Source organism: Spiractinospora alimapuensis (assembly GCF_018437505.1).
In the GTDB taxonomy this organism is placed as follows: domain Bacteria; phylum Actinomycetota; class Actinomycetes; order Streptosporangiales; family Streptosporangiaceae; genus Spiractinospora; species Spiractinospora alimapuensis.
Window position 1 is genome coordinate 5,190,907 of the sequence record NZ_CP072467.1, and the last position, 115,343, is coordinate 5,306,249.

The 115,343-nt window shown below is 69.6% G+C and carries 89 protein-coding genes, 1 tRNA gene and 2 riboswitches (1 of these 92 running past the window's edge); of the genes, 41 read left to right on the plus strand and 49 right to left on the minus strand.

Annotation, left to right across the window (positions count from 1 at the left end; all coding sequences use genetic code 11):
* Both J4H86_RS24275 and J4H86_RS24280 read left to right on the plus strand, forming a co-directional pair.
* A protein-coding gene (locus J4H86_RS24275) for an aromatic amino acid ammonia-lyase (RefSeq protein ID WP_236540645.1) crosses the window boundary here: on the plus strand, positions 1–739 show its 3' portion. 782 nt of this gene lie to the left of the window's left edge; 739 of the gene's 1,521 nt are visible here — the last part of the coding sequence; the start codon falls outside the window, past its left edge; it ends in the stop codon at positions 737–739.
* A gap of 1,090 nt (positions 740–1,829) precedes the next feature.
* Entirely contained in the window at positions 1,830–3,653 is a 1,824-nt protein-coding gene (locus J4H86_RS24280) for a fatty acyl-AMP ligase (RefSeq protein WP_236540646.1), read from the plus strand.
* On the opposite strand, the gene J4H86_RS24285 is transcribed toward J4H86_RS24280, so the two are convergent.
* Positions 3,629–4,891, minus strand: coding sequence for an activator-dependent family glycosyltransferase (locus J4H86_RS24285; RefSeq protein ID WP_236540647.1), 1,263 nt, complete (start codon positions 4,889–4,891; stop codon positions 3,629–3,631). The two genes, J4H86_RS24280 and J4H86_RS24285, sit on opposite strands and share 25 nt — an antisense overlap.
* A gap of 131 nt (positions 4,892–5,022) precedes the next feature.
* On the opposite strand from J4H86_RS24285, the gene rfbA reads away from it, so the two are divergent.
* From rfbA to J4H86_RS24305, 4 genes are read left to right on the plus strand one after another with little or no spacing between them, the layout of a single operon-like run.
* On the plus strand, positions 5,023–5,895 hold the full coding sequence (gene rfbA / locus J4H86_RS24290; RefSeq protein ID WP_236540648.1) for a glucose-1-phosphate thymidylyltransferase RfbA: 873 nt from the start codon (positions 5,023–5,025) through the stop codon (positions 5,893–5,895).
* Positions 5,896–5,908: 13 nt separating this feature from the next.
* Complete coding sequence (locus J4H86_RS24295; protein ID WP_236540649.1) at positions 5,909–6,919, plus strand: dTDP-glucose 4,6-dehydratase; 1,011 nt, start codon at positions 5,909–5,911, stop codon at positions 6,917–6,919.
* Positions 6,920–6,938: 19 nt separating this feature from the next.
* Positions 6,939–7,193 carry a hypothetical protein gene (locus J4H86_RS24300; protein ID WP_236540650.1) on the plus strand — a complete coding sequence of 85 codons (255 nt, stop codon included), beginning with the start codon at positions 6,939–6,941 and terminating at the stop codon, positions 7,191–7,193.
* Positions 7,194–7,212: 19 nt separating this feature from the next.
* Entirely contained in the window at positions 7,213–8,475 is a 1,263-nt protein-coding gene (locus J4H86_RS24305) for a beta-ketoacyl-[acyl-carrier-protein] synthase family protein (protein ID WP_236540651.1), read from the plus strand.
* Between the two features lie 419 nt (positions 8,476–8,894).
* Here the strand turns inward: J4H86_RS24305 and J4H86_RS24310 are convergent, their stop codons facing one another.
* Entirely contained in the window at positions 8,895–11,243 is a 2,349-nt protein-coding gene (locus J4H86_RS24310) for a penicillin acylase family protein (protein ID WP_236540652.1), read from the minus strand.
* A gap of 222 nt (positions 11,244–11,465) precedes the next feature.
* Between J4H86_RS24310 and J4H86_RS24315 the strand changes: the two genes are divergently transcribed.
* Positions 11,466–12,719, plus strand: a complete 1,254-nt coding sequence (locus tag J4H86_RS24315; protein WP_236540653.1) for an activator-dependent family glycosyltransferase — start codon at positions 11,466–11,468, stop codon at positions 12,717–12,719.
* Between the two features lie 45 nt (positions 12,720–12,764).
* Here the strand turns inward: J4H86_RS24315 and J4H86_RS24320 are convergent, their stop codons facing one another.
* The 12 genes from J4H86_RS24320 to pdxS form a co-directional block, all read right to left on the minus strand.
* Positions 12,765–13,958 carry a class I SAM-dependent methyltransferase gene (locus J4H86_RS24320; RefSeq protein WP_236540654.1) on the minus strand — a complete coding sequence of 398 codons (1,194 nt, stop codon included), beginning with the start codon at positions 13,956–13,958 and terminating at the stop codon, positions 12,765–12,767.
* Between the two features lie 88 nt (positions 13,959–14,046).
* Positions 14,047–14,829 carry a TylF/MycF family methyltransferase gene (locus J4H86_RS24325; RefSeq protein WP_236540655.1) on the minus strand — a complete coding sequence of 261 codons (783 nt, stop codon included), beginning with the start codon at positions 14,827–14,829 and terminating at the stop codon, positions 14,047–14,049.
* A gap of 100 nt (positions 14,830–14,929) precedes the next feature.
* Positions 14,930–15,175: a hypothetical protein gene (locus tag J4H86_RS24330; protein ID WP_236540656.1), complete on the minus strand. Its 246-nt coding sequence runs from the start codon at positions 15,173–15,175 to the stop codon at positions 14,930–14,932.
* A gap of 21 nt (positions 15,176–15,196) precedes the next feature.
* On the minus strand, positions 15,197–15,385 hold the full coding sequence (locus J4H86_RS24335; RefSeq protein WP_236540657.1) for a hypothetical protein: 189 nt from the start codon (positions 15,383–15,385) through the stop codon (positions 15,197–15,199).
* 143 nt (positions 15,386–15,528) lie between these two features.
* The gene (gene lanKC / locus J4H86_RS24340) at positions 15,529–18,141 is read right to left on the minus strand and encodes a class III lanthionine synthetase LanKC (RefSeq protein WP_236540658.1); all 2,613 of its coding nucleotides are present in this window, start codon (positions 18,139–18,141) and stop codon (positions 15,529–15,531) included.
* A gap of 2 nt (positions 18,142–18,143) precedes the next feature.
* A complete protein-coding gene (locus J4H86_RS24345) occupies positions 18,144–18,824 on the minus strand; it encodes a GNAT family N-acetyltransferase (RefSeq protein WP_236540659.1) in 681 nt (226 codons plus the stop codon).
* Positions 18,825–18,894: 70 nt separating this feature from the next.
* The gene (locus J4H86_RS24350; RefSeq protein WP_236540660.1) at positions 18,895–20,778 is read right to left on the minus strand and encodes an ABC transporter ATP-binding protein; all 1,884 of its coding nucleotides are present in this window, start codon (positions 20,776–20,778) and stop codon (positions 18,895–18,897) included.
* A 198-nt stretch (positions 20,779–20,976) separates the two neighbouring features.
* Positions 20,977–22,224 carry a DUF418 domain-containing protein gene (locus tag J4H86_RS24355; RefSeq protein WP_236540661.1) on the minus strand — a complete coding sequence of 416 codons (1,248 nt, stop codon included), beginning with the start codon at positions 22,222–22,224 and terminating at the stop codon, positions 20,977–20,979.
* Between the two features lie 309 nt (positions 22,225–22,533).
* Positions 22,534–22,833 carry a PTS sugar transporter subunit IIB gene (locus J4H86_RS24360; protein ID WP_236540662.1) on the minus strand — a complete coding sequence of 100 codons (300 nt, stop codon included), beginning with the start codon at positions 22,831–22,833 and terminating at the stop codon, positions 22,534–22,536.
* A gap of 43 nt (positions 22,834–22,876) precedes the next feature.
* Positions 22,877–24,388: a PTS ascorbate transporter subunit IIC gene (locus tag J4H86_RS24365; protein ID WP_236540663.1), complete on the minus strand. Its 1,512-nt coding sequence runs from the start codon at positions 24,386–24,388 to the stop codon at positions 22,877–22,879.
* A gap of 429 nt (positions 24,389–24,817) precedes the next feature.
* A complete protein-coding gene (pdxT, locus tag J4H86_RS24370; protein ID WP_236540664.1) occupies positions 24,818–25,426 on the minus strand; it encodes a pyridoxal 5'-phosphate synthase glutaminase subunit PdxT in 609 nt (202 codons plus the stop codon).
* 7 nt (positions 25,427–25,433) lie between these two features.
* On the minus strand, positions 25,434–26,369 hold the full coding sequence (gene pdxS / locus J4H86_RS24375) for a pyridoxal 5'-phosphate synthase lyase subunit PdxS (protein WP_394356411.1): 936 nt from the start codon (positions 26,367–26,369) through the stop codon (positions 25,434–25,436).
* Positions 26,370–26,558: 189 nt separating this feature from the next.
* Between pdxS and J4H86_RS24380 the strand changes: the two genes are divergently transcribed.
* A complete protein-coding gene (locus J4H86_RS24380) occupies positions 26,559–27,356 on the plus strand; it encodes an SDR family NAD(P)-dependent oxidoreductase (protein ID WP_236540665.1) in 798 nt (265 codons plus the stop codon).
* Between the two features lie 66 nt (positions 27,357–27,422).
* Here J4H86_RS24380 and J4H86_RS24385 read toward each other — a convergent pair whose 3' ends face one another.
* The gene (locus tag J4H86_RS24385; protein ID WP_236540666.1) at positions 27,423–29,021 is read right to left on the minus strand and encodes an MFS transporter; all 1,599 of its coding nucleotides are present in this window, start codon (positions 29,019–29,021) and stop codon (positions 27,423–27,425) included.
* 973 nt (positions 29,022–29,994) lie between these two features.
* Between J4H86_RS24385 and J4H86_RS24390 the strand changes: the two genes are divergently transcribed.
* Together J4H86_RS24390 and J4H86_RS24395 are read left to right on the plus strand one after the other, a co-directional pair.
* Complete coding sequence (locus tag J4H86_RS24390; RefSeq protein WP_236540667.1) at positions 29,995–30,354, plus strand: ArsR/SmtB family transcription factor; 360 nt, start codon at positions 29,995–29,997, stop codon at positions 30,352–30,354.
* Positions 30,351–31,529: an MFS transporter gene (locus J4H86_RS24395; RefSeq protein ID WP_236540668.1), complete on the plus strand. Its 1,179-nt coding sequence runs from the start codon at positions 30,351–30,353 to the stop codon at positions 31,527–31,529. Before J4H86_RS24390 ends, J4H86_RS24395 begins: the two co-directional genes overlap by 4 nt.
* A gap of 27 nt (positions 31,530–31,556) precedes the next feature.
* Here the strand turns inward: J4H86_RS24395 and J4H86_RS24400 are convergent, their stop codons facing one another.
* A complete protein-coding gene (locus J4H86_RS24400) occupies positions 31,557–32,135 on the minus strand; it encodes a dihydrofolate reductase family protein (protein WP_236540669.1) in 579 nt (192 codons plus the stop codon).
* 371 nt (positions 32,136–32,506) lie between these two features.
* Here J4H86_RS24400 and J4H86_RS24405 point away from each other — a divergent pair, with 371 nt between their 5' ends.
* Complete coding sequence (locus J4H86_RS24405) at positions 32,507–33,874, plus strand: YjiH family protein (RefSeq protein WP_236540670.1); 1,368 nt, start codon at positions 32,507–32,509, stop codon at positions 33,872–33,874.
* 43 nt (positions 33,875–33,917) lie between these two features.
* Here J4H86_RS24405 and hutI read toward each other — a convergent pair whose 3' ends face one another.
* From hutI to hutH, 5 genes are all read right to left on the minus strand, one after another.
* Positions 33,918–35,126, minus strand: a complete 1,209-nt coding sequence (gene hutI, locus J4H86_RS24410; protein WP_236540671.1) for an imidazolonepropionase — start codon at positions 35,124–35,126, stop codon at positions 33,918–33,920.
* Positions 35,123–36,550, minus strand: coding sequence for a formimidoylglutamate deiminase (locus tag J4H86_RS24415; protein WP_394356412.1), 1,428 nt, complete (start codon positions 36,548–36,550; stop codon positions 35,123–35,125). The genes hutI and J4H86_RS24415 overlap by 4 nt, the downstream gene beginning before the upstream one ends.
* 961 nt (positions 36,551–37,511) lie before the next feature.
* Positions 37,512–38,738 (minus strand): allantoate amidohydrolase, encoded by a 1,227-nt coding sequence (locus J4H86_RS24420; protein ID WP_236540672.1) that lies wholly within the window; start codon positions 38,736–38,738, stop codon positions 37,512–37,514.
* Position 38,739: 1 nt separating this feature from the next.
* Positions 38,740–40,431, minus strand: a complete 1,692-nt coding sequence (gene hutU, locus J4H86_RS24425; RefSeq protein ID WP_236540673.1) for a urocanate hydratase — start codon at positions 40,429–40,431, stop codon at positions 38,740–38,742.
* A gap of 16 nt (positions 40,432–40,447) precedes the next feature.
* Entirely contained in the window at positions 40,448–41,986 is a 1,539-nt protein-coding gene (gene hutH / locus J4H86_RS24430) for a histidine ammonia-lyase (protein ID WP_236540674.1), read from the minus strand.
* Positions 41,987–42,294: 308 nt separating this feature from the next.
* Here hutH and J4H86_RS24435 point away from each other — a divergent pair, with 308 nt between their 5' ends.
* Positions 42,295–43,131, plus strand: coding sequence for an IclR family transcriptional regulator (locus J4H86_RS24435; protein WP_236540675.1), 837 nt, complete (start codon positions 42,295–42,297; stop codon positions 43,129–43,131).
* A 26-nt stretch (positions 43,132–43,157) separates the two neighbouring features.
* On the opposite strand, the gene J4H86_RS24440 is transcribed toward J4H86_RS24435, so the two are convergent.
* Positions 43,158–44,447: a YeeE/YedE family protein gene (locus J4H86_RS24440; RefSeq protein WP_236540676.1), complete on the minus strand. Its 1,290-nt coding sequence runs from the start codon at positions 44,445–44,447 to the stop codon at positions 43,158–43,160.
* Positions 44,448–45,100: 653 nt separating this feature from the next.
* Entirely contained in the window at positions 45,101–45,688 is a 588-nt protein-coding gene (locus J4H86_RS24445; RefSeq protein ID WP_236540677.1) for a hypothetical protein, read from the minus strand.
* Positions 45,689–45,867: 179 nt separating this feature from the next.
* Here J4H86_RS24445 and J4H86_RS24450 point away from each other — a divergent pair, with 179 nt between their 5' ends.
* From J4H86_RS24450 to J4H86_RS24465, 4 genes are all read left to right on the plus strand, one after another.
* Complete coding sequence (locus J4H86_RS24450) at positions 45,868–46,362, plus strand: hypothetical protein (protein ID WP_236540678.1); 495 nt, start codon at positions 45,868–45,870, stop codon at positions 46,360–46,362.
* Between the two features lie 464 nt (positions 46,363–46,826).
* The gene (locus J4H86_RS24455) at positions 46,827–47,870 is read left to right on the plus strand and encodes an FAD-dependent monooxygenase (protein ID WP_236540679.1); all 1,044 of its coding nucleotides are present in this window, start codon (positions 46,827–46,829) and stop codon (positions 47,868–47,870) included.
* On the plus strand, positions 47,867–48,352 hold the full coding sequence (locus J4H86_RS24460) for an aromatic-ring hydroxylase C-terminal domain-containing protein (protein ID WP_236540680.1): 486 nt from the start codon (positions 47,867–47,869) through the stop codon (positions 48,350–48,352). The genes J4H86_RS24455 and J4H86_RS24460 overlap by 4 nt, the downstream gene beginning before the upstream one ends.
* Complete coding sequence (locus J4H86_RS24465; RefSeq protein WP_236540681.1) at positions 48,349–48,954, plus strand: TetR/AcrR family transcriptional regulator; 606 nt, start codon at positions 48,349–48,351, stop codon at positions 48,952–48,954. Before J4H86_RS24460 ends, J4H86_RS24465 begins: the two co-directional genes overlap by 4 nt.
* A gap of 1 nt (position 48,955) precedes the next feature.
* Here J4H86_RS24465 and J4H86_RS24470 read toward each other — a convergent pair whose 3' ends face one another.
* The 6 genes from J4H86_RS24470 to J4H86_RS24495 form a co-directional block, all read right to left on the minus strand.
* Positions 48,956–50,206: an MFS transporter gene (locus J4H86_RS24470; protein ID WP_236540682.1), complete on the minus strand. Its 1,251-nt coding sequence runs from the start codon at positions 50,204–50,206 to the stop codon at positions 48,956–48,958.
* 126 nt (positions 50,207–50,332) lie between these two features.
* Positions 50,333–51,301, minus strand: coding sequence for an ABC transporter substrate-binding protein (locus J4H86_RS24475; protein WP_236540683.1), 969 nt, complete (start codon positions 51,299–51,301; stop codon positions 50,333–50,335).
* Positions 51,302–51,348: 47 nt separating this feature from the next.
* Positions 51,349–52,125, minus strand: coding sequence for an ABC transporter ATP-binding protein (locus J4H86_RS24480; RefSeq protein WP_236540684.1), 777 nt, complete (start codon positions 52,123–52,125; stop codon positions 51,349–51,351).
* On the minus strand, positions 52,125–53,243 hold the full coding sequence (locus tag J4H86_RS24485) for a FecCD family ABC transporter permease (protein WP_394356413.1): 1,119 nt from the start codon (positions 53,241–53,243) through the stop codon (positions 52,125–52,127). Before J4H86_RS24485 ends, J4H86_RS24480 begins: the two co-directional genes overlap by 1 nt.
* Before the next feature lie 514 nt (positions 53,244–53,757).
* Entirely contained in the window at positions 53,758–54,603 is an 846-nt protein-coding gene (locus tag J4H86_RS24490; protein WP_236540685.1) for an IclR family transcriptional regulator, read from the minus strand.
* A gap of 180 nt (positions 54,604–54,783) precedes the next feature.
* Positions 54,784–55,962, minus strand: a complete 1,179-nt coding sequence (locus J4H86_RS24495) for a M20 family metallopeptidase (RefSeq protein WP_236540686.1) — start codon at positions 55,960–55,962, stop codon at positions 54,784–54,786.
* Between the two features lie 220 nt (positions 55,963–56,182).
* Between J4H86_RS24495 and J4H86_RS24500 the strand changes: the two genes are divergently transcribed.
* The 8 genes from J4H86_RS24500 to fahA all read left to right on the plus strand — a co-directional run bounded on the left by J4H86_RS24500 (position 56,183) and on the right by fahA (position 67,388).
* Positions 56,183–57,292, plus strand: coding sequence for an aminotransferase class V-fold PLP-dependent enzyme (locus tag J4H86_RS24500; protein WP_236540687.1), 1,110 nt, complete (start codon positions 56,183–56,185; stop codon positions 57,290–57,292).
* Between the two features lie 31 nt (positions 57,293–57,323).
* The gene (locus tag J4H86_RS24505; protein WP_236540688.1) at positions 57,324–58,808 is read left to right on the plus strand and encodes a YfcC family protein; all 1,485 of its coding nucleotides are present in this window, start codon (positions 57,324–57,326) and stop codon (positions 58,806–58,808) included.
* 222 nt (positions 58,809–59,030) lie between these two features.
* Positions 59,031–59,717 carry an IclR family transcriptional regulator gene (locus tag J4H86_RS27305; protein WP_269134500.1) on the plus strand — a complete coding sequence of 229 codons (687 nt, stop codon included), beginning with the start codon at positions 59,031–59,033 and terminating at the stop codon, positions 59,715–59,717.
* Positions 59,718–59,895: 178 nt separating this feature from the next.
* The gene (locus J4H86_RS24515) at positions 59,896–62,274 is read left to right on the plus strand and encodes a cytochrome P450/oxidoreductase (protein ID WP_236540689.1); all 2,379 of its coding nucleotides are present in this window, start codon (positions 59,896–59,898) and stop codon (positions 62,272–62,274) included.
* Between the two features lie 66 nt (positions 62,275–62,340).
* Positions 62,341–63,900 carry a GntP family permease gene (locus tag J4H86_RS24520; RefSeq protein WP_236540690.1) on the plus strand — a complete coding sequence of 520 codons (1,560 nt, stop codon included), beginning with the start codon at positions 62,341–62,343 and terminating at the stop codon, positions 63,898–63,900.
* A gap of 73 nt (positions 63,901–63,973) precedes the next feature.
* Positions 63,974–65,188: a homogentisate 1,2-dioxygenase gene (locus J4H86_RS24525; RefSeq protein WP_236540691.1), complete on the plus strand. Its 1,215-nt coding sequence runs from the start codon at positions 63,974–63,976 to the stop codon at positions 65,186–65,188.
* 51 nt (positions 65,189–65,239) lie between these two features.
* Complete coding sequence (locus J4H86_RS24530; RefSeq protein ID WP_236540692.1) at positions 65,240–66,091, plus strand: hypothetical protein; 852 nt, start codon at positions 65,240–65,242, stop codon at positions 66,089–66,091.
* Between the two features lie 55 nt (positions 66,092–66,146).
* Entirely contained in the window at positions 66,147–67,388 is a 1,242-nt protein-coding gene (gene fahA, locus J4H86_RS24535; protein WP_236540693.1) for a fumarylacetoacetase, read from the plus strand.
* 162 nt (positions 67,389–67,550) lie between these two features.
* Here fahA and J4H86_RS24540 read toward each other — a convergent pair whose 3' ends face one another.
* Positions 67,551–69,767 carry a coiled-coil domain-containing protein gene (locus J4H86_RS24540; protein ID WP_236540694.1) on the minus strand — a complete coding sequence of 739 codons (2,217 nt, stop codon included), beginning with the start codon at positions 69,765–69,767 and terminating at the stop codon, positions 67,551–67,553.
* A gap of 242 nt (positions 69,768–70,009) precedes the next feature.
* Here J4H86_RS24540 and J4H86_RS24545 point away from each other — a divergent pair, with 242 nt between their 5' ends.
* On the plus strand, positions 70,010–70,639 hold the full coding sequence (locus J4H86_RS24545; RefSeq protein ID WP_236540695.1) for a DUF1349 domain-containing protein: 630 nt from the start codon (positions 70,010–70,012) through the stop codon (positions 70,637–70,639).
* 70 nt (positions 70,640–70,709) lie between these two features.
* Here J4H86_RS24545 and J4H86_RS24550 read toward each other — a convergent pair whose 3' ends face one another.
* From J4H86_RS24550 to J4H86_RS24565, 4 genes are read right to left on the minus strand one after another with little or no spacing between them, the layout of a single operon-like run.
* Positions 70,710–71,837, minus strand: coding sequence for an L-talarate/galactarate dehydratase (locus J4H86_RS24550; RefSeq protein ID WP_236540696.1), 1,128 nt, complete (start codon positions 71,835–71,837; stop codon positions 70,710–70,712).
* A gap of 54 nt (positions 71,838–71,891) precedes the next feature.
* On the minus strand, positions 71,892–73,559 hold the full coding sequence (locus J4H86_RS24555) for a tripartite tricarboxylate transporter permease (RefSeq protein ID WP_236540697.1): 1,668 nt from the start codon (positions 73,557–73,559) through the stop codon (positions 71,892–71,894).
* Between the two features lie 27 nt (positions 73,560–73,586).
* Positions 73,587–74,135, minus strand: a complete 549-nt coding sequence (locus tag J4H86_RS24560; RefSeq protein ID WP_236540698.1) for a tripartite tricarboxylate transporter TctB family protein — start codon at positions 74,133–74,135, stop codon at positions 73,587–73,589.
* Positions 74,132–75,139, minus strand: a complete 1,008-nt coding sequence (locus J4H86_RS24565; protein ID WP_236540699.1) for a tripartite tricarboxylate transporter substrate binding protein — start codon at positions 75,137–75,139, stop codon at positions 74,132–74,134. Before J4H86_RS24565 ends, J4H86_RS24560 begins: the two co-directional genes overlap by 4 nt.
* Positions 75,140–75,316: 177 nt before the next feature.
* Between J4H86_RS24565 and J4H86_RS24570 the strand changes: the two genes are divergently transcribed.
* The 5 genes from J4H86_RS24570 to J4H86_RS24590 all read left to right on the plus strand — a co-directional run bounded on the left by J4H86_RS24570 (position 75,317) and on the right by J4H86_RS24590 (position 81,863).
* Positions 75,317–76,219: a LysR family transcriptional regulator gene (locus J4H86_RS24570; protein WP_236540700.1), complete on the plus strand. Its 903-nt coding sequence runs from the start codon at positions 75,317–75,319 to the stop codon at positions 76,217–76,219.
* A 91-nt stretch (positions 76,220–76,310) separates the two neighbouring features.
* On the plus strand, positions 76,311–77,231 hold the full coding sequence (locus tag J4H86_RS24575) for a 5-dehydro-4-deoxyglucarate dehydratase (RefSeq protein WP_236540701.1): 921 nt from the start codon (positions 76,311–76,313) through the stop codon (positions 77,229–77,231).
* 61 nt (positions 77,232–77,292) lie between these two features.
* On the plus strand, positions 77,293–78,912 hold the full coding sequence (locus J4H86_RS24580; RefSeq protein WP_236540702.1) for an aldehyde dehydrogenase (NADP(+)): 1,620 nt from the start codon (positions 77,293–77,295) through the stop codon (positions 78,910–78,912).
* The gene (locus J4H86_RS24585) at positions 78,909–80,237 is read left to right on the plus strand and encodes an enolase C-terminal domain-like protein (RefSeq protein WP_236540703.1); all 1,329 of its coding nucleotides are present in this window, start codon (positions 78,909–78,911) and stop codon (positions 80,235–80,237) included. Before J4H86_RS24580 ends, J4H86_RS24585 begins: the two co-directional genes overlap by 4 nt.
* Before the next feature lie 351 nt (positions 80,238–80,588).
* Positions 80,589–81,863 carry a DUF418 domain-containing protein gene (locus tag J4H86_RS24590; protein WP_236540704.1) on the plus strand — a complete coding sequence of 425 codons (1,275 nt, stop codon included), beginning with the start codon at positions 80,589–80,591 and terminating at the stop codon, positions 81,861–81,863.
* 246 nt (positions 81,864–82,109) lie between these two features.
* On the opposite strand, the gene rpmF is transcribed toward J4H86_RS24590, so the two are convergent.
* From rpmF to J4H86_RS24615, 5 genes are all read right to left on the minus strand, one after another.
* Entirely contained in the window at positions 82,110–82,292 is a 183-nt protein-coding gene (rpmF, locus tag J4H86_RS24595) for a 50S ribosomal protein L32 (RefSeq protein ID WP_236540705.1), read from the minus strand.
* Positions 82,293–82,371: 79 nt separating this feature from the next.
* Positions 82,372–82,677 carry a 30S ribosomal protein S14 gene (gene rpsN / locus J4H86_RS24600; protein ID WP_236540706.1) on the minus strand — a complete coding sequence of 102 codons (306 nt, stop codon included), beginning with the start codon at positions 82,675–82,677 and terminating at the stop codon, positions 82,372–82,374.
* Between the two features lies 1 nt (position 82,678).
* Positions 82,679–82,915: a 50S ribosomal protein L28 gene (gene rpmB, locus J4H86_RS24605; RefSeq protein WP_236540707.1), complete on the minus strand. Its 237-nt coding sequence runs from the start codon at positions 82,913–82,915 to the stop codon at positions 82,679–82,681.
* A 38-nt stretch (positions 82,916–82,953) separates the two neighbouring features.
* Complete coding sequence (gene rpsR / locus J4H86_RS24610; RefSeq protein WP_236540708.1) at positions 82,954–83,205, minus strand: 30S ribosomal protein S18; 252 nt, start codon at positions 83,203–83,205, stop codon at positions 82,954–82,956.
* Positions 83,206–83,698: 493 nt separating this feature from the next.
* Positions 83,699–83,774, minus strand: a tRNA-Arg gene (locus tag J4H86_RS24615).
* A gap of 307 nt (positions 83,775–84,081) precedes the next feature.
* On the opposite strand from J4H86_RS24615, the gene J4H86_RS24620 reads away from it, so the two are divergent.
* On the plus strand, positions 84,082–85,023 hold the full coding sequence (locus J4H86_RS24620; protein ID WP_236544158.1) for a cobalamin biosynthesis protein: 942 nt from the start codon (positions 84,082–84,084) through the stop codon (positions 85,021–85,023).
* On the opposite strand, the gene J4H86_RS24625 is transcribed toward J4H86_RS24620, so the two are convergent.
* Complete coding sequence (locus J4H86_RS24625; RefSeq protein WP_236540709.1) at positions 85,011–86,765, minus strand: serine/threonine-protein kinase; 1,755 nt, start codon at positions 86,763–86,765, stop codon at positions 85,011–85,013. The genes J4H86_RS24620 and J4H86_RS24625 overlap by 13 nt on opposite strands.
* Positions 86,766–86,913: 148 nt before the next feature.
* Here J4H86_RS24625 and J4H86_RS24630 point away from each other — a divergent pair, with 148 nt between their 5' ends.
* Positions 86,914–88,443, plus strand: a complete 1,530-nt coding sequence (locus J4H86_RS24630; RefSeq protein ID WP_236540710.1) for a cobyric acid synthase — start codon at positions 86,914–86,916, stop codon at positions 88,441–88,443.
* Between the two features lie 428 nt (positions 88,444–88,871).
* Here the strand turns inward: J4H86_RS24630 and J4H86_RS24635 are convergent, their stop codons facing one another.
* Positions 88,872–89,423 (minus strand): hypothetical protein, encoded by a 552-nt coding sequence (locus J4H86_RS24635; protein ID WP_236540711.1) that lies wholly within the window; start codon positions 89,421–89,423, stop codon positions 88,872–88,874.
* Between the two features lie 119 nt (positions 89,424–89,542).
* Positions 89,543–89,675: riboswitch (cobalamin riboswitch) on the plus strand.
* Between the two features lie 64 nt (positions 89,676–89,739).
* Between J4H86_RS24635 and cobN the strand changes: the two genes are divergently transcribed.
* From cobN to J4H86_RS24650, 3 genes are all read left to right on the plus strand, one after another.
* Positions 89,740–93,474 carry a cobaltochelatase subunit CobN gene (cobN, locus tag J4H86_RS24640; RefSeq protein ID WP_236540712.1) on the plus strand — a complete coding sequence of 1,245 codons (3,735 nt, stop codon included), beginning with the start codon at positions 89,740–89,742 and terminating at the stop codon, positions 93,472–93,474.
* A gap of 205 nt (positions 93,475–93,679) precedes the next feature.
* On the plus strand, positions 93,680–94,123 hold the full coding sequence (locus J4H86_RS24645; RefSeq protein WP_236540713.1) for an NfeD family protein: 444 nt from the start codon (positions 93,680–93,682) through the stop codon (positions 94,121–94,123).
* Between the two features lie 26 nt (positions 94,124–94,149).
* Complete coding sequence (locus J4H86_RS24650; protein WP_236540714.1) at positions 94,150–95,253, plus strand: SPFH domain-containing protein; 1,104 nt, start codon at positions 94,150–94,152, stop codon at positions 95,251–95,253.
* An 84-nt stretch (positions 95,254–95,337) separates the two neighbouring features.
* On the opposite strand, the gene J4H86_RS24655 is transcribed toward J4H86_RS24650, so the two are convergent.
* Positions 95,338–96,297 (minus strand): quinone oxidoreductase family protein, encoded by a 960-nt coding sequence (locus J4H86_RS24655; RefSeq protein WP_236540715.1) that lies wholly within the window; start codon positions 96,295–96,297, stop codon positions 95,338–95,340.
* Positions 96,298–96,532: 235 nt separating this feature from the next.
* Between J4H86_RS24655 and J4H86_RS24660 the strand changes: the two genes are divergently transcribed.
* Positions 96,533–97,768 carry a hypothetical protein gene (locus tag J4H86_RS24660; RefSeq protein WP_236540716.1) on the plus strand — a complete coding sequence of 412 codons (1,236 nt, stop codon included), beginning with the start codon at positions 96,533–96,535 and terminating at the stop codon, positions 97,766–97,768.
* Positions 97,761–98,786 (plus strand): carbohydrate kinase family protein, encoded by a 1,026-nt coding sequence (locus J4H86_RS24665; RefSeq protein ID WP_236540717.1) that lies wholly within the window; start codon positions 97,761–97,763, stop codon positions 98,784–98,786. The genes J4H86_RS24660 and J4H86_RS24665 overlap by 8 nt, the downstream gene beginning before the upstream one ends.
* Here J4H86_RS24665 and J4H86_RS24670 read toward each other — a convergent pair.
* On the minus strand, positions 98,718–100,391 hold the full coding sequence (locus J4H86_RS24670) for a hypothetical protein (protein WP_236540718.1): 1,674 nt from the start codon (positions 100,389–100,391) through the stop codon (positions 98,718–98,720). The two genes, J4H86_RS24665 and J4H86_RS24670, sit on opposite strands and share 69 nt — an antisense overlap.
* A 631-nt stretch (positions 100,392–101,022) precedes the next feature.
* On the opposite strand from J4H86_RS24670, the gene J4H86_RS24675 reads away from it, so the two are divergent.
* Positions 101,023–101,900 (plus strand): IS5 family transposase gene (locus tag J4H86_RS24675; protein ID WP_394356414.1). Its coding sequence is split into 2 segments (ribosomal slippage): positions 101,023–101,391 and positions 101,394–101,900, totalling 876 coding nucleotides; the frame shifts between segments, so codons are not numbered across the junction.
* 272 nt (positions 101,901–102,172) lie between these two features.
* Here J4H86_RS24675 and J4H86_RS24680 read toward each other — a convergent pair.
* Together J4H86_RS24680 and J4H86_RS24685 are read right to left on the minus strand one after the other, a co-directional pair.
* Complete coding sequence (locus J4H86_RS24680; RefSeq protein WP_236540719.1) at positions 102,173–105,301, minus strand: AfsR/SARP family transcriptional regulator; 3,129 nt, start codon at positions 105,299–105,301, stop codon at positions 102,173–102,175.
* A 480-nt stretch (positions 105,302–105,781) separates the two neighbouring features.
* Positions 105,782–107,800, minus strand: coding sequence for a serine/threonine-protein kinase (locus J4H86_RS24685; protein WP_236540720.1), 2,019 nt, complete (start codon positions 107,798–107,800; stop codon positions 105,782–105,784).
* Between the two features lie 302 nt (positions 107,801–108,102).
* On the opposite strand from J4H86_RS24685, the gene J4H86_RS24690 reads away from it, so the two are divergent.
* Positions 108,103–108,372 (plus strand): DUF6504 family protein, encoded by a 270-nt coding sequence (locus J4H86_RS24690; RefSeq protein WP_236540721.1) that lies wholly within the window; start codon positions 108,103–108,105, stop codon positions 108,370–108,372.
* Between the two features lie 14 nt (positions 108,373–108,386).
* Here the strand turns inward: J4H86_RS24690 and J4H86_RS24695 are convergent, their stop codons facing one another.
* Together J4H86_RS24695 and J4H86_RS24700 are read right to left on the minus strand one after the other, a co-directional pair.
* A complete protein-coding gene (locus tag J4H86_RS24695) occupies positions 108,387–109,088 on the minus strand; it encodes an alpha/beta fold hydrolase (protein WP_236540722.1) in 702 nt (233 codons plus the stop codon).
* Between the two features lie 86 nt (positions 109,089–109,174).
* The gene (locus tag J4H86_RS24700; RefSeq protein ID WP_330932452.1) at positions 109,175–110,584 is read right to left on the minus strand and encodes an amidase; all 1,410 of its coding nucleotides are present in this window, start codon (positions 110,582–110,584) and stop codon (positions 109,175–109,177) included.
* 313 nt (positions 110,585–110,897) lie between these two features.
* Positions 110,898–111,072: riboswitch (cobalamin riboswitch) on the plus strand.
* Between the two features lie 80 nt (positions 111,073–111,152).
* Here J4H86_RS24700 and J4H86_RS24705 point away from each other — a divergent pair.
* Positions 111,153–113,147, plus strand: a complete 1,995-nt coding sequence (locus tag J4H86_RS24705) for a putative cobaltochelatase (RefSeq protein WP_394356534.1) — start codon at positions 111,153–111,155, stop codon at positions 113,145–113,147.
* Positions 113,148–113,382: 235 nt separating this feature from the next.
* Positions 113,383–113,985 carry a cob(I)yrinic acid a,c-diamide adenosyltransferase gene (gene cobO, locus J4H86_RS24710; protein WP_236540724.1) on the plus strand — a complete coding sequence of 201 codons (603 nt, stop codon included), beginning with the start codon at positions 113,383–113,385 and terminating at the stop codon, positions 113,983–113,985.
* A gap of 19 nt (positions 113,986–114,004) precedes the next feature.
* Here cobO and J4H86_RS24715 read toward each other — a convergent pair whose 3' ends face one another.
* A complete protein-coding gene (locus J4H86_RS24715) occupies positions 114,005–114,247 on the minus strand; it encodes a DUF397 domain-containing protein (RefSeq protein WP_236540725.1) in 243 nt (80 codons plus the stop codon).
* Positions 114,248–114,369: 122 nt separating this feature from the next.
* Complete coding sequence (locus tag J4H86_RS24720; protein ID WP_236540726.1) at positions 114,370–115,239, minus strand: helix-turn-helix domain-containing protein; 870 nt, start codon at positions 115,237–115,239, stop codon at positions 114,370–114,372.
* Between the last annotated feature and the right edge of the window lie 104 nt (positions 115,240–115,343).

Genomic DNA, 115,343 nt, shown 5'->3' on the forward strand with positions numbered 1-115,343 from the left:
GGCACGCTGGATTCGCGACGACCTGCCAGTGGACGCCAAACGCGGGCACGACCGACCGCTCCAGGAGCCCTACAGTCTGCGATGCGCGCCCCAGGTGATCGGCGCTGTCCTGGACCAGTTGGCCCTCACCGAGGACATCCTGGTGCGCGAGGCCGAGGGCTGCACCGACAACCCGATCAGTCACGAGGGGCGGATCCTGCACGGTGGCAACTTCCACGCCCTACCCGTCGGCCTGTGCTCCGACCAAGCCGGACTCGCCCTCCACCAGGTCGCCTACCTCGCCGAGCGCCAGCTCGCACTCCTCTGCTCGCCGGGCACCAACGGCGGTATGGCGCCGATGCTCACGCCGAACCCGGGAGCCGCCACCGGCGTCGCCGGAGTCCAACTCAGCGCGACCTCCTTCGTGTCCCGGATCCGCCAACTCGTCTACCCCGCCAGCCTGACCTCGCTCCCCACCAACGGTGCCAACCAGGACCACGTCCCCATGGCCCTGAACGGCGCGGCGTCGGTCACCAAGGCCGTCGACCTCGCCTGGCTCATCGTCGGGTCGCTCGCGGTCGCCGTCGCCCAGGGCTCCGCGCTGGTACCCACACCCCTCCCCACACCTCACCCTTGGTCCGCTCTCGCGGAACTGTCGCCCCCCATGGACCTCGACCGCCCCCTCGCCGCCGAGGTCCGTGCCGCCGCCAGCCTCATGCGCCAAGCCGCTGAGACGTGGGTCGACGAATCGAACCCCTGACCATCCAATCGGCGTATGGATCAGTGGAGCGTGACTCGGAGTGAGCCCCCACCGAATGCGCGGGGGCCTGGCCGTGGCGACGTCGCCCGGTGTGGTCCTGGATCGGGTTGGCAGGCTGGTGTCGGCGACGGCCCGCTCCTCGCTCGAACGGTCATCGGCGTCGGTCGGGTGTCGCGCTCGCGATCGCGGGTCGTGTCCGCGATCCGCCCATGCGCACTGCGTGCCCAGCGGTACGTTCACCGCCGACCGACCGGGCACACGCACCGACGGCCACTCCTCGACCCGCGGGGACGGACGTTGAGGGGCGGCACGCTGACCGGGGTGGGAGGGCGCGGGGCTGGTCCACCGCAGCGGGGCCGTGGTCGTGTCGAGGCGGCGTGCCGGCCACCGCTGGTCACGCCACGGTGGCCACCCCGGTGCGTGGCCCCTTCCTCACCGGCCCGTGGCCGCGGGGCGATGAGGTGGCAGCACCGCGCGACTGGCGCCGGTCGGTGCTTGTCGGGCCGGGATCCGGGGGCGACGTGGTGTGGTGGGCGCGGGTGTCGAGGCACCCTCCACCACCCACCGCGCGGGGGCTTGACCGTGGCGTCCAGGATGCGCGAGCCGACGTTCCCGACCAGGCGCACGCAACTGTCTCCGCCGAACCCTCCCCTGACCGTCGAGCACAGAGAACGTCCGTTGACCCCAGGGCGCTGTTCGACGGCCCGGCGGCCTCGGTGGAGCGTGGCTTCGATGGGGCGACCGGGTGCGCCCCTGGGCCGGTCCGACGTGCGCGTGCCATCGAGGGGGGCCGGGGTGCGGGCCGTCCTCGAGGTCCGCGGAGCGCCGTGGGGCCGCGGCGCGCACTCGTCCCAGTCCCTGGTGGACGCGCTGGCCCTTCCAGGGGACCGTTCGCGTGGAACCGGGACCAGACCCGTGCGTCGAGCGTCGGGTGGGAGGCCCCGCCCCGGCGCTAGCCAGCCGCTGGCCGCGATCCACCCCAGCGGGGCGAACGGCGATCGACCATCCCAGGAGCCCGGCCGATCGCGGCCTTCTCTGTTCGCCGTCCTTCACCGTCTGACGACCGACCCGCCGCCAATTCGGGAGCGCCATGTTCTTCGAACCACTTCCCACTCCCACCACCGCGCCCGCGTCAGGGAACCTGATGCCGGTCGGGGCCCGGACCGGTCACACAGCGACGTTGGAGTACTTCCCTGACGTGGTGCGGCGCATCGCGGGGGAACGACCGGACCAGCCGGCGCTGACGGTGCTGGACGGGGGGATCGCCGCCGCCGACATCGAGGACGACGCCTTGACACGCGGTGCGCGGACCCTGGACTACGCGACGCTGGACCTACGGGTGCGAGCGCTGGCCGTCGCGCTGCGGGAGCGGTGTGACTCCGGGACGCGGGTCGCCATCCTCTGCGCGCACGACGAGCACTACATCGTCGCCTTCCTCGCCTGCCTCTACGCCGACGTGGTGGGGGTACCGCTGCACGCTCCGGAGTTCTTTCGGGGTCAGGCACGGCTGCGGGCCGTGCTTCGGGGCAGCGCCCCGGGCGTCGTGTTGACCACCTCCCGCCTGGACCGACCCGTGCGCGTCGCGTTGAAGGACGCGGCCGCCCGGGCCGAGGTCATGCACGTCGACACTCTGGACACCGCGGCGGCCGGGGCGTGGCGCCGGCCCGACTACGCGCCGGGACGCGTCGCGTACCTGCAGTACACCTCCGGCTCCACGCGGGCGCCGGAGGGTGTGCGGATCAGTCACCGGAACCTCGCCGTGGCGGCATGGCAGTTGCGGCGCCACTTCATGCCCGCCCGGACCGCGGTCTCCTGGGTGCCGCTCTTCCACGACATGGGGCTGATCTGCGGCGTGGTCAGTCCGTTGGCCGCGGGCGTCCACATGGTGCACATGAGTCCCGTGCAGTTCCTGCGTGACCCCTTCCTGTGGTTGGCCATGATCTCCCACACGAGGGCGGACTGGACCGTCGCGCCGAACTTCGCCCTGCGGTACTGCGTCGACGCGGTCGACCCGAAACGCGCCGCGTCACTCGCGCTCGACTCCCTGAGCGTCCTCGCCATCGGCGGCGAGATGGTCCGCCCCGAGACCCTGGACGTCTTCGCGGACCGGTTCTCGGTGGCCGGGTTCCATCCGTCCGCTCTCGCCCCCAGCTATGGACTCGCGGAGGCCACGCTCACTGTCGCGGTGTCGCCACGGGGCGCGGGGAACCAGCCACGCGCCTTCGACCGCTCCGCACTCGTGCGCGGCGTCGCGACACCGGCCCCCTCGGCGGGGGCGGTCGGACCCACCACCCGACTCGTCGGCTGCGGGGAGGTCGTCGCCGCGATGGACATCCGGATCGTGGACCCCGACCAGCGTCGGGTGCTGGCACCCGGGCACGTGGGCGAGGTCTGGGTCCGCGGCCCGAACTGTTCGGACGGGTACTGGGGCGCCGCGGAGGACCCGCTGGAGCGATTCTCAGCCCGCCTGGTGGGGGAGGACGACGACGGGAGGCCATGGGTCCGGACCCGAGACGCCGGCTTCGTTCACGAAGGTGCCCTCTACGTCACGGGTCGAATCGACGACGCGATCATCCTGCGAGGTGAGAACCACTTCCCCGAGGATCTCGAAGGCACGGTCGAGGAGGCGCTGCCCGGAACCCGAGCCGTCGTCATCGCCGTGGAACCCGAGTACGTGGGCGGGAGGCGTCCTGACCCTCGAGTCGTCGTGCTGGTGGAGACACGACGCCGGTCGGTCGGCGGTCCCGAGGTCCCTGAACCGATCGACACGGTTCGCCGTGCGGTCCGCCGCGAGCACGGCGTCGCGGTGGCGGACGTCGTGCTCGTTCGGTCCGGCAGCCTCCCCCGGACGACGAGTGGAAAGCCGAGGCGCGCCGCCTGTCGGGAGCGCTATGTGGCCGGTGCGCTGCGCTGACCCTGGCGGGCGAGCTCCAGAAGTGCCGGAACCACGTCGGTGGGAGTCGGCATGGCGGACATCTCGTCGCCGAGGCGCGCTGCGGCGGCGCCAAAGGTGGGGTCGGTGAGAAGCCGTTCGACCTCGGCGCGTACCCGGCCCGGCGTCGCCGCCTCCTGGTCGATCCGTAGTCCCACGCCCAGCGCGTCGAGCACGCGCGCCATGCTGGGTGCCTCCAGTTGGGAGGGGATCGCCAGTTGGGGCAGGCGATAGAGCGAGCTGGTGGCCGTCGAGCCGAAGCCGGCGTGGTGCACCATGACCGCACAGGTGGGGGCGAGCGCGTGTAGCGGAACGAAGTCACGGCAGCGCACGTTGACCGGCATGTCCGTGCCGTCGGTGACCGGTGCCGCGACGACTTCCACGTCCAGACCGGCCAGTTCCCGGACGATCTCCCGCACCGGAAGGGGAATCCGTGCGCCACGGTCGGAGGCGGTGAGGCCCAGACTGATCCCCACACGTGGGCGGGAGGGCGGCTCGCGGAGCCACGCGTCGACGGCCGAGGGCCCGTTGTAGGGGACATAGCGCATCGGGACGTAGGTGATCCCGGAGGGAAGCCGAAACGCGGACGGCAGTTGGTCGATGGTCGCGTACCCGAGTGTGAGCCGCTCGGTGTACTCGACCCCCGCGGCGTCGGCCACCCGCGCGAGCCAGGACGCCAACGGGTCGTCCTTCGGTCCGAGTCCGTGATCGTCCCGCAGTCGCACGAACTCCTCGCGGAGACGTCCGTGGACGTCGACCCCGAGTGTCGTGCGTACGTGGGGAACACCGACCGCCTCAGCCGCGACGGCACCCACGTAGGTGGTCGGCTCCCACACCACCAGATCCGGTTCCCATGATCGGCAGAACTCGATCAACTCCCCGCCGATCGCCTCGTTGATCAACTGGAACCACCACGGAACGATCATCTCGTAGCCGGCCCGTAGCCGCTCCCACGTCAGCTCCTCGGAAGGAACGTCGGCGGCGTCGAACGGCGGGACCTGGGCCCAGCGGGTCGCGCCGAGGACGGTCTGGAGTACCCGCCAGAGGTCGTGGTCGTGCCCCACCGGGACCGCGGTCAGGCCGGTCCGGGTGATCGCTCCCTCCAGTTCCGGGTTGCTCGCGATCCGGACCTCGTGCCCCGCGGCCCGAAAGGCCCACGCCAGGGGAACCATGCTGAACAGATGGGACTTCTCCGAGTACGTCGCGAACAATATACGCATTTTCCGCCTTTCGGTTTCGAGGTCGCGCATTGCTGTCTACGGACGCGCCGAGTATTCTCGAATTCACGATTCCCGCTGAAGGGTTCACTGTATCGCGGTGTCAAGAATTACTGCCGACTCGGATGGTGTGCATGAAGGGGATCATACTCGCCGGTGGTGGCGGGACCCGATTAATGCCGGTCACCTCCACCGTTTCCAAACAACTGTTACCCGTGTTCGACAAGCCGATGATCTACTATCCACTGTCCGTGTTGATGTTGGCGAACATCAGGGAAGTTCTCATAATATGTTCGCCGGATTCAATGGCGCCGATTCAGGCGGCCCTGGGCGACGGTTCTCGCATCGGCATCGACATCAGCTACGCCCTCCAAGAGGAACCGCGGGGCATCGCCGACGCGTATCGGGTGGGGGCGGACTACGTCGACGGCTCCAGCTCGGCGCTCATCCTGGGCGACAACATCTTCCACGGACCAGGCTTCAGCCTGACGCTGCGTCAGGCGCGGGAGAAATTGGACGGATGTTTCCTGTTCGGCCACACCGTGTCCGACCCCGAGCGCTACGCCGTCGGAGAGGTCGACGAGAACGAGGAACTCGTTCGGATCGAGGAGAAGCCCGAGGCGCCCCGGGCCAACAACGCGATCACCGGACTGTACTTCTACGACGCGGACGTCGTGGAGATCGCCCGCCAGATACAACCGTCCCCGCGTGGAGAACTGGAGATCACGGACGTCAACCAGGTCTACCTGGAGATGGGGCGGGTCGGGTTCGAGCCGCTGGGACGTGGATTCACCTGGCTGGACGCCGGCACGTACCGGTCGTTGCAGGACGCGAGTCAGTACGTGCAGATGATCGCCGACCGGCAGGGGATCAGGGTCGCCTGCCTGGAGGAGGTCGCGGCCCGCATGGGGTTCATCGACAGCGACGCGTGCTACGAACTCGGTCTGGCGATGCGCGGATCGGAGTACGGGCGCTACGTCATGAGTGTCGCCGCCGAACTCGGGTGATGGAGGGAGAGCGATGAGGATAGTCGTCACCGGTGGCGCCGGCTTCGTGGGTTCGAACTTCGTCCGCCGGATCCTGGACGAGCGGGACCCCGCGATCCCCGGCGTGACCGAGCTGGTGCTCGTGGACCTGCTGACGTACGCGGGAAACCGGTCCAGCGTCGTCGAGGTCCTGGCGGACCCGCGGGTGCGGTTCATCCACGGCGACGTGCGCGATCCCGACGTGGTCCGCGCGGCCTGCGCGGGGTCGAGGATCGTGGTGCACTTCGCGGCGGAGAGCCACGTGGACCGCTCGATCGAGAATGGGACACGGTTTCTGGACACCAACGTCATGGGGTCCCACGTCCTGTTCGAGGCCGCCGCCGCCGCGGGCGCGGAACGGGTCGTGCTCGTCTCCACCGACGAGGTGTGCGGCTCCCTCGCCGAAGGCGAGGCCGACGAGGACGCGCCCCAGAGGCCCAACTCCCTGTACTCCGCCTCCAAGGGCGCGGCCGAACTCGTGGCGCGCGCATGGCACGTGACCCACGGGCTGCCGGTGTCGACGGTGCGCGCTTGCAACACCTACGGGCCCTTCCAACACCCGGAGAAACTCATCCCGCGGTTCGTCACCAATCTGCTGCGAGGCGAGAAACTTCCCCTGTACGGCGACGGGCGCAATATCAGAGAATGGATGCACGTCCACGACCACTGTCAGGGTGTCGCCCTGGTCGCCCAGAAAGGAAGAGCGGGCGAGACCTACCACCTGGGTAGCGGATTCCGGACCAGTAATCTGGACCTGACGGCGCGAATTCTACGGCTCGCCGGGCAGGACTGGGAATCGGTGTGTTATGTTCCCGACAGGAAAGGGCACGACTTCCGATATTCGCTCGCCACCCGGAAAATCAGAACCGAACTGGGTTTTCGGGTGGAAGTTCCGTTCGACGTCGGGCTGGAGCGCACTTTCGGATGGTATTTCGAGAACAGGGACTGGTGGTCGCCACTGCGCGCCGGTCGTGGGGTTCCCGTGACGGATCCGGGGCTCCCGTGATGAGGATGAGGTGAGTCGCGTGCCGGACCAGAGTGAGGTACTCGCGGAGATCGAGCAGTTCGTCAAGGAGTCGCTGAACACCGCGGGTGACGGTGACCTGGCCACGAACATTCACGACCTGGACTCCTTCAGCGTCGTCCGGCTGCTTCTGCACCTGGAACGGGCGTTCGACGTCTCGGTCCTGGAGGAGCTGCCCAACTTCGAGGGCGTGGAGTTCGCCGAGCTCGCCGAGTTCGTGGTGCGAGCGGCCGAGCAGCCAACGACGAACTCCTGAGCGCGGGAAGGCCCCCACAATGGCGACGGTCCCATCCGACATCCTCCGTCCCGAACGCGTCGTCATCACCGGAAGGGGAGTGGTGTCACCGGTCGGACCGAACTGGGAGCAGACCTGGCGCGGCCTCGTCGCCGGCCGGAGCGGCATCGGCCCCATCACGGAGTTCGAGGCCGATGACCTGCCCGTACGCATCGGCGGCGAGCTGACCGGCTTCGACGCCACCGACCACCTCTCCCGCACCCTGCTGCGCCGTGTCGACTGGCCGCTGCGCCCGCTCCTCGCCGCCGCCCAGATGGCGCGGGACGAGGCCGGCCTCGCCCTGGACACGGCGACGGCCCCCCGGGCCGGCGTGCTCGCCGGCTCCATCATCGGTTCGACCCGCCTGGCCATCGCCAGCCAAAACGCCCTCGACCAGGAAGGCTACGGAGGGGTGGGCCCCTTCGTCTTCCCCACCATGGGTGTCAGCGTGGCGGGTGAGATGAGCCTCCTCCTGGGCGCCCGCGGCCCGTGCATGGAACTCGTGGCCGCCTGCGCGACCGGGACGGCGTGTGTGGGCGAGGGGATGCGCCTCATCCAGAGCGGTGCCGCCGACGTGGTCTTCGCTGGGGGAGTGGACGCGTTCACCCGCCTCGAGATCGCCGCGGCCGCGCGCGCCCGAACACTGTCCCGCGACAACGACGACCCCGCCCGGGCCAGTCGCCCTTTCGACACCGGCCGCGACGGCTTCGTCATGGCGGCCGGAGCGGGAGTCCTGGTCCTGGAGAGCCTCAGCCACGCCCGACGCCGCGACGCCGAGATCCTCGCCGAGGTCGCGGGATACGCCGCCACCAGTGACGCCCACCAGCTCACGGCCCCACCCCCCGAGGCCCCCGAGGTCGAACGGGCCGTCCGCCGCGCGCTCGCCTCCGCCGACGTGGAACCAGCCGACGTGGACTACGTGAACGCCCACGGCACGGCCACTCCCACCAACGACACCAACGAGCTCACCGTGCTCCGGCGGGTTCTGCCCGACCACGCCACGACGACCCCCGTCAGCTCCACGAAGAGCATGACCGGCCACATGCTCGCCGCCAGCGGTGCCGTCGAAGCCGCCGTCGTCACGGAGGTCGTCCGCACCGGCGTCATTCCTCCCACCGTCAACTGCGACCATCCTGAGTTCCCCGACATGGCGCTCGTCCCACACAGGGCGATCACCCGCCCTGTCGACGTGGCCCTCAGCAACTCCTTCGGCTTCGGCGGCCACAACGCCGTCCTGGCCGTCCGCGCCTGGCGGGAGAGCTGAGGCGCGCCACGAGACGCCGTCTCGCACCGAGAACAGGCGGGTGACCGGCGCGCCCCCACGCCCCCGCCTGTGCGGGGCGACGCGCGGCAGCCGCCAGTCGCGGCGGATCCATCTTCCTGGGCGCGCCATCCGCGCTGGACCTCGGACTGACCTCGGGACCACACGCGACGGAGGTCCTGGCGCCCCGGAAACCGCACCGAGGTCCACCACCTCACTCGACGCCCCAGCGGACGTCCGGGCCGGCCGTGCCAGGCCTGCCGCGCCCCCCGACATTCCCAGGTGGGCGGTCGACCCGCTCAGAGGATCAGGCGGTCGCGGCCCGCTACGGCGAGCGGGCCGCGACCGATGACGGGACCGTGCGGGCCCGCCTCCATCGGTGGCTGGCTCCGCGGCCTCACGCGTACGTGGGACTCGGCGGTCTAGTCGGTCTGGATGAGGATGCGGGTCCGCGTGTGTTCCTCGATGGCGTCGCGGCTGTACAGGAGGGGGAAGTACTCGCCTGTCTCCCACCTGGGGGCCAGGTCGTCGTAGTGGGGGCTTCGAGGGTCACCGGACTGGCCGGGGGCGTTGACAGCGAGGCTGTTGTCCCAGGCGCCGACGTCGATGACGACGCGGGATGTCGCTCCGGCGATCTGTTGGTAGGTCAGTGGATGGTAGACGGACATGTTGACGGTCTCCCAGGCACCGCCGCGTTGGATGGGGCCGACGTTCTCGCCCAGGGGGTGGACGAACTCGGTGTGGTGCAGGTCGCCCCAGCGCCATTCGCCGGGGTCGGGGCCGAGACTCTCCGTGAGGTCCCCGAAGGCGGAGGCGAGGGTCATCTCGAACATCGCGTCCCGGGTCGCCTCACCCTCGGGGCCGAACCAGTCTTCGGGGTTCTCCGCGATGTCGACGATGGTGGAGACGTCGGGGACGAGGATCCGTTCCGCCGCCTCCGGGGCGAGGACGTAGATGAGGGTGTAGCTCAGGTGCCGGATCAGCCAGGCCTCGAACAGGGCGGCCTCCGCCGAGTCGGCGGACGCGTCGTAGTCCTCCCAGGACGTCAGAAGCGCGACCGCGGCCGCCGCCGCCTCGTCCTCGGGATCCAGGTTCTCGAGCAGGGGGACGATGCTGCGGGCGGGGAGGGACACCTCGTCGTACTGCAGCTCCGCCATGCCGTCCACGGAGTGGCTCGAGGAACCGCCGAGAACCTCGGTGATCCGGTCGTACCGGTAGGGCGCGGACCACTCGAAGCCGTAGTTCGGGGCGAGGTCGTCCGAGACCGGCAGGTTGTTGCCGTTGGCGAAGAACCCGTCGTCGGGGTTGAGGCTGTGCGGTAGCTCCTCTGGGTCCCGGAAGCCGTCCCACTCGTACCGGCCGTCGCCCGGGACCGGCAGCAGACCGTCGTGGTCGGGACGCACCGGGGTCAGGCCGGCCGGCTGCCACCCGATGTTCCCCTCGGCATCGGCGTAGGTGTAGTTCAGTGGCGGCGAGCCCGCGTCCTGGGCCGCGGAACGGAACTCGTCGAAGTCCGACGCGTCGAGCATCCCCATCGACGCCAGATACGGGCTGGTTCCCGGCTCCAACCAGACGGTGCGCAGCGCGAAGGCCGTGTCGTTCTCCTCGTCGGTGTACAACACCGGGCCGTGCCGGGTGAACGCCACCTCGACCGACACCGGTTCCTCACCGGCGACCTCCACCTCCTCGGTGACGATGTCCATGGACTCCCACCCGTCGTCGTAGCGGTACTGCGTGGGGTCGTCCGGGTTCAGTTCGTAGACGTACAGGTCCTCCTGGTCGATCCCGAACACGGTGAGCCCGAAGGCGACGGAGCCGTTGTGCCCCAGCGCGACTCCGGGGGCCAGCGGTTCGCCGGCGCCCACGACGTCGAACTCCGGCGTCGACAGGTGCTGCAGGTAACGCACCGACGGGGAGGGGGTGAAGCGATGTGGGTCGTTGGCCAGGATGGGGCGCCCGGTGTCGGTGCGCTCCGGGCCGACCGCCCAGGCGTTACTGCCCTCACCCGGCACACGTCCGATCACCGACTCCACCTCGCCGTCACCGGTGAAGGTGAGCGTCTCGGTCGCCAACCGATAGGTGTCCAGCACCTCCTCGGGCACCGCGCACACGTCGAGGCCCTCCGGGACGGCGGGCTCCCAGGCCGGGCGCAGCTCCTGCTCGAGCCGGTGCGCGTTCACGTTCTCGTCGCACGCGATGAGTGAGCGGTTGACCTCCGACTCGAGGTTGTAGACGAGGCCGTGGTTGCGGATCCGCACCACGTCCTCCGGGGACCAGTGCTCCGGCTCGTACTCGAGTTCCTCGAACTCCGGGGGCAGACCACCGGGCAGGTTCTCCACGAGGTCGACGTAGAAATTGATGCCCTCGGTGAAACTCTCGACCGAGTTCCGGGTTCGTGGGTCGTAGCTCGCCCATTCCTCGTCGATGTCGCCTCGGTAGAGGAAATGTCGCGCCGCGGTGTCGGTCTCCACATAGTCGGGCCCGAGGACTTCGGCGAGTTCACCGAGTCCATGTCGGCGCCACAGGTCCATCTGGAACAGTCGGTCCCGGGCAACGGAAAACCCCTGGGCGAAGAACAGGTCTTCGGAATTGTCGGCGTAGATGTGGGGTACCCCCCACTCGTCCACGAGGATTTCCACCTCGCTGTCCACGTGGGACGTCTGGTAGGACGTGACCTCGTCGCCGCTGGCGGAGCTCGCGGCAAGCGGGGCCATGAGGACAATGGCCGCCGCTGTCGCGAGTCCACGGACGGCGATCCCAGATCGCTGCATTCCGTCCTCTCCTTCGTGAGTCTCGGCCGGTTTCGTGTTTCCCCGATCGGCGTACAGCGCGAATAGTGATGGCAAGAAATGAAAGGGGCCAAAGCAACACCAGAGTGCCGGATGGGTTCTGGATAGGCTATTTCGTGGCCTGATTTTCGGTCAATGCTTGAATTGGGTCGCATGGAGTGGTCGACTGGAATTGTTGGCGAAATTTGCGTGAGGGGGCAGTGGTTGCGCGTCCTTTTCTGTCTCTATTCCGAGCGAACGCATTTCTACAGCGTCGTGCCGCTGGCGTGGGCCTTCGCCGCCGCGGGGCACGAGGTGCGGGTCGCGAGTCAGCCCGCCCTCACCCCGCTGGTCACCGGAGCGGGGTTGTCCGCGGTCCCGGTAGGAGAGGATCACCAGTTGCGGCGCATGTTGACCGCCTTCCCCCGGCTGCTCCAGCACGCGGGAGGGTTCGATCTCCCTCCCTTCACCACCGCTGACCGGGAGGCGACGGACGTTTCCTGGGAGGAACTGCGCGACGGGTACGCGAACTTCGCCTGCTGGTGGTTCCGGCTGGTCAACGAGCCGATGGCCCAAGGGCTGGTCGACTTCGCGCGCCAGTGGCGCCCCGATCTCGTGGTCTGGGAGCCGGGGACGTTCGTCGCGGGCGTCGCCGCGGCGTCCGTCGACGCGCGGCACGTGCGGATCCTCGGCGGGTCGGACTTCTACGCCCGGGTCCGCGAGCACTTCCTCGCCGTGCGGGCCGAACGTCCCGCCGAGCGGACGGAGGACCCGCTGGGGGAGTGGGTGGCCCAGCTCGCCGGCCGCCACGGCGTTGAGTATCGGGAGGAACTCCTCACCGGGCAGGCGACGATCGACCAATTGCCGGCGTCGTTCCGGCTTCGGACGGACGTCGACTACCTTGCCATGCGCTACGTCCCCTACAACGGCCCCGCGGCGGTCGCCGGGTGGTTGCGCGAACGCCCGGAGCGGGCCCGGGTGGCGGTCACCCTCGGCCACAGCCAGGCGGGACTCGGCGGGTCGGACATCCCCCTACCGGGGATCCTGCGCTCCTTGGCCGACGACGACGTGGAAGTCGTCGTGGCGACGGGGGACAGCGAACTCGCGGCCCGTACCGACCTTCCCGCCAACGTTCGGCACGTCGGTGTGGTGCCCCTGAACGAGCTGGCCGCCACCTGCTCCCTGGTCGTCCATCATGGCGGTTTCGGCAGCATCGCGACCGCGCTGCGCTGGGGCGTCCCCCAGTTGGCGCTGCCCGAACAGCACGACGCCCACATCATGTCCCGGGGGCTTGTCGCCCGGGGGGCCGGCGCGCTTATACCGGGATCAGAGGCCGCTCCCGACCGGGTTCGTGCCGAGGTCCTCCGGCTGCTCGCCTCACCCGCGGCCGCGGCGGGCGCGCGCGGTCTCCGGAACGAGCTCGCGGCGACCCCCTCGCCATCCGACGTGGTCGCCACCCTGGCGACCGCGTCGGCCTGATTCGCGGTAACGCGCCCATCCCAGTCCAGCCGCCAGCGGACAGGTCTAGCTCATGTGGACCTCGGGGACGTAGCGGATCCACTGGCCACCGGAGTCCCGGAACCCCTGTTCCTTGCCGATGATCTCTTCGGCGTGGTTCCAGGCGAACAACACGGCGTAGTCCGGGTAGTCCAGGGTGAACGTCTCGGGCGGACGGACCTCGATTCCGGACCCCGGCGTGAGTCGCGCCTGCTTGGCCGGCGTCGTGTCACTGATGTATTCGACCAGGTCCGGGCCGATACCGCAGTAGTTCAGCACCGTCGCGCTCTTGGCGGTCGCCCCGTAGCCGGCGACGCGCGCTCCCTCGTCACGCAGCCGGGTGAGCAGCGAAACGAGGTCGGCGCGGATCCGGTCCACCCGCTCCGCGAAGGCACGCAGACCCGCTGGTTCGGTCAGTCCCCGTTCTCTCTCCTCACGCAACAGCGCGGAGACGGCCGGACTGGGGGAGTGCTCACCCGATCGGCCAAGGGTGTAGCGGACCTCGCCACCGTGGACGCCCAGGCGTTCGACATCGACCAGCTCCAGACCGCAGCGCGCCGCCAGGTTGTGTACGGCGTTCCCGGTGAACAGGTAGAAGTGCTCGTCGTAGATCTGGTCGAAGGACGACTGGCGCACGATGTCGCCGAAGTAGGGGTCCTCGAACACGAGGACGCCGCCGGGGGCGAGCAGCTCACGTACGCCGCGCAGCACCGGCACGACGTAGGGGATGTGGCACAGCGTGTTGGCCGCGTAGACGACGTCCGCTGGACCGCGGTCCCGCAGAATCCCCGCCGCCGTCTCCTCGTCGAAGAACACGTTCCACACCTCGACCCCGGCGGCCCGGGCCAGGTCCGCGACCCCACCGGAGGGTTCCACGCCGAGATGCCGCACCCCACGTTCCGCGAGGCGGCGCAGCATCACCCCGTCGTTGCACCCCAGCTCGACGACGAAGGGGTCGCTGGAGTGCGTGGGCGCGCGGTTGGCGAACTCGGCGAAGTGTTGGCGCATGACCGCGGAGCCGGAGGACAGATAGGGGTAGTCCGCGTGGAACATGCGCTCGCGCGGGACTTCCTCCATGAGCTGCACCATCCCGCACCCCTCGCAGCGGCCGACGGAGAGGTGGAAGAAGAACTCCGCGCCGGTGTCCTCGGGGGCGCGGAAGTGATCGGAGAGGGGTTGTCGTCCCAGGTCAAGGAATTCCAGCAGCGGACTGTCGCACACTCGACAACGATGGGAGGTGGTCAACGCGGGCCCTCCTAGGCGCAGTGACGATGTGGAGTAGGGGTTCGGGCGGATCGGGGCACATGGCCTAGCCTTCGCGCCGCCAGTACACGGCCGTGCCGTCGATTTCCTCGATCGTTTCGGTGACGCCGTGTGCCTCGCGGTACTCGTGTACGGCCATCCGGCACGGCAACAGCGCGTGGTAGTCGTCGACGATGACGTAGCCGCCGGGGGACAGCCGCGGGTAGAGGTGAGTCAGTGCCTCGAAGGTCGACTGGTACATGTCCCCGTCCAGGCGCATCACGGAGAGCCGTTCGATCGGCGCGCCGGGAAGGGTGTCACGGAAGTACCCGCTGAGTAGTCGAACCTGGTCGTCGAGGAGGTCGTAGCGCCGGAAGTTCTCCCGGACCTCCTCCTCCGAGACGGCGAGCACGTCATTGATGACGTGCATCGGGATGATGCGGTCCACCGGGAACGCCGCCGGGTCGGGTTCGGGGACACCCGCGAAGGAGTCCGCGACCCAGACCCGCCTGTCGTCGACGTCGTGCGCCTTGAGGATCGCCCGCATGAAGATGGTCGCGCCGCCGCGCCAGACACCGGTCTCGATGAGGTCACCGGGAACGTCGTCGGCGAGTACCCGCTCCACGCAACGGCGTAGGTTCCCCAGCCTGGTGGTACCGATCATGGTGTGAGCGTGGGCGGGAATGTCCTGACCGCTATCGCGCTTGGCCTCGTCGAACTCGATGTGGGGTAGTTCGTCCTTGAACTCGTGGATCGTGGCCGCCCAGCCCCGTGCGTGGTCCTGGTAGATCGTGTTGGTGACGACCCGCTGCATCAGATCCAGGTAGAGATCTCGTGGGCTCGCGCCCATCACGTGGTCCTCCTTCGGCCTCGACGGATGACGCGCCGGCGGTGATGACGACGGTGTGCGGCGGCAGTGCCGCCGCACACCCGGACAGGCGTCAGTCGCCTCATCCGCACAGCTTGATGCTCGCTGAGCTGGGGATGGCGGCCTCCTCAGTGGGGACCTCCAACGCCTGGAGTTCGAGAACCTGCATGTCGTCACCTCCCTCTCGGGCCGGCCCGCCGCGGGGCCGATGTGCGCCGCCCCGGCGGAGCCAGTGGGCCCACGGGGCGACAGCCACGACGGTGGAGCGCGGCAGCGAAGCGTCGTGGGGCGCGGGCCTCGCGGCGGGGTGTGCGGTGGACGAGGCCACCGCACACCTACGTGCTGGGTCCTAACAGACCTTCACGCTCGCTGAGCTGGGGATGGCGGCCTCCTCGGTGGGGACCTCCAGCGCCTGGAGTTCGAGAACCTGCATGTCGTCACCTCCTTCGTGGTTCGCTGGGCCGTGCGTCGTGGGGTCCATGGACAGCGGGCCGCTCACGATGGCCGAGCGGAGCAGCGGAGCGTTCCGATGCGCCACGGGCCCCCACGGGTGCGGCGGCCGGGCCGCCGCACGTCCTGGGAGAAACTCGGCCTCAGCAGAACTTCACGCTGGCCGAGCTGGGGATGGCGGCCTCCTCAGTGGGGACCTCCAGCGCCTGGAGTTCGAGAACCTGCACGTCGTCACCTCCCTCTGTGGTCACGGACACCAACCCCGTCCCGGTCGGGCTCGGGCATCGGGGTCGCCGGTGCCAGCCCGAGGAACGGGAGCTTGACGAAGTCGGGCGCGCGCAGCAGCTCCAACGTCGCGAGCGCCCCCGCGCTGCCGGTCGCGAAGTCGCAGGACGCGCGAACCCCGAGGTCACCGACGAGGTGCGCCCCATCGGCGTCGCGACACAGGAAGAGGTGCAGCAGCTCTGGGTAGGACCCGCGCAGCGTGCTGGCCTCGCAGCGGTTCCCCAGGGCGAGCGCACCGAGTACGAGCCCGGAGAATCCGGAGAACACCCCGGGCAACGCCGTGAACCGGGCGGCGGCCCCCGACGCCAACCGTGGCACCGCGGCCGCGAGGTCCGACACCTCCCGATGGGTGAGCAACGCCGAGGCGGCGACCGCGATCCCCATGCTGCCCACCCCGAGGTAGGGCAGGTGCCGTCGGCCGTCGTCGACGCGTAGGTCGCCGTTGGCGGTGGTGGCGCATCGGTCGAGGTCACGGCGTAGCGCGGACTCCGCGACGTCCAACCATCGGTCGTCGCCAGTGCGCTCCGCCCACCGGGTGAGGAACAGGGCGACGCCGCTCCATCCGTCCAACAGCCCGCCGGGCAGTACCGCGAGCCCCGGCTCGTCCAGGAGCTCCTCGGCGATCCGCTCGGCGCAGCGGGCCCCCACAGCGCGCATGTCGGTGCCAAGCTCCGCGTCGCCGGCGAGATAGGCGGCCATGAGTCCGACGCCCGCCAGCCCGGATCGCAGCGACGGATCGGTCGTGGCGTCGAGGTCACGATGGACCGGGTCCATCGCGTGGCGGGCCAGGGCCGGGTCGCCGTGGGCGGCGAGATACCAGGCGATTCCGGCGGCTCCCTCCCACAGGCCAGGCGGGATCGCGGGATCAACGATGTCGGTCTCCACCAGGCGTGCCAGCCAGGAGTCGAACTCCGTGGGTGGTTCGACCCCGCCGGCGCGGAGCGTCCACAGGACGCCGGCGGTGCCGTGGGCGAGGCCACCACCCGCCCAACGGTGGCGAAACTGCGCGGGGTCACCGGGAAAGAGCCGGTCCCGACGCGCGGGCCGGGCGGTGGCCAGGATCGAGCGAGCCAGGACCCCGCACAGTGGGCGGACCTCGCGCGGAAGGTCGCGCGCCTCAGACGGGCCGGCCCGCCATCGTGTGGGCCCGGCCGCGGCATCGGTCGGGTCCTCGGCGGCCGGGGCGGTGAAGTAGTCGGTGGGAAGGCCGAACCAGTCGACTGCCGTGTCCGCGATCGCGCCCCGCAGGTCGGTGTCGAGGGAGATGTGGGAAACCAGCGGGAGGAAGAGGTCGAGGGTGAGCATCCGCAGCGAGGCGAGATCGCGGGCCCTGCCGTCGCCCATGTCGGTCGCGTAGCCCGCCACACCCAACAACGGCCGGTCCGTGACGTCCACCGGGGCGCACATCTCGAAGTCGACGACGCGGACCGTCAGGTCGTCGTCCACCAGGATGTTGTTGGGGTTGAGGTCACGGTGGGCCCACCCCCGGCGATGCATCTCGTCGACCACGCGGCGGCAACCCGCGACGATCGTCTCCACGTCCGATCGGTAGCGCTTGAGATCCTCGGCGGAGTGACACGTCTGGAGCAGGGGGTTGTTCAGGGCGCGCCAGGTCGCGAGTCGCTCGCCCGGCATCTCGCTGACGGCGAGGAAGTAGTGCTCCCAGTGCTGCACCCCGGCGACCACACGGGGGATTCCCGGCACGGCCGTGAGGGCCCGGAGGGCGTCCTCCTCCTGGCGCAGTCGGGCGACGGAGTCGGTCGTGCCGTCGTCCCATCCGGTGTTCGACCGTGCCTCCTTCAGGACGACGGACTGACCGGTCGCCTTGTGTGTCCCCCGGTACACCCCACCGGCGTTGGAGAACTGCACCGCGGCAGTCACGGTGAAGGGAAAGTCGCCCACCACCGTGCCACGGTCGACGCCGGTCTCGATCCGGTCGGGCAGCGGCGCCCACTCCGGCGGGCGGAACGGGATACCACGAGTGTCGGCGACCGTCCTCCCCTCGGCGTCCCGCATCGCCAACACCCGCGAGCCGGACGGCTGGTAGGTGTAGCGCGACTCGAAGGCGCCGTAGCGCAGGAACAACGGTCCCGCACGCCACCGTAGATCGGTCAGGATGTAGGGACCCCGAAACCCGGCCAGGCGCGCGTCGAGCGTGTCCAACGCGTGCTCGAGGGCTTCCTCGTCCCGGGGGTACAGGCAGAGGAACTTCCCGCTGGAGGTGCGGGGGGCGTTCTTGCCCGAGTAGGCGAGGAACAGCGCGCGGTCGCGGAGGAACTTGAACGAGACCGACCGCTCCACGCAGTAGCGCGCCGTGATGTCCAGCACCTGGGCCGCCTGGGCCGGAACCGTCGACACGTGGATCTTCCACCCCTGTCCCGGGAGCTCCTCGTCCGGCGGGGACACCACGCACCAGGGGCCCTCGCGGCGCACGTCCTGTCCCTCGACGATCGGCCCGACGAGGGCCTCGTAGTGGACGTTGTCGGCAGGGTTGTGGTTCTCCGGGGTGTCGAAGAACAGATCCTTGGTCCACGTGTAGAGGTGCAGGGCTTCGCGCATGGTCAGCTCGAGTCTCCGTGTCGTACGGACTGTGCGAGGGAAATGGAGGTCCTGGGGTTGTCCGCCAAGTGACTGGCGAGAATCTTCCTCGCCTTTTCCTTTTCCTCCAAAGGAATGGTGGGCGGTATCGGGCCCATGTCGGGGGCGTTTGGTTGTACCGCGTCAATTTGGAAGTACTCATCGCGGAGAATCGACCAAACGATCATGTCGTGGTACTCGCCGTCCAGGAACAGAGCATCACGCATAATTCCGTCGATCGTCAACAGGTTCGCGAAATTCGAGATCAGCATGTCCAGCATTCGATGGTTGTACGACGCCGTCATGAACTGCACACGGTGCGCGTCGTAGGACATGAACAGCACCTCGGTCGCCCGGGCCATCGCCTCGGCCCCGAAACCGAGGTGCCATTTCCTCCTGTCGCCGACCGCGACCGTCACCTCGTAGTTCCGGTAGAACCCGGCCGTCTTGATAATGATGATTCCGATCGGGTTCTTACGTTTGTCGACGATCATCAGGAGACTGATCTCCTTGTTCAGGTACGCCTCGCGCACCTTCGCCGGGTCGTGACGGGTTATCTGGGTGTTGAGGAATCCCGCGCTGTCGGATCCGCCCGTGATCCAGTCACAAATGTCGTCGAATTCGGAAAGTCGCGGTGGACGGAGGTCGATCAGAGTTCCCTGCATTGCCTTCCCTGGGTGCGCGTATCAGGCCGTGGGGCCGCGGACGGTGGAGGTGTCACGCGCGGGGCGCGGTTCAGGGCGTCTCCCGCGGGACGGATGGATCAGGGACCGCGCTGTCGGTGATCAGAAGTTGGGTCGCGGCCAGGTCGCGGTACATGGCGTCGACGCGTACGAGCTCGTCGTGCGTCCCCACGGCCCGGATCCGTCCCTCATCCATCACCAGGATCCGGTCCGCGCTGGCCACAGTGGACAGCCGGTGCGCCACGACGAGTACCGTCGTCTGTTCCCCCGCGCGCTGGATGAGGTCGCGCAACGCCGCCTCGTTGACGGCGTCCAGTTGCGAGGTGACCTCGTCGAGCAGGAGGAGGCGGGGTTCACGCAGGAGTGCGCGCGCGATCGCGAGACGCTGGCGCTCACCCCCGGACAGGCGGTTCCCCCGGTGCCCGAGGTCGGAGTGCACGGTGTCCGGAAAGCTGCCCACGAGCTGATCCAACCGCGTGCTCACCAGGACGTCGTCCACACGTCGCCGACTCACCCCGGTCAGCCCCAGAGTGAGGTTGTCCAGCGCCGTCCCCGCGATGACCGGTGCGTCCTGTTCCACGTAGCCGATGCTGGTGCGCAGCGCGGTCGGGGGAGTGTCGTAGATGTCCTCACCGTCGATGAGGATCTGTCCCGAATCGATCGTGTAGAACCGCTCGACCAGTGAGAACACCGTGGACTTGCCGGCCCCCGACGGGCCGACGATGGCCGTGATCCCCCGCGCCGGGACATCGAAGCTCACCCCGTGGTGGGTGGGGTGGTGACTTCCGGGATAGGTGAACACCACGTCGCGGAAGGAGAGCGTGGCCGGTCGGGCGACCGCCTCGGAGGTGGACGTGGCGCTCACCTCAGTGGCTCCCGTTTCGGGACGGGTGTCCGGCTCCGAGGCCTCCGGCGCCGCGTCGTTCTCCGCCGCCTCGTTCTCCGGCTCGGTCGCCACGTCCAGCACCTCCTGGATGCGGCGCACCGCCGCCGCGCCGATGTGGAAGTTGCGGGTGGCCGAGACCAGCGACCCCAGTGGGGGGATCATGTAAAAGAGGTAGAGGAGGAACGCGATCAGGGTCCCGATGGTGATCGCCCCGGTGGCGACCCGCAGCCCACCCACGCCGAGCACCACGAGAAACGCGAGCTGGATGGCCAGACTCGACGCGGTACCCGACACCGCGCTGAGTTTGTTGAGGCTCAGTCCGTGCCGCCAGGCCCGGTGTGCCGCGTTCTCGGCCCGTTCGGCCTCCTGTCCCTCCGCGCCCGCGGCCTTGATCGTGCGGAAGGCGCCGAGGCTCCGCTCGATCACGGAACCGAGCTCGGCCACGCTCTCCTGGGTGCGCGTGGTCACGCGGCGGAGCCGAGGAATGATCAACGCGACTCCGCTCAGGGTGAGCAGCAGGACGACGAGTGTGACCAGGAAGAGCACCGGATCCATGAACGCCATGAACACGACGATGGCGACCAGCATGATCGCGCCCGTCACCGACTCGACCATCGCCTGGGACACCATGGTCCGCAGCAACGTGGTGTCGGCGGTGAGGCGCGACATCAGGTCCCCGGGCTGGTACCGCGCCGACTCGGGGACGCGCATCCAGAGAATGCGGCGGATCAGCCCTGTTCGCGAATCGAGGACGACGGATTCGCCGACGCGGGAGAGAACGTAGTAGCCGAACGCGTTGAATACCGCGGAGAGGATGACGAACAGGGAGAGGAACACGAGCGGCCGAATGACCGTCTCGTCGACCTCCAAGGCGTCAACCACCATTCGGGTGGCGAACGGTTGGATCAGCCCGGCCAGGCTTCCGAGCATGGCGAGTATTCCGCCGAGGAACAGTGGCTTTCGGTACGGGCTCAGATAGTCCAGGGTCTCGCGCCACGCCGACACCTGGAGCACACTGGGGCGGCCCGAATGCTCGTCATTCTCCGGCATTAGATCCCTCGATTCGGTGATCCCCGGTCAGGATGCATGTTTCCTGAAAGGGGTCATCGACCATTATGTGATTGGCCAATAACGGAGTCCATGGTCATGGGCCACGATTTTGGTCATGGGGTGTGTGCGCAAAGGTAATCCGCATGTCCCGCCGGCGGGACATACGGATTGAATTTGTGTGTGGGGTGGGTTCCCGAATTAGGTTCGGGCGTGGGGGCGTCCGTAGGAGAGGCGGCGGAGCAGGACCTCGGCCGGGCCGCGTCGTCCGGCGCGTTCCATCAGGTAGGCCAGCACGACGGTCAGTGCCCACACGCCGACCGCGAAGGCGAGGAGGCTGGCGCTGTGGAGGTAGACGCCGAGCCCGAGTCCCCAGGCGGCCAGCAGGGGGGCGCTGATGACGGATTGGGCGAGGTAGCAGGACAGGGAACGTTTGCCCACGGCGGTCACGGCCGTCGTCACCACGCCGTGGTGGGCGGACCGTTGCCGGAGGTGGTGTCCGATGAGTCCGAACACGGCCACGTAGCCCAGGCCGCACAGGAGACCCGTGAAGGGCTGGGTGGACGCGAACGCCCACAGCGCGTTCTCCGGGACGTTCCAGACGCCCGTGTGGGACAGGGCGTGGGGCAGGCCGCCGAGCCACCCGACCGTGATTCCCACGACCGCCGTGGTGCGCAGGAGCCGGAGGTGCTTCCCGGCCTCCTCGAGGATCCGTCGGTTGGCCGCCCAGAAGGCGATCAGCATCGCGATGGGGACACTCAGGGTGAGTAGACCGGATGTCAGAACCACCACTGGCCATAGGGATATCCGCTCCACGGCCCCCGCGACGTAGTCCGGGTTCTCGACGTTGTAGGAGAGCAGGACGATGTAGTCGCCGAAGCTCGTGTTCTCCATCGGGATGTCGCGGGTCGCCATGAGGTAGGCCCCGACCGAGGAGAACACGGCCGCGAAGCCCAGCGCGAAGGTGCCGATGCCGGCCCAGACGAGCTGCGTTCTTCCGGTCCGGCGCAGGAAGAGCCACGCCAGCACCAGGCCCGCGAGTCCGTACGCGCCGAGGATGTCGCCCACGAAGAGGAGGGCGGCGTGGACGAGGCCGAATCCGAGGAGCCACCAGTTCCTGCGGCGCAGCACCCGTCGGGCGTCGGATTCCGACGCGCCGGCGTTACGCTGCCGCAGGAATAGCTGCACCATTCCGTACCCGAACAGGAACGCGAACATCGGATAAACCCGCATGTCCACCGTGGTGATGATCAGTCCCTGCGTGATCTTGTCGATCGCCGATCCGTCGTCTGGGTGAAACCCGGACTCCGAAAGCTCACGGCCCAGCAGATAGATCGGTGTGTTCGCGATCGAAATCAGCAGCAACATGACGCCGCGGGCGAGGTCCGGTGCCAGTACGCGTTCGGTGGGTTTGGTGGGTCCTGGTGCGTCGGTACGCGTTTGGTTCATCACCGGACACCTTTGGATATACGTCTATTTCATCGTAATTGTATGGTGGCGGTCTCTGGTGACGGAATAGCGCGCACGAGGAGATGTGTCGGGAAAAACGGTTCCCGAGGTCAATGTTCCGTCGGGAAAAGGTTGGTCTTTCGGGGAGTGTGTGTGGGCCGAAATCGACCGGGGGCGCATTCCATCAGGAAGCCCACACGTTCCCGGTCGCCGCCGTGCCGGAGGGAGTGCCCGCTGCCGGCTGGCTGGTGCGTCGCGTTCGCACCGGGGAACGTGTGGGCGGAGTCCTGCTGAGGGGTGGTGGGTGAGCTATATCCAACCCTGGGTCGTCAGCGCCTCGCGAAGGCTGGACGCGAGACCGTCCTGGTCCAGGAAGTCGTCGACCGTGAGCACGACCGGAGCCATGTCCTGCAGCTCACCAACGTGCATGCCCTGCCCGATCACCACGTCCGCCGTCATACCCCGAGCGGTCGACACGTCGGTGTTCTCCACCTTGGCGGGCACTCCCAGACTGCTGAGGGCGCCTTCGGCCGTCATCCTCAGGATCAGGCTGGTGCCCATGCCCACACCGCACACCGCGAGCACTGTCAGCGGTTCCGAGCGCGCCATCGTGTCCTCGATTCCTTCATGATCAATCGTCGGAGTTCCGAACTTACTCGGTGCGTGACGTGCCGGAGTCCTCACCCTTGTCCGCCGTGTCCCCGTCCCGCTCCGTCGGAGGCGCGTCGTCCTCCGTCGGCTCAGACGCTGACCGCGTCTCGGCCCGCTGGGCGAGCTTCGCCGGAGTGAAGAAGGACAGCCAGGTCAGCACGACGAGAGTCAACAGGCCGAAGACGACCGCGACCGACCACACGCCGAGGCCACCCAGCGGACCGGTCAGGTGGCCGATCCCGATCAGCACCGCCATGATCATGTACCAGTCGGGGTCGGCCAGGGTGGACAGCTCCGGCGCCGTGTCGCTGAGCCAGCTCCACGTGACCGCCTGACCCACCGCGAGCAGCACGCCGTTGAGCGCGCCACCGAAAACGGCGCCGCGCCAACCGGCCACCGCGTTGCCGAACACCCCACCGGCGCCACCACCGAAGAACAGCATGATCATCGGCGGGACCAGAGTGAACCACCCGAAGCCCGCGAACACGCCCAGCAGCGCCAGGAACACGGCTGTGCTGGAGACGAAGCCGAGCATCACCGCGGTCGGCGCCATCGGGAACACGGTGGGGATGTCCAGGGCCGGGCGGGAACCGGGAACCAGCTTGTCGCTGACACCCTTGAACGCCGGCACGATCTCGCCGAGGAACATGCGGACACCGAAGAGCAGGATGGCGATTCCGGCGGCGAACCGGAACGCCGCGATGACGCCCCAGGTCCACTCGCTGATGCCCTCCTCGTAGTTGTCGGCGGCCTCCCGCACGACACTCCCGTCGGCGAACAGCATGGAGACGATGAGGATGAGCCCGATCACCAGTGCGGTGCTGACGTTGACGTCCTTGAAGAACGAAAGCTGCCGCGGCATCTTCAGCTTCTCGGTACTGTGCTTCTCCGGGTCACCGAGCGGACGGGCCGCCACCGCGGTCACCAGAGCCAACACCGAGGTGGTGTGCCCGAGGGCGAACTCGTCCCTGCCGGTGACCTTGCGCATGAACGGCGCGATCCACATCGGCTGCAGGGTCCAGTAGCAGGCGATCAGGATCGAACCAACGATCACCAGGGTGAGCTGCGGGAGGTCACCGAACACCTGCACCAGACAGGCCGTGATCACGACGCTGACCCAGAACATCAGGTGCCCGGTCAGGTACACGTACCGCGCGGCGGGGAACACGGCGACCAGCACCATGTGAATCAGGAACCCGACCGTGATGATCAGTGCGACGGTGCCCCCGTGGCTACCGAGGAACCCGTCCAACGTGTTCGCCGCCGCCGGTGGGTCCAGACCCACCGCGCTGGACACGATCGCCTGGAAGTCCGCGAGTCCCCCGGTGAACAGGTCCACGCCCACGAACAGGATGATGATCCCCAACACCGCCCGGAGCGCGCCGGCGACGACGTCCTCCACCGGCTTGCGCTGCAGGATGAGACCCAACAGGGTGATGAGGCCGATCAGGATCGCCACCTGACCGAACACGTTCGTGGCGATCCAGACCAGGACAGACTGCACAGCGTCCATCGACGCCTCCCCCGATTCGACGAGTTCCGCTGAAGATCACCCAGCTTCCCGCCTCCCAGTCGCGGTCCAGCACCAACTTGATCACATTCCGGGAGCCTCGCGATCAGGCACGAAGTGGGGCGTAGCGGACGGCGCGCGATTCCGCGTCGCACCAGGCGTTCCGGGGTCGTTCAGTGTCCGGCTGGCGCTGTTTCGGGCCCAACGAGCGGGGACGTCGGCCGGCGTGTTGGCTGGGGAGACGGATTGCCTGGAGGCGCGCGTAGGGGCCCGCCCGACGGTCGCCCGACACGGACGCCGTGTGGTGCGGCGGTTCGGCTCACGGTTCCCGGTGCCGCGGCCACAGCGCGCGTGAGCGTCGGCGTCTCCGCGCCGCGACTTCCGGGCGTCCCGACCCGCGACGACGCCTCCGCCGGGTGGGCATTCATCGCGCTATCGCTGTTCGCGCACCATCTCCACGAAGTACTGGTGGATCCGGGTGTCGCCGGTCAGCTCGGGGTGGAAGGCCGTGGCCAACAGGTGGCGCTGACGGACGGCGACGACGCGGCCGGTGTGGGGGCCGGTGGTGACGTGGCCGAGCGCCGTGACGTCGGAGCCGAGGGACTCGACCCAGGGGGCGCGGATGAACACGGCGTCGACCGGTCCCCCGTCGAGGGCGGCGATCTCGACGGGAGCCTCGAAGGACTCCGTCTGTCGGCCGAACGCGTTGCGGCGCACGGTCATGTCGATCCCGCCGAGGCTCCGCTGGCCCGCCGCCGCGTCCAGAAGACGGTCGGCGAGCAGGATCATGCCCGCGCAGGTGCCGTAGGTGGGCATCCCGTCGGCGATCCGCTTACGCAGCGGATCCAGCAGGTCGTATCTGGCGGCGAGCTTCGCCATGGTGGTGGACTCCCCGCCGGGCAGGATCAGCGCGCCCACCGTGTCCAGGTCGGCCGGTCCGCGCACGGGGCGCCCTAGGACCCCCAGTGAGGCGAGGACCCGCAGGTGTTCCTCGGTGTCTCCCTGGAGGGCGAGCACCCCGATGGTCTCGGTGGTGGCCATCGTCGGGCTACCAGCCGCGGCTGGCGTAGCGCTCCGACTCCGGCAGCTCGTCCACGTTGATGCCGACCATGGCCTCGCCCAGCCCACGGGAGACGTTGGCGATCACCGACGGGTCGTCGTAGTGCAGGGTGGCCTGCACGATCGCGTCGGCGCGCCTGGCGGGGTCGCCGGACTTGAAGATCCCGGAACCGACGAACACGCTCTCGGCGCCGAGTTGGCGCATCATCGCCGCGTCGGCGGGGGTGGCGACGCCGCCGGCGGAGAACAGCGGGACGGGGAGCTTGCCGAGCTCGGCGACCTCGCGGACGACGTCGTAGGGCGCGCGCAGCTCCTTGGCGGCGCCGAACAGCTCGGCCTCGTCCAAAGTGCCCAAGCGGCGGATCTCGGACCGGATCGCGCGCATGTGCCGCGTCGCCTCGACGATGTTCCCGGTTCCGGCCTCGCCCTTCGAGCGGATCATCGCGGCGCCCTCACCGATCCTGCGCAGCGCCTCGCTGATGCTCGTCGCCCCGCACACGAACGGGACGGTGAACGCCCACTTGTCGATGTGCAACGCCTCGTCGGCGGGGGTGAGGACCTCGGACTCGTCGACGAAGTCCACGCCGAGTGACTGCAGGACCTGCGCCTCGACGAAGTGGCCGATGCGCGCCTTGGCCATGACTGGGATCGACACGGCCGCGATGATGCCGTCGATCATGTCCGGGTCGGACATGCGTGCCACACCGCCGTCGCGACGGATGTCGGCCGGTACGCGCTCAAGCGCCATGACCGCGACGGCACCGGCGTCCTCGGCGATCTTCGCCTGGTCGGGCGTGACGACGTCCATGATCACGCCGTTCTTGAGCTGCTCCGCCATGCCGCGCTTGACGCGGGTGGTGCCACGCACACTCTCGGTCGGGTTCCCGGCGGTGTCACTCACGGCGAGGTCTCCAAGTCTGCTCATCTGCTCAGAAAGGCTGCCGCGCGCGGTGAGAAGCCCCACCCCACGCTCCTCCTTCCATGGTAGAACCCCTGTCACCAGGGGATCCGTGGCCACCCCCTGGTATGGCGCCTCTTCCGGCCGGGCACACCGCGATGGGTTTCTCGGTTGGGCCCAGTCGGACGTATCGAACGTGCGAACGATTGAACGCGCGTGACGTCCATCTGGGAGGTTCCGGTGTTGGAGAACAAGATCGCCGTCGTCTACGGGGCGGGCGGGGCCGTGGGGGGTGCCGTCGCTCGGGCCTTCGCCCGTTCGGGGGCGAAGGTGTACCTCGTCGGACGATCAGAGGGCGGGTTGGCCACGGTCGCCGACGAGATCGCCGCCCAGGGCGGGTGGTGCCGGACCGAACGCCTCGACGCCGCTGACGCGGCGGCGGTCGGACGTCACCTCGACACGGTGGTGGCGGAACAAGGGCGGGTGGACGCCTGCTTCAACGCGGTCACCTACGGCGACGTTCAAGGGAGTCCCCTCGTCGCGATGCCCTTCGACGAGTTCAGCCGGCCGATCGTCACCGCGCTGCGTGTCCAGCACGCCGTGTTCCAGGCCGCGGCACGGCACATGGCCCCCGCCGGCGCCGGAGCGGTCATGACAGTGACCGGCTATGGGCCACCACACCCCGAGATGGGCGGAACCATGGTCACCTGGGCGACGGTGGAGAGCGTCTGTCGGCAGTGGGCCAGCGAACTCGGCCCCCAGGGCGTGCGTGTGGTCTGGCTGCGCACGGCGGGTTTCGTGGAGTCGCTCCTGGACGCTCCCGACTACGGCAGCAGCTACGCCGGAGACACGAGCGGTGAGGAGCTCCTCTCCGCGCTCCAGGGAGAGACGATGCTGAAGCGGCTCCCGACGCTGACCGAAGCCGGTGAACTCGCGGTCTTCCTCGCCTCTGACCACGCGAGGTCGGTCACGGCGACAGCGGTCAACGTCACCGCCGGAGCGGTGGCGGACTGAGCCAGGGGGTGGGTTCGGGCGATACCTCCCGAACCCACCCCCTCAGCGATCACGCCTCGGGTGACCTCAGGGCGTGGCGGGTGCGTTGGCGGGTGCGTTCGCCGGTGCCTGCTCCTCGTGACCGGGGGTCTCACGGTCACCGTCGAGGCCAATCGCCCGCAGCCGGGTCGCCACCAGGACCGCGACCGCGACGAGCAGGACCGCGCCGAAGGCGTATCCGGCCTGCATTCCGGTGGTGAACGACTCTCGTGCCACGGTCAGGAGCTCCTGTCCCACCGCCGGCGGGAGCCCGTCGGCTACGGTCACCGCGCCGCCGATACTGTCGCCGGCGTCGCCCACGGCCGAGTCGGTGACGTCCCGCGGTGCGGAGCGCTCCAGGCCCCACCGGTAGATGAAGGCGCCCAGGCTGCCGAGGAACGCGAGGCTCAACGCGTTGCCCAGTCCACCACTGACGTCACCGAGGGCGGCGGCCGATCCTGAGTGGCGTTCGGGGACGGCGCCGACGATCACGTTGTAGCCCAGCGTGAACAGGGGGCCCAAGGAGAACGCGATCAGGGTCGCGGCGGCCACGAGTACGGGGGTGGGGGCGCCGTCCGCCAGAAGGGCGATCACCAGGGCACCGATGGCCGCTAGGACCAGGCCGCCACTCATGACATAGGCGGGGCGGGTCCAGCGTGTGAGTGCGGGGCCGAGCATTCCGCCGACGATCGACATCAGGGCCGGGATCAGAAGCAGCCCGCCCGCCTGGGCGGGGGAGAAGTCACGCACGGACTGCAGGAACTGCGCGAGAAGCATGTCGGCGCCGCCGATCCCCAGCAGCATGAGCATCATCGCCAGGAGCGCCACACCGAACCCGGGGGTCCGGAACAGCCGCAGGTCCAGCAGCGGGTCCTCCAGCCGGAGTTGGCGTCGTACGAAGACGGCGCCCAGGACGATACCGGCCACCACCGTGAGCACGTAGGGCCACCGCGCGGTGTCGGCCCCGCTGGCCTGGATGTCGGCGATCTCCTGGAGTCCGAAGATCACCGCGATGATGGCGGCGAGGGACAGCAGGACACTGAGCGGGTCCACCCGCCCGGCCGCCTCCGCCGGAGGCGAGGGCAGCACCGGCAGGGCCAGGAGAACCACCACGGCCACGGGAACGTTCACCAGGAACACCGCGCCCCACCAGAAGTGCTCCAACAGGATCCCGCCCAAGGGTGGCCCCAACGCCATGCCCGCGGAGAAGGAGCTCATCACCACAGCGATCGCGATGGCGAACTGGCGCGGGTTGGGGAACATGGGGCGCAGCAGCATCATGGTCGCCGGCATGATGGTGGCCTCCGCCGACCCGAGGAGGGCCCGCATGGCGATAAGCACCTCAGGACTTGGCGAGAACGCCGCGGCGAGTGATCCGGCTCCGTAGACGACCAATCCCACCGTGAGCAGCCGTCGTGGCCCGATCCGCCCGGCCACACGCCCCATGGTGAGCGCGAACCCCACCGCCAGGAACGCCCCCACGTGCAGGATCCACAGCATCTGGGTGCTCCCGGGGGAAAGGTCACCGGCGATGCTCGGCAGCGCGAGGAACAGGACCGACATGTCTGTCGCCGCCATCACCAGGGGCAGCGTGAGTACGGCCAGGCCAAGCCAGGCACGGGTGGGGGCACGGTCGGACGTCGACATCGCGGGTCCTCCGGAGTGTGGGGGCAGTGCGGACAACGGCGAACCTCTTCGGTCCGTCAGAGTCCAAAACTAGAAGTTAAAGCAAACTTCATGTCAATTGGGTTCTGGGGCGAGGGTGCGCCACGCTGCTTCCGTCTCTATGCGCGTCACGCTTCCTCCTGGTGACGTACTGCGGAGGGTCGAGTCCCTGCGTTCTTCCAAGACCTCGAGGGCGCTACGCGTTATCTGTAAGGCTCGGCCCCGTCGATCGGTTGGGAGGTGAGGTCCGGCGTCCGTCTCCGGCCGGGGGGTGACCTCCGGTTGACGGTGTGTCGGCCGAGGGTCGGTCGAGGGTCACGGCGGTGTCGTCGCGCGTGGAGAGTGCCGGTCGGCGTGGCGCGAGCGGGCGGGAGTGCTCTGTGCCGGGAAAAGCGAGCGCGGGGAGCGAGCGGTGCGCTGGGACTGTCGCGGCTGCCGGTGTCCGAAGTTCGACGATTCGGCGCCGGGTGGGCCTCGGGGCGGGGGTATGGACTTCCGCTGGCGGTCACGCGGGTCCTCCGGGGGTGGGCGGATCGCGTGCGCGACGTGTGCCTCCGGGGTCGCCCTGTCGGATGGAGCGAGGGTGGGGATGTGGGCCCGTCTCACGGCACCGATGACGGCTACGAGCGTTCGTCGAAGTCGGCGGCACGGATCAGCTCCGCTCCCACCACGGGAAGCTTCGAGGGCTTCTCCGTCGGTGCGACCCTCGATGGATGTGGGCATCGTTCGGCTTGCGGTGGACGGTGCGTGCTCCGGTTGGTGCGTTGTCCCTGCGGGGCGGGGAGGGGGTGCGGCGAATCGGTGGTCGGCGGTCCTCGGCCGGGGGCGTGTCCCCTGTCTGGGCGTGGGGCACCCGAGGGGCGCCGCTGTGAGGGACGGCACGGTACGCGCAGGTGATTGTGCGGTTATTGTCGAATAATCATTGTTCGAGAAAAGTCGCACGTTTGGAGTTGGGATGGCCGCCGTCCGGACCTATGTCCACCCCGAGCCCGAGGAAATCGAGCTCGCTCGGGTGCTGTTCGCGTTGAGTGAGCCCTTGCGGCTGGCGATGGTGCGCAAGCTCGCCGCCGAGGGTGAGGTGGACAGCATCGAGCTCGGACCCGACCTGCCGCGTTCGACACTCACGCATCACACGAGCCTGCTCCGGGAGTCAGGAGTGGTCTTCGTCCGCGCCGAGGGGAGAAAGTGCATGATCACGCTCCGCGGTGAGGACCTCGCCCAACGCTTCCCGGGGCTGGTGGAGACCGTGTTGGCCGGATACCTCGCCGAAACGGAGCTCGCGCGCGACCCGGACGGCGAGGACGGCATCCGATGATCCGCACGGTGTGGCCGCTCGTCGTCGCCGCGATCGCGCTCGGTATCGACGCCTACGTACTCGCGGGAGTGCTGCCGCAGATCGCTGGTTCCCTGACCACGACTGTGGGCGCGATCGGGTTGGGTGTCACCGCGTTCACGGGTGCCTATGCTCTCGCCGGACCGCTGCTCTCCGGGCCGCTGGTCGCCGGTTCCACGCGGCGCGGGCTCCTGGTGGCGCTCGCGGTGTTCAACGTCGGGAATCTCGTCACCGCGCTCGCGCCCAACCTGGGTGTCTTCCTTGGGTCACGGGTCGTCGCCGGGATCGGAGCGGGTGTGCTGACCGCGGTGGCGACTTCCGCGGCGGCCGGGATGGTGACGGCGGAGATGCGCGGCCGGGCCATGGCCCTGGTCACCCTCGGACTGTCGGCCGGCACGGTGATGGGGGTTCCGCTGGGGATGCTCATCGGGCAGCAGTTCGGCTGGCGCTGGACCATGGGCCTGGTGGTGGGCGTCGGCCTGGTGAGCATGCTCGCCATCGCGACCCGAGCGCGGCCCATGCCGGACATCGGCGGACGTGGGGGCACGGGACTGTCATCGATCATCATCCCGCGGGTCGCGGCCGGGGTCGGTGTGGCGTTCCTCTTCGGCGTGAGCAGTCTCGGCCTGTACACCTACCTCCTGCCGATGGCGGCCGACAAGGGAATGGCCGGGTGGGGGTTCGCCTTCGTCTGGGCGTGGGGGATCGGCGGCGTGACCGGGGCCGCGCTGGTCGGCAGGCCCATCGACGTCTTCGGATCCCGCCGCCTGCTGCCCGTCATCGCGGGACTGCTGCTCGCCTCGTTCGTCGTCCTCGCCTTCGTCGACGAACCGACCGCCTGGCTCGTCGCCGTCCTGCTGTGGGGTGCCTGCGGCTGGGCCGTGGTCCCAACCCTGCAGGACGTCCTCACCCGTAGCCGGCCAGAACGCACCACGTCGCTCGTCGCGTTCCAGATGTCGGCGATCTACCTCGGGTCGGCCGTGGGATCGGCGGCGGGTAGTGCCCTGCTCGCCGTGGACCTGAGGGCCGGCCAGCTTCCGACCTGGGCAGCCGGGGTCGCCCTCCTGGCCCTGCTGATCACCCCGCTCGTGGTCGCCCGTCGGCGGCGCCGCGCCCCGATCGCCCACGCCGCACCCGAGGAGTCCCGCGCGGCGTGAGTGTCCTCGGACCGTCGACCGCCGGGCTCACCCAACGACGTCGAAGACCATCTTCTGCACGCCGTTGCGGTAGGCCTGGCTGTCCACGAGGCGCAACGGCTGCTTGTCCTTGTCGGTGTCGCTGAACATGCGCTTTCCGGCGCCGAGCAGAACCGGGAACACCAGGAGGTGATACCGGTCGAGGAGCCCGGCGTCGGAAAGGCCGCGTGCCAAGGTGGCGCTTCCGTGGACGATGATCGGGGCTCCGTCGGACTCCTTCGCCGCGGCGACGTCATCGAGCGACCGCAGGATCGTGGTCTCACCCCAGTTCTCGACGAGGTCCTCGTCCCGCAGCGTGGTGGAGACGACGTACTTCGGGAGTGTCCGGTAGGTCGCGAACTCCTCTATGTCCGGCCACACCGTTGAGAACGCCTGGTAGGAGGTGCGGCCCAGCATCAGGGCACCCGCCTCCTCCTGTTCGGTGGCCTTGATCTCGTAGGCCTCCTCCACCATCTCGATGTCCTGAAAGGTCCAGCCGACGCTGCGGTGTGTCTCGCCGGTGCCGCCACCAGGCGAGTCCACGACCCCGTCCAGGGAAACGAAGGCGGTGTAGATGAGCGTGCGCATGGTTCGTCCTCTACTGGTGCGGTGGGCGACCGCTGGTGGGTCGGCCAGGGATGTTCCGGGAACTCCCCGCCGGGGGACCTCCCAAGCCCCCGTGGATCCCGCTCGGAGAAGAACACTGTACTGACGGGCCCCGACAGAATCCGGGAACGGCGACACCGGCGGTGCGCAGCGGCGATTCACGGTGTCGGCGCAGACTTTGTCTGAAATCCGAGACTCTGCGATGTGGATCTTTCCTGGTCAGCGGCCCCGAAGCGGTGGGACGGATCACTTCGGGGGTCTGTCGGCCGGAGCGGTGGGGTTTGGCGTATCCACAATGGTGGCCACCGCAGAGACCAGGCGTTTCCCCCCGCCCCGTTCCGGAAGGTCGCGCCATGCCCGAACGTTCCGAGAGTCCACCCGCCACCGAAGTCCCAGCGGCGCGAGGCCGCGTCCGGTTCGTCACGGCCACCCTCGTCGGGCTGGTGTTCTTCCTCCTCCCGATCCCGGTCGGGGGCAAGTGGACCATCCTGTTCGACGTCATCGTCAGCGGCATCACCGACGGGTTCCCGACGGCGGTTCGCTACTTCGCGCTGGTCGTCGTCATCGCCTCCGCGGTCCTCACCCTCGCCGCCGCGCTCCAACGTCGGGGACGGCTCCGTGTCGGGCGTTTCGACCTGAGCCTGTTCGGTACGGGGCCGCTGCTCACCGTGGTGCGCCTGGTGGGCGCCGCCCTCGCCGTGATGATCGTCTTCGAGGTGGGGCCCGCCGCGGTCCTCGCCGACGGCGTCGGACCCATGATCTTCTCCACCGTCGTGGTCTCCGTCGCCGTCATCGTGCCGATCGGCGCCGTGTTCGTCAGCCTGCTGGTCTCCTACGGCGGGCTGGAGTTCCTGGGCACCTTCGCCCGGCCGATCATGCGCCCGGTGTTCCGCGTCCCAGGGCGCGGCGCCCTCGACGCCCTCGCCTCGTTCGTCGGCAGCTACTCCGTCGGACTGTACGTCACCAACCGCATGTACGTGGAAGGGCAGTACAGCGCGCGCGAGGCGGTCATCCTCGCCACCTGCTTCAGTGGGGTGAGCCTCGGGTTCTTCGCGGTCGTCACCGCCACACTGGACCTGATGCCGTACTTCCCGGTCGTGGTCGGCTCGGTGCTGTTCGTGTGTCTGGCGCTGTCGGCGATCCTGGCGCGCATCCCACCGCTCTCACGCGTCCGCGACGACTACGTCACCGACCCCCAACCCGAGTCCGCCCCCGAAGGCGGTCTCGCCCGGGCCGCGGTGACCCGCGCCGTGGAACGGGCGCGCACGGCCGACACCATCGGTCGGGAGAGCGTCCGGGCCTGCGCCGAGGGGCTGCGACTGGCCATCGTCATCCTGCCCACCATCCTGGCGATCGGCACCGTGGCAGTGCTCATCGCCGAGCACACGCCCCTGTTCACCTGGCTGGGCCGCCCACTGGAGCCGGTGATCGCCCTGCTGGGCATCCCCGACGCGGACACGGTCGCGCCCGCGAGCCTGATCGGGATCAGCGAGGTGTTCCTTCCCGCTCTGCTGAGCACCGAGCTCGCGATCCAGGCCAGGTTCTTCGTCGCGGTACTGTCCCTGAGCCAGATCCTGTTCCTTTCGGCCACCATCCCGCTACTGCTGGAGCTGGACATTCCGATCCGCCTGCGCGACTGCCTTGTCCTCTTCCTCCTACGCACCCTGATCGCGATCCCCATCATCGCCGCGATCACCCATGTGGTGTTCCTCCTCGCCTAGGAGCCCAGGACGGCTCGGTGAGGACCGCGCGATGGTCACCCGCTCAGAGGGTGCCGCTCACCAGCTCTCCGTCCTTGAACACCGCGGACACCTGGGGAGTCCCGGGACGGTAGGCGAGATGGATCGGGTTCGGGGCGTCCAGCAGCATCAGGTCGGCGCGGGCGCCGACCCCCAGGTGGCCGACGTCGTCGCGGCGCAGAGCGCGTGCGCCGCCGGCGGTCGCCGCCCACACCGCCTCGTCCGGCGTCATCCGCGTCTCGCGCACCGCCAGCGCGATGCAGAAGGCCACGCTGGAGGTGAAGCACGATCCGGGGTTACAGTCGCTGGCCAGCGCGACCACGGCGCCCGCGTCGATGAGCGCCCGAGCGTCGGGGTAGGGGTGGCGGGTGGAGAAGTCCACACCGGGCAGCAGGGTCGCGACCGTGGGGTGCTCCGTCCGGGCCGACTGGGCGAGGGCGTCGACGTCCTCGGGCGTGAGATAGGTGCAGTGGTCCACCGACGCGGCTCCGACCTCGACGGCGAGCCGCACCCCGGGGCCGGGACCGAGCTGGTTGCCGTGAACGCGGGGCAGCAGGCCGCGATCCCGCCCCGCGGTGAGGACACGGCGGGATTGCTCCTCGTCGAAAGCGCCCCGCTCACAGAAGACGTCGATCCAGCGGGCGTGGGGTGCGCACGCGTCCAGCATCGGGCCGGTGACCAGGTCGACGTAGCCGCTCGGGTCATCGCCGTACTCCGGCGGAACGACGTGCGCCCCCAGGAACGTGACCTCGTCGGTGACGCCGGCCGCCACGCGCAGGGCCCGCTCCTCGTCGGCGACCGTCAGCCCGTACCCGGACTTGATCTCCAACGTGGTGGTGCCCTGGGAGCGCGCCTCACGCAGCAGCCGGGCCGCGTTGTCGGCGAGGTCGGCGTCGGAGGCCGCACGGGTGGCGGCCACAGTGGTTCGTATACCCCCCGCCTCGTAGGGTTGCCCGCTCATCCGGGCGGCGAACTCGCGACTGCGGTCCCCGCTGAAGACGATGTGGGAGTGGCTGTCGACGAACCCCGGCAGGACGCATCGGCCGCGGGCGTCGACGCGAACGTCGGCGTCGGGGCTGTCCGAGCTGGGGCCGGCCCAGGCGACTCGCCCCTTCTCGACCACCAGGGCGGCGTCGCTGACCTCCCCGAGTGGGTCGGATCCCCGGGCGGGGTCGTTGGTCACCAACGTGGCGATGTTGTCGATGACGAGAGACGGTGGGGTCGCTGTGCTCACGTGAGCACCTCCTTGATGGCGGCGTCGAGCGCGTCGGCGGTGTCAGGAACCCGAACGTGCGCGCCGTCGCGCACGATCCACCGGCCGTCGGCCATGACGTGACGGATGTCGGCAGCGGTGGCGGCGTAGACCAGGGCGCCGGCGGCGTGCTCGGGGTCAAAACCGGACAGGCGGATGCTGTCCAGACTCACGGTGACCAGGTCCGCACGGGCGCCGGGACGCAGGATTCCCGCTTCCGGGGTGGCCACGCCGCCCCACCCCAGACGGACGTGTCCAGCGGCGCCGGCCGCGTCGTGCAGCGCGGCGGGCGCGAGCGTTCCGCGCCGACCGGAGCGCAGCCGCTCGTGCAGCTCCACCCCCCGCATCTCCTCGAACATGTCGACCTGGGCGTGCTGATCGGTCCCGACGGTCAGTACGGCGGGCGGGTCCTCGGCATCCCCGGCCGTCAGGTCGTGGAGGCGTGGGAGTCCGTCGGCCAGGTCCCGTTCGGTGGTGGGACACAGGCACACCGCGCTCCCGCTGGATCGGACAGCGGTGATGTCGCCGTCGTCCAGGTGCGTGGCGTGCACGAGGCTGGTCCGGTTCCCCAGCGCCCCGGCCCGCTCCAGTACCCGCGTGGGCGAGAGGCCGTAGGCGGCGCCACACGCCTCGTTCTCCGCGGGCTGCTCGGAGACGTGGACGTGCAACGGAGCGTCGCGGCGCCTGGCCCACTCCGCGACGGTCGGGATCTGGTCGGCGGGCACGGCCCGGACGGAGTGCACCCCCGCTCCGACGCGGGCGTGGGGCGAGTCCGGCCGGAAACCGTCCACCCGCGCCGCCCACGTCGCGGAATCCCCGTCACCGAACCGCGCCTGCGGCCCCGCCAGCGGTAACGGTCCACCCCGCGAGGAGAGGCCGCCAGCCAGGTAGCAGGTGTCGAGCACGGTGATCCGAATCCCCGCGTCGGCCGCCGCCGCCACGAGCGCCGAGCCCATCACGTTGGGGTCGCTGTAGGGGGTGCCGTCGGGCCCGTGATGTAGGTAGTGGAACTCCCCGACAGCGGTGACACCCGCCAGGGCCATCTCCGCGTACACCCCACGCGCCAGCCGGTAGTAGGACTCCGGGGTGAGGCGCTCGGCCACCCGGTACATTTGCTCCCGCCAGGTCCAGAAGGAGCCACCGTTGCCGTGGGTGCGTCCCCGCAGCGCCCGATGGAAGGCGTGCGAGTGCGAGTTCGCGAAGCCCGCGAGAGTCACCCCCGGAAGTCGCTCCACCTCAGCGGTCGCGGTCGTCCCCGCCACGACCGAGACGATCCGTCCGTGGGTGTCCACCCCGATCGTCACGCCCCCCTCCACCGGATTTCCACCACGCCCGGTCCAGGCCCACTCACACCAGTACCAGTGGTGGCCCCGATCCGGCTCGGGGGAGCGGGTGGAGGTCATCATTGTCCGCCTTTCGTTCTGGTGAGGTCGTCCCCGTGCGATGAACGATGGTGTGCGCTGATTCGCCGGTCCGTCCCAGGCCCACCGGTACAGGGGCGTGGTGTCCTGCCGCGTCCCGGTGTGCCCAGCGTCCGGGGGCTGGTCGTGGCGTCCGGCGCGGGGATGCGGAGTGTCGCGTGTCGCGCCGATCGTCCGAGTGTCGGCCTGGTTCGGTAGGGGACCCCGAGCGGGCGCGGGCGGGTTCTCCCCCTGGCGCCGACACGTCCGTCGCGGCCCGGAAGGTCCGGAGTTCGCCCCCGCGATCGCGCGCCTGGTCCCTTCGAGGCGGAGGCGGAGGCGGGGCGCGATGCGTCCAGGGCGGTGGCCACGATCGCGGTGGACCGGCGGGGCGTCGCGTTCCATCACTTCTGGGCTACGTCCCCGCAGAGGGTCTGCGGGGACGTAGAACGTTGGGCCGCACCGGCCCGTATCGGGGCCAGCCGGCGCGCGTCCCGCGTGGGAGTGTGGGCGGTCGTGGTTCCGCGTCTGGCGGTGCGGGTCGGTGGCGGAGTCGGGTGGCGGGTTGGCGGCCCGCGCCCGCCCGGATCCGGCCACGTCCGCGTGCGCATCCGCCGGAGACGGGTGGGTGATCATCCGTCCCACCTCCCGACTGTGCCGCCAGAAACGGGGCGCGGGTGCCTCACTTCAGCTGGGGGGTGCCTGGTTGTGGCGAGCCGCTGTCCATGACTCCCTCCCCCGCCGGGGCGCGGGAACATGGTGCGCGCGGGGCGTCGGTGTGGCCCGGTGACCCGCGAAACCCCGATGTTCGGCAGGCGGGTGAGAACGGTGTCACTCCGCCAGCCGGGACCGCTGTCGCCCACCAACTCCGGGGGCCTGTACCGCGCATGGAGGGAGAGTGGCCGTTCCGGCGCGAGGGTCGGCGACCGGCCCTGTGGGGCCGGTCGGGGGACACCGCCGTTCGTGGTCATCCCGCGCCGCCGTTGAGGAGTTCGGCGAGTACGTCGGCCAGCGCGGTGACACCCGCGTGGCAGTCGTCGGGGTTCGCGTGTTCCTCGGGGGAGTGGGAGACACCGGTGGGGTTGCGGACGAACAGCATCGCGGTGGGGACGCTGGCGGCCAGGACACCGGCGTCGTGGCCCGCTCCGGTGGGGAGAACGGGGGCCGGGTCGCCTGGGTCGCCGACGATGGTGGCCAGGCGGTCGCGGAGTTGATGCGGGAAGTCGACTACTGGGGTCACGGACTCCGCTGTGTGGGTGAGGGCGACGGCGTGGGCGTCGGCGTGCCGCTGGGCGCTGTCGGCGACGCCGTCGACTACCGCGTGGAGCGTCGCCTCCTCGGGGGCGCGGGCGTCGAGCCAGGCACTGACCTGGGAGGGGATGGCGTTGGTGCCGTTCGGGCTGACCCGCACCTTGCCGACCGTGGCCACGGCGTCGTGTCGCTCGGCCAGCGCGCGCGCCGCGAGGACGGTCTCGGCGAAGGGCAGCATCGGGTCGCGGCGGTCGGCCAAGCGTGTCGTGCCGGCGTGGTCGGCCCTGCCGGTGAAGTCCATGCGCCAGCGCCCGTGTGGCCACACCGCCGAGGCCACACCGATGGGCCGTCCCATCGGGGCGAGGGCCCGCCCCTGTTCCACGTGGAGCTCGACGAACACGCCGACGCGCCGGAGCAGCGCGGCGTCCGGCCCGATCCCCGTGGGATCCAGCCCCGCGTCCTCCATGGCGCGCGCCCAGGTGACACCGTCGGCGTCGCTGAGCGCTGCGGCTCGTTCCGGGGAGAGCGTTCGGGTCAGCAGGCGGCTGCCGAGGCAGGGAATCCCGAACCGCGCGCCCTCCTCCTCCACGAACACCGTCACGGCGAGAGGCCGCCGGGGGCGCACACCGCGCCGCTTGAGTTCGTCCACCGCCGCGAGTGCCGTCACGACGCCCAGCGGCCCGTCGAAGGCGCCACCGTCGGGCACCGAGTCGAGGTGCGATCCCGTGACGACCGCGTCGTCACCGGGCTCCCCCCACCACGCCCACAGGTTGCCGTTGCCGTCGGTGCGCACATCCAGGCCGCGGGCGGTGGCCGCCTCGACGAACCACGCGCGCGCCTCGGCGTCGGCGGCTCCCCAGGAGTATCGCCGGTATCCGCCGGTGGTGCCGTCCCGCCCCAGTGGGGCCAGGTCAGACCACAGGGCGTCGAAACTCGCGGACATCTCATCCCTCCCGCATCGGGATCCGCAGGCCGTGTTCCTCGGCGACCCGGTCGGCCTCGGCGTATCCGGCGTCGGCGTGCCGGAGCACACCGGTCGCCGGGTCGTTGGTCAGCACCCGCCACAGTTTCTCCCCCGCCAAGGGGGTGCCGTCAGCGACACTGACCTGCCCGGCGTGCAGGGACCGGCCCATGCCCACCCCGCCGCCGTGGTGGATGGACACCCACGATGCCCCCGACGACGTGTTGACCAGCGCGTTCAGCAACGGCCAGTCGGCGATGGCGTCGGACCCGTCCTTCATGGCCTCGGTCTCGCGGTAGGGGGACGCCACGGACCCCGTGTCCAGGTGGTCCCGCCCGATCGCCAACGGCGCGCTGACCTCGCCGGAGGCCACCAAGTCGTTGAACCGTTGCCCGGCGGCGGCCCGCTCTCCCTGGCCCAGCCAGCAGATGCGGGACGGCAACCCCTGGAAGGAGACCTTCTCACCCGCCAGCCGGATCCACCGAGCCAGCGCCTCGTTCTCCGGGAACAGGTCCGACACCGCCCGATCGGTGCGCGCGATGTCGGCCGGGTCCCCTGACAGCGCGGCCCAACGGAACGGACCCTTCCCCTCGCAGAAGAGCGGACGAATGTAGGCGGGCACGAACCCGGGGAAGTCGAACGCGCGGGTGTACCCGGCGGTGCGGGCCTCCCCACGGATCGAGTTGCCGTAGTCGAACACCTCCGCGCCGGCGTCGGCGAAGCCGACCATCGCCGCGACGTGGGCCGCCATCGACTCACGTGCCCGCTGGGTGAACTCCTCGGGCTTCGCCGCGGCGTAGTCCCTCCACTCCTCGAAGGAGACCCCGACGGGGAGATAGGACAGGGGGTCGTGCGCCGAGGTCTGGTCGGTGACGATGTCGATCGGGGCGTCGCGGGCGAGCAGTTCCGGAACCACCTCGGCGGCGTTGCCCAACAGGCCGATGGAACGGGGGCGTCCCGCGTCGCGCGCCGCCACCGCGAGGCGCAGCGCGTCGTCGAGGCTCTCGGCACGCTCGTCCAGGTAGCCGGTGTCGATGCGGCGGGCGATCCGGCTCGGGTCACACTCCACCACGATGGCGACGCCGCCGTTCATCGTGACGGCGAGAGGCTGTGCGCCGCCCATGCCGCCCAGGCCCGCGGTGAGGGTGATGGTGCCGGAAAGGTCACCATCTCCGCTGCCCGCCCGCCCCCGTTTCGCGGCGACGGCGGCGAAGGTCTCGTAGGTGCCCTGAAGGATGCCCTGGGTGCCGATGTAGATCCAGGAACCGGCCGTCATCTGCCCGTACATGGTCAGGCCCAGGGCGTCCAGGCGCCGGAACTCCTCCCAGTTCGCCCAGTCGCCGACGAGGTTGGAGTTCGCGAGGAGCACCCGGGGGGCCCACTCGTGCGTTCGCAGCACTCCCACCGGCCGGCCCGACTGCACCAGCAGGGTCTCGTCGCCCTCCAGCTCGGTCAGGCAGGCGGTGATCCGGTCGAAGCTGTGCCAGTCGCGGGCCGCTTTCCCCGTTCCGCCATAGACGACGAGCTGGTCCGGGTGTTCGGCGACCTCGGGGTCCAGGTTGTTGTGCAGCATGCGCAGCGCGGCCTCCTGCTGCCACCCCCGGGCGGTGAGGGACGTTCCGCGTGGGGCGCGCACCGGGCGCGGACGACCGCCAGCGGGTTCGGTGGTGCTCATGGGTGTTCCTTCCTGGTCAGGCGAGCGGAACGACGGATTCGGCGGCGGCCAGAACGGAGCCGTCGGTAATGAGGTTGGCGCCGGCGGCGATGTCGGGGGCGAGGTATCGGTCCGGCCCCGGGCCAGGGATACGTTGGCGCACCGCGTCACGGACCGCCGCGGTGGCGGGCGCTGGGCTCAGCGGCGAGCGCAGGTCAAGGGCACGCGCCGCGGTAAGGAGCTCGACGGCGAGAACGCGGGTCAGACCGTCGACCGCACGACGCAGCTTGCGCGCCGCCGCCCACCCCATGGAGACGTGGTCCTCCTGCATCGCCGAACTGGGGATGGAGTCGACGCTGGCCGGAGCGGCGAGGCGCTTGAGCTCGGAGACGATCGCGGCCTGGGTGTACTGGGCGATCATGTGGCCCGAGTCCACGCCGGGATCCTCGGCCAGGAAGGCGGGCAGCCCCTGGGAACGGGCCACGTCCAACATCCGGTCCGTGCGCCGTTCCGCGATCGACGCGACGTCGGCCGCGGCGATGGCGAGGAAGTCGAGGACGTAGCCGACGGGGGCACCGTGGAAGTTGCCGTTGGACTCCACCCGACCGTCCGGAAGAACGACCGGGTTGTCGATCACGGCCACGAGCTCCCGGGCGGCCACGTCAGTGGCGTGCGCCAGCGTGTCCCGCGCGGCTCCCGCCACCTGCGGTGCGCACCGCAGCGAGTAGGCGTCCTGCACCCGACCACATCCCTGGTGGGAGGCCGTGATGGCCGAGCCCGACAACATCGCGCGCATGTTCGCCGCCGCGGCGGCCTGACCCGGGTGCGGCCGCAGGGCCTGGAGTTCGGCGGCGTAGGCGCGATCCGTGCCCAGCAGTGCCTCCACGCTCATGGCGGCGGTGACGTCGGCGACGCGGAGCAGTCGACCGAGGTCGTGGCAGGCGAGTACCAGCATCCCGAGCATGCCGTCGGTCCCGTTGATGAGCGCGAGCCCTTCCTTGGCGGCGAGCTCGAGGGGGAGCAGACCGGCGGACGCCAGGGCCTTCGCCGCGTCGACACGAGTCCCGGACGCGTCGTCGACCTCTCCCTCGCCCATCAGTGCCAGCGCGACGTGAGAGAGCGGCGCGAGGTCCCCGGAACAGCCGAGACTGCCGTACTCGTACACGACCGGAGTGATGCCGGCGTTGAGCATCCCGGCGAGCGCGTCGGCCGTTTCCATGCGGACGCCGGTGCCCCCGGAGGCGAGGGTGCGCAGCCGCAACAGCATCAGCGCGCGCACCACCTCACGTTCCACCTCCGTCCCGCTCCCGGCGGCGTGCGACCGGATGAGAGACCGTTGCAACCGCGCACGCAGGTCCGGCTCGATGTGCCGGGTGGCCAGCGCCCCGAAGCCGGTACTGACCCCGTACGCCGGCTCGCTCTCCTCCGCGAGCCGCCGCACCCGGGCACGCCCATCGGCGACGTCCTGCCGTGCTTCGTCCGTGATAACCACGGCGACCCCGTCGCGGGCGACCGCCACGACGTCGTTCAAAGTGAGTGGCCCGCGCCCCAGCGCGACCTTCGACGGTGAGTTCACACCCCCATTGCACGCTCCCAGCCGCCCCAGAGCGAGTACCCAGGCGGCGGAACCGTCCGAAATCTCAGACCCGCTGCCGCCCCGCGCGCTTCCGGCAGCCCAGCACGCCCGGGCCGTACGTGCGCGGACCTGTCTCCCGTCTCCGTCTCCGGGGAACTCCTCGCCGTCGGTGCATCCCCGTGTGCGCGGGGCTTTCCCGCCCCACGCATCGTCGCCCCCCTCCCCAGCGGTCCATCCCGGCGTGCGGATCGCCTCGGCGCGCGCCTCGTACGTGTTCAGAGGGGGTGCCTGCGTGTGACAATCTCCCCATGAGTCACGTTCCGGCCGCGACCAGGGCATTGCGGTTGTTGCGCTACTTGGCCACCCGGCCTGGGCCGGTGTCGGCGGCGGCGATCGCCACCGATCTGGGCCTACCGCGATCCAGCGTCTACCAGATCCTGGAGACGATGGCGGAGGAAGGCTTCGTGACGCATCTACCGGAGGAACGGCGGTGGGGGTTGGGGATCGCGGCGTTCGAGATCGGGACGGCGTACCTACGGCATGACCCCCTGGAGCGGCTGGCCCGTCCGCTGCTGGGGGACCTGAGCCGGGAGACGGCGGCCACCGCGCACCTCGGCATCCTGCACGGGGCGGACACGCTGTATCTCCTGAAGGAACAGCCACCGCACGTGCCAACCCTGGTGACCGGCGTGGGGGTGCGGCTTCCGGCGCACCTGACGGCGTCGGGGTGCGCGATCATGGCGCATCTGCCACGGGCCCAGGTTCGGGCCCTCTACCCCGGCCGGGACCAGTTCGTCTCACGGACGGGAAACGGGCCGGCGACTCCGAGTGACCTGCGGGACGTACTCGCCCGTGAGCGCAGACAGGGGTGGTCGAGCGAGGAGGGGCAGGTCACGACCGGGTTCTCCTCCGTTGCGGCGGCCGCGTTCGACCACAACGGCAGTCCGATCGCCGCGATCAGCCTCACCGTGCCCAGCGCGCGTCCGGTGACACTCGACGCGCTCGCGGCCGGGGTTCGTGACGCCGCCGCCGATCTCACCCGGCGGATGGGAGGACGACGAGCCGGAGCCGCGCGGTCGGCTCGCCCGCGGCGCCGTCCCGCCGGGGCGCACCGAGCGCGCGGCGCGCACCTCTCCGGAGCGTGATACTTCGCCCGCCGGTGGGCGGGTGGTCAGCAGACGCTGTCGCTCGGCTTGGGAACACCCAGACCGAACAGGACGCGGGCCTTGAGCCCCACCCACGTACCCGCGAGCGCGGTGATCGCCCAGAGCCAGCCGTGCAGGCTGCCCGACCCGATCCCCGCCAGGTAGGCGCCGATGTTGCAACCGCCGGCGAGTCGGGCGCCGATTCCCATCAACACTCCGCCGAGCAGGGCGGTCAGCACCACCCGCCACCGCATGCCCGTGTGCAGTTTCCAGCTTCCGGCCGCTGCGGCGGCCACCGCCGCACCGAGGACGATGCCGATGTTGGTGAGGCTGTTCTTGTCGGCGAGCACCGGGCCGGCCAGCATGGCCGACTCGCGTTCCTGCTGCCAGAACGCCCACGTCTCCGGCTGCAGGCCGATGAGCTGCAGCCCCTTCGCCCCCCACAGGTTGAACGCGGAGGTGATGCCCCACGCCCCGCCGGACACCAGCAGGACGCCGGCCCCCAGAGCGGCGAGCACCAGCGCGCCCACAAGCATTGGCCAGTTACCGCGGAAGACCCGCAGGAAGCCGGTCGTGCTGGGGACGGCGCCCACGGGCGGCGGGGTGCGGCGGTTCTGCACCAGCCTCGTTCCCACGACCAGGGCCACGAGCAGCGCGATGGTGATTCCCCAGGAACCCGCCCAACCGACGTGGTCCGACAACAGGAACGGCGGAAGCGCGGGAAGGTCGCTGACGGCGGGCCAGATGCCGCTGTAGATGATCGAACCGGCGATGAATCCGGCGAGGGTCACCAGGATGGTGGACTGCCCGGAGCCCACGGCGAACAGTGTGCCCGAGGCGCAGGCCCCGCCCAGCTGCATCCCGATACCGAACAGGAACGCGCCGAGGAACAGGCCCACCCCGATCGCCCCGGCCGAAGCCTGCGGCGCTGAGCCGAACAGCCCGGTTCCGGTGCCGATGACCAGTGCGAACAACGTCGCGGTGGTGCCGAGTAGCAGGGCGTGCGCGCGTAGCCCGGTCCCGTTGCCCACCGCGACGAACTGCCGCCAGGCGGAGGTGAACCCGAACCGGGAGTGGAACAGGGCGAGCCCCAGCCCGGTGCCGAGCAGGAGCAGCGTCGCCTGCTGCGCCCCGTGCGTGGTGCCCACGTACCAGGCCAACGCGACGACCACCACCGCGGCGATGGCGAGCGGGCCCCAGCGGACGGGGTCTAGCGCGGGTGCGGACGGCGGAGGTGTGGACAGCGCGTTGTGGAAGAGCAATCGCGACGCGGGCGATTCCTTCGTGCTGGAGGAAGGCGTGATGGACGTCGTCATCCCGGAGGGCTCCATGACAGGACGAGGCGGCCGGACCGTGGGCCGCGGGAATGGTCGGAAGGTTGTCGCCGCGGGTGCGGGAAGCGGCAGTGACGGCGGGAGGGCGCGGGTTAGGCAGCCCGGAGGTGGCGACGGCAACACAGGCCGTCGTCAGTGCTCGTCAGCGCGTGGGAAATCAACACCATGCGCAAAAACCTCGCCGGACCAGACATAGTGCCCACCATGGTACGCGCACGGCGCCAACACGGGCGACGCCGGCCCCGGCCGTGCGCGAACCGGCGGCTCGGGGAGGAGGAATGCCGGAGCTCAGGAGCTCACAGGCGTGGTCCGGTTCGCGGATGAAGGCGACGTCGAAGTCCCTGTGCCACGTCTGGCTCTCGTCGTTGGACGCCTCCCAGCGGGCCGCGACACGTCGCTCCGGTAGCTCGGGTATCCGACCCGCCAAAAATCCTCGCGCAGGCGAGCCGGAAGCGCACCGACCCGACGCGATCCAGCACGAGATCCGTGACCGTGATCGCCGAGGTTCGGGCGAGCCGCGCCTTGAGAGCCTCGCGCCCCTCCGCGGAGTCGTGCAACGCCGCGGCGAGCGGGTGTGACCGTACGCCATCATCCATCGGCGGGATTGTAGCCACTCCCGCCGAGATGGCCGCGTTCTAGAGTCCGAAGGCCTGGTTGGTCCAGGTGTACTGGGCGTGGAGAAGTTCGGCCAGAGCGGAGGTCACGGGATCCTGGGGGCTGGGCCGGGCCACCTCGACGTGGGGCTCGCCCGTGTCCTCGGTGCCGTCGACCCACATGGTGAGCCGGGCCCCCTCACGGTCCACCGCCCAGGCGGTGAGTGTGGGGGTCGCGGCGGGGGAGGCCTCGAGGTCCCCGGGACGTAGGTAGCCCTCGACGATGTTCTCGGCGAGTGCCTGCCCCGCCGCGCTGTCGCCAGGCCGGACCAGGTGGGTCTGCCACACGACGACCTGGGCGTCGATGCGGAGCATCCGCTGCAACCGGTGGTGCTCGGCATCGAAGTCCTCCGACGAGGGGACGGGGGCCTGTCGAAGGGACTCGGCGCCCGCGCTGAGGAACGTCCGCAGGTCACTGTCGCAGTATTCCCACGCGCCTGGCTCCACGTCCTGCGCGATGAAGCCCACCATGGGGTAGGGGGCGTCAGGAAGCGTGTTGTAGCCGACGAAGAGATGGGGGTACGTCAGCGGGTCCCCGTCACGGAACAGGGAAAGCGCGCCGTGCGTCACCTGACCCAGTGGACCGTGCCCGTGGTCGGGAAACTGGCTCGCTGACTGAAGTGTGGAGGTCTGTCGCACCTTTCCAGACTCGCACAATCGCGTGGCGTTGTCCCGTGAATGCCCAAGGTGATCGACCTGTTCTGTGCGAGTGCCGTCTGGTTAAGATGTCCCGGGCTTTCCGGCGGAGGGTGAGGCACACCGTGGAGTTCGACGGCGGACTGGGCGTGGTAGCGCGGGTGCGTGACGGTCGGTTGGAGGTTCGGACCGAGACCGGTACCAGGATTCTGGCCATGGACGACGTCGTGCGCACGGCCGTCCAAGGCGGCCGATGGTCCCGGCGCGGAACCCTGGAATTCCGACTGGGCAGTGGAGAGACCGTCGCCGTCCCTTTCTCCCGCGAGAACCGGCCACGGGCACGGCGACTGCACAAGTGGCTCGCCCACCGTCGTCAACGAGTCGAGGTCAGGCGGGAGGCCGAGGAGTTCCGGCGGCGGAAGCTCCAGACCATCGAGGAAGACCGTGAGCTGTTCGCGGGCCGGGCGGAGCGCGGGGAGATCTCCCCGGAGGCCTATGCGGCCTTCGAACGCGAGGCCGCGCACACCGTCGAACAACTCGATCGGCAACTGCGCGAGCTGGAGTCCACGCTACGACGCGGTGAGGACGAGGGCCCGGGCGACGCCTGAGAAAGAGCGGTCGCGCCGATCGCCCGGCCGCCCCCTCGCGTGCTCCACCCGATGGCCGGTTCGGCGGATCGTGTGGGTGCTCGACGAGTCAGGGCGCGGTGAGGAGAGGACAGGGGACCCCCTCGCGGAGACCTGTGGATGCCCCTGAGCGGATCGGGTTCGCGAAAAGTAGGCTGTGCTGAAGGGGGGGACCCCGCGCCCGGCGGACCTCATCGCGGCTGAGCGGCGCGGGCGTCGTGCTGGTGTTGGGGCGGGTGCGGGGCGGTCCGGCACGTTGGTCCGGGCATCCCGCTCACCCTCGCTCCTTCCTCGCAACTGTGGCTCCGACGTGTCGGCGGCACGTCCTGGATCTCTCGCGCTGGGTGATCGGATCCCTCACCCAGGGTTGGCGCTTGCTCAGGACCTCGGTCGGGAGTATTTTGTTTACGGTACCGTTCCGTTAATAAATAAGGAGGCGGGCGGCCATGACAGACACCGAGGCACTGGTTGTGGGGGCCGGTCCCACCGGGTTGACCGCGGCGTGCGCCCTGCGGCTGCAGGGGGTGTCGGTTCGGGTCATCGACGCCAACGAAGCCCCGTCCCGCAGCTCACGAGCCAACTTCATGCACGCTCGAGGCGCCGAGGTGCTGGACCGGCTGGGCGCGCTGGGGGACCTGGCGGAGAGCGCGATCTCCGCTCTCACCATCACGGTGCATGTCGCGGGTGAGCCGGTGTCGGTGGTGCGGTTCGGGGACGTCGGCCTACGCACCAGCCGTCCCGCTCTGCTGGCCCCGCAGTCACGGGTGGAGGAATCCCTCCGGGAACGCCTGGCCGACCTGGGGACAGAGGTGGAGTGGGGGACACGGCTCGAGGCCCTCCACCAGGAACCCGACGGGGTGGACGCGTCGGTGTCCGGCGGGTCGCGCATCCGTGCCCAGTGGGTCGTCGGTGCCGACGGGGCGCACTCCACCACGCGCAAGCTCATCGGAGAACCGTTCCCCGGCACGCCCGTCGCCGACACCTGGTTGCTGGCGGACGTTCACCTGGACTGGCCCCTGGAACCCAACGGTTCCTACGGTTGGCTCCACGCCGACGGTGTGCTCGGAGCCCTGCCGATGCGCGACCCCGACGGGCCTGGCATCATCTGGCGCCTGATGGCCTACGAACCCGGGCTCGCCGACACCCAGCTCACCACCGACGAGATCCTGGAGCGCCTGCGGCGGATCCTCCCCGAGCGGACCCGGATCTCCGACATCCACGTCCACGACGCCACCTGGTCGTCCGTCTTCCGCATCCACCGTCGCCTGGCGAACACCTACCGGCGGGAACGGGTACTGATCGCCGGCGACGCGGCGCACATCCACTCACCCATGGGCGGGCAAGGGATGCTCACTGGGGTCGGGGACGCCGAGAACCTCGCCTGGAAGCTCGCCTTGGTGCAGCGCGGCCTCGCCACCCCGGACCTCCTGGACACCTACCAGGAGGAACGCCGTCCGCTCGCCGAGAGCGTCCTACGCACCACGACGTGAACTCCCGGATCCAGCTCGGCGAAGGGGCCATCCTGCGGTATTTCCGCGAGCACGTGCTCCTCGGCGTGATCGGGTTGTCGCCCGTCCAGCGCTGGGCCACCAAGATCGCCTCCCAACTGGGGGTGAGCTACCGCAAGGGTCCGTTGGGCGGCCACCGCGCGCTGCTGTCGTCCGGACGCCCAGGGGTGGGGGACCGGGTTCCCGACCTGCCCTGTCTTCGCCCCGACGGAACCGAGACCCGGCTGCACAGTGAGCTCGGCCGCCACTGGGTGCTCCTCACCCCGACCGACCTCCCGCCGACGGCCGACGCCGCGCGTGCCCGCCTGGGCGACCACGTGGTCACTCTGCGCCCCCAGGCCCGAGGGCTCACCGACCACCTACTGGTCCGGCCCGACGCCCATCTCCTCTGGCGTGGCGACGCCGACGGCGACGGCCCGGCCGGGACACTGGACGCTCTGCTGCGGACAGGACGCATCCGATGACCGCGCCAGCACGACATCCCGGCCGCGGACGTCCCCGCGACCCCGAGACCGACCGTGCGATCCTCGACGCCGCCTTGGACCTCTTCGTCGAAGGAGGTGCGGAGGCGGCCAGCATGCAGGCGATCGCCGCCCGGGCCGGAGTCGGCAAACTCACCGTCTACCGGCGCTGGTCCGCGAAGGAGGAGCTGATCGCCCAGGCCATCGAGGCTCGACGCGGCGACATCCCCGAACCCCACGGCGACACCGTCGCCCAGGCCGTGGAGCGGGTGATCCCGCCCGCCGTCGAGGCCATGGTGCACCCCGGGTTCCGCGCCATGCTGGCCCAGACCCTGGGTTCCGCCCAGACCCACCCCCGCATCATGGCGGCGTACTGGGACAACCACATCCTTCCTCGTCGTCGCGTGGCCGAGGTTCTCCTCACCCGCGCCGTCGCCGAGGGCCTCATTCCCTCCGACGCCGACTTCGACATCCTCATCGACATGATGGTCGGGGCCGTCACCTACCGCGTTCTCCAGCCTCGTCCCCTGGACAGGTCCGAGGCCGAGCGATACCTCCGGTCCGTCTACCGGCAGGCTGGGCTGTTGCCCGCGGTGTCGGACTGAGTCAGGAGCCGTGTCGGTCCGGGGTGGTGAAGGTCCGCGCCCCGGGAGCCAGTCCAGCGAGGGCGGGGGCGACGAAGCACGCCACCGCGCAGGCGATGAGCACCGGTTCCATGCCGAAGGTCTGTGCCGCGGGAGCGATCAGTGCCAGTCCCACGGGAGCCATGCCGTAGGAGAGGAGGAAGTCCAGGGAGGACACACGGGCGAGCTTGCCCGGGTCCACCTCGCGTTGGGCCGCGGTGAACCACGGCACGTTGAAGAGCTCGATCCCGACGCCGGCCACGACGTAGGCCGCGATGACGACGAGAGGGTGGAGCTCGACGACCAGGCTGAGGGGCGCGAACCCGTACAGGCCGAGACCCGCGAGGGCGGCCCATCCGCGCCGAGTCGGTGACCAGCGGGCGACCACCAACGCCCCGATGAGGGCGCCGGCCGTGTACGCCGTGAGCGCGCCCGCCAACACCATTTCCGTGCCGTAGTACTCCTTGCTCGCCAACGGCAGAAGGACCCCGGTCGCGGAGTACCCGGTGGCGATCACGGCGGTGAGCGCCGCGAGCCCCGGCAGGAACCACGGGTGTCGACGGGCCTCGGCCAACCCCTCGGCGAACTCCCTGGCCACCGGCGCCCTGTCGGAGGGACGCTCGGGGGCGCGAGCGCCGGAACGTGGCAACAACGCGGCGGCCAGCCAGAGCGCGGATGTCGCCAGGAGCAGTGTGGAGCTCGCGACGAACGCCGACAGCAGCGCGGCGGTACCCGGCCCCACCAATGTGGCGACACGAACCGAGAGCGTGATCGCCGCGTTCGCGCGCTGTCGGTTGTCCGGCGCGACGACCTCCGCGGTCAGTGCCTGGAAGGCGGGACGGCAGGCTCCCTGCCCCGCGCCCACCACCGACGCGGCGAGAGCCGCGAGGGCCAGGGACGTACCGAGCCCGGCGACCATCACCGGTGTGGCCGCGGCAGCGGCGAGTCCGGAGCACAGGACCACGGCCCGACGGGAGTGGCGGTCGGCGAGCACCCCGCCCACGGGGACACAGACCAGGAAGCCGACGGTTCGGGCGGCGAGGACGACGCCCAGCCCCGCCGCCGTGAGCGAGCCGTCCAGCACCGCGAGGCCGAGCAGGAACGGCATCGCCCAGGTCGCGAGACCGGACGCCGTGGTTGCGCTCCACAGGAGGAGGAAGGGGCTGGATCGGATGAGTGGCCCACCCGCGGGGCGAGTGTCATGGGTGGTGGGCTCGTTGCTCCGCGGAGTCATCGACGGGACGCGCTTTCTGTCAGGGCTGCGTGGGGGACGGTTGGGTGGTCCGTACTGGGGTGGTCGCTCCGGAGAGGAGGGCCCGCCCCCGGGGGTGTTCACACATCCCCGGGGGCGGGGGGCCGTTCAGTCTTGGAGCTCCCGCAGGTAGTCGGCGAAGCTCTCCAGGCCGTCGATGTTGCGTGGGCCGGAGATCCCCTCGTTGTAGTCGAGGACGAAGAAGTTCTCGTCGACGACCGCCGGCACCTCCGCCAGCGTGGGCGAGGAGGAAATGAAGTCGATCTTGTCCTCGGCGGACTCCTCCCCATAGTCGAGGATGATGATGACCTCGGGCTCCGCCTCGACCACGGCCTCCCAGCCGACTTGCGTCCAGCGTTCGTCGAGGTCGGCGAAGATGTTGCGTCCCCCGGCGTGGGAGATGATGTCGTTGGGCGGAACCTGGCTGCCCGCGGTGAACGGCTGGTCGTCGCCCGAGTCGTAGAGGTACACGGGGACCGGGTCGCCCGCCGGTGCCTGTTCCTCCACGGCGGCGACACGCTCCTGATAGTCGGTGATGAGCTCCTCCGCGCGTTCCTCCACGCCGAAGATCTGCCCCAGGCGTTCCAGGTCGGCGTAGAGACCGTCGAACGGCGTGACCCGTTCCGGGTGTCCGGGGTAGTTGTAGCAGGACTCGGTGTGCATGAAGCTCTGGATGCCGAGGCCGTCCAGGATCTCCGGCGTGATGCCTCGGTCGTCACTGAATCCGGAGTTCCAGCCGGCGACGACGAGGTCCGCTTCGGCGTCGACCACCAGTTCCCGGTTCAACAGGTCGTCGCCGAGGAACTCCACCTGTGCGTAGTCGTCGGCCCAGGGAGACTCCTCCACCGGAGGGTTGGCCGGCGGCATCACGTAGCCGTGGACCTGATCCGCCAGTCCCAGCGCGAACAGTTTGTCGGCGCTTCCGCCTTCGTAGGCCACGGCCCGCTGAGGGGTCGTGTAGTCGACATCCTCACCGCAGCGGGGGACCGTGACCGATCCTCCCGCCTCGCCGTCGCCGGCGACCTGGGCGCCACAGCCGGTGAGGAGGACCGCGAACACTGAGAGCGCGCAGGTCATACGCGTGGTGCCGCGCGTTGTGCGAGGAAGGGGAGGGAGTAAAGACATCATGAATCCTTCTCGTGGAGGCGGAACAGTAGTTGTGGAGAGCCCGTGAGCGGGTGGGGGAGGACGACGGCGTCGACGCCGAAGACGTCACGGACCAGTTCCGGGGTGAGGACATGGGACGGGGCACCGGAGGCGACCAGTCGCCCATCGGCCAGCACGCCGATCTGGTCACAGGCCGCCGCCGCCAGGTTGAGGTCGTGGAGGACGACGAGCACGGTGACTCCCGCGGCCCCGATGAGGCTCAGGAGGCGGATCTGGTGCCGGAGGTCCAGGTGGTTGGTGGGTTCGTCGAGGACGAGCACCTGGGGTTCCTGCGTCAGGGCTCGAGCGACGAGCACCCGTTGGCGTTCGCCACCGGACAGCTCCAGGATTCCGCGCCGGGCCAGGTGGTCGACCTCCAGGAGCTCCATGGACCGCTGGCACAGTGCGCGTTCGCGTTCGTCGAGTCTTCGGTTGCCGCGTTGGTGCGGGGCTCGTCCGAGCGCGACGACCTCCTCCACTGTGAAGTCGAGGTCGCTGCCGCCTTCCTGGGTGAGGGCCGCGACCCGTTGGGCGCTCGCTCGCAGGCTCAGTGAGGACAGGTCCTCGCCGCCGACCCAGATCGTTCCGTGTCTCGGCCGCAGCGCTCGGTACACACACCGCAGGGCGGTCGACTTGCCGGATCCGTTGGGCCCGACCAGGCCGACGACTCCGCCGTCCCGGACGTCCAGGTTGAGTCCGTGCAGGATCCGTTTCCCGCTGATCTCCACCGACAGGTCCTCGGCGCGCAGATCCATCAGCGGCCTCCGAACAGGTAGCCCCTGCGGCGCAGGAGGATGATGAACGCCGGGACCCCGATCAGCGCGGTGAGGACGCCCAGAGGGAGCTCGCGCGGTGCTACCGCGACGCGGGAGACGAGATCCACCCACACCATGAACAGCGCGCCGACGAAGGGGGCGACGGCGAGCACGCGTCTGTGGCCGGCACCCAACACGATGCGGACGATGTGTGGCACGACGAGCCCGACGAAGCCGATCGCTCCACTCACCGCGACCATGGCGCCGGTCATGATCGCGGTGACGGTGAAGAGCGTTTTGCGGGTTCGGTCGGCGGCGATGCCCAGGCTGGCCGCCGTCTCGTCGCCGAGCGTCATGACGTCCAGGGGGCGGGCCAGCGAACGCACCACCACGATCCCGACGACCACGACGAGAGCCACGACGGGAAGCGAGCCCCAGTTGGCGGCGCCGAAACTCCCCATGGTCCAGAAGAGGACAGTCGCGGTGGCCTCGCTGCTGGGCGCCAGGTAGATGATCACGCTCATCACCGCCTGGAAGCCGAACGAGAGAGCCACTCCGGTGAGGACCAGGCGAAGGGGCGACACACCCGTGGAGCCGGACGCGACTACGTACACGAGCAGCATGGCGGCGAGCGCGCCGAGGAAGGCCCCGGCGGAGACCGCGTAGACCCCGAGTGCCGAGAGCGCCCCCAGGGTGCTGACCAGCACCGCACCCACGGACGCGCCGGAGGAGACGCCGAGGATGTAGGGGTCGGCCAGGGGGTTGCGCACCATCGCCTGAACCGCGACCCCGACGACCCCCAGTCCCGCTCCGACGATCGCAGCGAGCAGGACCCGTGGGGTGCGGATCTGCCAGATGATTTGGTACCGGACGGTCTCCTCCGGCTGGATGATCCCGCCCGTGAGCGCGGCCCACAGGAACCTCAGGGTGTCGCCTGGTGGGACGGAGGCGGGGCCGAGGCCGATCGCCAGGACCACCGAGATGGCGAGCAGGACCGTCAGGACCGTCGCGTTGATCGCCTGACCGGTGCGTGTGGTCAGGAATGGGGGTGAGGGGCGCGCCGTCGGCGTCGGGTCCGCCGTCGGCGTTTCCGCGGGGGAGAGGGACAGGCGTTGCACGCCAACCTCCTGGTAGTGAAAACGAAAACGGTTTTCACTATAGAGGACGGTTTCTCCCTACTCGCCACCCGGCGTCGGGAACGGAGAGAGGGTCGGGCATGAGCGGCCGGGGTGACTCCATCCCAAGGCACCAGGCATTCCGTAGGGGCTGGCCTCCTCGGAGACGCACGTCGCTGACCCGGTGCGGCCGAAGGAGTGCGTCGCGTGTCACTCCGAGTCCGGGCCGGGGAAGGCGCTCCATCCGGTTCTCAGGTCGGAGGGGGCGATGCCGGCGCACTCCATAGTGAGGGCACGACCGACCACGGCCCATGAGGCGCACCCCGTGTGTTGTGTCGTCCCGACGACGCGGTCACACGTGCGGCGTCCTCCACCGGGCGTGCCCACGCACGCCCGGGGAGTGGGTGTGGCCGTCGGGGGAGGCCACGCCCTATGTCCACCGGCGGTGCGAAGAGGGAAGTCGCGCGCCGAGCGCATCGTCGCGGGGAGTGGGCCGGGCGGGACGGGCGAGTGCCCGCTACGCCTGGGTCCGGGCCTGGACGGCGTCGCGGACCCGGGGCGAGAAACCCAGCGTGTGCGAGAGTTCGGTGGTGGCCTCGGCGACCATCGCTCCGACGCGGGCGACGTCGTCCTCGGTGAGGCGGCTCGCGGGGCCGGCCACGGAGATGGCGCCGACGACGGCGCCTCGATAGTCGATGATCGGCGCGCCGACCCCGTTGATGCCTTCCTCGTTCTCGGCGATGTCGACGCTGTAGCCACGGGTCTGGCACCGACGCAGTTCCTCGCGCAGGGCGGCCGGATCGACGATCGTCCTCTCCGTGCGCTGGGGGATCGGCTCGGTGAGGATCGCCTCGACGTCCGGTGCCGGGGACCAGGCGAGGATGGCGCGTCCCAGAGCCGTCGTCGTCGCGGGGTTGGAGCGCCCCAGGCGGGAGTTGGTGCGCACCGGCAGGGGGCTGTCGATCTTGTCCACGTAGACCACGCGGTCGTCGTCGAGCACCCCGAGAGCGCAGGTCTCGCCGGTCTCGTCGTTGAGCCGCTGGAGGGTTCCACGTGCCTCGGAGCGTAGTTCGACGGACTCCAGGTAGGCGACGCCCAGCTCCAGACAGTGGCGACCGACGCGCCACCGGCCGTTGTCCCCCACGCGGACGACGTTGAGGTCGGCCAGCACGTGCAGCAGCCGGTGCGCCGTGGCCTCGGGAACGCCGGTGCCGCGGGCGAGCTCGGCGAGCGGAAGACCACGTTGATCGCTGGCCAGGGCGTCGAGCAACGTGAAGGCCCGGACCAGGTTTCGGGCTCGCCCGTTCTTGGACTCCTTGGACGCCTCATCGATCGCGCCGGGGCTGACGCCGTGTTCTGACATGACCTCGCTCTCCATCAGCAGAGTCGGCACCCCGTCGGAACGGTCCCGTCGCGTCGAGTGCTGTGCGCTCTCGAGGATAGTCGTCGCCCTCCCCACTGAGGCGTCGGGCCGGTCCCGTGTCCCACGCCCATGGTGCGCTGGGACGCGGGGGCATGGGGGCGCGTTCCGGACCGGCGGAGCTCAGTTGCCCGTGTACTCCCGCGCCAGTTCCTCGTACAGGTCGACCGCCTGCTCCAACTGGCCGACGCCGACGCACTCGTTCGGCCCGTGCGCGACGGACAACCATCCGGGGCCCAGAGCGGCGATGGTGGGCACCCCGGCGGTCCGGATGAAGTGGGTCGCGTCCGTGCCGCCCGGGTACGCCGCGAGCGGCAGTTCCCGACCGAGGACACTGCCGCACGCGGTCTGTGCCGCCCGCAGCACCGGATTGTCCACATCGAGTTCGGCGGACTCCATCCAGCCGAGGGACCCGGGCACGTAGCGCAGATCCCAGGTGACGTCGTCGGGAAGGGCGTCGGCGAGCAGGGCCCGCAACTCCCGGTCCAGCTCGTCGCGGTCCATCCCCGGAACGGTGCGGATGTCGCAGGCGACCGAGGCCTCCCCGGGGTGCACGCCGAAGAACACGCCCCCCTCGGTGCGGACGGCGGCGTTCACCGTCGGCCGGCTCTTCAGCGACGAGGGCTTGGCGACACTCGGTTCGAAGCCCGACAGCGCCAGAGTGGCTCGGGCGGCGGCCACGGTCGCGCTCGTCGGCAGACGTTCGGACAGTCCGCTGTGGCCCTGTTGGGACCTGATGACCACTTCGAAGCAACAGATGCCGCGTGAGACGACATACAGAGCCTCCCAGGGATCACTGACGCCGGAGGGCTCCCCGATCACGATCGCGTCCGCGTCGACGAGGCCACGGCTCGACAGCTCCTGGGCGCCGTACACGCTCCCGGCCTCTTCGTCCGCGGTGAGGATCAGGGAGAGTCTGCCCTGACGTGCCCGTTCGGCCCAGCGTTCGGCCGCGAGGAGCATCGCCGCGACGGCGCCCTTCATGTCGGAGCTCCCGAGACCGTAGGCGAGGTCGCCGTCGACGGTGAGCGTCAGTGGGTCGGTTCGCCACGCCGACAGGCCGTCACCGATCGGCTTGGTGTCCAGGTGCCCGGAGAGCGCGAGGTGCGGACCGGACCCCGCGTCGGCCTCCACCAGAACGTTGCACCGTCCCTCCGCGGTCTCCACAACACGTGCGTCCAGCCCGCGTCCCGTGGCGTGGTCACGGACGAACGCGGCGATCTCGCTCTCGCCGACGCCGGGGTTCTGCGAGTCGATCGCGACGAGCTGGTGGGTCAGGTCCAGTACCGGCGGCGTGGTCACGGTTGCGCTCCTCAACAACGATGTCGTGCTCAGTATTGACAGAGTGTTTCATTTTCTATTTTTATTTGGAAGTGGAGATCAATTATGTGAGATCATGCTCAGCCGAGCACCGAGGAGACGTCATGACAGTGCGCTGGGCGACACGGCGGACCGGGGTCGTCGCCGCGATCCACGGGGCAGGCTGGCGGGGCCGTGTCCCCGAGCGCGGCGGGTGGGTCCGTTGACGTCCCCGGGGCGGGCGACCAGGGTGGGCCACTTCCCCGACCTGGAGGGCAGCTACCTCGACACCGCGACCCAGGGTGTGGGGCCACGGGCCGCCGCCGTGGCGACGGCCCACGCCACCCAGAAGTGGGCCCGTGGAGTCGCGGACCACACACGCTGGGAGGAGCGGGGCGAGGAGGCGCGGGCCCGCGTGGCGGAGCTCCTCGACGTCCACGCCGCCGACGTCGCGCTGGTGCCCTCCCAGGTCGCGGCCGCCACCATCGTCGCCCAGGCGTTGCGTGAGGCCACCGTGGTCGTCCCGGAGCAGGAGTACCGCGCCAACCTGCTGCCCTGGACCCAGTCCCGTCCCCGGTCCCGCGCCCGGATCGTGGCCGCGCCGGCCACCACAGACCGCCTGCTCGACGCGATCGACGACGGCGTCGACCTCGTGGCCGTGTCCAGCGTGCAGTCGGCGGACGGGCTGCGCGTGGACCTGCCCCGCGTCGTGGACCACGCGCACCGACACGGCGCGCTGGTGTACGTCGACGCCAGCCAGTCCTTCGGTGTGGACGCCGACCTGGCCGGTTCCGGGGCGGACGTCATCGCCGCCGTGGGGTACAAGTGGCTCCTCGGCCCGCGGGGGGTGTGCTACCTGATGGTGCGATCGGGGCTGCGGGAGAAGGTCGCGCCCCTGCTCGCCTCACCGGAGTCCGCCGCCGACGCCCGCCACTACGGGTCCGACTACCGCCCCTGGCCGGACGCACGGCGCTTCGACCAACCGCTGGCCTGGCCCGCCCTGGTGGGTGCCACGGCGGGCCTCGACCTCCTGTCCGGCTTCCCGACCTCGGTGCTGGACACGCACTCCGTCGAGCTCGGCAGACGCATGCGCGACGGGCTCGCCACCGCCGGGATCGCGGTCGCGCCCGAGGACCAGCCCTCGCCGATCATCGCGGTTCCCGACCGTGCACCCGCGCGAACGGTGGCCGGACTCGCCGCGATGGGTGTGCGGGCCGCCGCGCGCGCCCACCTGGTTCGCTTCTCGTTCCACCTGTTCAACGACAGCACCGACGTCGATGCCGCCCTACACGCGCTGACCAGCGTGCGTCAGCGGTCTCTTGAGCAGAAGTAGCTCTCGCCACAGCGCAGTCTGGAGACAACCAATGAGCACGTACTCCCAGGAAGACACCGAGAACACCAGAGAACCAGACGGCGTCGACGGCTCAGCGACCAGATCCAAGAAGTCCGGCGCGGCACGCATCCCGCACATCTACGTCATCATCTTCGCGGTCATCTCCATGGCGGCGGCGGCGACCTATCTGGTCCCCGCCGGGGCTTACGACATGCTCCCCGGCCCGCAGGGCCACGACGTCGTCGACCCCGACTCCTTCCGGTACGTCGACGCGTCCCCGGTGAGCCCCATGGGGTTCCTCACCGCGATTCCGCGAGGGATCGTCGACGCCGGCGAAGTGGTGATGTTCTGCCTCATGATCGGTGGCGCGTTCATGGTTCTGCGCGCCACCGGCATCATCCACCTCGCGGTCGACCGGCTCGCGCGTCGCTTCGCCCATCGCGGACTGCTCATCATCCCGCTGCTGATGGTTCCCTTCGCCGTCCTCGCCACGTTCATCGGCACCCCGGAACTGAGCCTCGTCTACATCCCGGTGATCCTCCCGCTCATGCTGGCGCTGGGGTTCGACTCGATCACCGCCGCCGCCACGGCCCTGTGCGCGACCGCGGCAGGTTTCACCGCCGCGCTGACCAACCCGGTGACAGTCGGGCTGTCCCAGGAGATCGCCGGGATTCCGCTCTACTCCGGGATGGGTCTACGGTTCGTCCTGCTCATCGCCGCCGTCACCGCTGCCGTGCTGTACGTGATGCGCTACGCGGCGAAGGTCCGACGAAACCCCGAACGCAGCCTGGTGCACGCCGAGGACAAGAAGAAGCGCGAGGAGATCCCGGGGGCCGCCGGGATCAACGAGTCGGAGGCGCTCACGGCGAGCCGGCGGCAGAAGCTCGGTATAGCGGTGCTTCTCGGGTTCTTCGCCCTGCTGCTCTACGGAGTTCTCGGCCGGGGCTGGTTCATGTTGGAGATGGCGGGCCTGTTCATCGCGATGGGCGTCGTGGTCGGCCTCATCGTCGGGCTGAGCACCACGGAGGTCTGTGAGTCCTTCACCGAGGGAATGCGCAGCGTCCTGCTCGGCGCGGTGATCGTCGGGGTCGCGCGCGCCGTCGCCGTGGTCCTGGAGGACGGCGAGATCCTGGACACCATCGTCCACGGCCTCGCCACGGTCACCCAGGCTCTGCCCACCTTCCTGACCCCCATCGGCATGCTCATCGTGCAGGCACTGTTCAACTTCCTGGTGCCATCCGGCAGCGGCCAAGCGATCATCACCATGCCGATCATGGCCCCCCTCGCCGACATCGTCGGCGTCACCCGCCAGACCGCGGTGCTCGCCTTCCAGATCGGCGACGGCTTCGCCAACGTCTTCTACCCCACCTCCGGCTACTTCATGGCCTGCCTCGCCCTCGCCGGCATCCCCTGGACCCGCTGGATCCGCTTCATGTGGCCCCTCATGCTCATCTGGCTCGCCATGGGCACCACCACCCTGATGATCGCCCACGCCATCGGCTGGGGACCGGTGTAGGCAGTGAGAGCCTGGTCGGAGCGACCTCAGCGCCGCCGCACTCGTTCCAGACGCCTGTGACGTCCGCCGAGAGTGGGTACACGCGTCGCCCCGTCGAGAGCGCCTCCCAACCGGCCGGCGCGAGGGGTGTGCGATATCCGCTATCGCTTGCGCGATATGTGGAAGACTCCTGCCGGATAGGCTTTACCAGGTTCCATCACCGGGAGTGGGCAGGGTGCGCGCATGGCGACGTTGAGGACGCTGGATCGGGGTCTGGAGGCGATCAACGTCATTTCTCGTGCCAGTGACGGGATCACTGTGCAGGAGCTTGCCACCGCGCTGGATATTCACCGGGCCGCCGCCTATCGGATTCTGGAGACGTTGGAGAGTCGCCGGTTCGCGCGGCGTGGGACGGATGGGAACTACCGGCTCGGGTCTGGGGTGTTGGCGGTGAGCCACCGGTTCATGGCGCAGTTCCGGGTGGTTTCGCAGCCGGTGATTCAGGGTCTGGCCAACGAGGTGGGGATGACGGCGTTTCTCTCGGTGGAGGACTCGGGGGAGGCGTTGGCGCTGGCGGTCGCCGAGCCGGTGGCGATCGAGTCGTTGGGGATTCGGTTCCAGGTGGGATTCCGGCATCCCCTGCGGCGGGGCGCGGACGGAATCGCGATTCTCGCCCAGCGGCCGCCCCGCGACGGGGATTCTGAGGCCGTGCGTACGGCGCGCGAGCGCGGGTATTGCGTCACGTCCGGAGAGAACCAGCCCGGAGCCGTGGGTGTCGCGGTCGGGTTGGGGGAGTTCGACGCCCTGCAGATCGAGGCGTCGGTTGGCGTGATTCGCCTCGGCGGACTGTCGGACCTGAGCGTCGAGGACGTTCTTCCACACCTGGACAAGGTGCGTGGCGAACTGCGGGAACTGCTGGTGAGTTCCTGAGCGGCCCGCTGGCCGGACGATAGCACCACCGTTCCACACTCCTCGCGGCACGCCTTCGCGTCTCCGCTCCTCACGCGTACCCCCGCGCCGATCACCCCCTTGTGTGGGAGTGTGACACGCGCTACGTTGTGCGATAAGTGTCACGGAGTGCGCGATATGTGTAAGAGCGGGTGGGTGTATGGGTGCTGTCCAGCGGGAAACCGACACAGGGTCGAGGGATGCCGCCTCAGGCGGTTGCCCGTTCATTTCGGCGCGGGCGGCGGAGTTCGACCCCTTCAGTGACGGCTACCAGCAGGATCCGCCGGCCTACGTCGCCTGGTCACGGGAAGAGGCGCCGGTCTTCTACAGCCCGAAACTCGACTACTGGGTGGTCACCCGTTACGAGGACATCAAGGCGATCTTCCGCGACAACGAGACGTTCTCGCCGTCGGTGGCGTTGGAGAAGATCACGCCGACGTCGGACGAGGCCAACGCGGTGCTCGCGTCCTACGACTACGGGATGAAGCGGACGCTGGTCAATGAGGACGAACCGCAGCACATGGCCAGACGGCGGGCGCTCATGGGGCCCTTCGACGTGGAACACCTCGCGCACCACGAGGCGATGGTGCGCAGGCTGACCCGCCAGTACGTCGACGCGTTCGTGGACGAGGGCCGTGCGGACCTGGTCGACCAGATGTTCTGGGAGATCCCGCTGACGGTCGCCCTGGACTTCCTGGGCGTCCCCGACGAGGACAAGCCCACGCTGCGCCGCTACTCCATCGCCCACACGGTCAACACCTGGGGCCGGCCCAAACCCGAGGACCAGGTGGCGGTCGCCCACGCGGTCGGCAAGTTCTGGCAGTACTCCGGACAGGTACTCGAGCACATGCGCCGCCACCCCGACGAAGAGGGCTGGATGCAGTACGCGGTGCGCAAACAGCGCGACGCCCCCGACGTCGTCACCGACTCCTACCTACACTCGATGATGATGGCGGTCATCGTCGCCGCCCACGAGACCACCGCCAACGCCAGCGCCAACGCCGTGAAACTCCTCCTGGAGAACCGGCACACCTGGGAGCGGCTCTGCCAGGACCCCGCCCTGATCCCCAACGCCGTCGAGGAGTGCCTGCGCCACAACGGCTCCCAGGCGGCGTGGCGGCGCATCACCACCAGCGACACCACGGTCGGGGGAGTGGAGATCCCTGAGGGGTCCCGGATCCTGATGGTCTCCGCGTCCGGAAACCACGATCCCCGCCGCTTCGAGGACCCGCACCTGGTGGACATCCACCGCGACGAGTCCAACGAGCACCTCACCTTCGGCTACGGTGCGCACCAGTGCCTGGGCAAGAACCTGGCCCGGATGGAGATGCAGGTCTTCCTGGAAGAACTCACCCGCCGGCTCCCGCACATGCGGCTCGCCGAGCAGGAGTTCACCTACGTGCCCAACACGTCGTTCCGCGGCCCGGAACACCTGTGGGTGGAGTGGGACCCCGCGCTCAACCCCGAACGCGTGGACCCCAACGTTCTCGACCCCCAGCTCACGGTCAACATCGGGGAGCCCACCGAGGAGCACCGCACCCGGCCCATGCGCGTCGACCGGGTCACCGACGCCGCCGACGGGGTGCGTCACATCCGGATGTCCAGCGCCGACGGCACCCCGCTCCCACGGTTCACCCCTGGCGCGCACGTGAGCGTCGTCTGTGGCGACACCGGCCTCGTGCGACAGTACTCACTGTGTGGGCCCTCGGACGCCGGCGCCACCACCGGGGGCTGCCCGGTGAGCGGGGGCCGCCCCCAGTACTACGAGATCGCGGTCCTCAAGGAGGAGGAGTCACGCGGGGGATCCGCCTGGATCCACCAGAACGTCGGCGAGGGCGACACCCTCGCCGTCCGCGGGCCCCGCAACCACTTCCGCCTCCCCGAGACACCAGCCCGGCTGCTCCTCGTCGCCGGAGGCATCGGCATCACTCCCATCCGGACGATGGCGGACTGGGCGCGCCGGAACGACGTCCCCTACGAGTTGCACTACCTGGGGCGACGCCGGGACTCGATGGCGTTCCTGGAGGAACTCACCCACACTCATGGCGACAACCTGCGGATCCACTGTGCCGGCGACGGAGAACGCGCCGACCTTACCCACCTGTTGACGTCCGTTGACGCCGAGGCCAAGGCCGGTGCCCTGCACGTCTACGCGTGTGGCCCCCAGCGAATGATCGACACGCTGGACGAGGCCAGCGCCGACTGGCCGGAAGGGGCCATGGTCTTCGAACATTTCGCGTCGACCGTCGGCGGGCTGGATCCGGAAAAGGAACGCGATTTCTCCCTCGTGCTCGAGGACTCCGCCCGTGAAGTGCGAGTTCCCCGGGACAAGACCGTGCTCCGCGCATTGCGCGACGCCGGATACCCCATTCCCTCCAATTGCGAGGAAGGGCTCTGCGGCACCTGCGAGATTCCCGTTCTCGACGGAGAGATCGACCATCGAGACGTGGTTCTGACTCCGGCGGAGCGGCGTCGCGGCGACCGAATGATGGCATGCTGCTCGCGCTCCGTCAACGACCGGATCGTTCTGGGTCTCTAAGGCCTACGCCCGCGATCCCCCCAACCCCATGCCTGCGAAAGCAAGCAGTGCAGAATTGAAGGCGCTATGGTACTCGGTCTGACGGGCATCGCCCTGTCACTTATCCTGCTCATCACTCTGGCATATCGCGGACATTCCGTGGTCGCGGTCGCGCCGTTGGCCGCGCTGGTCGCCATTCTCTTCGCCGGGGCACCGGTATTGGCGTCCTACACGCAGATCTTCATGCCGGCGATGGGCGGATTCATCGCGAATTTCTTCCCGCTGTTCGTGACGGGGGCGATCTTCGGAAAGCTCATGTCGCTCAGCGGGTTCGCGCAGGACCTCGCGAACTGGATCTCCCGCGCGCTGGGCCCCAACCGCGCAATTCTGGTGACGGTATTGGCGACGGCGCTACTCACCTATGGCGGGGTGAGCGCGTGGGTCGTGGTGTTCAGTATCTTCCCCATCGCCATGGCGCTGTTCGAGAAGGCCGACATTCCGCGGCGGCTGATGCCGGCGGCGATCGCGCTGGGGATCTTCACGTTCGCCACGGCGGCGCTGCCCGGTTCCCCGCAGATCCACAACACCATTCCCACGCTCTACTTCGGCACCAACACCTTCGCCGCCCCACTGCTCGGCGTCGTCGCCGGCGTCGTGGTGTTCTCGCTGGGACTGGCGTGGCTGAACTGGCGTAGGACCAAACTGCGCGCCCGGGGCGAGTCCTTCTCCGACCTCACCGACGCCGAGCGCAGGAACGGTGGCGCCGCGCACGGGCCCGACGGGGAAACGGGCGCGAGCGGTGGAGTGACGCGTCCCGATGGCACGGACCGCACGGACGTCGAGGTGGGCGCGGGGCCCCTCGAGGAGAGCGACGGGGAGGGGACGGCCGTCGCCACCCGCTCCCGGACCACGACCGATCCAGCCCCCGTGCGGTCCACCGGCACCGCCGGAAGGGGGATCGTCGGACTGCTCCCCGTCCTGGCCGTCGTGCTGACCAACGCCCTGATGACCTATCTGATCCTCCCCGCCCTGGACACCAGGTACCTCGCCGAGGACGCCTACGGCGCCACCGACCTCAGCGCGGTCGCCGGCCTGTGGTCGGTGACGAGCGGGATGGTGATCGGCATCGTCGTCATCTTCGCGCTGAAGCTCGGCTCGATCCGCGAGTTCGTCAGCGGTATCTCCGAGGGCGCGAAGAACGCCGTCCTGCCCGCCGCCACCACCGCGAGCGAGATCGGCTACGGCGCGGTCATCGCCTCGATCGCGGCGTTCGTGGTGATCCGGGACGGCATCTTCGCCATCAGCGACAACGCGCTCGTCACCTCCATCCTCTCGACCTCCGGCATCGCCGCCGTCACCGGGTCCGCCTCCGGCGGGCTGACGATCTCCCTGGAGACCTTCGGCGAGGAACTCTCCGTGCTCGCCGCCGACCAAGGCATCAGCATGGAGGTCATGCACCGCGCGACCGCGATGGCCGCCACCGGCCTGGACTCTCTGCCCCACAACGGAGCGATCATCACTCTGCTGCTGGTGTGCGGCCTGTCCCACCGCGAGTCCTACAAGGACATCGGTGTCGTCACCGTCCTCGTCCCCCTCGTCGGCGTAGCGGTGACGGCAGCACTCGGGCTCGCCTTCGGAGCCTTCTGACCCCGTCGGAGCGGTCCGCCGCCCGCCACCGTCGCGCACACCGGTGCGCACCCCGCGAAGGAGAGGAAGAACAGTGAGTTTCTACCGCCAGGTCGGCGAGATTTCCCGCCACCGTCACACCGTGTTGCGCGACACCAACGACAAGATCCTCTACGAGGAGCTGATGGGGGAGGAAGGGTTCTCTTCCGACTCGTCTCTGCTCTATCACCGAGGCATCCCCTCGGCGCTGACCGGCGCGCGCCCGTGGACCCTGCCGGACCTGACCGTGACCCCCAACGAGCCGCTTCTACCGCGACACCTCGCGCTGCACGGACTCTTCGACCGGGAACAGGCGACCGGGCTCGACGCGGTCACCGGCCGACGGCTGATCCTCGGCAACGCCGACGTGCACCTGTCCTATGTGTGGACGGCCACCACCTCGCCGCTCTACAAGAACGCCGTGGGCGACGAGTGCGTCTACGTCGAGCGTGGGTCGGCTCTGGTCGAGACCCAGTTCGGGGCGCTCGAGGTCGCCGAGGGCGACTACGTCATCATTCCCCGGGCGACGATCCACCGCTGGGTGCTGCGCGAGGGCGAGCTGGCTCAGCTCTACTTCATCGAGGCCACCAGCCACATCGGCCCGCCGAAGCGTTACCTCTCCCGGTACGGCCAGTTCCTGGAACACTCCCCGTACTGTGAGCGCGACCTGCGCGGTCCCACCGAACCACTGCTGGCCGAGGGCACCGACGTCGACATCTACATCCGTCACCGCGGCCAGGGGCCGTCCGGCCTCTCGGGGACCATCCACACGTTGCCCCACCACCCCTTCGACGTCGTGGGCTGGGACGGATGCCTCTACCCCTACGTCTTCAACATCCGCGACTTCATGCCGATCACCGGCAAGGTGCACCAGCCGCCGCCCGTGCACCAGGTCTTCGAGGGCACCAACTTCGTGGTGTGCAACTTCGTCCCCCGCAAGGTGGACTACCACGAGCTGTCGGTCCCCGTCCCCTACTACCACTCAAACGTGGACTCCGACGAGGTCATGTTCTACGTCGACGGTGACTACGAGGCCCGCAAGGGCTCCGGCATCGGTAAGGGGTCGATCTCGCTTCATCCGGGCGGGCACCCCCACGGTCCCCAGCCCGGCGCGGTCGAGGCCTCCTTGGGCGTGCAGGCCGTCGACGAGACCGCCGTCATGGTCGACACCTTCCGCCCGCTTCTGCTGGGGGAGGGCGGCCGGGCCGCCGACGACGGCAAGTACGCAGGCTCATGGACCGGTGGCCGGTTCACACTCGGCCAGGGCTGAGCACCCGCGAGCCGGAGACAGACCGGAGACAGACCGGAGAGAGGACCCACAGTGCCGACACCTGCCGTCCCGGACACCTACCGGGCGTTCTTCGACGACGCGGCGACCTTCCCGCCCGGCCGAGCCCCGCTCGAGGACGCCGTTCGTGCCTACCTGGCTCGGCGCCCCACACCGCTGGCCGCCGCGGTCGGCCCCATGGTGCTGCCCGTCGCCGACCTGCCCGCGACCGCCGAACTCCTGGCCCGGATCGACCCCGGGGCCGCGCCCGTTCCGGTCTCGGCGGTGGTGCCACTCGGCGGGCTCACCGACGCCCACCGCGTCGCCACAGAGGTCGCGTCCCGGATCACGGTCACGGGTTGGGAGGTGAAAACGGCCTCGGACGACGACCTCCCCGCGCTCGTGGAGCGCGCGGGCCACGTCGTGGCCGAGGGACCCGCCGTATGGCTGGAACTGGTCGCCGACCAGATCGACGAGACGTCGCTGGCGATGCTGGGAAAACGGGGAGTGGGGCTGAAGTTCCGGACCGGGGGGCTCACCGCTGACCTCTTCCCCAGCGCGCACACGCTCGCCGAGGTGATCCAAGGTGCCGTGCGGGCCGGCGTACGGTTCAAGCTCACCGCCGGCCTGCACGAGGCACTCCGCTTCACCTCCACGGTGACCGGCCTCGACCACCACGGATTCCTCAACATCGCCGCCGCGACCGCGGCCGCCCGGGCCGGAGCCGACACGGCCGTCGTGGCGGCGCTGCTGGGGTCGACCGACGGCGGACAGCTGACGCCTCTCACGGAGGACGGGGCATGGCGTCGCTCCTTCACCTCATTCGGGACCTGCTCGATCGGTGAGCCGGTGGAGTCGCTCCAGCGGCTCGGCCTGCTCGATCCCGAGCTCCTTTCCGAAGCCTGACCGGCCCGCGCGCACACGACCGAACCCCACACAAGCACGATCGAAGGACCACGCCATGACGGAACGACCCACCACCGCCACCGAGCTCCTCGGTACCGAAGGCTTCGGAGCGGAGAATCTGCCCTACGGTTCCTGCCGCCCCGTGGGCAGCGTGACGAGCGGCCGGTTGGCCGTCCGTCTCGGCGACCACGCTCTGGACGTCACCAGCCTCCTCGACGGCGCGGGCCCCCTGACCCCGCGGGCCCGCGCCGCGGTGGAGGGACGCGCCAACCTCGACGCGCTGCTCGCCACCGACCACACGGTGTGGACCGAGGTGCGCGCCTGGCTCCGGGGAGTCGTCACGGACCCGGCCATGACCGGTACCGTGCGCGCCGCCGCGACCCCGCTCGCGGAGGTCGAGACGCTGATGCCGTTCACCGTCGCCGACTACGTCGACTTCTACGCCTCGGAGAACCACGCCTCGAACATCGGTCGGATGTTCCGCCCCGACGACGCCCCGCTGAAGCCGAACTGGAAGCATCTGCCCGTCGGTTACCACGGTCGGTCCTCCACCATCGTGGTCTCCGGCACCGACCTGCACCGGCCGAAGGGCCTCCGTCCGGAGAAGGACGCGGGCCCGAGCTTCGGCCCCTCCCGCCGGCTCGACATCGAGGCCGAGCTGGGGTTCGTCTGCGGCGGCTCCGCCCCACAGGGCGAGGTCTCCCTGAAATCGGCCGCGGAGGAGCACCTCTTCGGAGTGGTGCTCTTCAACGACTGGTCCGCCCGCGACATCCAGGCCTTCGAGTACGTTCCCCTCGGGCCCAACCTGGGCAAGTCCTTCGCCTCGAGTATCTCCGCCTGGGTGGTGCCCTGGGAGGCGCTGGGCTCGGCCCGGGTGCCTGCCCCGCCACGCGACGAGCCCCTCGCCCCCTACCTCGACGACACCCGGGCCGAGCCCTACGGCCTGGACATCGCATTGGAGGTCCTCATCGACGACCAGCGGGTCTCCACCCCACCCGCCAGCACCCTCTACTGGACCGCCCCACAGATGGTCGCGCACATGACCGTCAACAACGCCACCCTGCGCCCTGGCGACTTCCTCGGTTCCGGCACCGTCTCCGGGACCGAACCGGACCAGCGCGGCTCCCTCATCGAACTCACCTGGGGCGGCGCTCGGCCACTCACCGACGCCACCGGCGAGGACTACAGCTTCCTCCGCGACGGACAGAGGGTCACCCTCCGCGGCACCGCCCCCGGCCCGGACGGGAGTGTCATCAGCTTCGGCGAATGCACGGGGACGATCCTCCCCGCGACCTGACCTGGGGCGACCCCCTCGCTGTCAACCGACACACCCCATGTTGGTCACATGTGGCCCCCAGCGCACCCCTCCCCTCCGCCGAAAACGACGCGCCCAAGAACGGAGATCGCCACAGCGAAACAGGGGGAGACACCTGGCTGGCGGACAAGAGACGACTCACGCCTACGGAGCCGCCGTCCCGGGATCGTCGGGCGGAGGGTCCTGGAGGCGCTGGAGCTCGGCGTCGGAGTCGGGGGAGGGCGACGCCCCGGCGGTGGTGGCCTCGTCGGCGAGTTCCTCGGCGATCCGCCGTGAGGCCTCCTCCGCGTGGTCCAGTGTGGCCAGGGAGGTCTCGGTCCGCATCTCCGCGTCGCCGTAGGCGTTGCGAGCACGGCGAAGGAGCTCCGCCGCGGCGGTGATCTCGTCGATGTCGTTACGTTCCCGCGCCTGCCGTAGCACGACCTGAGCGTTCTCCACCGCCTGCTTGGCGTGCGCGAGCTGTTCCGCCGCCGCTGACAACATCTCGTAGGCCCGCAGGACGTCCCGACTGGCCGCGAGCGAGCGATGGACTTGTTCCTGCGCGGTGCGTTGGGAGCTCTGGCTGTGACGCATCCGCTCCACGTGCTCCAACCCGAAGTGCTCCGTCGACAGTCCGGTCGTGTTTCGCAGGACGCGGGAGAGCTGGTCGAGTGAGGCGTCGACCGCCTGCTGGAGGTCAGCGGCGTTGTCGGTGTGCCGCTGGTGGGCCGCCGCGAACTCCGCGTGGAGGGAGGCGAGCTGCCGGTGGGTCTCGCTGATCCGCCGGGAGGACTCTCGGACCTCGTGGGCACCGATGGTCTCGGGGAGCCCACGGAAGTGCGCCACCTCTTCTGTCATCCTCGTCGTGGCCTCGTTCAGGCGTGGGGTCATGCCCAACAGGTCCGTGGGTCCGAAATCGGGCGTGGGTTCCGCCTCGCCCCCGCCGCTGTCGCGGTTCTGGTCACCGGAGGGGGCGGATGCCTCGGTCCGTTCCTCGCCGCCGGACGGAGCCGCGGCCGGGGTGGCTCCCTCATCGGCCGGCGCGCAGTCGGGGGACGGGGTGGGCACGGGCGGAACGGGAGGGGGGAGCTGTTGCGACGCCGCTGGAGTGGGATCGGCGGGAGGCTCGGGAGGCGGCGGGGCGCTCGCACCGGCCTGGTTGGACGTGCCTGTCGCCGGAGGCGTCGAGGGTGTGCCCAACGGGGGCGGGACCACGCCGGGAGGCTCCGGCGCGGGGGTGCCTGCCCATCCGTCGAGCGAGGCCCGGTGGCGCAGCCAGTCCCGCACCTCGGGCGACTGCGGGGTGGGGGGGTTCGTCAGGGGGTTTAGAGCCTGCTCGCGTAGCCGCTCGGCTTTGGCGCTGTTCCAGTCCCTCTCGTCCCGGCGACGCTGGTGCCAATCCGCGTCCCGCTGTTCCTGCTCGCGCCGCCGAGCGGAGTCTCGCTTCTGTTCGTAGAAGTCGTCCTGGCGTCGGTACGCGGTGCGCAACGTGCGCGCCGCGGCCTCCAGCTCCAACTTCCGTGCCTTGATCTCGGAGATCTCCGCGTCCAGCGCGTCCGAGGCCTGCCGAACTTCCGCGAAGTCGCGGTGCTGCTCGTCCATGGCCCGCGGAGCCTGCCGACGCTGCTGTTTGCGCTCGGAGTTCTCCCGGTCGACGCGGTCCAACTCCGCCTTGGCCCGCTCCAGGTGTTCGGCCGCGGCGTCGCGACCCTCCCGCGCTCCTTCCAACTCCGCGTCGGTGCGCCGTCCGGCGGCGTGCTGCCGCTCGAACACCGTCAGCCGATGCTCCGCCGCGCGCAGGTCGCTGAGCGCTTTGGCGTGTGTGGAGCTGGCCTCTCCACGTCTGGCCAAATCCGCCTGGTTTCCCTCGTTGAGTCGCTCGAGGCGGTGGTGCAGGTCGTTGCGGTCCTCACGGGATCGCACGGTGCCCACTTCACGCAGGGCGTTCCACACGGCGGACTTCTGGTCGCCGAGTTCGACCTTGCGGCGTTCCAGGGCTCGGGCCTCCAGGTCCTTCTCGGTCAGTTGGGCGCTGAGCGTGGCGGGGACGTGGAACTCCTCCATGAAGGCAGCCAGGGCCTCTGGGCTGAACCGCCGCTCCTCCAATGCCGTCGCGATGAGTCCCGTCCAGTGCTCGGCGAGTTCCCCAGGCAGCAACGCCGGAAGGTCCTCCGGACCGCTCGGTCGGTGGGTCAGGGCCTTGACCGCGGAGTCCAGCCCGGACCTCACCTCCTCCTCGACACCGGGATCTCCCGAACCCCACATACGGATGAACCACCGCTGTACCTCGTACCAGGTGGCACCGTGGGGGTGCCACATCATGGCCACCAGGTACCGTGCGGCGGGTTCGGCGAGCTGTCGTGCGGAGTCGGGGTTTGTCACGGGAGCACACCTCGGCGGTTCGTTGCGCGGGCAGGGGTCGGTTGACCTCGCGCAGTTGGACGCCAGCGGCCGGAAACCGGTTCCCCGTCACTGGCCGCGGCGGAGTGTGTCACCCCTGCCACGCACGCCTCAGTCGCGAGGGCGGGGAACGCGCGTGGACCGCGAGACCTCGCTAGAGTGACGGCCATCCTCCGCGCCGGCCAGGAGCGGCCGACGTTACTCCCCCTGGAAGGATCTCCATCGTGAGCAGCCTCAGCGTCGCCACAGTCCCGTTCGACCTGATCGCGTCACCCGGATCCAACTGGACCGTCCCCACCGGCGCACCGCCGGCGACCTCACAGCGGGTGAGTGTCGTCGCCACCGCCGACAGCGACATCTTCGTCGACCCGGCGGGAGGGGTACCGCCACGCGTCAACGCCGTGACCCTGCTTGGCAGCCCTCCCGACGGCGACTTCCGCCTGTCCGCGCGGGTCGGTGTCGGGTTTCGGGCGAGCTTCGACGCCGGGTGCCTGCTGCTGTGGATCGACGAGACGCACTGGGCCAAGCTGTGCCTGGAATACTCGCCCCAGGGGCAGGCGATGATCGTGTCGGTCGTGTGTCGTGGGGTCGCCGACGACGCCAACGCCTTCGTCGTCGACAACAACGCCCCCGCCTGGTTGCGTATCTCGCGCAGCGGACGCGCCTACGCGTTCCACGCCTCCCTCGACGGCGTTGAGTGGAGCATGATCCGCTACTTCCACCTCGACGACCCCGACCACGCCGTGACCGTGGGCTTCGAGGCGCAATCCCCGTTGGCCGAGGGGTGCCAGGTCACCTTCGACGAGATCGCCTTCGCGCCGACCGCCCCCATCGACCTGCGCGACGGCTCCTGAACGACGCGCCCGGCGTTGACACGGCGTCGCGCTGGTGTGGGGCGGAGCCCACCCCACACCTCAGGCGCGACTACCGCTGGCCGACGGTCACCGACTCCGTCGTCCACGCCCGTGCCTGCTCGGTGAGGGTGACGCCGAGCCCGGGGCGGTCGGGGACGAGCATCCGTCCGTCCTTGGTCTCCAGTCGCTCGTTGAACAGGGGGTTCAACCAGTCGAAGTGCTCGACCCAGGTCTCACGTGGGTAGCAGGCGGCGAGGTGGAGGTGGATCTCCATGGCGAAGTGGGGGGCGAGGTCGAGGCCCTTCTGGTCGGCCAGGGTCATCAGGCGAAGGAACTGGGTGACGCCACCCACGCGCGGCGCGTCCGGCTGGATGATGTCACAGGCCCCGCCGTCGATGAGTCGTTCGTGTTCGGCGACGGACGCCAACATCTCGCCGGTGGCGATGGGGGTGTCCAGGGTGCGGGTGAGCCGGGCATGGCCCTCGACGTCGTAGGCGTCCAGCGGTTCCTCGATCCACACCAGGTTGAACTCGTCCAGCCGGTACCCCATCCGCAGCGCCGTGGCTCGGTCCCACTGCTGGTTGGCGTCCACCATGAGCGGTACGTCGTCACCGATCCGCTCCCGGACGCCACGCACCCGGCGGACGTCCTCGGCGTTGTCGGGCAGCCCCACCTTGATCTTGATGCCGCCGATGCCGTCCGCGAGTGACCGCTCCGCCCGGTCCGCCACCTCCGAGAGCGAGGCGTTCAGGAACCCGCCCGAGGTGTTGTAGGTCCGCACGGAGTCCCGGTACGCGCCGAGCAACTTGGCCAGCGGTAGACCAGCCCGCTTGGCCTTGAGGTCGTACAGCGCGACGTCGAACGCCGCGAGTGCCTGGGTGGCCAGGCCGGACCGCCCCACCGACGCTCCCGCCCACTGGAGCTTGGTCATCAGTCGTCCGATGTCGTTGGGGTCCTCACCGACGAGGTTCTCGACGACCTCGGCCGCGTGGGCGTACTGCGCCCGCCCACCGGCCCTCTTGGAGTAACTGAAGCCGAGCCCATGCCGGCCCTGTTCGGTGGTGACCTCGGCGAAGAGGAACACGACCTCCGTCATCGGCTTCTGCCGCCCGGTGAAGACCTTCGCGTCGGAGATCGCGGTACGCAGCGGCAGCGTGATCGAGGACAGCGTGACCTGGCGGATCGAGTCGGCGGGCATGAAAGGTCTCCTTCGTCGGTGATGGAGTGGCGGTCCGGGTGGGGAGGGAAACGGTCAGGGGGACTTCCCGTCGGAGCCGGCCGAGGTGTCCCGCGCCTCGACTTCCTGGTCGTCGGATGTGTCCGCGGTCACCGCGGTGTCCCCAGTGTCCCCGGAGCCCTGGGCGGGCTCGACGTCGACGGTGGAGCTGGTGGACGGGCCGGCCGAACCGGTGCTCGTCACCTGTGCGCCGAGCAGATCGGGACGCCGGGCGCGAAGGAACCGCAGCGCGATCGGCACGATCACCACGATCACGAAGAACACCAGCAGCGTCATCGCGATCGGACGGTCGGTGACCTGGCTGACGTCACCGTCGAACATGAGCAGCGAACGACGGAAGTTGTCCTCGAGCAGGGAACCGAGCACGAACGCCAACACCAGCGGCGCGGGGTCGAACCCGTACTTCTTCATCAGGTAGCCCAGCACACCGAAGACGATCACGACCAGCACCTCGAAGATGCGGTTGTTGATCGTGTAGGCGCCGATGCAGACGATCAGGACCACGATCGGGGCGAGAATGGATGAGCGTACGTAGAGGATCCGTACGAACAGCCCGATCAGCGGGATGGACAGCACCAGCAAGACCAGGTTCCCGATGTACATCGAGTTGATCACGCCCCAGAACAGCTCTGGGTCGGTCGCGACCAACTGGGGACCGGGGGTGATCCCCTGGATCAGGAGCGCCCCGAACATTACGGCCATGGTCGCGTTCGCGGGAATTCCGAGGGTCAACAGCGGAATGAACGAGGACGTGGCCGCCGCGTTGTTCGCCGTCTCCGGGCCGGCCACGCCTTGGATCGCGCCCTTGCCGAACGGGGTCGGCCCCTTGTTCAGGCGCTTCTCCACCCCGTAGGACGCCATCGCCGAGACGGTGGCACCACCGCCGGGCAGGAGCCCGAGGAGGAACCCGAGGACGACGCCGCGGCCGATCGGCGCCGCGGAACGCTTGGCGTCCGTGCGGGTTGGCAGCACCCTCTCCGTCTTGACGGGTTTGACGCCGCCGTTGCGGCGCCGTTCCAGGTTGTAGAGGATCTCGGCCAAGCCGAACACGCCCATGGCGATCGGGACGAACTGCAGGCCGTCGGTGAGCTCCAGGTTGCCGGCCGTGTAGCGCAGTTCGCCGGTGAAGCCGTCGCGCCCGATGGTGGCGAGCAGCAGACCGGCGGCCGCCGCGGCGAGCGCCTTGGGCAACGTTCCGTTGCTGATGGTGGCGACGAGCAGGATGCCCAGAAGTGTCAGTGCGGCGTACTCCGGCGGGCCGAACTGGAGGGCGAAGTCCGCGATGAGCGGTGCGACCAAGGTGAGGACGACGATCGAGACCGTGCCGCCGATGAAGGAGGCGATCGCACCGATGCCGAGGGCTTTTCCACCCTCACCCTTGCGGGACATGGGATAGCCCTCCAGCGCGGTGATCGCGGAGGAGGTCTCGCCGGGCAGTTTCAGCAGGACAGCGGTGACGGTCCCGCCGTAGATTCCGCCGTAGAAGATCCCGGCGAGCATGATGATCGCCGCGACCGGCTCCATGCCGTAGGTCAGGGGAAGTAGGACCGCGATGGTGGCGGCGGGGCCGAGGCCGGGCAGCACACCGATGACCATGCCGACCAGCACGCCGACCAGGCAGAACAGGAGGTTCTCAGGCTGGAGGACAACCTCGAACCCCGCGATGACGGGCGCGAAATCCATGGGAGAACGCCTTTCAGAGCGGGCCGGTCAGGAGAACAGGCGGGGAATCGGAACGGCCAGCCCGTAGACGAAGATCAGGTAGAAGACCGCGACGGTCACGGCCGAGATCGGGACCGACAGCAGGAGCCGCTCCCGTCCCAACACGCTCATCCAGAAGACCATCAGCACGAAGGATGGGATCTCGAAGCCGACCAGGGGCATCAGTTGGGCGGCCACGACGAGGCTGACCACGCCGGCGACCACTCCCCAGCCGTCCCTCGTGATCCGTTCGGCGTCGGTGAACGTGGCCGCCCGGACGGCGATGACCAGGCCGACCACGATGAGCACTCCGGAGACGATCGCCGGCCACGTGCCCGCCCGTGGCTGGGCGAGCGACCCGAAACCGAGGTCCAGGGCCACGATGAGCGCGCCGACGCCGACGAGGGCGATGACGACCCCGCAGAGCAGATTGGTCAGGTAGCCGGCCGGGGGAGCGGTGTCCGGGTCGGGTTCCCGCGCGTCGGAGACGTCGTCGACGGCGACCTCGTCGCCGCCGTCGATCGGGTCCTTGGCGGTGTGGCTGTCGGCGTCCCTCATTCCTCGGCCTGTCCGAGGTCGATGTCGTTGTCGTCGATCGCCCGTGCGTACTGTTCGGTCAGTTCGGTCCACTTCTCCTCGACCTCCTCACCCGAGATCTCCTCAGGGGTGAGGTAGTGGTCCTCGTTGAGCTGCTGGTACGCCTCCGTGCCGACGATTTCCTCGATCCCCGCGCGCAGGGTGTCGATGACCTCGTCCGGCGCGCCCGCGGGCATGGCGACGGCGCGGTACTGGGCGACGGGAACGTCGTAGCCCAACTCCAGCGCTGTGGGGACGTCCTCGAGGTACTCGTTGCGGTCGTCGGAGAAGACCATGATCGGCGTCACCGTGCCGGCGTCGATCTGCGGCATGGCCTCGCCGACCTGGATGGTGGAGACGTCGACCTGGCCGCCCATGACGGCGGTCAACGCGGGGGCGCCGCTGTCGAAGGGAACCTCGTTGCCGTCGATGTCGGCCTCGCCGAAGAAGAGCAGTTGCGCGAGTTGGCTTCCGGTGCCGATTCCGGTGGTGCCGTAGGTGAGGTCGCCGCTGGCGTCGACGAGGTCGTCGACCGTTTCGTAGCCGGAGTCGGGATTGGCGACCATGATGTAGTCGTCCCGGGACAAGCCCATGACGACGTCGAGATCGTCAAGGGTGACGGCTTCGTCTTCCGAGACGATTTGCGACGTGATCGTGATGAGCGAGGCGTTGAGCAACACGAGCTCGTAGCCGTCCGGGGACTGGTTGGCGACGTCCTGGGTCGCGATCGCGCCGTTGGCGCCGGGCTGGTTCTCCACGGGCATCGCCACACCGAGCGCGTCCTGCGACCCCTCGGAGACGGCGCGTGCGATGAGATCGGTGCTTCCCCCGGCCTCCTGCCCCACGGTGAGGGTGATGGGGCCGGTCGGGTATTCGTCGCCACCCGCGGTGCCGTCGGTGACGCCGCCGCACGCGGCGAGACTCAGTGTGAGACCGCCGCCGATGAGGACGGCGGACGGACGACGCGAGCGTGAGGACCAGAGCACGGGGCCTCCTGGATGAGTCGGGGATGTGCGGCTGGCTGCTGCGAAGCGCGTCGCACACGGGTGTGGGCGGTCCCACATCGATTCGGTTCTCTGAGGGTAGAGAACACGGGTTATACCTGTCTAAGCCACAATATGTATAGCCTGATACCTTCACGGCATAGCTGAGGAGGTCTTGGCATGTTGACCCTCGACCAGGCCCGCGCGTTCGTCGCCGTCGCGGAGGAGCTCCACTTCGGCCGGGCGGCGGAACGGCTGCACATGACGCAGCCACCCCTCAGTCGCCAGATCCAGAAGCTCGAGAAGAACCTCGGTGTCACCCTTTTCGTGCGGGGTCCTCGTGGCGTGAGTCTGACGGCGGCGGGAGAGGCGTTCCGCGACGAGTGCCGCCAACTGCTCGAGCGGGTGGAGCGGGCCCCGCGCCGAGCTCGGCTCATCGCCTCCGGTCGGGTGGGGCTGGTGCGGCTGGGCTACACCGCCGCGTCCGGCTTCAGCGTCCTCGGCCCGATGCTCGCCCGGATCAAGGAGGCCGCGTCCGACGTCAGCGTGGAGCTCCACGAGATGGTCTCCGCTCATCAGTTGGAGGCCCTGCACAGTGGAGCGATCGACCTCGGCCTGGCACGCCCACCGTTCCAACGCGAGGACGTGGAGTCGTCCCTGCTGCTGACGGAGGCCCTGATGGTGGCCGTGCCCACCGGCCATCCCTTCGCCCAACGGGGGACACCGGTGTCAGGCCGGGAGCTGCGGCACGAGGTCATGATCATGTACTCGGCCGTGCAGGCCCGCTACTTCCGGGACCTGGTGCTCGACCTGGTCGACGTCCGGCCGGATCAGGTGTCGCACACCGCGACCCAGATCCTCACGCTCGTCGCGCTGGTGGCCGCCGGGCACGGAGTGGCACTGGTCCCACAGTCCACCCAGCACCTGGGTATGCCCGGTGTGGAGATGGTGCCGCTGCGCGAGTCCCCGCCGGACGCGGTGCGATTGCACGCGATGTGGCTGTCGACGTCGACCAACCCGGCGCTGCACCATGTTCTCCCACTACTGCGGGAACCGATAGACGTCGCCTCAGTGATGCACTGAAGGTATCGGCGCATACGAAACATAGCTTGGACAGGCATCGCCGGGGTCCTTAGCGTGAGGGGCGTCCGCCCCCTTCCCGTGGAGGTCCCTCATGCCCGACTACAGTCCCGCCGAGCTCGCCGACGTTCTCAAGGACGGACTCCTGTCCTTCCCGATCACGCCATTCACCAAGGAGCTCGACGTGGACGAGGACCGGCTCGTCGCGCACCTGGAGTGGCAGTCCAGCTACGACATCGGCGGCCTGTTCATCGCGGGCGGTACCGGTGAGGGCTTCTCCCTCACCCCGGAGGAGCACCTCCAGGTCACCAGGACGGCGGTCACGACCGTCCGCGCGGGCGTGCCGGTGCTCAGCTCGGCCGGCGGGAACACCGCCCAGGCGGTGGCGCTCGCCCGTCAGGCGGAGGAGGTCGGCGCCGACGGTCTGCTCCTCCTGCCCCCCTACCTGACCGAGACGACGCAGGAGGGACTGCGCGCGCACGCGTCCAGCGTCCTGGCCGCCACGACGCTTCCCGTCATCCTCTACAACCGGGCCAACGCCGTCTACAGCGCCGACACGGTCTCCCAACTGGCGGACGCCCACCCCAACCTGATGGGGTTCAAGGACGGCAACGGCGACTTCGAGCAGCTCGCCCGTGTGGTCTCGGCCAACGGCGACCGGCTCTTCTACCTCGGTGGCCTCCCCACGGCCGAGACGTATGCCCTTCCCCTGCTGCACCTGGGGATGAGCACCTACTCCTCGGCCATGTTCAACTTCGTCCCGGAGTTCGCGCTGGCGTTCTACCGCGACGTCCGCGCCCAGGACCAGCAGGCGGTGCGGCGCAGGTTGACCGACTTCGTTCTGCCCTACCTCGACATCCGCGACTACGGCAAGGGGTACGGCGTGTCCATCATCAAGGCGGGCCTGCGTGCCGTCGGGCGCGACGCCGGCCCGGTGCGCCCACCCCTGCGTGACCTCTCCGCGGACGAGCAGCGCCAGTTGGACGCATTGGTCGCGAGCCTCACCACCTCCTGACCCGGCAGCCGGGCGAAACACAACGAATCCCCCCTCCACCGACGCAGGCACAGGGATCCACATGAGCACCGAGACCGACCCAACCCACCACTCGCTGGTCGCCGGGGAACCGCTGCCAGGTACCGGTGGCACGACCCGGGCCACCGACCCAGCCACGAACACCCCCTCCGGCCCCGAGTTCACCCTGCTCGGCGACGACCAGGTCGCCACGGCGACCCAGGCGGCGAGCGACGCGTTCCCCACCTACCGTGCGATCACCCCAGCGGCGCGTGCGGAGTTCCTGGCCACGACCGCCGAGCGCATCGACGACGCCGGCGACGACATCGTCGTCACGGCGATGCGCGAGACCGGCCTACCCGAGGCCCGACTCCGCGGCGAGCTCGCCCGTACGGTGAACCAGCTACGGCTCTTCGCCCGGGTCGCGCGCACCGGCGACCACCACGGCGTGCGCATCGAACCGGCCCTACCGCAACGCACCCCACTACCTCGCCCCGACCTGCGTCAACGCCAGGTACCACTGGGGCCCGTCGCCGTCTTCGGCGCCTCCAACTTCCCGCTGGCCTTCTCCGTCGCCGGGGGAGACACCGCCTCCGCGCTCGCCGCGGGCTGCCCCGTGGTGGTCAAGGCACACAACGCGCACCCGGCGACGAGCCTCCTGGTCGCCCACGCCGTGTCCACCGCGGTCGCCGAACACGACCTGCCGGCCGGCGTCTTCTCCCTCATCTACGGCCGTGGCGCCGATGTGGGGCAGACCCTCGTCGCCGACCCGCGCGTCGCCGCGGTGGGCTTCACCGGCTCGCGCGGCGGCGGAACCGCCCTCATGGCCACCGCGGCCGCCCGTCCGGTGCCGATCCCGGTCTACGCGGAGATGAGCTCGGTCAATCCGGTCTTCGTCCTTCCCTCCGCTGTCGCCGACGATCGGGCTGGTCTGGCCCAGGGCTTCGTGATCTCGCTCAACGGCTCGGCCGGCCAATTGTGCACGGCGCCCGGTCTCCTGTTCGTCCCCGAAGGGGCTGACGGTGACGACCTCGTCGACCAGGTCGCCACAGCGCTCGCCGACACCGACGGGCTGACGATGCTCACCCCGGGCATCCGCTCGGCCCGTACCGTCGGGGAGCGGCGGCTCGCCGCCGTCGACGGCGTCACCGAGATCGGTCGGGGCCGTGACGGGGCGACCGAGAACGCCCCGGCCCCCGCGGTGTACTCGACCGACGCGGACACCTTCACCACGACCGCCGAACTCTCCGAGGAGGTCTTCGGCGCGGTCTGTCTGGTCGTCCGGTATCGCTCCCTCGGTGAGCTGGCATCGGTGGCCGCCACCATCGAGGGCCAGCTCACCGCCACGCTCTGGTTCGACACCGACGTCGAGGCCGACCGCGACGACGTGCGACGACTGCTGGACGCGCTCGAACTGCGCGCGGGACGGATCCTGGTCAACGGGTGGCCCACCGGGGTGGACGTCGGCGACGCCATCGTCCACGGCGGCCCGTTCCCCGCGACCTCCGACGGCCGCTCCACCTCGGTCGGGACCCTGGCCATCGAACGATTCCTGCGCCCGGTGGTCTATCAGAACCTCCCCGCGCCGCTGCGGCCGGCGCCGGTCCAGGAGGATAACCCGTGGAACCTGACCCGACGCGTCGACGGCACCCACGTGGTGGCAGAACGGAGCGAGAACACATGAGCGCACCAGGACCCCGCGTCGAGAGCGTCGAGGTCGTGCCGGTGGCCGGCCACGACTCGATGCTCATGAACCTCTCCGGAGCGCACGGCCCGTACTTCACCCGCAACGTCGTCATCGTCACCGACGACGCCGGTCGTACCGGGCTGGGCGAGGTGCCCGGCGGCGAGAAGATCACCGCGACCCTGCGGGAGGCCGGGGAGTGGATCACCGGCCGACCCGTGGCCGTGTTCCGCTCCGCGCTGCGGGAGATCGCGGAGGCCTTCGCCGACCGCGACTCCGGTGGCCGCGGCCAGCAGACGTTCGACCAGCGCACCACCGTCCACACGGTCACCGGCCTGGAGTCCGCGCTGCTGGACCTCCACGGCCAGCACCTGGGGGTCCCGGTCGCCGAACTGCTCGGAGCCGGACAACAGCGCACCAGTGTTCCCGTCCTCGGTTACCTCTTCTTCGTCGGCAATCCCGACGCCACCGATCTGCCCTACCTGCGCGAGGACACGGGGGACGCCTGGGAGCGCCGCCGCAGGGAGGAGGCCATGGACACCGCCGGTGTCGTCGAGCTGGCCCACGCCGCCCAGGATCGGTACGGCTTCCGCGACTTCAAGCTCAAGGGTGGCGTGCTCGCGGGCGACGCCGAGGTCGACGTGGTCACGGCCCTGCACCAGGAGTTCCCCGACTCGAGGATCACGCTCGACCCCAACGGCGGATGGCTCCTGGACGAGGCGGTCGAGTACGGCCGTCGTATGCGCGGTGTCGTGGCCTACGCGGAGGACCCCTGCGGAGCGGAGAACGGGTACTCCGCCCGTGAGGTGATGGCGGAGTTCAGACGGGCGACCGGACTGCCCACGGCGACCAACATGTGCGCGACCGACTGGCGGGAGATGGCGCACGCGGTCCGCACCAACGCCGTCGACATCCCCCTGGCCGACCCCCACTTCTGGACCATGGCCGGATCGGTCCGCGTCGCCCAGCTCTGCCACGACTTCGGACTGACCTGGGGCTCACACTCCAACAACCATTTCGACATCTCCCTGGCCATGTTCACCCAGGTGGGAGCAGCCGCTCCCGGCGATATCACCGCCCTGGACACCCACTGGATCTGGCAGGACGGCCAGGGCCTCACCCAGTCCCCACCCCGGATCCGCGACGGCGCCATCGCCGTCCCCGACACCCCCGGCCTCGGAGTGACCCTGGACCGCGCCCGTCTCGACGAGGCCCACGACCTCTACGTCCGTGAGGGTCTCGGCGCCCGCGACGACGCTGTGGCGATGCGGTACCTGATCCCCGGCTGGACCTTCGACCCGAAACGCCCGTGCATGGTCCGATAGGTCTCCCCGCCACGTCGGGGCGGAGCCGCGGTACGGGCGGCCCCGACGTCGGTGGCGGGTGGTGTTCGAACGGTCGCGCGACGGTCGCGCATTCGGATCCACCGCTCGCCGAGCGTGTCCAGGTTCCTGTCGGTGTTGGGTCCAGGCCGAACGGAGCCTGGCCGAAGCCGCCGCTTTCGGCCCGCTTTCGTGGTGTCCGTGCGTCTGGACCGATCCCGCGTGGTGGTGCACGGTAGGCCCGTTCACGGCGAGGTTCGGTGGTTCCGTGGATGGGGTCGGCCGAACGGCATGGGGCGGGATATCCCGTTTGGCCGAGGCGTGCGAGGGGTCGTGTGCCGCAGTCTGTCGGGCATGGACACCACATCCGGGCAGCCCGCGGGTGACCCGACACGGGAACACGGGGCAGGGCCGGTATCGCCCCCCGAACCGGCCCTGACACCCCCACCCCGGCTACTGCTTCTGGACGTGCTGCGCGGAGTCGCGATCCTTGGCACGCTCGCGATGAACATCCACTCCTTCGACCTCTCGTCGGGCGAGGGGAACCAGTGGGTGCACGACGCCAGGATCGTGTTGGTGAGTGGTTCGTTCTACTCCCTGCTCGCCCTGATGTTCGGAGTTGGACTGGCGGTCCAGTTCCGCTCCGCGCGGGCCTCCGGCCGACGGTGGCCGGGGAAGCAGCCATGGCGCGCGGTCCTTCTCCTCGTCGAGGGGACCCTGCACGTGGTGCTGGTGTTCGCCTTGGACGTACTCATGGGCTACGCGGTCGCCGCGCTGCTCGTCATATGGCTGTTGGGTCGCTCGCAACGGGTCCGCACGGTGGTGATGTGGTCGGCCTTCGCCATCCACCTGGCGCTCATGGCCTTCACCGTGGTGGTTCAGGCACTCCTGGCGCCCACGCCCCGGGAGGGTTCGGCCTCACCTCCGGTCGATGACCACTTCTCCGTGCTCTTCCGCGACGGCGCCTACCTCGACCAAGTCGCCTACCGTCTGACGAACTTCCTCAGCACTCGGGGCGAGGTCCTCTCGACTCTCCCCATGGTGGTGTTCCTGTTCCTGCTCGGGGTGCGCCTCTACCGTGCGGGTGTCTTCGACGACGATGACGCCGGCCGGCGGATCCGCGACCGGATGATGGCCTGGGGGTTCGGCCTGGGCCTGCCCCTGAACATCCTGGCCAGTCAGGTCGACCCACTCGGGCAGGCGGCGCGTTATCTCTTCCCCATCGTCCTGATCTTCGGCTACATCGGGCTCGCCGGGTGGCTCCTGCGCTGGGCACGACCGTCCGGGCAGATCATCCGATCTCTTCAAGCGGTGGGACTCACCGCTCTCACCTGCTACATCCTCCAGAACGTCCTGGCGTCCTGGCTCTTCTACGGCTGGGGGGCAGGGCTCGGCCAGCACCTCGAGGAACGGGGCATTCACGGCCTCACCCTCGACGCGTATCTCTTCGGGGCGTGGCTCGGGGTCAGCGTGCTGCTCGTCGCCGGATCGCGACTGTGGCTCCGCAATTTCCGTCGCGGCCCGATCGAAGCGGTCGGAGCCCGACTGATCGACCTCGTGCCACAGAGAAGCTTCCGATCGCCGGACCGCTCGAAGCCGAACGGCCACCCGCCGGGCCACCCGACCTAAGCCCTGCTCCCACAACCGGGGTCGAGTGGGCGGAACCGGTAAACGGAGGCGGTCGGCCGTCTCCTCCATGGAGTCGAGGGGCGCGAACACGATGCCCGGCGGTTGACCCCAGTCGCATGTTCCCGTGAGTGAAGCGGGGAGCGTCGCCATGGGAGAGGGAGGTGCTCGATCGTCAACAAGCACGGCGTCATTGGCATGACGAAGTCCGCGGCCCTCGACTACGCGAATCGGGGAATGGTGAAGAAGCTAGGATTCACCCTCCGCTGGAGGGGCGAGCAGCCCGCGCCGGTAGGCCGGCGCCAGGTGGTAGGGCACCCGGAACGACCGGTTGTTGATCGCGATGGTGATCAGCGCGGGGCGCTCGGCCTTCCACGTGGACCTGCGCTTGCGGGTGTTGGCCCGCGACGTCTTTCGCTTCGGGACGGCCACTGCTCTCTTCTCCTTACCGATGGTGGGCGGATGGTCAGCGTTCCGCGCGGAGCTCCACGGGACGCCGTCCGCTGGCGGGCTACCAGCTGGACTTCGTGATTCCGGGGAGTTCTCCGCGGTGGGCCATTTCGCGGAATCGGATTCGGGAGAGTCCGAACTGGCGTAGGTGCCCGCGTGGTCGGCCGTCGATGGCGTCGCGGTTGCGGATGCGGGTGGGGCTGGCGTCGCGGGGTTGGCGTCGCAGCTCGCGGCCAGCGGCTTCGCGCTCGTCGACGGTGCTTCGGGGGTCGCTGATGACGCGTTTCAGTTCGGCCCGCCGCTCGGCGTGGCGAGCCACGACCCGCTTTCGGTGCTCGTTGCGGGCGATCTTGCTTTTCTTGGCCATCTCAGACTCGTTCTCCTCGGGCGCGGATGTCGGCGACCACGCGCTCGATGCCCTTGACGTCGATCACCTTCATGCCTTTCGCGCTTACCCGTAGCCGAACGTGACGGTTCTCGCTGGCCAACCAGTAGCGCTTGCGCTGAACGTTGGGGTCGAACCGTCGTCTGGCCCGGCGGTGGGAGTGCGAGATCGAGTTGCCGAAGGCGGGGGCCTTTCCGGTCACCTGGCATACGCGTGACATGTGTGTCCTTTCCTCATCGGGGCTTTGTCGCCATGTGGTCAGGGCCGGCCGCGCGCGGCCGGTGTGGCGGGGTAGGGCAGGAGTGCCATCTCACGGGCGTTCTTGACGGCCTTCTCGAGGAGGCGCTGCTGACGAGCCGTGACCCGGGTGACTCGCCGGCTGCGGATCTTGCCTCGGTCGGAGATGAACCTGCGGAGTAGATCGATGTCCTTGTAGTCGACACGGTCCCGTTCCCCGAGGGGGCTGGCGAACCCGGCCCGACTGTTCGAGTGTCGTGATGGCGAAGCCATGACCACCTCACAATAGCAATGATAATCATTTTCATTATAGGCATGCGTGGCCGTGCCCATGCGGTGGGATCGCCCCGGGGGTCTGCGTGACAACGCCGTCAGGCGCGAACCCCAATCGGTGGACTCAGTGACACCAGCGCGACGATCATCGAGCGGGCCCAAGCGGCAGGGAGCGATGTCGTGCGGCGGAACGGGCAAGGGTCAGGGTCACGCTGGCCCTGCGTCCACGGGGCTGTCGATCAGACGGCTCCACGAGGTCCGCGCGTGGCTCGAGGCTCGCGTTCCGACGACGAGACGCGCAGGGGCATCGCCGAGGACACGACCGTCTGGGTGGCGACGAGGGGGTGAGCCGACCCCCAGAGGGCAGCCGCCCGCGCGTTCAGTGAGGCCCGCGCCATCGGTGCACGTGCCGTCCAACCAGGTTCTCGTATCCCGGGTCGGGACGGTGTGCGATCGAACCATCGCTGGACGCGGGTTCACATGCTTCCAAGCATGGCGCACCCGGCAGGATTCGAACCTGCGGCCGACAGATTAGAAGTCTGTTGCTCTATCCACTGAGCTACGGGTGCTCGCGGCTCCGTCAGTGTAGAACATCAGGGCGTCGTTTGGGGGTCGGCCGCGGGGTGTGGGGGTCGTGGAGTGACTCGTTCACCAGCAGAACAACGCTGCGAAGTGAACCAGCATGGTGGTGATCGCGACCATCGTCATCAGTCTCACCCCCTGTGCTGCCCTGACGGCACTCAGACCGCCTTGTGGCGTTATGTGCCCTAATGATAACTCTGTGTAGGTATAGGTGGGGTGTGGGGTGGTTCAGGAGATCGTCTAGCGTTGACACTCGTGAATGGTGGAGCGCATGCGGCGGGGATCGCCGCGGGGATGGGGTTGGACGCGGCCGTCGGGGACCCCCGGCGAGGGCACCCGGTGGCGGTGTACGGTCACGCGGTCTCGCGGCTGGAACACGCGATCTACGCGCCCACGCGGCGGCGCGGGGTTCTTTTCACCCTGATGGCCACGGTTCCCGTGGTCGCCACGGCCGTGGTCGCGCAGCGGGTGGCCCGGGACCTCCCGGTGGCCACGATCGCCCTCACCGCGGCGGCGACCTGGGCCGTGGTGGGTGGCCGCACGCTGCACCGTGAGGCCGAGCTGATGGCCGACGCCTTGGAGGACGGTGACCTGGAGCGGGCCCGGGCACGGCTACCGCACCTGTGTGGCCGCGACCCCGCCACCCTCGACGCCACGGGTCTGGCGCGGGCCACGGTGGAGTCGGTCGCGGAGAACACCTCCGACGCCGTGGTCGCGCCCCTGTTCTGGGGCGGCTTGGCCGGTCTTCCCGGGCTTCTCGGTTACCGCGCCGTCAACACCCTGGACGCGATGGTGGGCCACCGTTCGTCCTGCTACGAGAACTTCGGCTGGGCCTCCGCCCGACTCGACGACCTCGCCAACCACGTTCCCGCCCGCCTCACCGCTACGCTCGCCACCCTCGCCAGCCCCGCGGTCGGGCGAACCCCCTCCCACGTGCTTCGCACCTGGGCGCGGGACGGCGACCAGCATCCCAGTCCCAACGCGGGCCAATGCGAGTCCGCGTTCGCCGGCGCGCTGGGAGTACGGCTCGGCGGGAAGAACGTCTACGGCGAACGGGTGGAACACCGCCCCGAACTCGGTGACGGCCCCCCACCCGGCGTCGGCGACATCCGACGCGCGGTGCGCCTCGCGCGGTGGGTCGGTGTCGGGGCCGGCGCGGTGGCGGCGGCGATGGCATGGGCGAAGGGAAGGCGCGGTGGGGCTGGATCTCCCCACCCCGGACGTCAGTCGCTGTAGCTGTCCAACGCGGCCTCCCGCTCAGCGGTGAGACCGGTCCAGTCCTCACTGGGCGCCGCCCACGCCACGGACACGTTGTCGCCGTTGGCGAGGGTGAAGTTTCGGCTCAGCATGTGCCGCCGTTCTCCACCCGAGCTCGTCCACTCGAACTCCCACTCCGCGACCGAGGTGTGGTCGCCCGGGACGCTGTCGGTGACGTCGGCCACGCGGATCCGCTCGTAGCCGGGCAGGCGACCGCTCGCGATGGTCTCGGACTCGTTCTGCTCCACGTGGGCCAGTTGGTCACTCATGGGGTGCGGTGTGGAGTCGATCTGTAGGAACGTTCCGGTCCGCGGTCCGTTGTAGTAGATGCTGGAGCCGTCGACGCGGCGTGTCCACCCGTCGGGAACCGCGATCTGGAACCCGTCGGGATCGTTGACGAGCTCCACACCGGGGACGTCGGCGACGTCCGGGGTCGGCTCGACATCGTGGTCGTCCTCGGGCTGGTCGTCCTCCTCGACCGGGTCGGCGTCGTCGGGGCCGGGCGCGTCGTCCTCGCTGGGTGAGGCGTCGTCGGCGGAGGCGTCCTGCCGCGCCGCCGCTGGGCTCGGTTCCTCGCCGCCGGTCGCGAAGACCACGATCGCCACCGCCACGACCAGTAACGCTCCGGTTCCGAGCACCATCGCCACCAGTGGCCAGGACAGGCGAGAGCGCCGAGGGGTCGGTGCCGGCCCACTCGGGGCGACCAGCGTCCCCGTCTCCTGGCCCGACGGGGCGAAGACCGAGGTGGGTGTGGCGCCAGCCGGTGTGGCGACGGCCGGTGCGCTTGGTGGCTGGTCGTTGACCACCGTGGGCGCGTCCGTAGCCGGGACGGCAGAGGCCGCCGCACCGGACGCCTGTGGGGGCGTGGCGCCTCCTGGTCCGGACGGATCCAACAAGGCCCGGGCCTGTTCGGCGGTCATGCGCTGGGCGGGTTCCTTGCGCAACAACCCCGCGACGAGTGCGGGTAACGACCCCTCGGCGTGGATGGGGGCGGGTTCCTCCGACAACGCGGCACGCACCGTCTCCTCGGCGGTCGCGCGTTGGAACGGCCCGACCCCTTGGACGGCGTAGTAGGTCGTCGCGCCCAGCGACCACAGGTCACTCGCGGGTGTGGCCGGCACGAAGTGGAGCCGTTCGGGCGCGATGTAGCCCGGCGAACCGACGACGCCGGAGGTGCCGGTGAGGTCACTGGCGCCGGAGACCTGGGCGATTCCGAAGTCGGTCAGCACCGCGCGACCGGACTCGGTGATCATCACGTTGGCCGGCTTCACGTCGCGGTGGACGATACCCAGCCGGTGCGCCGTGACCAGCGCGTCCAGCAGCTCGCCCACCCACCGGGCCACGTTCCGCGCGGCCACGGGGCCGTCACTCTGGACGAGGTCCCGCAGGGACCGCCCGCTGAGGAACTCCATGACGATCCACGGACGCCCGTCGTGCTCCACGACGTCGTGCACGGAGACGATGCCGGGGTGGCTCCCCATGGCCGCGGCCCGCGCCTCGCGCTCCATGCGGGTGGCGAGCCGGGCGCGCTCGTCGGCAGCCATGCCGGCCGGGAGCAGCAACTCCTTCACCGCGACGGTGCGGTCGAGCCGCGTATCGTGGGCACGCCAGACCCGCCCCATGCCACCGCGGCCCAGCTCCTCGGTCAAGCGGTATCGGTCACCGACCACCCGCTCGACTCGCTGTGACGCTTCGTCAGCGTTCGAGTCGTCCGTACCCACCCGGGCTCCTCTCAGGAGTACGGGGCCGCCCCCCACCAGCTTGACCGCACTCACATTAGGGTGAGTGGCCGCACGGCGCCACAGGCACCGGAACGCGTACTCGGGCGGTACGAAGAGTGACGGAGGAAGAGTGGGGGACGTCCACCCAATGTGGAACGAGTCTAACCAGAACGGTACACACGGTGCTTTACTGGTCGCCGGTACGACCTCCGACGCCGGAAAGAGCGCCGTCGTGGCGGGGCTGTGCCGTTGGCTGCGGCGCCGCGGCGTCAAGGTCGCGCCGTTCAAGGCCCAGAACATGTCACTCAACTCGGTCGTCACACCTGACGGCGCCGAGATCGGCCGCGCGCAGGCGATGCAGGCCGCCGCGTGCGAGATCGAACCCACGGCGGCGATGAACCCCGTCCTGCTCAAGCCCGGCAGCGACCGCAGCAGCCAGGTCGTCGTCCGCGGCCGGGCCATCGGCGAGGCGGACGCCACCACCTACCACGACTACCGTGCCCGGCTTCGTGACGTCGCCGTGGAGAGCCTCGCCGAACTCCGCCGGGACCACGAGGTCGTCATCTGTGAGGGCGCGGGCAGCCCCGCGGAGATCAACCTGCGTGCCGGGGACATCGCCAACATGGGCCTCGCCCGGGCCGCCGGCCTCCCCACGGTCGTGGTCGGCGACATCGACCGCGGGGGTGTGTTCGCCGCACTCTACGGAACCCAAGCCCTCCTCGACCCCGAGGACCAGGCCCACATCGCGGGCTACATCATCAACAAGTTTCGCGGCGCGCCCGAACTCCTCGCCCCCGGCCTCGACATGTTGCGAGGCCACACCGGCCGCCCCGTGCTCGGCGTGCTGCCCTGGCTGAACGGGCTCTGGCTGGACGCAGAGGACTCCCTCGCGCTCTCCGCGGACCGTGGCCCGACCCAACCCCCGGCCGGGGCTGAGTCCCTGCGCGTGGCGGTGGTGCGACTTCCCCGCATCAGCAACTTCACCGACATCGACGCGCTGAGCGTGGAGCCCGGGGTCGACGTCCGCTTCGTGACCGCTCCCCACGAGCTGGACGGCGCGGACCTGGTCGTCCTGCCGGGGACCCGCGCCACCGTGGCCGATCTCGACTGGCTGCACGAGCGGGGACTGGCGGCGGCCCTACGGCGGCGCGCGGCGGAGCGACGCCCGATCCTGGGGATCTGCGGCGGCTACCAGATGCTCGCCCGCCACATCGACGACACCGTGGAGTCCCGCCGGGGCGGACGCGACGGCTTGGCGCTTCTCCCCACGACGGTCGCCTTCCAGCACGAGAAGATCCTGGGCCGCCCACTCGGTTCCGCCTACGACCACCCCGTCCGGGGCTACGAGATCCACCACGGACTCACCACCGTCCACGACGCGCCGGGCACCGACTCCGAGCCCTTCCTCGACGGCTGCCGCCAGGGCGCGGTGTTCGGCACCACCTGGCACGGCGCCCTGGAGAACGACGCCTTCCGCCGCGCCTTCCTCACCGACGTCGCCGGCCGAGCCACCCGCTCCTTCGTTCCCGCCCCCACCACCGACTTCGCCGCCGCCCGCGCCGCCCGCCTCGACGCCCTGGGCGACCTCGTCGAACATAACCTGGACACCGACGCGGTGTGGCGCCTCATCGAACAGGGGGCACCGTCTGGCCTGCCCACTATCGGCCCGCACGCCTGAGGCACGGAGCGGACCGGAGGACCGAGGGCGTGGTACGCGCCGGATGGGGCCAGCCCCCGCGCCTGGGGGAGAGGCTCGGCATCGGGGCGAACGACTGGAAGACCCTGGGCCTGCTCGAGCAGCACGGCCCGATGGCGGCCGGGGAGATCGCTCGGCTCTCCGTGCGGCGCCGACCTCCGTCACCGGAGTGCTCACGCGCCTGGAGCGGCGGGGATACGTACGGTGGCGCGAGGACGCGCGGGACGGGCGCCGTGTCGTCGTCGAACTCTCGGAGGGACCACGACGTCGCACCCAAACCCTGATCGCGACGACGACCGCCGCCTCGACCGGCTTCTGGATCGATTCACCCTGCCCGAGCTCGAGACGATCGCCGGGTTCCTGGAAGCCCACGCCCGGTTCCAGGCGGGGGCCACCGCCGACCTGAGCGCTCAGGAACCCGCCATCGACCGGATGTAGGCGAACTGGGTGTGCACCTGCTGTACCTGGGCCGCGTTGTGGATCGGGATCATCGTCACGTGGTAGTGCTCGTTGGAGCGCACCGTGACCTGGATCCCGCCCTGCACCGTGGTTTCCTTCGCCAACAGGAAGAACAGGCTGAACACGCAGACGAAGAAGAACCCGATCAGCGCCACCGCCAACGCCCAGCTCGGCAGCTTCTGGTGGTACTGAGTCATGTCGTTGATCGTCCACTGGCTGCCCGCGAGGGGGAACGTGGCCGACGGCGTGATCACCTCGTTCTGGGTGATGGTGATGTCCCCCAGTTGGGCGATGGGCGCTCCGCTCGGCTGGGCGGGGACCCCGCCGCCGGGGGGCAACGCCTGCCAGCCGCCGCTCTGCGGGTTGTACGGCTCGATCTGTCCATACCCGGGATCCCCGGGCTGGGGACCAGTCCCGAAGGGGTTCGCCGGATCGGCGCCGTAGGCGGGCTGGTCGGCGTTGTAGGGGTCGCCGTAGGGGTCCGGCGGTCCGGGGTAGCTCATGCAGAGGATTGTGACAGAAAACCCTGTGTTTCATGATCGCCTGGGTGTTCCCGAGTCCGGGAACCCGACGCGCCGCACCGTCCCAACATCCCGTCTGGGAGAATCAGCCGGGGCGAGCGCAGGAACCCGGTGGGAGTCCGGGGCGGTCCCGCCACTGTGTTCGGGGAGTGACCTCGCTGGGGTGTGCCACTGTCGCACGAGTGCGCGATGGGAAGGCCGTGGGGGAACAACGATCCGAGAGCCAGGACACTGCGCCGCGGACCACTAGTTTCTCGACCGGGGTCGTGGAGTGCCCCGAGGGAAGGATCGACACAACGTGGCAACCATCCTGTTGCTGTCCACCGCCGACACCGAACTGCTCGCGGCCCGGAGCGCCGACGTCGGCTACCGCACCGCCAACCCCGCCCGCCTCGACCCCCGGGACCTGCCCGCGTTGCTGGAGGGCGTGGACGTCGCGGTGCTACGCATCCTCGGCGGGCGCCGAGCCTGGCCCGACGGAACCGACGCGCTGCGCGCCAGCGGCGTCCCCCTGGTCGCCCTCGGCGGCGAGGCCGCGCCCGACGCCGACATGATCGAGCTGTCCACCGTCCCCGCCGGAGTCGCCACCCAGGCCCACACCTACCTCGCCGAGGGCGGCGTCGCGAACCTCCGTGAGATGGCGCGGTTCCTCTCCGACACCGTGCTGCTCACCGGAGAGGGGTTCGCCCCGCCCGAGCCCATGCCCGAGTTCGGCGTACACGGCCCCGAACCGGAGGTGACACCCGGGCGGCCCACCGTCGCCGTCGTGTTCTACCGGGCACACGAACTCTCCGGCAACACCGCGTTCGTCGACACCCTCTGCCGAGCGATCGACACCGCCGGCGGAACGCCACTGCCCGTCTTCACCGGCTCCCTACGCGGTGTCACCCAGGACACCCACCCGGAACTCTTCCAGATCCTGCGGCGCGCCGACGCCGTGATCACCACCGTCCTCGCCGCCGGAGGAAGCAGGCCCGCCGACGCGGTCGCGGGCGGCGAGGACGACTCCTGGGACGCCGGAGCGCTCGCCGCCCTCGACGTGCCCATCCTGCAGGGCATGGTCCTCACCACCAGCCGGGACGCCTGGGCGGCGTCCGACGCCGCGCTCACCCCGATGGACGCGGGAATGCAGGTCGCGATCCCCGAGTTCGACGGCCGCCTCATCACGGTCCCCTTCTCCTTCAAGGAGACGACCGAGGAGACCGGCGACATCCCCGTCTACGTCGCCGACCCCGAGCGCGCCGCCCGCGTGGCCGGCCTCGCCGTCGCCCACGCCCGCCTCCGTGGCGTCCCCACGCCGTCGCGCCGCCTCGCCATGGTGCTCTCCGCCTACCCCACCAAACACGCCCGAGTCGGCAACGCCGTCGGTCTCGACACCCCCGCCTCCGCCGTGCGTCTGCTGCGCGCCCTCGGCGAGCGCGGCTACGACCTCGGAACCGACGACGGCCTCTGGCGCGTCCCGGCCCCCGAGGAGGACCGCCGCGCCGACGACGGCGACCCGCTGATCCACACCCTCATCGCCGCCGGAGGTCACGACCAGGAGTGGCTCACCGAAGAGCAGCTTGAGCAGGCCGAGACCCGGGTTCCGCTGGCCGACTACCAACGCTGGTTCGCGGCGCTGCCCCAGCCCCTGCGCGACTCCGTCACCGCGGCCTGGGGGGAGCCTCCGGGCGAGCTCTACGTGACCGAGGGCACGCACGGGCCGGAGATCGTCATCGCGTCCCTGCGTTTCGGCAACGTGGTCTTCATGCTGCAGCCGCCGCGCGGCTTCGGCGAGAACCCCATCGCCATCTACCACGACCCCGAACTCGCCCCCTCGCACCACTACCTCGCCGCCTACCTGTGGTTGCAGACCGCCGTGGACGACGGCGGGTTCGGCGCCCACGCCGTCGTCCACGTGGGCAAGCACGGAACCCTGGAGTGGCTCCCCGGCAAGGGCATCGGGCTCGCCGCGGAGGACCCGCCGGACGCCGTGCTGGGCGACCTGCCGATGATCTACCCCTTCATCGTCAACGATCCCGGCGAGGGCACCCAGGCGAAGCGTCGCGCCCACGCCACCATCGTGGACCACCTGGTCCCGCCGATGGCCCGCGCCGACACCTACGGCGACATCGCCAAACTGGAGCAGCTCCTCGACGAGTACGCCCTCGTCAGTGACCTGGACCCCGACAAGGCCCCCACCCTGCGTGCCCAGATCTGGACTCTGATCAAGGCGGCCGAACTCCACCACGACCTCGACACCGACGCCATGCCCGACGATGAGGAGTTCGACGACTTCGTCATGCACGTCGACGGCTATCTGTGCGAGATCAAGGACGTGCAGATCCGCGACGGTCTGCACGTCCTCGGTGACGCCCCCGAGGGGGAGGCGCGCGTCAACCTGGTGCTGGCCGTGTTGCGCGCGGCCCAGATGTGGGGCAACAAGGCCGCCGCCCTCCCCGGCCTACGGGCCGTGATCGCGCGGAACTTCGGCCTCGACGAGCGCGAGCTGCTCGCCGAACCCGGCGTTCCGATCGCCGTCCCCGACGGGCTGACCCGCTTGGTCGACGGCCCCGCCCGCACCGCCTCCGACGCGATCGACCTCATCGACACCCTCGCCCGGCGCATGGTCACCACGATGGAGGAGGAGTCCTGGGCGGAGGAAGCGATCCCCGGCGTCGTCCGGACCGTCCTCGGTGACGACCTGGACGCGGCGCGGGAGGTGCTCGCGTTCGCGGTGACCGAGGTCGTTCCCCGGCTCGCCGGTACCGGTGGGGAACTCGACGCCGTGCTGCACGCCCTCGACGGTGGGCACATCCCCGCGGGCCCGTCGGGATCACCCACCCGCGGACTGGTCAACGTCCTGCCCACCGGCCGCAACTTCTACGCCGTGGACCCCAAGGCCGTCCCCTCGCGGAACTCCTGGGAGGTGGGCCAGGCCCTCGCCGACTCCCTCATCCGGCGCCACCTCGACGACACCGGGGAGTACCCGCGCTCGGTCGGCCTCACCGTGTGGGGAACCGCCGCCATGCGCACCCAGGGCGACGACGTCGCCGAGGTGCTCGCCCTGCTCGGCGTGCGCCCTCTGTGGGACGACGCGTCGCGCCGGGTCACCGGCTTCGAAGTGGTTCCGGTGGAGGAACTGGGCCGTCCCCGCGTGGACGTCACCCTGCGCATCTCCGGGTTCTTCCGGGACGCCTTCCCCCACGTGCTCGCCCTGATCGACGACGCCATCACCGCCGTGGCGGAACTCGACGAACCAGGGGAGGAGAACTTCCCCCGCGCCCACGCCCTCGCCGACCACGCCGACCACGGAGACTGGCGTCGTGCCACGACCCGCGTCTTCGGGTCCCGGCCCGGTGCCTACGGCGCCGGACTACTCCAGTTGATCGACTCCGGGAACTGGCGTGACGACGCCGACCTCGCCGAGGTGTACGCGTCGTGGGGCGGCTACGCCTACGGTCGCGGCATGGACGGCCGCGAGGCGCGGGCCGACATGGAGGCGTCGTTCCGTCGGATCTCGGTCGCCGCGAAGAACACCGACTCCCGTGAACACGACATCGCCGACTCCGACGACTACTACCAGTACCACGGCGGCATGGTCGCCATGGTGCGCTCGCTCAGTGGCGAGAGCCCCCGCGCGTACGTCGGCGACTCCGCCACCCCGGACTCCGTGCGCACCCGCAGTCTCGCCGAGGAGACCCGCCGGGTGTTCCGTTCGCGCGTGGTCAATCCGCGCTGGATCGGTGCCATGCGCGCCCACGGCTACAAGGGCGCCTTCGAGCTCGCCGCCACCGTCGACTACCTCTTCGGCTACGACGCGACCGCGGGTGTGGTCGACGACTGGATGTACGCCACGCTCGCCGAGACCTACGTCTTCGACGAGGAGAACCGGCGGTTCCTCTCCGAGGCCAATCCCTGGGCGTTGCGCGGTATGACCGAACGACTCCTCGAGGCCGCGGACCGGGGACTGTGGGGCGAACCCGACCCCGAGCTGCTCCAGCGTCTACGCGCCAGCTACCTGGAGTTGGAGGGGGAGCTGGAGGACGGCTGATCCCTTCCCGCCGACCGTCGACGGGACTACCATTTCCGGACACGCCCCGCGCAGCGAGTGCAGGGGCGTAACCGGACGGGAATGCCTCTAGTGATGGGTCGCTGGCGGACCGTGAACGCTGTTATGTGGATGGCCGAAACGCCTGTCCCGCGTGGCGGTCCGCGGGGTACGTTAGGGGTACCCGCTCAGACGGGAGGGCGATGCGATGCCGTGGTGGATTCTCTGGTTGATCGCTGCCGCAGCCCTGGGCGCCGCGGAGTTCCTCACCTTGACCCTGGCCTTCGGCCTGCTCGCCGTCGCCGCTCTGGTCGCGGCGATCGTCGCCGGGCTGGGGTTGCCGGTCGTCATTCAGACGTTGGCCTTCGCGTTGACCGCAGGCGCTGGACTGGCGATCGTGCGTCCGATCGCCAAACGGCACATGTCCCACCCACCGGTGATCCGTGAGGGCACCGACGCGCTCGTCGGCCGCCACGCGGTGGTCTTGGAGGAGGTCACCGCGGCCCACGGGCTCATCAAACTCTCCGGAGAGGAATGGTCTGCCCGCGCGTTGGACGACGCCCAGGTCATCCCGGAGGGAACACTCGTGGACGTGATGGAGATCGACGGCGCGACGGCCGTCGTGTACCCACGCGATGAACTACTTCGATAACCCTGCTGAATTGAGGCGAGGGAGAGATGCCCGACCTAATCGTTCCGATCGTCATCATCGCCGCGCTGGTGGTGTTCGCGGTGATGTCGACGGTGCGCGTCGTGCCACAGGCGCGTCGCTACAACGTCGAACGTTTCGGACGCTTCCGCACCACACTGCAACCGGGACTCAACTTCATCATCCCGATGGTGGATCGGATCAACACCCGGCTGGATATCCGGGAACAGGTTTTCTCCTCCCGGCCCCAGCCGGTCATCACCCAGGACAACCTGGTCGTCAACATAGACACGGTGCTCTACTACCAGATCACCGACCCACGGGCGGCTGCCTACGAGGTGGCCAACTACCTGCAGGCGATCGACCAGCTCACGGTCACCACCCTGCGTAACGTCATCGGCTCCATGGACCTGGAGCGCACGTTGACCTCCCGCGAGGAGATCAACATGCAGCTACGCACCGTCCTGGACGAGGCCACCGGCAAGTGGGGGATCCGAGTGAACCGGGTGGAGATCAAGGCGATCGACCCGCCGCCCACGATCAAGGAGGCGATGGAGAAGCAGATGCGGGCCGAGCGCGACAAGCGCGCCGCCATCCTGCACGCCGAAGGCGAGCGCCAGTCCCGCATCCTCACCGCGGAGGGAGCCCGCCAGCAGGCCATCCTGGAGGCCCAGGGTGACCAACAGGCCGCCATTCTCCGCGCCGACGGTGAGGCCAAGGCCGTGGAGCGCGTCTTCCAGGCCGTCCACACCAACAACGCCGACCCCAAGGTGCTGGCCTACAAGTACCTGGAGACCCTGCCCGAGATCGCCGGCGGCGAGAACAACACCTTCTGGGTCATCCCCGGCGAACTCACCCAGGCGGTCCGCACAGTCACCGACGCCTTCACCGGCGGGACGAAGGACGGCACGGGCGTCGCGCCGACCCCTCCCCAGTCCGAGACCGGGGACACCGAGTCGACGCAGGACGAGGAGGGAACCCCGGCACTCACCAGCGGAGCACCGTCCCTCGACGCCATGTCGGCCGCCGAACAGGCCCGAGAGGAAGCCGAGGCGGCCGTCAACCAGGCCAAGGCCGACGCCGAGGCCGCCACCCAGGGGAAGATGTCGGCCGAGGAGCCCGGCGAGTCGTGACGCCAGGCGCGGCGGGCGGCGCCCCCGTGCTCCCGGCCGGGCGGTCCCGTCCCAGGGAACGCACGGGGCGCGTCGCCTCCGCTCCTAGGTCAGCAGAAGCTTGCCCGTGGTCCGCCGTTCGGTGAGGTCGCGGTGCGCCCCCGGTGCCTCGTCGAGGGGGTAGCGGCCACCGACTCGGACCTTGAGGTCGCCGCGTTGGATCAGGGCGAACAGTTCGGCAGATCGCTGGAGTAGTTCCTCGCGGGTCTCCACATAGTGCGCCAGGGTCGGGCGCGTGAGGAAGACCGAGCCGGCCTTGTTCAGGCGCTGGGGGTCGACCGGGGGAACCGGGCCGCTGGCCTGGCCGAAGATGGCGAGGACACCGCGCCGCCGCAGGCTGGTGAGACTGGCGTCGAACGTGGTGGCCCCGACGCCGTCGTACACGGCGGCGACCCCGGCGCCGTCGGTGATCTCCTGGACCTCCGGCCCGAAGTGCTCGTAGCCCAGGACGTGGTCGGCGCCCGCTTCGCGGGCCAGGGCCGCCTTGCTCTCCGTCGACGTCGTCCCGATGACACGGGCACCGGCGAGCTTCGCGAACTGCACCAACATCAGGCCCGCTCCGCCCGCCGCCGCGTGCACCAGCACGGTGTCGCCGGCCCGCACGGGGTAGGTGCTACGGGTGAGATAGTGGGCGGTCATCCCCTGCAGCATGCTGGCCGCGGCGTCCTCGGAGGTCACCCCGTCCGGGATCGGGATCGCGCGAGCGGCGGGGATCACGGCGCGGTCGGCGTAGGCGCCGGGGATCATCACCCACCCCACCCGGTCGCCCACCGCGACGTCCGTCACCTCGTCGCCCACCTCGGCCACGACGCCGGCCGCCTCCACCCCGGGAGTGAACGGAGTCGGCAGGGGATAGGCACCAGAACGCTGGTAGACGTCGATGAAATTCACCCCACGCGCCTGTACGTCGACCGCGATCTCTCCGGGGCCGGGACTCGGCGCGGGGACGTCCTCCACCCGCATGGCATCGGGACCACCCGGCTCATGGACCTGGATCGCGCGCATGGCTCACTCCGTTCACTGGCTGCGGGCCGCCCATCATAGAAGCTGGCATGGTGTGTTCCCCGCCCGACCCCTCTCTGCACGGCGGTTCAGTACCGTGTCCAGCCCGCGTTCAGAACCGTGGCCGCGGGAGTGTGTTTCCCGTCCAGCGAAACGTCCAGCCACGGCCCCGAGGGTGACTTCCGACAGGCCAGAGCAGTGCGACACGGGCACTGCGACAGTGTTGGAAGGAGACGCCATGACGGAGCAGTGGCTACACGCCCCGGTCGGGCTCAACGCCCAGCGGTGGGTGACGCGAGGCGGATGTCGGACGGTGCTGGTGATCGTGCACTCGGTGGCGTGCGCGCAACGACTGATGGACCCGGTCGGACTCCTCGGTGACGACACGCGGATCCAGGTGGTGTACACGATCGCGCCGTCGATCTTCTGCCGCGGGGTGGCCGAACGGCTGCGGGCGATGGACTGTGTGGTGATTCCGTGGGGGCAGGCCGAGCAGACGCCGTTCGACCTGGTGATCGCCGCCAGCTACTGGGGGATCGAGCGCGTGCACGGGCCCCTCGTCCTGCTGCCGCACGGCGCCGGATACGGCAAGTTCATGACCCCGACGTTGACCGGTGCCGCCCCCGCGCCGCGGTCGACATTCGGGTTGGACCGGCAACGGCTGGTACACGACGGCCGCGTCATCCCGTCCGTGCTGGTGTTGGCGCACGAGGAGGAACGCCGCAGGCTCGCCGCCACGTGTCCCGAGGCGCTGAGCCAGGCGGTGGTGGTGGGAGACCCCGTGGCCGACCGGCTGCGCGAGGGGTTGTCCCACCGGGGAGAGGCTCGCCGGGGCCTGGGCGTGGACGAGGACCAACGGCTCGTCGTCGTGGCCTCCACCTGGGGGAGACAGGCGCTGCTGGGGGCCCGCTTGGACGTCCTGTCCCGGGTCAGTCAGGAGGCGCTGGAGAGTGGGTGGCGTGTGGCGCTGTTGACCCACCCCAACGTGTACGCCACGCACGGCGGCTGGCAGGTGCGGTCCTGGCTGGCACACCTGAGGGAACTCGGCTTGCTCGTGGTGCCGACGGACGTCGACTTCACGGCGGTCCTGGCCGCCGCGGACGCCGTCGTGAGCGATCACGGATCCACCACCCTGTACGCGACGCTACTGGACCGGCCCATCATGGTGTGCCCCGACGGCGGGATCGACGTGGACCCCGGGTCGCCCATCGGTGCGGTGCTGGCCCAGGCGCCCCACATCGGGGAGTCGGGTCCGGTGCTGTCGCAGGTGGAATCACTGCTCGACACCTGGACCGCCAGCACCTGGGAGCCGGTCGCGGCCCGGATCTCCTCCCACCCCGGCGAGTTCGCCGCCCGCATGCGCCACACGCTCTACGAGCAGTTGTTCCTGCGGGAGCCCCCGTGGGAGGCCCGACTTCCCCGCGACCCGTTCTCGCTCACCGATCAAGGACGGGGAGGTGAGCGTCGTGACTGAGCGACGGAGCGTGGTGGTGGGGGTGGCCAGCCTGGGCGTCACACTCCCGGTGGAGCGGTTCCCCGTCCCGCCGGGATCCACGAGCTTTCCACAGTGGATGGAGGTTGGCGTGACAGGGGTGGGTGCCAACGTCGCCAAGGCGATGGCGATCCTCGGCGGCTCGGTGGAACTGTGCACCGTGCTCGGTGCCGATCCCGCCGGGTTGCTGATCGAGGCTGACCTGCGCGCCAGCGGGCTTCTCGGCGTGGGAACGGTCATCGGCCACGGCTCGTCCCTCGCCGTGAATATGACGTCGGCCGACGGGGCGCGCCGAACCTACTCCCATCACCACCCAGTGAACGAGCACGGCTACCCGATCGACTTGTTCGAACGCGTCATCTCCGACGCCGACCTGATCGCGTTCACCACGGCCGCCTTCACCCGCGAGCTCCTGGAGCCCGCACGCCGGACCAACGCGACGATCGCCGTGGACACCCAGGTAATCGCCGATGTCAGCAGCCCAAACCGCGCCGCCTGGCTGGACGTGGCCGACATCGTGTTCTGCTCCCATGAGAAACTGCCCTGCCCGCCGGTGGCCTGGATCCGGCACATCTTCGCGACTTATCCGGGCTGCCTGATCGCGACGATCGGATGCGGCGCCCGTGGGGCTGTCATGGGGCTTCGCGACGGGACTCTGGTACACGCCGCCACGCCACTGCCCCGGCCCCTGGTGAGCACCATCGGTGCCGGCGACACGCTCTTCGCCTCCTTCCTGCATGTGTGGCTCGGCATGGGAAACCCGGTGCAGGCGCTCGCGGACGCCGTGTTGCACGCGGCGTTCACGATCGGGGACCGGTTTCCCTCACGCGGGCACCTGTCGTCCGCTCAGCTCCGTGACCTGAGTCGCAGGCACTCAGTGGAGGTCGCGATCACGCGGTGGGACGGGAATCGTGACCACCGTGGACAGCCATCAACGCCCGAGGTGGAGCAATCGTTGTTCGATTCTGGTGGCGGGGGCTTGGGAGCCCATGGTTCGTAGGAGTTGGATCGCCGCTTGGTAGTGTTCGGCGGCCTCGGAGGTTCTGCCCTGGTGGGTGGCGAGGTCGCCGAGTGCTTCGTGGGCTTCGGCGCGACCCAGCATCGAGCCCCGTTGTCGTAGTACGGCGAGTTCGGTGCATAGTTTCGCCTTGGCGTCTTGGGAGTCAGCGTCCATGGTGGCGCGGGCCAGGGCGACGCGGGCTCGGCTCAGGTGGTTGGCGTCCTGCGTCGCCTCCAGGAGGTCGACCGCTTCGCGCAGCGGTGGGCGCGCGCGGGGGCCTTGGTCGGTCGCGATGAGTGCGCGACCCAGGCCCAGCAGGGTGATGGCGCGGTCGTGGGGTTTGTCGACGTCGTCGTGGATGGTGAGGGCGGTGGTGAGGTGCGTGATGGCCGTTTGGTGATCGTCCAGCCCGAGTGCGAGGAGTCCGCGGCGTTGGCGTACCTGGGATTGGCGCCAGCGGTCACCGAGTTGTCGCCAGGTGGTTTCGCTCTCGGTGAAGGCTCGGTCGGCGGCGTCGAGTTGGTGGAGAAACCCGTGGGCGAGGCCTCGTTTGCTGAGCAGGCGGGCGCGGGTGCGTTGGTCGGAGGTGACGCGGAGTGCGGGCTCGCACGCGCGGAGCCAGTTGGCGGCGTCCCTGTGGTGCAGGTAGAGCGGCCACATGCCTTCCGCGATGCCTACCGCGGAGGCGGAGTCTTCGCCGTGGGCGGCGTGGTCGGCGCAGGCGAGGAGCGCGTCGCGTTCGCGCACCAGCCATGCCAGGGCCTCGTCCGGGGCGGCGAAGGGGCCATGGCCTGGTCCCCGGTTGGCCACGTAGGGCCGAAGTACGTGATCGGCCGCCCGAGCCCACTCGGCGTAGGCGACGCAGAGGCGGTGGAGGGCGGCCACTCGCTCACCCTCCGGCTCATGCCTGCGTGCCATCGTGAGCGCGTGTAGGGCGATCAGGTCATGAAACCGATAACGACCCTCCACCTCGGTGAGCAGACTGGCCGCCACCAACGCGGTCAAGGCCCGCTCACTGACCTCAGCCTCAAGCCCCGTCAACGCCTGCGCAACCTCCACAGAGAAATCCGCACCGGGATGCCACGCCAACCGCCGGTACGCCAACCGAGTGTCCGCGTCCAGCGCGTCATAGGACAAATCGAACGCCGCCTGCACCGAGACCTCCTCACCGCTGAGGACCGACAACCGGCGCCGTCGTCCCTCAAGATCGGCCGCGACCGCGAGGAGGGGACGGCCGCTCGCGGCCTGAACCGCCACCGAGCTCACTGCGATCGGGAGGCCGCCGCACAGAAACGCCACACGCTCCGTCGCTGGCACATCGGTGTGGGCTCCGAGGTCATCACTGATCAGGCGTAGGAGTTGCGCCGCATCGGGCACGCTCAGAGGCCCCAGATGCAGGTAGCGCGCACCGTCCATCACGAGTCCACCGAGCCGGCGTCGTGAGGTCACCACGACGACGTGCCTGCCCGCCCCCGGCAGGAGGGCACGCGCTTGGGCCGCTGAGTGAGCGTTGTCGAGCAGGATGGCATGGCGCTGCCCTGCCGTGGCCGAACGCCACCACGCCGCACGTGACGCGAACTCGGGGGGAATCGCTGCCGGTGGCACACCCAGAGCACACAGGAAGTGGGCTAGCACCTCTGTCGGGCGTACAGGTTCTCCGGAGGAAAACCCGCGCAGATCGACATAGAAGTGTCCATCGACATCGTCGAGACGGTGCAAGAAGCGCAAGGCCAACCCGGTTTTCCCCACCCCGCCCAGGCCCGCAACACACAATAGCGACGGATGGTCGCCGGACGCGCTTGTGGCGGTGACACGACCCATTTCGGCAAGTTCGCTCCGCCGGTTGACAAAGTGGGGCGAGACAGCAGGTAGCTGGTGCGGGCGCCGAATCGGGGGCGCCGGGAACACATTGACATCACCGTGCACGGCCCCCGCTTGAACCGATGTTCCGTACACCGGGTTGTCGATCGAGTTCGCAACGGGGGGCGGGGCAGCGGGATGGTTACGTCCTGGGCATTGTCCTTGCATACTCAGCGTCACCGACCCTCAGCGCTTGAATAAGGAACCTACCCAAATCCCGCGAAGATCGTGTTTTTGGGTGGGTGGATTGTGCGCGAGGTGACGGTGAGGAGCGGAGCGAAAAAAGAGGCTGCGCTTGTGGCACAGCCTTGCCCAACTAGGCCGTGTTTTTTGGAAGGTCTGCGGGGTGGGCGGGGTCTTTGGAACTCTTGGTCTCATGGTTCGACGCCATGAACTCACCGACGAGGAATGGGCTTTGCTCGCCCCGCTCATGCCCGCCCACCCCCACAAAGGAAAGCGGTGGGCCGACCACCGCAAGGTCATCAACGCGATCCTGTTCAGAACCCGCACCGGGATCCCCTGGCGGGATCTGCCCGAGCGGTACGGGCCCTGGGAGACCGCCGCCGGGCGGCACCGCCGCTGGTCACTGGACGGGACCTGGGACAGGATCGCCGAACGGCTGCGTATCGACGCCGCCACCGGCGAGGCCCTCGAGGTCGGCATCGACTCCACCACCGTGCGCGCCCACCACCACGCCGCCGGCGCCACAAAAAAGGGGAAACGGCCCGGAACGAACCGGACGGATCCGAAGCACTGGGACGCTCCCGGGGAGGACTGACCACCAAAATTCACCTGATCGCCGACAACCGTCGCCGCCCCTTGGCCATCGCCACCAGCCCCGGCCAACGCGGGGACACCCGCATGTTCGAGCCGCTAATGGCCGCGCTACGGCTACCGCGCAGCGCCGGCCGCTCACGGACTCGCCCAGACCGTCTACTGGCAGACAAGGCCTACTCCTCATCAGCGATCCGGGCCCACCTGCGCAGACGAGGCATCCGGGCGACCATCGCCCAACCCCACGACCAAAGCGCCAACCGCAAACGCAAAGGAGCCAAAGGCGGCAGACCCCCAGCCTTCGACCGGGACACCTACCGAAACCGCAACACCGTCGAACGATCCATCAACCTACCCAAACAAAACCGAGCAGTCGCGACCAGATACGACAAACGCGCCGCGATCTACGACGGAACGGTTCAACTCGCCTCCATCCGGATCTGGCTCCGCGACCTCACCCGTTCAAAAAACACGACCTAGCGGTTGGCGGTGATCAAGTTCTGTTCAGGTGACGGATTGGATGAGGGTCAGGATGTGGACCCATCCAAACGCAACCGCGTCGGGGAGGTGAGGTGGAGGCATGATCAATTTATTGATTCCTGTTCATTTGATGGATGGATGCGTGGGATTGCAACGGTAGGGGGCGGCGATGGTTAATATTCGACCGCCTTCGTCCCGCCTCCACCCCAGATCATTGCATAGCCAAAAGCCTATCGCGAACGCGATATGTAGGGATATTGGGGGGTTTCGACCTAGACGATCCGAATGAGGCTCTCGATCAGCGCGCGTACATAGGCGACCTCTGGAGAGTCGAGGTCAAGGTACTGCCGTTCCGCGATCTCGAGAGTGGTTCTCGCCGCGCGCCGGGCTCCCTGGTCGATCAACACTTGTCCCAGGAGCGTGAGGGATTGCGCGCGTTCATTGGTCAAGGCGAAGCGCTCCGCGTCGCTCAACGCCGCTGACGCGAGGTCGTGGGCGAGCGTCAGATTCCCGCGACGGTGTTCCACGGATCCGAGCCCGATCCTGCACTCAACGTGTGCTACCGGATTGACATACGTCGCGCAGAGAACTCGACACTGGGTGAAATATGTTTCAGCCTCATCGAGGTGATCTTGATTGAGATAAAGGCGGCCGATATTACTCAATGCCATGGCCTCGGTCCACGGGTCGCTGACCTCGCGGTGGATCTCCAGCGCTGTACCGAAATGAGCCAGCGCCTCCTGGTGTTTCCCGCGATAGGACAATACCTCGGCGAGATTGCCGAGGATGACCCCTTCGCGGCGCCGGTCTCCGAGTTCCCGCGCCCCCGCGAGGGCCTCGTGACACAGCGCCGTCGACTCGCGATGATATCCGAGGGACTGCAGCGCGCCCGCGAGATGGGTCTTTGTGGTGACTATGGCGCTCACATCACCCAGCCGTTCCTGGATCCGCAGAGCTTCGCTGTGTGCGGCGATGGCGTCGTGGAAGGCGCCGGATCGAAAGTGACAGGCGCCGCGTCGATCCATGCTCAGCGCGATGCCCCGCTCATCGCCAACGCGCTCGAAGAGCTCTTGGGCCCGTTTATGCAGCTCGACTCCTGCCGCGTGCCGTCCGGTGACGAATGCGATCACACCTTGCTGGTCGAGCGCCCGCGCCTCGCCCTCGATGTCGCCCGCGTTCTGCCACAGTCGTCGTGCGGTGCTGACTCGCTCGTCCGCCTCCCGCACCGCGCCGGAGCGCCACAGCGCTCGTGCCAGCTCGTAGTTGGCCTGGGCGACGTCGCGCTCCTCCCCCCGGGCCTGCCAGATGTCCAGGGCTTGGCGATGCAGGTCGACGCGCACGTCCCAGGGGCCGTGCGCGTCGATGTGCTCGGCGATCGCGTGGGTCAGGGCCGCGGCGTACCAGGCGTGGGGCCCCTGAGCGGCGTGGCCGATGACCGCGAGCACGGCGGGGATTCGCGTGGACAGCCAGGCGAACGCGGCGTCCCGTGATGTCAGCGGATGTGCCTCTGTGCTCGCGGCGGGAGCCAGCAGGTGTTCCTGTCGCATTCGGTGTGGATAGAGCGTCCGATCGGCGTGGGAGCAACCGCGCAGGTAGGCGTCCAGCATGCGCAGTGTCGCGCTCTCCCGTTCCGGAGCCGGCAGTTCCTCGCGTGCCCTGCCACGGGCGAAGTCCATGACCAGGGCGTGCGCGCGGTAGGTGCCCGCGGCCGCCCCCGTCTCCAGGAGGGATGCGCCCACCAGCTCCTCGAACACCTCCTCCGCGCGTTCCGGCTCCAGCCCGGCGAGGGCGGCACCGGCGTGGAGGTCGATCGTGAGATGGGGGTGTAGGCCTAGGCGGAGGAACGCGTCGTGCGCCGCCCGCGACAGGCTGCGCAACGAAACCGGGAACACGACGGCGAGTTGCCGGTATCCAACGCGGAACTCGCGCAGGGTGTCCTTGGCGGAGCGGAGCCGGTGAATGATGGCCGCGGCGGTCCACTCCCCGCCGGTGGTGAGTCGGGTGGCGATCAGCCGGAGCGCGAGCGGAAGGTTCCCGCAGAGCCGGACCAGGTCGGCTATCTCCGTGGTGGTGTAGTCGACCTCGTGGGAGCTCTGGTGGCGGGCGATGGTGGTGAACACGGTGACCGCCTCCTCGGTGCGGGGCTCCCGGAGTCGGAGATGGAACGCGCCGTCGATGTCCGCGAGCTGATTGCGACTGGTGATGAGCACCGCGCAGCCGGGGCCGGAGGGAAGGAGCGGCGCCACCTGTTCGGCGCTGGCCGCGTCGTCGAGCAGGAGCAGGATCCGTCGGTGGGACGTGTGGTCGCGCCACACCGCCATCCGTTGGTGGACGGTGTCGCCGGTCCTCTCCATCGGGACGCCGACCAGCTCCAGCAGCTGCCCGAGCGCTTCGAGCGCGCCCACTGGTTCCTGGTTTTCGTCGTGGCCGCGAAGGTCCACGACCCAGCTTCCATCCCCGAACTCGCCCGCCAGTCGGTGCGCGGCGCGTACGACCAGGCTGGTCTTCCCGACGCCGGGCATCCCGCTGATCACGCATACGTTCGCGGCCTGGGAGGGTTCCGCGGGTTTCAGGGCACCAAGGAGCAGGTCGAGCTCCCGCGTGCGGTCCGCGAAGTCGGCGAGGTCCCGCGGCAGGTTCGTCCGCAGCGGAGGGGCCTCGACCGTCCGGACGGTGCTCCCCGCGTGACCGTTGCTCCGCGATGCCTCACCACGCTCGCTACGCCGCAGGATTTCCTGGTTCAGGCGCACGAGATGGGGACTGGGATCTGATCCCGTCTCCTCCGCCAGTCGGCGCCGGATGCGTTGGAACTCCAACAGAGCGTCCGCGGAACGGTCGAGCAGTGCCAGTGCCCGCATCAGGTGGCCGCTCAAAGCCTCGTTGAGCGGATACTCGACACTCGCCGCGCCGAGCGTCTCCACGACGTCCTCACCTCGGCCCTGCCGTAGCGCCGCCGATGCCCACTTCCCCAGCACGGCTTGGTGTGCGCTGGTCATGCTCGTACGCATCTCACCGGCCCAGCGTCCGGGCAATCCCCCGAGCGGGTCGCCCTGCCACAGGTCCAGCGCCGTCTCCAGCATGTCGACACCGGCGTCACCGTCCTCCCGCCGCAGATAGGCGGCGGCACGGGAACGCAGCGCGGAGAACTCGAGCCAGTCCACCGAGTCATCGGTCAGATCCAGGACGTAGCCGTTGCCACGCTGACGCAGTCGGGACCTGGGAACCCCGACGGTCTCCAACCGGCGGCGCAGCCGGGTGACGTAGGTGTGCAGCGTCGGGCGCCAGGCGTCGCCGGCCTCCCCGTCCCAGAGCCTGTCGGCCAGCACGTCGGGGCTGACCGGACGCCCGGCCGCGAGGGCCAAGGACGTGAGGAGCTGCAGTTCCTTTCCGACGACGTTCACGTCTTGTCCGGCGACGATCACTTCGACTGGGCCGAGCACATGAATCCGCACCGCAACAGGCACCGCCCCTCAACGACGGAGCGGTCATTATTTCATTGCGTGGTTTTATTTTTCAACACGGCCAAAATTGGAGATCAATTCCACCGAAGTGCGGCTGGGGAATTGATCACCGTCGTTTGGTTCGTGTGTCCGGTGGCGGGGTGAGGGGGCGCGCCCACGGCTGGATTCTTGGCATCAGGCGTGGTCGGAAAGGTCAGTGGTGCCGAATCCGCGCCCGTTGGGGCGGTGAGCGGCGCACGATAAGGAGCCGGAGGAATCACATTTATCGTGCACGTCCCATGGAAATGATCAGCGTGGGGCGTGCCCATTTATCGGCCCGGGTGTGGCGGAGCGAAACCGCTAGGGTGCCTTGCGTGGGCGCGGCACCAGACATATCCGTTCGAGGGCGACGGCCCCGTGGCACGTCGCCCTCGCCGGGGTCTACTCCTCGGCCGGCAACTGCGACAGGGAGAAGTCCTGGAACGCGATCGTGGTGCTCGGGCCCGACCCACCGCCGGGGCGGCGCGCCACGATGCCGTGGTTCTCGCCCAGCTCCGGGGGATTGTTGTCCGTCCCCTCCAGGACCAGCCGGTCGTTGATCCAGAAGCGCAGCTCCATCGCGTCGCCGTCCTCGGTCTCGACGCAGGTGGCGACCAGGGTGTTCTCCGCGTTCTCCCCGTCGTCGAAGCCGGAGACCGACTGGGTGTCGACCAGCGCGGACTCCCCGCCCTCACCGGCGAGCTTGCGGATCTGCGCCTCGGCGCCGTCGCCACGCACCAGGAACTCATACGCCGTGGACTCGAGGCTGTCACTGTCGCGGTAGCAGTAGACACCCATCTGCCCCTGGGGCGGCGTGGTGACGGCGGTCATCGTGGAGGTGATCATGAGGCCCTCGTCCAGTTCGTCACCCTCGTACTCCGAGGACGCGCCCATGCGGGGGTCATCGTCGTCGGCGCGCACGATGAACGCGTTGTCGGTGTAGCCGACGCCGGCGTCGTCGTCATCCAGGTCGAACTCGTCGCCGCGTCCCCACCCGGTCTCCATGTTGGCGAAGTCGTCGTTGTAGACCACGACTCCCTCGGGTGGGCCCGAATTGGACGTGATCGCCACGATCACCGCGACCACGACGATGACCAGCGCCAGTCCGCCACCTCCGAGCGCGAACCACAGACGCCTTCCGCCCTTGCCGCCGCTGCCGTCCCCACCGGGTGTCGTGGGCGGCGCCTGCGCGGCGCCGTACCGTGGCGCGGCCCCCGACTGCGCGTACTGCGGGCCGGACCCCCCGTTCCACGGCTGCGTGCCGTTGGCGGGGGAGTGGGGAGGCTGGGGACCGGACGGGGCGTGCCCCCACTGTCCGTGGCCCTGGTTGTGGGGCTGACCGTGTCCCGGCTGACCGGTGGGTGCCTGGCCGGGGTACCCGCCGGAGTTCGCGGCCGCGGGATTCCAGTCCGGCCGGGACGGGTCGGGCATCGCCGTCGTCGGATCGTGCTGGATGTGGGCCGTCGACCCGTCGGCCGCGGGCGGTGGAGCCTGGCCCTCGGGCGGAGTCGAGAATGTGGCGGCTTGGGCCGCCGCGGTCGGCGGCGTCCACGACCGCATCACCGTCCGCCCGACGTCTCGTTCGCCGCTGTTGTCCTTGCCGACCAACTGGTCCAGGATCTGCTGGGCGGTGGGTCGACTCTCGGGCTCCTTGGACAGGGCTTCCCCGACGACCGCACGCAGCGTGTCGTCGAACCCGGAGAGATCCGGCTCGGCCGTGGAGATCTGGTGAAGCACCGCGGGAACCGTCGGAGCGTCGAACGGCGCCGTTCCGCGGCCGGCGAAGGCCACCAGACACCCCCACGAGAAGATGTCCGACGCCGGGGTGATGTCCTGGCCGAGGATCAACTCGGGGGCGAGATAGGCCGGCGTCCCCATGAGCTGGCTGGAGCGCGTGACCGCGTTGTCGTCGTCCAACGCCCGGGCGATCCCGAAGTCGATCACCTTCGGGCCGACGGAGGACAACAGCACGTTGGCGGGTTTCAGGTCCCGGTGGACCACGCCCGCACCGTGGATCGCGGCCAAGGCCGCGGCCACCCCCAACGCCAGGCCCTCCAAGGTTCCCGAGAACATGGGGCCGTCGGCGTCGATCGCCTCGGCGAGGTTGGGGCCCGCCACGTACTCCGACACGATGTAGAGGGTCTCGCCCTCCAACTGGGCGTCCAGGACCGCCGCGGTGGAGAACCGCGCCACGCTCTGCGCCGAGTGGACCTCACGGGCGAACCGGCGGCGGAAGGCTTCGTCGTCGCTGAGGTCGGGGTGGATCAGCTTCAGCGCGACCTCGCGCCCTTGGGCGTCGGTCGCCAGGTACACGGTGCCCATGCCACCGCGGCCGAGCCGACCACGGATCCGGTATTCACCCAGCTCCTCAGGATCTCCGGCGCGCAAGGGTTTGACGCGGTGGGAGCCGTTAGACGTCACGGTTGCTGTCGTCCTTCGCCGATCGGTTTCGCCTACGTCGCCTCGATGGTCGGTCCCACCGCAACGCTGCGGCCGGTCGTTCGAGGGGCCGGGAGCGGTTCCTCGGGGCCGGTCGGCGGCGCGTCCCGTGCGCGGGGGTGGCGTCGGGAAAGGGAGGGAGGGGGCCACCACGAAGAATCTAACAGTTCTTCCGGGAGTCGATCACGGCTATAATGGGAACACAGGTTCGAAAAATACTTCCCAATGTGTTCCATTGAAGCTGTCGGTGGACAACCGACGTCACCCCCGGGGGAGTGCGGGCGATGAGCCGGATGGTGGGTTCAGAGGTCGAGGTGTGGATACGGGACGGGCGCCCCATCGGGTTCGCCTGGCAGGGGAGGACCTATTCGGTGCGCTGGATCGTGGACCACTGGGTCGTGCTGTGCGACACCTGGTGCACCGAGGCTGAGACGGTGCTGCCGCACCGCGAACACTGGCGCCTGCACGCGGGCTCCCACAGCACGGAAGGGGTGTACGAGCTCAGCCACCACGCGGAGAACGACCGCTGGTCACTGGTGCGTGTGTGGGACTGAGGCGCCGTCGACGCTCAGGTGACCAACTCCCGAATCATGGGGTCCAACGTGGCGGCGATCAGTTCGGGGTCGGTGAGGATGGCCAGGTGGTGCGCGGCCTCGCGTACCACTGGCCACCCGGCGTCCGTCGCCGCGTCGGCCTCCGCCGCGTAGGCGTCGCTCAACCGCAGGTAGTAGGCGCGCCCCGGGACCGCGACATGGCGCGGCGAGGCGGGTTCCTCGAAGTAGGAGAAGGGGACCGCCGGCAGCTCGGCGCAGAACTCCGTGCGCGTGCGCGGGTCGGGCAGTAGTTCCCGGATCGCGTGGGGAGGGAACCACTCGTTCCACGGTGGCAACCGGTCTCCGGTCGCGAGCTCCCTAAGGTGGTCGACCAGCTCCGCAGGTGCGGTGTCCAGCCAGCTCAGCCCAGGACGGGGAAGCTGCGCGTCTACGTAGATGGCGCCCCGGACCGGAGCCGTGACCAGAGCGGCCGCCTGCGGAAGTATCGGGCCGGCCCCACTGTGGGCGACGAGTACGACCGGTTCCTCACCGTGTCCCGCCGCGGCGACGGCCGCGGCGAGACGGGAGCCGAAGGGTGGGGCGTCGTCGAACACGTGTGACAACGTGGGCACGACACCGCCCCACCCCCGGGCCCGCAGCAGCGCCGCGACCCGACGCCAGGACGACGGCCCGACGAGTGGGCTGTGCACGAGCACGACACGCGCGAGGCTTCTCACGGAACAACCCCCCTCGCGTCCATGGTGCGGCAGGCGCCGCCCGATGGCCACAGCCTCTGGTGGGGCCGCGTTGGGCGCGGTCCCCGTCAGGGAAGCGTGGGGCGGACCCTGTGCGTGCCGGTGGCGCCCTCGATGGCGGCGCCGACACGCAGCACGTCCGCCTCTCCCAGGTGGGGGCCGACGATCTGCAGACCCACCGGCAGACCGGACGGGCTGAAGCCACCGGGGACCGACAACGCCGGGCAACCGGTGAGGGAGATGAGGTAGCAGGATCGCATCCAGTCGAGGTAGGTCTCCTGCACCACACCGTCGATGTCGGCGGGGTACTCCTCGTCGGCGTTGAACGGCGTCACCTGGCTGACCGGCAGCAACAGCGCGTCGTAGCGCTCGAAGAACTCCCGCATCCGGTGGAAGACCTCGGTGTGCAGCCGCTCGGCGCGGGCCACGTCCTCACCGGTCAGGTCCCGGCCCATCTCGATGTTCCAGATCACGCTGGACTTCACCTGCTCGGGGTGCCGGTCCAGGATGGGGCCGTACTCGCTGGCGAAGATCCACGCCCGCAGGGTGCGGAACGCCTCGTCCGCCCCGGTGAGGTCGGGATGGGCCTCCTCGACCTCACCGCCCAGCGCGCGTACCACGTCCAGTTGCGGCCGCAGAGTGTCAAGGACGGCCCGCTCCGAGGAGAACAGACCGCCCAGGTCCTCACTCCACGCGAAGCGCATCCCCGACAGGTCGGTTGGCCCGAGTGCGGCGAACGGGGCGGGGTCCTCGGTGACCGCGATCGGACTGCGGGAGTCGGGCCCGGCGATCACCGACAGCAACAGCGCTGTGTCGTCGACGGTGCGGCCCATCGGGCCCTGCACAGAGAGGGTGGCCCAGCCCAGGCCGTTCGGCCACACGGGGACCCGGCCGGGCGTGCTGCGCAGGCCGACAACGTTGTTGAACGCCGCCGGGTTGCGCAGGGACCCTCCCATGTCCGAGCCGTCGGCGAGCGCGAACATTCCGGTGGCCAAGCCGGCCGCGGCGCCGCCGCTGCTCCCGCCGGCCGACTTGGAGGTGTCATACGGGTTGACCGTGGTTCCGAACACCGGGTTGAAGGTGTGGGATCCGGCCGCGAACTCCGGGGTGTTCGTCTTCCCCAGCGAGATCGCGCCCGCCTCCCGCATCCGCTCCACCACGAGTGAGTCCTGGTCCGGTACGTGCTCGGAGTAGATGGGGGAGCCGTAGGTGGTGCGCACGCCCGCCGTGTCGTGGGTGTCCTTGTGCGCCACCGGAACACCGTGCAGGGGGCCTACCGGCTCACCCGCGGCGAGCCGGTCATCCGCCTCCGCCGCGCGCTCCAAGGCGCGTTCCCCGTCGTTCGTGACGACGGCGTTGACAGCGGGGTTGACCGCCTCGATGCGCTCGAGGTGGGCCTGAACCACCTCACGGGCGGACACCTCACGGGACCGCAGCATCGCGACGAGTTCCCGTGCTGTCCGGTCGGTGATATCCAAGAGAACCTCGCTGCGGGTCAGGGATCGTACGAGTGCACTCCTACCCAATCCCAGTGCCGCCGCGGACACTATGGCAGGCCTCGCTGGAATCCCTCCATCGCCTTGGTGCACTCTGGTGACTTCCCTCGCCCCGCGGCCCGCCTCCGTCCGGTGGGTGGGTCGACCCTCGCTCTGGCGGGTCGACGCGCACCCCCACCTGTTGGGGGTGGCGAAAACCTGATGGGGTGGGAGAAACCTGGTGGGGGATAGGGGAGTGGGTGGGTGAGGGGACCGGGGGGACGACCCACCCCGCGGCCGCCGAGGCGTGTGTGCGATGCTGGAGCCCGGCGCTGGCGGCAGGAACCCGGTGGGAGTCCGGGGCGGTCCCGCCACTGTGTTCGGGGAGTGACTCGCTTGGGTGTGCCACTGTCGCGCGGGTGCGCGGTGGGAAGGCCGCGAGGAAACGACGATCCGAGAGCCAGGACACTGCTCGGCGCCGTGCACTATTCCGATGGGCGTGGACTCCCGAGGAAGGAACCATCTCACCGTGCGCGCTTCCGCCCGATATCCGTTCAGCGCTGTCGTCGGCATGGACGACCTCAAACTCGCACTCCTCATCAACGCCGTGTCCCCCGGGGTTGGCGGTGTTCTCGTCCGGGGAGAGAAGGGCACCGCGAAGTCGACGATCGTCCGGGCCGTGGCCGCACTGCTGCCGGACCTCGCCGTCATCGCCGACTGCCGCTTCTCCTGTGACCCGAGCCAGCCCGACCCCCAGTGCCCCGACGGGCCACACGCCGAGGCCGACGCCGCGGCCCTGAGCCGTCCCGCCCGCCTGGTGGAGCTCCCCGTGGGAGCCAGTGAGGACCGGCTCGCCGGCGCACTCGATCTTGAACGCGCGCTCACCGACGGGGTCACCGCCTTCGAACCTGGGCTCCTCGCCCAGGCGCACCGTGGCGTGCTGTACGTGGACGAGGTCAACCTCCTGCACGACCACCTCGTGGACCTGCTCCTCGACGCCGCCGCGATGGGGACCTCCCACGTGGAGCGCGAGGGGGTGTCGGTGCGGCACGCGGCACGATTCCTCCTGGTCGGAACGATGAACCCGGAGGAAGGAGAGCTCAGACCGCAACTCCTGGACCGGTTCGGGCTCACGGTCGAGGTGTCGGCCACCCGAGAACCCGACGAGCGCGCCGAGGTCGTCCGACGCCGCATCGCCTACGACGCCGACCCGGAGGGCTTCGCCGCCCACTACGCCGCCACCGACGCCGAACTCGCCAAACGCATCCGCGACGCGCAGGAGCGTCTCGCCGACATCGCGCTCACCGACGACGCCCTGCGCCAGGTGACCTCGGTGTGCGCCGCGTTCGACGTGGACGGGCTCCGCGCCGACCTCGTCACCGCGCGGGCCGCCATGGCGCTCGCCGCCTGGCGGGACCACGACGAGGTGACGACCGAGGACATCCGCGACGCGGCCCGGCTCGCCCTTCCACACCGGCGCCGACGGGACCCCTTCGACGCGCCGGGCCTGGACGAGGACCGGCTCTCCAACGCGTTGGACCAAGCGGGTGATGTCGACCCAAAAGAACCGGAGGAGTCTGAGGACTCCGCCAGCGACCCGCCCACCGGGCCGGGAACAGAGCCCGACCCACGTGAGGAACCTAAGGAGTCGTCACCGCGCCCCGGCCCTCCGGAGCCCACGGACGACACGGAGACCGGGTCCGACGACGAACAGCCACGCGGATCCGGAGACGCCGCACAGGACCTGAGCGCTCCCGGCGAGACCTACCGCCCACGGTTGTTGCGGGTGGCGGGGCTCGGGGAGGGAGCACCGGGACGTCGATCCCGCGCCCGGACCGCGCAGGGACGTGTGGTGGGCGCCCGTCGGCCCGAGGGGAGACTGGGGCGCCCCCACCTGACCGCGACTCTGCGGGCCGCCGCACCACACCAGCGCGCCCGGGGCCGTTCGGCCGGGCAGCGAATCGTCCTCGCCCGAGACGATCTGCGCGCCGCGATCCGGGAGGGAAAGGAAGGGAACCTGGTCCTGTTCTGCGTGGACGCCAGCGGATCCATGGCCGCCCGCGCCCGAATGCGTGCGGTGAAGGGCGCGGTCCTCAGCCTGCTGCTCGACGCCTACCAGCGGCGGGACAAGGTCGGCCTGGTGACGTTCCGAGCCACCGGCGCCGAGGTCGCGCTGCCGCCGACATCCTCGGTGGAGGTGGGCGCACGGCGCTTGCGGGAGCTGCGGACGGGGGGCCGGACGCCGCTCGCCGCCGGACTCGCCGAATCGCTCCGCGTCCTGGACACCGAACGACGCCGTGACCCCAACCGACGGCCCCTCCTCATCGTCGTGACCGACGGCCGGGCGACCGCCGGGCCGCGACACGGGTCATCCCGCGTCGCCGCGACCCTGGCGGCTCGCGGCGTGGACAGCGTGGTCGTCGACTGCGAGAGCGGACCCGTGCGACTGGGCCTCGCCGGGGCCCTCGGCACCGAACTCGGAGCGACGACCGTGCGGCTGGACCAGATGGGAGCCGACTCCCTCACCGGCCTGGTCCACGGCCACCGCACGGCCGCGACGGTGTGAGATGCGGGTGTTCTCGCCCCGGAACGGCCCACGAGACTGGGACGCCCCACAGTCCGGGCGCGGCGTGGGGCGTGCGCGGCACCGTGCCGCGACCGCCCACGCCGTCCACAGCCCCCGGTCCGGCATTCGCCAACCGTGGGCACCGCCGCGTTGAATCAGAGCAAGGGGTTCCCCCGTAGGGCCCCACTTTTGTCATGCCCTCAGTTCGACGACGAACCCAGGAGAAGGAGCCTCGATGCCCAAGGGACAGCCCGAGTACGTGCCGCAGGACGGCCTGACCACCAGGCAGCGCCGCAACCGTCCGTTGCTCATGGTGCACACCGGCCCAGGGAAGGGAAAGTCCACCGCGGCGTTCGGCACCGCGATGCGCGCCTGGTCGCAAGGGTGGCCCGTGGGGGTGTTCCAGTTCGTGAAGTCGGCCAAGTGGCGGATCGGTGAGGAGCGCGCGCTGCGGGTGCTGGGTGACTCCGGTGAGGGCGGCAGCGTCACCTGGCACAAGATGGGTGAGGGGTGGTCGTGGATCCAACGCCCGGGGTCGGAGGAGAACCACGCGGCCGACGCGGCCGAGGGCTGGGCACAGATCAAGCGCGACCTGGCGGCGGAGCGCTACCGCCTCTACGTACTGGACGAGTTCACCTACCCCATGAAGTGGGGCTGGGTGGATGTCGACGACGTCGTCCGGACGCTCGCCGAGCGGCCGGGCACACAGCACGTCATCGTCACGGGACGCGACGCGGCGTCCGAGCTGTGCGCCGCGGCCGATCTCGTGACCGAGATGGGCAAGGTCAAGCACCCGATGGACAACGGGCAGAAGGGGCAGCGCGGTATCGAGTGGTGATGGTCGAGCTGGGGGCGAGTTAGGCGCCTTCCGCGCGGGTGACCTCGGCGAGGAAGGCGACCCATTCCCGGAGGGGGAGACTCAGTGTCGTGCCGGTGGGATGCACGGAGTCGCGGACCAGGGCGGCGCGACCCGTGAACGCGGCCTCGAGGCAGTTCTCTGGATTGCTCAGGGTGCTCTTGTGCCAGTGGAGTTCGTCGGTGGACAGGACAAGAGGCGCGCTCCCGGCACACGCGTGAGCGCGCGGTCGTGACGTGGGCATCAATGCCAACCAGGGGAGGGTGGGGACATTTCTCCTTCTCCCTACCCTGGTCGTGAGTCGCCTATTCGCGCGGCCCACGCGAGACAGGTTTTGGGTGCCCCAATTGGTCCTCCTGTGGCGGCTTAGTTCCCATTGCCGCGCATCTGGCTGATCGCTCCCCGCAGGAGCCGGATCGTTTCCTCGGGGGACAGTGCCTTCTCGTACAACAGCGCGAAGCGTTCCTTGTACTCCTCGGTCACGTCACCGAACTCGGGTGTCGGGCCCGATGCCGTCTTCTCCCGGTAGAGCAGATCCGGGAGGGGGCCTTCGAAACCCAGCAGGAAGAACGGTTCAAACATTCCCTCATGCGACCCACGAGTGAAGGGAATTACCCGAAGGTCCACCTGGCCGCTTTCGGTCAGGTTGATCAGGTGTTGGAGCTGTTCCGGCATGATCTCCGAGTCCCGGGTGACGCCGATGTGACGCCAGATGGCCGCCTCGTCCACGAGAAAGGTGAGGAGGGGCCTGGGGTCGCGTTCGAGAACCCGGGTCTGGCGTTCCATCCGTAGTTCGACGTGGGCGGAGCGTTCGGCGGTGCCGCGGATGGCGTCGCCGCTGATCACCTCGGCGTAGTCCCGCGTCTGCAACAGACCGGGGATGACCTGGTTCTCCATGTTGCCGATGGTCTTCGCCCCCGTCTCGAAGCCCATGACGCGGATGAACGCGTCGCTCACGTTGCCGCGGTAGCGGTCCCACCATCCGGTGCGGTTGGACTCGCGGGAGAGAAGGAGGAGACGTTCCGTCTCGTCCTCGTCGACCCCGTACTCGCGGAGCAGAGCCAGCAGGTCACTGCGGCGAACGGACTGCTTTCCGCCCTCGATCCGCATGAGTTTCGCCTGCGACCACTCCAGGCGTTGCGCGACCTGTGCCTGGGTGAACGCGTTGTCCTTGCGCAGGCGCGTCAGCTCGCCGACGAGAAGAGCGCGCTGGACCACCGGGCCCTGGTCTGACATTTCAACCCTCGATTCTCATCGACGTTTCCCAGCGCTCTCGGCTCGTTGTCTGAGAAAACGCTGAGCGTCACATTGGGAGTGTTCGGCTATAGTGCAGACAGAAT

Bases quoted from the DNA above. Each gene is read 5' to 3' on its own strand.
- J4H86_RS24280 (WP_236540646.1), top strand. From the start codon at position 1,830: ATGTTCTTCGAACCACTTCCCACTCCCACCACCGCGCCCGCGTCAGGG.
- J4H86_RS24285 (WP_236540647.1), bottom strand. From the start codon at position 4,891: ATGCGTATATTGTTCGCGACGTACTCGGAGAAGTCCCATCTGTTCAGC.
- rfbA (WP_236540648.1), top strand. From the start codon at position 5,023: ATGAAGGGGATCATACTCGCCGGTGGTGGCGGGACCCGATTAATGCCG.
- J4H86_RS24295 (WP_236540649.1), top strand. From the start codon at position 5,909: ATGAGGATAGTCGTCACCGGTGGCGCCGGCTTCGTGGGTTCGAACTTC.
- J4H86_RS24305 (WP_236540651.1), top strand. From the start codon at position 7,213: ATGGCGACGGTCCCATCCGACATCCTCCGTCCCGAACGCGTCGTCATC.
- J4H86_RS24310 (WP_236540652.1), bottom strand. From the start codon at position 11,243: ATGCAGCGATCTGGGATCGCCGTCCGTGGACTCGCGACAGCGGCGGCC.
- J4H86_RS24325 (WP_236540655.1), bottom strand. From the start codon at position 14,829: ATGGGCGCGAGCCCACGAGATCTCTACCTGGATCTGATGCAGCGGGTC.
- lanKC (WP_236540658.1), bottom strand. From the start codon at position 18,141: ATGCGCGAAGCCCTGCACCTCTACACGTGGACCAAGGATCTGTTCTTC.
- J4H86_RS24345 (WP_236540659.1), bottom strand. From the start codon at position 18,824: ATGCAGGGAACTCTGATCGACCTCCGTCCACCGCGACTTTCCGAATTC.
- J4H86_RS24350 (WP_236540660.1), bottom strand. From the start codon at position 20,778: ATGCCGGAGAATGACGAGCATTCGGGCCGCCCCAGTGTGCTCCAGGTG.
- J4H86_RS24355 (WP_236540661.1), bottom strand. From the start codon at position 22,224: ATGAACCAAACGCGTACCGACGCACCAGGACCCACCAAACCCACCGAA.
- J4H86_RS24360 (WP_236540662.1), bottom strand. From the start codon at position 22,833: ATGGCGCGCTCGGAACCGCTGACAGTGCTCGCGGTGTGCGGTGTGGGC.
- J4H86_RS24365 (WP_236540663.1), bottom strand. From the start codon at position 24,388: ATGGACGCTGTGCAGTCTGTCCTGGTCTGGATCGCCACGAACGTGTTC.
- pdxT (WP_236540664.1), bottom strand. From the start codon at position 25,426: ATGGCCACCACCGAGACCATCGGGGTGCTCGCCCTCCAGGGAGACACC.
- pdxS (WP_394356411.1), bottom strand. From the start codon at position 26,369: ATGAGCAGACTTGGAGACCTCGCCGTGAGTGACACCGCCGGGAACCCG.
- J4H86_RS24385 (WP_236540666.1), bottom strand. From the start codon at position 29,021: ATGTCGACGTCCGACCGTGCCCCCACCCGTGCCTGGCTTGGCCTGGCC.
- J4H86_RS24390 (WP_236540667.1), top strand. From the start codon at position 29,995: ATGGCCGCCGTCCGGACCTATGTCCACCCCGAGCCCGAGGAAATCGAG.
- J4H86_RS24395 (WP_236540668.1), top strand. From the start codon at position 30,351: ATGATCCGCACGGTGTGGCCGCTCGTCGTCGCCGCGATCGCGCTCGGT.
- J4H86_RS24400 (WP_236540669.1), bottom strand. From the start codon at position 32,135: ATGCGCACGCTCATCTACACCGCCTTCGTTTCCCTGGACGGGGTCGTG.
- J4H86_RS24405 (WP_236540670.1), top strand. From the start codon at position 32,507: ATGCCCGAACGTTCCGAGAGTCCACCCGCCACCGAAGTCCCAGCGGCG.
- J4H86_RS24415 (WP_394356412.1), bottom strand. From the start codon at position 36,550: ATGATGACCTCCACCCGCTCCCCCGAGCCGGATCGGGGCCACCACTGG.
- J4H86_RS24420 (WP_236540672.1), bottom strand. From the start codon at position 38,738: ATGTCCGCGAGTTTCGACGCCCTGTGGTCTGACCTGGCCCCACTGGGG.
- hutU (WP_236540673.1), bottom strand. From the start codon at position 40,431: ATGAGCACCACCGAACCCGCTGGCGGTCGTCCGCGCCCGGTGCGCGCC.
- J4H86_RS24435 (WP_236540675.1), top strand. From the start codon at position 42,295: ATGAGTCACGTTCCGGCCGCGACCAGGGCATTGCGGTTGTTGCGCTAC.
- J4H86_RS24440 (WP_236540676.1), bottom strand. From the start codon at position 44,447: ATGACGACGTCCATCACGCCTTCCTCCAGCACGAAGGAATCGCCCGCG.
- J4H86_RS24455 (WP_236540679.1), top strand. From the start codon at position 46,827: ATGACAGACACCGAGGCACTGGTTGTGGGGGCCGGTCCCACCGGGTTG.
- J4H86_RS24465 (WP_236540681.1), top strand. From the start codon at position 48,349: ATGACCGCGCCAGCACGACATCCCGGCCGCGGACGTCCCCGCGACCCC.
- J4H86_RS24470 (WP_236540682.1), bottom strand. From the start codon at position 50,206: ATGACTCCGCGGAGCAACGAGCCCACCACCCATGACACTCGCCCCGCG.
- J4H86_RS24475 (WP_236540683.1), bottom strand. From the start codon at position 51,301: ATGACCTGCGCGCTCTCAGTGTTCGCGGTCCTCCTCACCGGCTGTGGC.
- J4H86_RS24480 (WP_236540684.1), bottom strand. From the start codon at position 52,125: ATGGATCTGCGCGCCGAGGACCTGTCGGTGGAGATCAGCGGGAAACGG.
- J4H86_RS24490 (WP_236540685.1), bottom strand. From the start codon at position 54,603: ATGTCAGAACACGGCGTCAGCCCCGGCGCGATCGATGAGGCGTCCAAG.
- J4H86_RS24505 (WP_236540688.1), top strand. From the start codon at position 57,324: ATGAGCACGTACTCCCAGGAAGACACCGAGAACACCAGAGAACCAGAC.
- J4H86_RS27305 (WP_269134500.1), top strand. From the start codon at position 59,031: ATGGCGACGTTGAGGACGCTGGATCGGGGTCTGGAGGCGATCAACGTC.
- J4H86_RS24515 (WP_236540689.1), top strand. From the start codon at position 59,896: ATGGGTGCTGTCCAGCGGGAAACCGACACAGGGTCGAGGGATGCCGCC.
- J4H86_RS24520 (WP_236540690.1), top strand. From the start codon at position 62,341: ATGGTACTCGGTCTGACGGGCATCGCCCTGTCACTTATCCTGCTCATC.
- fahA (WP_236540693.1), top strand. From the start codon at position 66,147: ATGACGGAACGACCCACCACCGCCACCGAGCTCCTCGGTACCGAAGGC.
- J4H86_RS24550 (WP_236540696.1), bottom strand. From the start codon at position 71,837: ATGCCCGCCGACTCGATCCGCCAGGTCACGCTGTCCTCGATCACGCTG.
- J4H86_RS24555 (WP_236540697.1), bottom strand. From the start codon at position 73,559: ATGGATTTCGCGCCCGTCATCGCGGGGTTCGAGGTTGTCCTCCAGCCT.
- J4H86_RS24560 (WP_236540698.1), bottom strand. From the start codon at position 74,135: ATGAGGGACGCCGACAGCCACACCGCCAAGGACCCGATCGACGGCGGC.
- J4H86_RS24570 (WP_236540700.1), top strand. From the start codon at position 75,317: ATGTTGACCCTCGACCAGGCCCGCGCGTTCGTCGCCGTCGCGGAGGAG.
- J4H86_RS24575 (WP_236540701.1), top strand. From the start codon at position 76,311: ATGCCCGACTACAGTCCCGCCGAGCTCGCCGACGTTCTCAAGGACGGA.
- J4H86_RS24580 (WP_236540702.1), top strand. From the start codon at position 77,293: ATGAGCACCGAGACCGACCCAACCCACCACTCGCTGGTCGCCGGGGAA.
- J4H86_RS24585 (WP_236540703.1), top strand. From the start codon at position 78,909: ATGAGCGCACCAGGACCCCGCGTCGAGAGCGTCGAGGTCGTGCCGGTG.
- J4H86_RS24590 (WP_236540704.1), top strand. From the start codon at position 80,589: ATGGACACCACATCCGGGCAGCCCGCGGGTGACCCGACACGGGAACAC.
- rpsN (WP_236540706.1), bottom strand. From the start codon at position 82,677: ATGGCCAAGAAAAGCAAGATCGCCCGCAACGAGCACCGAAAGCGGGTC.
- rpmB (WP_236540707.1), bottom strand. From the start codon at position 82,915: ATGTCACGCGTATGCCAGGTGACCGGAAAGGCCCCCGCCTTCGGCAAC.
- rpsR (WP_236540708.1), bottom strand. From the start codon at position 83,205: ATGGCTTCGCCATCACGACACTCGAACAGTCGGGCCGGGTTCGCCAGC.
- J4H86_RS24620 (WP_236544158.1), top strand. From the start codon at position 84,082: ATGGGGTTGGACGCGGCCGTCGGGGACCCCCGGCGAGGGCACCCGGTG.
- J4H86_RS24630 (WP_236540710.1), top strand. From the start codon at position 86,914: ATGTGGAACGAGTCTAACCAGAACGGTACACACGGTGCTTTACTGGTC.
- J4H86_RS24635 (WP_236540711.1), bottom strand. From the start codon at position 89,423: ATGAGCTACCCCGGACCGCCGGACCCCTACGGCGACCCCTACAACGCC.
- J4H86_RS24645 (WP_236540713.1), top strand. From the start codon at position 93,680: ATGCCGTGGTGGATTCTCTGGTTGATCGCTGCCGCAGCCCTGGGCGCC.
- J4H86_RS24650 (WP_236540714.1), top strand. From the start codon at position 94,150: ATGCCCGACCTAATCGTTCCGATCGTCATCATCGCCGCGCTGGTGGTG.
- J4H86_RS24655 (WP_236540715.1), bottom strand. From the start codon at position 96,297: ATGCGCGCGATCCAGGTCCATGAGCCGGGTGGTCCCGATGCCATGCGG.
- J4H86_RS24660 (WP_236540716.1), top strand. From the start codon at position 96,533: ATGACGGAGCAGTGGCTACACGCCCCGGTCGGGCTCAACGCCCAGCGG.
- J4H86_RS24690 (WP_236540721.1), top strand. From the start codon at position 108,103: ATGAGCCGGATGGTGGGTTCAGAGGTCGAGGTGTGGATACGGGACGGG.
- J4H86_RS24705 (WP_394356534.1), top strand. From the start codon at position 111,153: ATGGACGACCTCAAACTCGCACTCCTCATCAACGCCGTGTCCCCCGGG.
- cobO (WP_236540724.1), top strand. From the start codon at position 113,383: ATGCCCAAGGGACAGCCCGAGTACGTGCCGCAGGACGGCCTGACCACC.
- J4H86_RS24715 (WP_236540725.1), bottom strand. From the start codon at position 114,247: ATGCCCACGTCACGACCGCGCGCTCACGCGTGTGCCGGGAGCGCGCCT.
- J4H86_RS24720 (WP_236540726.1), bottom strand. From the start codon at position 115,239: ATGTCAGACCAGGGCCCGGTGGTCCAGCGCGCTCTTCTCGTCGGCGAG.